A 114734-nucleotide genomic window follows, 5' to 3' on the forward strand; every position below is an offset into this window, starting at 1 on the left:
TCCACGCCCAGCAGGCCCGCGCCAACGGCTTCGCACTCGACATGTCGATGGGTGGCCCGGACGGTGCAGACGAGGAATTCCGACAAGTCGTCTGATCGGCAAGCGCTTGAGCCGTAAACGATTTTCGAGGATCACTACGGCCTCAAAGCCATTGTCTTGAGACGAACCCGCACTTGCGCCTGCATCCGGAAGCCCCGGATGCAGGCGCAATGACGTTTTGAGCGATGTCACGTTCATAGAGCCATGGCGAGCAGTCCGTAGCAGTGAGCAGAACCGTAACCTGCTCTAATCTTGCGCGGTCGGACGGACAACGACGCTGCCAATCTCGACATCCTCGGGTTGCTCGATGGCAAAGGCGATGGCACGCGCAATGGCGTTCGGCGAGATCGCCAACCGCTCCTTCTGCTGGTTGATCATGGCTTTTACGTCCGGATTGGTGATTGATGAATCGGCAAAGCTCGTGTCGATGAAGCCGGGAGAGACTTCCGTGACCCGCAGCTTTGCGCCGGCCTCCTGCCTCAGGGCTTCGGTGGCGGTGCGTAGCGCGTTCTTGGTAGCGGCGTAAACGCCCATGGTCGGCACGATTTTCAGACCCGCCGTGGAAATCACGTTGATCACATGGCCTTTCCCTTGCTGCGCAAAGACTGGGAGCGCAGCGGCAATTCCATAGAGAGCTCCGCGGAGGTTGACGTCGATCATCGCGTCCCAGTCCTCCACCCGCAACGCATCGAAGCGGGAGATCGGACCGATGCCGGCATTGTTGACGATAACGTCGACGCTGCCGAAACGGTCGCGGCCAAGACGGATGAGCGATTCAAGGTCAGTTCTCCTCGTCACATCGGTGCTGCGCAACGCCGCGTCACCACCCGCTCTTTCGATCTCCTTTGCTACGTCGAGGAGTTCTGTCTCGCTACGCGCCCCAAGCACCACGCGCGCGCCGCGTGCGGCTAGATAAATCGCCGTCGCCCGCCCAATTCCGCGTCCGGCACCCGTGATCGCGACAACCTTGCCCTGAATGGTCATGAGATTCTCCTTCCTGACTTGAGAGCCGTCAGGATAGGGTGGCGTTCCTGGACGATCTATGCTTGATAGGTTATATCTTTTTCGCAATCGGCCAAAATCGAAATGAATGATCCTCTCTCCGATGTTCTGACCGTCCTGGAACCGCGCAGTGTGCGTGGAACGAGCCTTGAGGCGGGTGGCACCTGGGCCTTATCGTTCGACGGAAGGCAGCGCTTGAAATTCGTCGCCGTCCTGACGGGACGTTGCTGGCTTGTGCTGCCTGATCGTGATCCGGAAGCGCTGGTTGAGGGAGATGTCATCCTGCTCAGCAACATCTCCTACGCGGTGGCAAGCCACCCGGACATTGAGCCCTCCGATGGTATGGCGCTCTATGCTCCTCCCGGTCACAACACAGTGCGTCTAGGAGATTGTTGCGACACGATGCTGATCGGCGGCGGCAGCGGGTTTGCCAGTGTGAACGCGTCTTTTCTCCTCGATGCACTCCCAGCATTTCTGCGGGTCGATCCTGGCTCACCAGGTGCCCGATCAATCGCTCGGACCCTGTCCGCGCTGAAAGAAGAGGCCGATGCCGGTCAGATCGGCGGAGATCTGGTGGCTGGGAAACTCGCCGAAATCCTTATTATTGAGGCCGTCCGTTCCTATATCTCCAGCGCTCCGGTTGCGAATGTCGGTTGGATTACGGCGCTTGGGGACGCTCGTGTTGCAAAGGCGATCAGGCTTATGCATGCCGATGTGGCCCGCCGGTGGACGATCGATGCTCTCGCAAGAGAAATCGGCATGTCGCGCTCCGCCCTGACACTGCGCTTCTCACAGCGCGTCGGCCGCGCTCCGATGGACTATCTGACACGCTGGCGTATGGTCCTGGCACAGCGGCACTTGGCGAATGGGGGCAGCATCTCGGACGTGGCACTTGCCGTCGGCTACAGCTCGCAAAGCGCCTTCGCCCACGCCTTCAAGCGCGTCACAGGACATACGCCAAGAGGGGTATAACAGCTATGGCTCTCCGCACCGGTTCGAAGCATCACATGATAGACGCGATCAATCGATGGCGCGTTGGTTTGTTTGTATGTTAGCGGTCTATCATGGACGTGGTAATGATACCGACCAAAGGCTTCAGCACGTCCGGCAGTACGTTTTCACAAACTGCCGGAAGCGGCTGGCCGAAAGGAGAGTGAGGTGAAGATAATATTGCTGATCGCAGGGGCGCTACTCGTCTGTCTGACCTTCGTCTGGTTCTTCTTTTTTGTCCCGCTTGGCTGCGGCATGAACCCGACAGGTTGCAGGCAAGAGTTTCCCGTCTTCAGCGCGATCGGCCTCATGCACTTATGGCTGCCGCTCGCGGCCGCCTTCGTGCTAATCCTTCTGGGATTGAGGCGCTAAGATAGAATACCCCATCGAACCGGCTGAGACGGTCTGATGGCAGTTGCGTTGTGGTGGTGGCTTCAGCCCTGAGCGTCGCGCTTGCGCTCGATCGCATCCCAAAGAAGGCTGGCGACATCGGCGCCACCGAACTTCTTCACTTCGCGAATGCCGGTTGGAGAGGTGACGTTGATTTCCGTCATATAGGTGCCGATAACGTCGATGCCGACGAAGAGGAAGCCACGTTCGCGCAGAGCTGGACCGATGCGCTCGCAGATTTCCTTTTCGCGCGCCGTCAGTTCAGTCGGCTCGGGTCGACCGCCAGCATGCATGTTGGAGCGCGCGTCGTTTTCCGCTGGCACGCGGTTGATGGCGCCAACGGGTTCGCCATCTACCAGTAGGATACGCTTATCGCCCTTGCGCACGTCCGGCAGATATTGCTGCGCGATATAGGGCTCGCGGAACATCTGGCCGAACATTTCCAAGAGCGAGGAGAAATTGCGGTCGTCACGGGTGGAGTGGAACACCCCTGCCCCACCGTTTCCGTAAAGGGGCTTGAGAATGATATCGCCCATCTCCTGACGGAAGCGGGCAATTTCGGCAACGTCCTTGGTGATCAGGGTTGCGGGCATCAAATCCGCAAACTCCGTGACGAAAATCTTTTCAGGCGAGTTTCTCACCCAGGCCGGATCGTTGACGACAAGAGTCTTCGGGTGAATGCGCTCCAAGAGGTGCGTGGAGGTGATGTAAGCCATATCGAAGGGCGGATCCTGGCGCAGATGGATCACATCCATTGTCGATAAATCGACCCGCTCAGGTTCGGACAGCGAAAAATGGTCGCCGTTGATATCGCGCAGTTCCATCTGCTCGACGGTGGCGTAAATCTTTCCATCGCGCATCGACAGGCGGTCTGGCGTATAGTGGAACAGGCGATATCCCCTCGCCTGGGCTTCAAGGCTGATGGCGAATGTTGAATCCCCGGCAATGTTGATGCCGGAAACATGATCCATCTGGATCGCAACGTTCTTGATCTTCGCCATGCGCAATTCCTTTTCAAAAGCCCGTCTGATGTAGGATAGAGCACCTTTAAAGACAACCAGCGCTGCAAGCGTGATCTGTGAGTTTTATTCACACAGGTCTGCTCCGTCACTCAGACGTTTGGCAAGATGTTCTCATGATGATCGAAGCAATTTAAGCCATCATCTGACGGGCGTAATTGTGAACCGCGACGAAGGCGTCTTGCGCACCCGAAACGACACGGCGCTCCTCCTCTTCCGTCAGCTCGATCTCATCGAGCGCTGCGGTAAACGTACGCCAATGCAAGCCCCTGCCTTCCGGAGCACCGGCAAGGTGGCGTGCGCCGAACTCTTCTCCAAGTCCCAGTTTGGCAGCGTCTTTCAGCAGAAAAGCAGCACCGAGATTGGAACCCTCTACCACGTAGAGCCAGCCCATTGCCTCCGGCAGATCGAAATTTTGGTCATCCTGCTGGAAGCGAGCACCCTGATTTTCCGGGGCATCGAGGGACAAATCTTGAAGGTCCTGTTCGATCAGCCCGATTCGACGGCGTCCTTTCAGATCCGGCAGAAGACCGTCAAGCGTCGCATTGAAGAAGAGCGCGTCGAGATCTTTGTGAAAGAGATATTGCGTCTTTACGAACTTGCCGAAGTTTTCGCGGCTTTCGAACGGCTTGGCGGTCATGATGAAGCTGTCGAGCGCACCATGGGCGTCACGCGTGCTCGCTTTCAGACGCTTCGTGCGGCTGGGTTCGATTTGGCTCTCATCCACGATGGGGCTCACGCTGTTCATATTCTGTGATCGTCCTGTTTATAGATTTGCGCTTTCATCAGCGTTTTTGCACATAAAAATCTTTCCTTTTAAAGTCAAATTTAAATGCGCCATATACACGGCCTTGAGGCGGGAGAGCCCCGGGGACGCTCCCTCGCGATTGGTGAGACAATCCCGTGCAAAGTCAAGCTGTGGCGTCAAGAGCAGCGTTTCTCCTGAGGCTTAGCACTTTTTATGATCCCTACAGCATCGGCTAGAAGTTCGGACTCGATTTTTGGAAAGCACGATGCGTCGATTTAAAGACGATAGAGCGCAGTGCGTCCAACAGGACGCACTGCGCTCTAGACGATCGGAACTGTGGGAACTGATAGCGCCAGACCTGAGATGGCCGTATCAGAACTCCGTCCATTCAGCCTTCACCGCGGCATTGCCATGCGAGGCGAATTTTGGGCTGGCGCGCTGGACCGGCGGTCTGGCCTGAACGGGTTTGGACGTCACCAGGTTTGCCGGCGGGCGGTCATCGAAACGGAACTGCTCCAGCAAAGCGAAGAGTGCCTTCGCTTCTGTTGCAAGCCCGTGGCTTGCTGCTGTCTGTTCTTCGACCATGGCCGCATTTTGCTGCGTGCCCTGGTCGACGAGGTTGATGGCGCGGTTGATATCGTTGAGAGCGGTCGACTGCTCACGGGCGGACTCGATGATGGCACCGATATCCTTGTTGATGTCCTGAACATTGCCGGCGATTTCCTGCAGCGCTTCGCCAGCCTTGCCAACCAGCGTGACACCGTTAGCAACCTGTGCACCGGAAGCAGTAATCAGCGTCTTGATTTCTTTCGCCGCCGAGGCCGAACGTTGCGCCAATTCTCTGACTTCCTGGGCGACGACGGCAAAGCCCTTTCCGGCTTCTCCGGCACGCGCGGCTTCCACGCCCGCATTCAGGGCAAGCAGGTTCGTCTGGAAGGCAATCTGGTCGATGACGCCGATGATATTGGAAATCTCATTCGAAGACTGATTGATCCGGTCCATCGCCACCATGGCTTCGTTGACGATCTCACCGGAACGGTCCGCGTGGGCCTTCGCACGCCCGACCAGTTGGCCGGAGTCTTCCGCGCGTTGGCTCGAATCCTTCACCGTCGTGGTGATTTCCTCAAGCGCTGCAGCTGTCTCTTCCACCGAAGCCGCCTGTTGCTCCGTCCGCTTTGCCAAATCGTCAGCGGAGATGCGGACTTGATGGGCGCCGGCGGAAATCGTCTCGGCATTATTGCGCACGGTCGCCATGGCATCCCGCAGCCTGGCCGATGCGGCATTGAAGTCACGGCGCAGCCGATCGAGTGCCGCCATGAAGGGCTTATCGATTGTTTGCGACAGATCGCCATGCGCCAGGCTCGTCAGAGCATTGGCAAGTCTCTCGACGTTTTCGACGCGGTCCGTCACATCCGTTGCGAACTTGACGATTTTGATGACCCGCCCCTTGAAGTCGAAAACCGGATTATAGGATGCCTGAATGTGGACGTGGCGGCCGCCTTTGCCAACGCGCATAAACTCGTCGGCGATGAACTCTCCAGCGTTGAGCTTGCGCCACATCTCTGCGTAGTCAGGGCTTGCCGCAAAAGCTGGATCGACGAACATGCTGTGATGCTTGCCCACAACCTCCGAGGCCGTATAGCCAAGCGCCTGCAGGAAGTTCTGGTTCGCAGAAAGGATCGTACCGTCGGTCTTAAACTCGATCACGGCTTGAGCCCGGGAGATCGCCTCAATCTTCGCACCTGTGTCGATGCCATGCATCTTGGTTTGCGTGATGTCGTTGGCAAACTTGATGATTTTCAGCACTTTGCCGGCACTGTTCTTGATCGGATTGTAGTTGCCGCGAATGAAGATCTCAGTCCCGTCCTTGGCAAGGCGGGTGAACTCGCTGCAAACGAATTCTCCACCGCGAAGCTTGTTCCAGAAGGTCTTGTAGTCGGCAGACCGCGCATAGTCACTGTCCAGGAAAATACTGTGATGCTTCCCTCGAAGCTCCGCTGGCGAGTATCCCATCAGGTCACAGAAGTTTTCGTTGGCTTTAAGGATGTTGCCATCCACGTCAAACTCGATGACGGCAAAGGAAAGATCCAGTGCGTTCAATATTTTTTCGGCATCGGAATTGAAGAAAAGCGCCATGGTCTTTGTTCCTGAAGTGCGGTTTGGACGAACCTCTCATATTGAAGTTAATAATTTAGTCGTGAAAAAATTGGTGCCTACTAATTTAGATCAGTACTTCAGCCTAAAGCATGTCGCGAATTTTCAGATTACCTCCTTGTACTTTCAGGCTTTTTTCCTTCAAATGTCGTTATTGAGATGCTGGCGACCACTTTGCTGGGCTCGTCGCAGCTATCAAGTAGACTGAGGTGATCCCGTGAGCCTTTACATTTTCATGTTTGCTAACCTTTGCAGGCCGAAGAGACGCGCGAGCGTAAAGCCGAAGCCTTTCCTGAGCTAGGGCATGGCTAGGCTCCGCTACACGAAGAGCGAATTTCACGAGGCTTGGTCAACATCAGGGTGACCACAAAAATTTGCGCAGGCCCAGAGCACAATAACCAAAGGCGCTTGTAACCGTTTGATGACAAAAATGGAAAGGAACTGGAAAGCGCTGTAACGCGCCTGACAAGCTCAGCCTCTATCAGGGCCCGAAGACGGTGAGGCTGATTGCCTTCATCCCACGCATCGGAGTTTTGCCCGTGAAGGTTATCCAGATCACAGATACCCACTTTAGCCCGTCCAAGACGCATTTCAACAGCAATTGGGCGCCTCTGCTGGCCTGGCTTGAGACAGAGAAGCCGGATTTAATCATTCATACCGGCGATCTCACCGTCGACGGTGCCGATCACGCCGACGACATGACATTTTGCATGGAGCTGATGCGTCAGGCTCCGGCGCCGGTTCTGATTGTTCCGGGAAATCATGATGTCGGCCACCTGCGGGGATCACCACAGCCGGTTACACAAACACGTCTTGATCGCTGGCTCAGCCTCGTCGGTCCAGATCGGTTCACTTGCGATATCCACGGCTGGAGGCTGATCGGCTTCAACTCTCTTCTGCTTGGCATGGAAGACGAAAATGAGGACGCTCAGCTCGCTTGGCTGGAGCAGGCCTTCGCCGCTGCGGGCGATCGTCGTATCGCTCTCTTTACCCACAAGCCAATATTTGTGGACGACCCCCTGGAAGGCGACACAGGTTACTGGGGCATCCGCCCCGCGCCGCGCGCGCGGCTCTACGACTTGATGCGCCAGCACGATGTCGGTCTCATTGCCACCGGTCACCTGCACTGGGCTTGGCAAGGTACGCTGAACCAGACCAGTCTTGTCTGGGGACCGTCAGCCGCTTTCCTCATCGACACGCTGGAGCGTGAAATGCCAGGAGAGCGCCTCATCGGCGCCGTCATTCATACCTTCGAAGGTGCCACAGTATCGAGCGAGATCGTCGCCGTTCCAGGCATGACGTCCTACTACATCGACGATGTCATCGACGAGGTCTACCCGAAGCCGCAACCCGCCGGGGAGGCTGCTGAATGAGCGCGCTTCGTCTTTCCGGCATTACCAAATCCTTCGGCGACAACGCCATTCTCAAAGGCATCAGCCTGGAGGCGGAGCCTGGCGAATTCATCGCGCTGGTCGGCCCTTCCGGCTGCGGCAAGAGCACGCTTCTACGCATTGTGGCGGGCCTCGAGCATCCCACCTCGGGCAGCGTCGTGGCGGACGGCCGTGAACTGACGGCGCTCGCGCCGGCCGAGCGAAATGTCGCGATGGTCTTCCAGTCATATGCGCTCTATCCCCATCTAACCGCTGCACAAAACATCGCCGTTCCGCTGGCAATGCGCAAACTGACAAGCGTTCAGCGGCTGCCGATTCTTGGCAACCTGCTGCCCGGTCAGAAAGAAGCCCGCAGCGCCATCCAACGGCAGGTTCAGGACATGGCGCAATCGCTGAAGATCGAGCATTTGCTCGATCGCAAGCCCGGCCAGATGTCCGGCGGTCAGCGTCAGCGCGTGGCATTGGCACGGGCGATGGTACGGCGTCCGGCCCTCTTCCTGATGGATGAGCCGCTATCCAATCTCGACGCCAATTTGCGTGTGCATGCCCGCGGAGAAATCGTCGATCTGCATCGACGCGCAGGCGTGCCGACCCTTTACGTTACCCACGACCAGGCGGAGGCCCTGTCGATGGCGGACCGGGTTGCCGTGATGATTGCCGGCAATCTTCTCCAGCTCGCCTCACCCCAGGCCATTTATGACGATCCGGTCCATATCGAGGTCGCCCGTTTTCTTGGTCAACCTCGGATCAACACACTCACGACGCGGGTAACGTCGGACAGGACAGTGAAGCTCGGGAACATCTGTCTGACGGTGAGTGGTGCTGCACGCGAAGGGGACGAAGTTACCATCGCAATCAGGCCGGAACATCTGCGCGTGTCGTCCCCTAATCTAAGCGGCATTGCCGCCCATGTGGAGCGCCTGGAGTTTCTCGGCTCCGAGGTCATCGTCTATATGGTGATCGATGGACTGAACCAGCCGATTGTCGCGAAGCTGACACCTGCTGAAGCCAAAGGCATGTCCGCGAGCATGCCGGTCTCCATCCTTGCAGAACCGGGCCGCGCGCTCCTTTTCGCACAGGATGGCAAACGCCTGTCTTCTCAGCCCGTGACGGCGGACGCACTGGAGGTTGCTCATGGTTGAGGCAACCTATCCCGCAACGTCCCTCGCACTGCCGGATATCGGCGCTGCGCGGCAGGCAAGAACCGCTTGGTTGCTCGCACTGCCGGCTGTCATACTGATGATCGCCTTCATTCTCGCCCCGCTTGCCGCTGTGGTCTTCCTGGGATTTACCGATTTCGAGCTTGGCTACGGCAGCTTCCGCTTCGTCGGCTTCGAAAACTATGCCGAACTCTTCTTTGATCGCACCTTCCGGCAGTCACTGTGGAACACGGCGATCTACAGTGCCATCGTGGCACCCGTCTCACTGTTCCTAGGACTTGGCATCGCGCTTTTGATCGAAAGCGAAAAGATCGGTCAGTCCTTCTTCCGCACCGCCTATTTCTTGCCTGTCGCTTCGCTGCTCGTCGCCATGGCCACCGTCTGGCAATACCTGTTTCATCCGACCATTGGACCGATCAACGCCGCCCTGCAGCTGGTCGGGATCACCGGCCCGAATTGGCTCGGCTCATCGAGCACCGTGCTCTACAGCTTGGCGATCATCGGTATCTGGCAGAGCGCCGGTTTCAACATGGTCCTCTTTCTGGCGGGCCTGACCGCGATCCCACGCGACCTCTATGCCGCGGCAAATGTCGATGGGGCAAAATTCGGTCTCGATCGCTTCTTCCTCGTGACATGGCCCATGTTGGGACCCACCACGCTCTTCGTCATCACAATCAGCGTCATCAACGCCGTCAAGGTGTTCGAGACAGTGAAGACTCTGACTGAAGGCGGGCCCAACAAGTCCTCCGAGGTGCTTCTCTTCACCATCTACCAAGAGGGCTTCGTATATCTGCGGGTCGGCTACGCTTCCGCCATGACGGTTATCTTCCTCGCCGTCCTCGTCGTCATGATGTTCATCCAATACCGCCTGCTCGACCGCGAGGTGCACTACACATGAACCCGCAAGCCACTTTCACTTTTGGTCGGGCCCTGCGTCTTGGCCTGCTCTGCCTCGGCGCGCTAATGTTCCTGGCACCCTACGTGTTCATGCTGTCGACTGCCGGCAAGGGCCAGAGCGAGATTTTCACCTCGTCGCTCTCCCTCATTCCGCAACACTCCTTCTTCCTGCAGAATTTCATGAAGGCCTTTACCCGCGTGAATATGCTGGGCCTGCTGTTCAACGGCGTCGTGGTCTGCTGTCTTATCCTCTTCTTTCAGGTTCTGATTGCGGTTCCTTGCGCCTATGCGCTTGCCAAGCTGAACTTTCGCGCCGCGAGGCTGATGATGGCGCTTGTTATGTTGGGCCTGCTGGTCCCCATTCACGCGACAGCGCTTCCACTCTATGTGGCCTTCAACAATCTGGCGGTGCTCAACAGCTACACCGCGCTCGTCGCGCCCTTCTCCATCTCGGTGTTCGGCATCTTCCTTTTTCTGCAGTTCTTCCGCGCCATGCCGGATGATCTCATTCATGCCGCAAGGCTGGATGGAATGTCGGAGATGGGCATCGTCGCCCGGGTTATCGTGCCCAACGCCTGGCCGGCCATTACGGCCTTCGCCATTTTCTCGGTGGTGGCTCACTGGAACGATCTCTACTGGCCACTGATCGTCGTCTCTAACCAAACCTACGCCACCCCTCCGCTCGGTCTACTCTATTTCCGTGCAGCAGAGGCAGGCGACGACTACGGCGCGCTTATGGCCGCAACCCTCATCATCACCCTTCCTCTCGTCCTGGCGTTTTTGTTCGCCCAAAAGCGCTTCGTCGAGGGCATTACCATGACCGGTCTCAAGGGCTGACCGGTTACCTCTCACACAAGGAGACATGCCATGAAGCATTTCACCAAGATACTCACTGCCGCCGCCGTCTCCATGATGGTGGCTCTACCGGCCCATGCCGAAACGACCATCACGGTCCACTACCCTATGCCAGGTTTCTTCAAGGACGTGATGGACACGATTTCGAAGAAGTTCATGGAAGAGAACCCGGATATCAAGATCCAGTTCGCCAACCCTTCCGCGACCTATGAAGAGGGCATCCAGACAATCATGCGCCAGGTGGGCACCGCCGAAATGCCTGACGTGACCTTCATCGGTCTCAATCGTCTGCGCATGGCCGACGAGCGCAACATTCCTGTCGACATGGGACCGATGATCGCCAAGGACAAGCAGAGCATGGCGGATCAAGGCTTCTCGGACACGATCATGAAGCTCGCCCAAGTCAATGGCAAACAGGTTGGTCTTGCTTTCGCAACCTCAAACCCGATCATGTACTACAACGCCGATCTGGTGAAGGCCGCCGGCGGCGATCCTGACCAGCCGCCGAAGACCTGGGACGAGGTCATCACGCTTGGTAAGAAGATAAAGGCGCTTGGAAACGGCGTGGATTCCATCGACTTCCGCTGGCAGGGCGACGACTGGATGTTCTCCGCCCTTCTCTTCGGCGCTGGCGGCACAATGCTCAGTGCCGACGAAACGCAAGTCGCCTTCAACGGTCCGGAAGGTCAGAAGGCCATGGGAATGATCGACCGCCTGGTCAAGGAAGCAGGCATGCCCGTTTTCACCAAGGCGGCCGGCGAGCAGGCCTTCGTGGCAGGAAAAGTGGGCTTTGCCTTCCAGACCACCGGCGCGTTACGCAATACCATCAAGAATGTCGGCGACAAGTTCAATCTGCGTACGGCACCGATCCCGCTGATCGATCCCGTCAAGGGCAAGCTTCCCACCGGCGGCAATGCCGTCGTCATCCTCACCCATGATGAAACCAAGCAGGCCGCTGCCTGGAAGTTCGCCAAGTTCGCGGCAGGTCCGTACGGCGCATCCGTCGTCGTCCCCGGCACCGGCTATGTGCCGAACAATGAATTGGCTGCAAAGTCCCCGGAATACCTCGGCGACTTCTACAAGAAAAACCCCTTGTTTCTGGCCGGCCTTAACCAGATGCCGCGCATGACCCCCTGGTACGCCTTCCCCGGCGCCAATGGTGTACGTGTGACGCAAACCATCGTCGACAACATCTCGCGCGTCGTCGACCAATCGGCGTCTCCGCAAGAGGCGCTCGACGATGCCGCCAAGGAAGTAAAACGCCTTCTGCCGCGCACGAACTGAACTCAAGCGTGTCGCGATCTTCCAGATCCGCTCCTCACGCTCCAAGTTTTAGTATTGCCGCATGTTCCTATCGCAAGACCGCTACATACTTTCGCGTGACATGCGTTAGATGAAACGATACCCGCCGCATCGATTGCGGCGGGCCACAATCAGATGGAGCGGACCGATCCCCCCGCTCTGAGGGCAAACTCGACCTGCAGATGCCGTGGCGCAACGCCCTTTTCTGCAATATCCAGCAAAAGGGAGGCTGCGACCGCTCCCATACTGGCATCAGGCATTGCGATGGTCGTCAGCGGTGGTGTCATCAACTGACCAATGGCGATACCGTCGAACCCAGCGACCGATACGTCCTGCGGAACCGAAAGCCCTTCGCGACGCAAAGCGCCGATCACGCCGCAGGCCAGAAGATCGTTCGAGGCAATGATGGCCGTCGGCCTCAATTCCATGACAGCGACGAAAATATCTGGTTGCTCTTGGTTCTCGACAAACGGAATCTGCAGCGCGGCCAACGGAGCAACCTCGATGTCTGCGAGCGCTTTTCGGTATCCCTCGTAGCGCAACAGGGCTCGATCGGACGCAGCGAAACTGCCCGACACGAAGAGAATGCGGCGATGTCCGCGATCGATCAAATGCTGCGTGATCCGACGGCCAGCCTCAAAATTATCGACTGTGACGGCTGCGCGAAAAAGAGAGGTAGGACGGTTGTTGAGCAACACGGTAGGCGGCAGCCGGCTTGCCTGCCGAACGCCATTCTCCGCATTGCAAAGCGTCAGGATGAGTCCGGTGGGACGCTCGCAAAGGAGCGCCTCGATCGCATCAGCTTCCTGCGCAGGATCATAGTTGGATTGCGCCAGCACAACGGCATGACCACCTACCCGCATACGGTTCTGGATTTGCGACAGCGAGGCCGCAAAGACTGGATTGGTAATGCTCGGAATAAGCACCCCCACCAATGGCCTCCGCCCCCCACGAGAAAGTGGCGCCACTCCAGGGCGATAACCAAGCTCCGCTGCCGCCACCCGCACGCGCGCCTTCACCGCATCGCTCACGGGACCGCGCGCACCCAGAGCACGGCTGGCGGTTGCGATTGAGCAGCCCGCCCTCTTCGCTACATCTTCCAAATTCGCCATGACCGATGATCCTATGTGAAGGCTGGCCTAACTCTGGATAGTGACAGACGCGTGATGAAGTTAAAGAGAAATTTGCGCGCTGAGGATATGCCCCTATCCTCCAAACTGTCGTTCACCTGATTTGAGAACGGCGGTTGATTCGCGCGTAGAATGCTCGAGAGCGACGCAGAGATATCTATAGCGACAATAAGCGGAAAACCCACGAACTGCCCGATGCAGAGCGGGAAGCCTCGAAGAATTATTTACATATCGAGGCGCTCTCAATGATCACACAATACCGGCGCTAATTGGTTTTGCTCTGGCTCTATTCGACGGGTACAATTGGTGCGGTGACCTCGCACCGAGGAAATTCTCAGTGGCAGGTGAGCGGGAAACGCCGCGAGATGCATTAGTGACCGTCCTCTTAGGCTCGGAATGGCAAGCTAGCGTAAATCGCGACGTATCGAGTTTCCGCTTCCGTCAACGTGTGTGCTCTATGAGAGGTGAAGGGGGCGCCCATTGGAGCGCCCCTGTCATAGAGGGCCTCAGCTCCAGGCGTGAAGCGGGGGTTTCTCGTCGTTGAGGAAGTACTTGCCCAGGATCGAGTATTTCCACCGGACCGGATCGTGCAGCGTGTGGGTGCGGGCATTGCGCCAATGGCGATCAAGGTGATGCTCCGCAAGTGTGGAGCGTGTCCCGGCGAGTTCGAAGAGCTTGTTGGTCGCCGTAATGGCGATTTCGGTCGAGAGGATTTTTGCCTCGGCAGTGACGATCTGCGCCTCGGCGACCGTTTCAGCGTTCGGATTCTGGATAGCCCGGTCGATGGCGTAACCGGCTTTCTCAAGCAACGCCTGCGCCGCATGCAGGCGCAGTGTCAAATCGCCGACAGCCTGGATCGTGTAGGGATCATCCCAGGCGTTGTCTACGCCGCTGTCTACCCAGGCGCGGCTCTTGGTGCGCACGAAGGAGACGGTCTCATCGAGCTTGGTCCTTCTGCCGTCTGGCGATCGCCCCGAACGTCACACGCAAAAGGTGACCTCCCAGATGGCCTTCAATATTACGTCTAGGGCATTTTGGCAGGCCTTTTGCCGAGCCCGTAAGCGGTCGCGACGCGGGAGACGGGGCTTCGCTCATGAAGCAAGGCAATCTTCACAGATCCTTACACCCCATAACCGTCTTTGCAGGCGCGGGCTGCATTCAAAAACCGCATGAACGGACCACGGTGTCAGACCAGAAAGCACCGTTCAGCTCGGGTCACGGGATGTCGACATAACACTGGAATGTCATGATGGCCTTGGCTCGGTCTAGGGGCAACTCCAGGCGTCAATTGACCCAGTGTAGCTGATGGGCTCTGTAGACATCGAAGAAATGGTTTCCGCACCTCGTGCAAAGCTCACAAGAATTGCTGCGCGGTACTAAACTAGCAACCCGTGACCACGTTTGCGCAACCTGCTTCAGGGCTTGCAAATCTGGTGCGCGACGAGCTTTGACTGCAGTTGGCCAGCGACGAAGACCGCGTGCTCGGTGACCTGGGGTAATCCCATCAGTTCGCCGAAGGTCCCGCGTGCCAGAGGCCCGGCGATGAGAAGCGTGGCTTCAGCTGCGCTACCTTCGCCCAACGCTTCCGATTGTTCGTTGCAGGCGATGCCAAGACCGGCGGGGTCAGCCGTAAGCCACCCGTCGCGCGCCAGTTGATTGAGCCAGGGCTGGCTGCTCAGAATCGCACCATGTGCCGGCCCGGTAGTGACGACGACGGCGTCGAACCGCGCCGTTTCGGGAGCGCAGCCGCGCGGCCTAAAGGTCGCGAGAATATCGTCGCCATCGCGGGTCACCTCTTGGATCGAGCCGGCGAGGATTTTCAAACGGTTTTCGGCGATCGCCCGATCAAGGACATCCTCGACCTGCGGCGCGACACGGAAACGATGTGCGTCCCAAAAGGGTCGCAAATGCCGGACGATCCTGCGCCGCTCGGCCATCGAAAGCGCCTGCCATATTGTCCGCCCCTGCGCCCGAACCTGATCAAGCACCGCATGCCAGCCGATGCCAGCTGTTTCAGCCTGCGTAAGCGTTCGGCGGACATGATGAAGCAGCACTGCAGCGCTCTTTGCCGGCGAGATTGCGAAATCACCGAACGGCTCCTGAGGATCTGGCGCATGTCCTCGTGACCGCAAGCCGCGACGCGACAGCGAGAAGATCGAACCGCGATAGCCCGTCAAAACCAATGACGCCACCACGTCCGCAGCCGTCAGGCCATTGCCGACGATCAGCACCCGGTCGTCGGGGCGTATCGCCGCCAGCGCGTTCGGCAGCGTCGGATCGGCGACATAGCGGGGATGGCCGGCAAGACGCTCCTGCAGATGACGTGGCGGCTGCGGCGCTGGATGTGTCGTGGCGATCACGACGAAATCGGCGCGCGTTTCGTCGCCATGCTTGTCGGTGATCACCCAGCCATCGCCCAAGCGCCGGACGCCAGCGACCATGGTTCGGCGGTGAACGATACGATCCGCGTCGAGATGCGGCTTCAAGCGGCTCGCGACATAGGCTCCGAAAACGCGCCTCTGCGGAAAGAGGCTTCCGTCAGGACGACGCGCAGCCGGATCATCGGCCACCGCGTCGTGTTCGGAAAGCCACTCCTCAAAATCCATCGGCCGATCCGGAAAAAGACCCATGCGCGCTGCCGGCACATTGATCCGATGGGCCGGATCGAGGCTATCATAAGCGAGCCCGCGCCCCAATTCGGCGCGCGGCTCGAAGACGACGATTTCCACGCTGCCCCCCGGAATTGCGTCGGCGAGATGCAGCGCGACCGCCGCTCCAGAAAAGCCGCCGCCGAGGATAGCGACGCACTGACGGCGCTGAGCCTGCAGGGTCCGAGCGGCCAATGTCACAGGGCAGCCTTGAGGCGGACGCGCGCTGGAGGAAAGAAGGCAGAGAACTCGTCGATGACGGCCTCGACACGCGCTGCAAGCGGCTCCGAGTTCACGCGGTAATCGACAAAATCGCGGTCGGAGGCATAGACGGCAGTCGGCAGCGTATGCGCGGTGAAGAAGCCGAAAAGCGGCCGCAGCTGATGCTCGACCATCAGGGCATGACGATCGCCACCGCCGGTCGCGGTGATGATGATCGGCTTGCCTCGCAGCTCGTTTGGTTCGATCAGGTCGATGAGATGCTTGAAGAGGCCGGGATAAGAGCCCTTGAACGTCGGCGAGCCGATGATCAACGCATCGGCATGGACGATTTCGTCGATCACTCCCTTCGCCTGTTCGTCGAGTTCGTTGCGCCAGAGCGCTGTGCCGAGCGACGGACCGACATCCTGCAAATCGTGGATATTGGCGGAAAAACCATAGCGGTCGGCTGCAATGGCTGCGACATGCTCCACGAGTGCGCGCGTCTTCGACGGGCGATTGAAGCTTCCGGCAATGCCGACGATGCGAGGGGGCATGGATCTCTCCTGATCAATGGTCGATGCAACCAGCGATATTACAGCGATCGTTGAGGCGTCGCGTGAGCAGTCTACTGCACCTATCGAAATTAACCGCGCCATCAATACAGCGACCAAAAGCACGCAGCAAAACGCTGCCATGGTGGAAGAGTAGACAGCAGCGGCCACGAACTAGCCAACGACAAAAAGCGCAACGTGGGCCGTTTCCCGCTCGGCAGGACAACGCCCATCCGGAGCCGTGGCTCCTCGTCGGACAGCAAATGCCTTAGCTACTGCAGCGGTACAAGCACGCTGTGAAGAGCTCGACGAAGATTGCAGATAGAATGTCCGCTCAAAGATCTTTGCACGGATTATCGGACACTGAGACGACGATGATGTGCGAGTGTCTTCGTTCTGGGCGGCGTAGGCGGGCCGCCCATGTCTGTTTGCATTGCTGTCATTTTGTAATTCAGTTGGTACCGACTTAAGTTTATTTAGAAATCATAAAGGCTAATCGCACGGTTTAACGTGCTGGCCGAACCTTTCGTCTCGGAATTACTGTGCGTTAAGCTTTTTCGCTTTTGCTCATATGTGATATAAACCAGCGAGCGACTGTGATGAGCCTCTACCCGATTCCCAGCGATGACGAAAAACGAATCGAGGTGCTGGATAGCTTCGCGCTGATGGATACGGCGCCCGAGCAGGAGTACGACCATATCATACAGATGGCGTCACGAATCTTCGATGTCCCAACTGTTCTGATTTCGTTAGTGCATCGTAATCGACAATTTTTCAAAGCCCGTATCGGCCTGGACGTATGTGAGACCGGACGAGATGTCTCGTTTTGTACCTACGCAATGATGGAATCCAGAGTTTTTGTAATCCCGGATGCAACCAAAGATGAGCGCTTCCGAACGAATGCGTTGGTTACGGGGTATCCGAACATTCGGTTCTATGCTGGCGCACCCCTCATCACGTCTGAAGGACACGCACTTGGAAGCCTCTGCTTGATCGACCCTAAACCGAGATTGACGTTCTCGGATCGTGACCAGCGAATACTTGAGGATCTGGCAGCGATGGTCCTCGAAAGAATGGAATTGCGCCGGTTGGAACGGGAGAGCGAGACTAGCCGTAACAAATTCATCAATATTACATCGACATCTCCAGACGCCATCATCTGCGCAAACAGCAAAAACCAGATCACGTCTTGGAATGCTTCTGCAGAAGAGATTTTTGGGTATTCCAAGGAAGAAGCGCTCGGCACACCTCTCGACATCATCATGCCGGACTCAATGCGTGCCAGGCACGGTGCGGGCCTTGCCAGAGTCGCGTCAGGCGGACCCGCTCGCATCATAGGAACCTCTGTCAATTTGACGGCGAAGCGTCGCGACGGCTCCGACGTTCCGATAGAGCTCTCCCTTTCGCAATGGAACGAGGCCGGCGAGCCACAGTTCGGGGCCATCATCCGCGACATAACCAGCCGTTTGGAAGCTGTTAAGCGACTAAAACATGCTGCTGAATACGATGATCTTACCGGCCTTGCAAACAGATCAAGTTTGAAGCGGCGTATTCGGCAGGCTTGCGAAAGCCATGAGCCTTTGGCGCTCCTCCTTCTTGATTTGGACGGTTTTAAAGACGTGAATGATACGTTGGGGCACTCCGCGGGGGATGTTGTCCTCAAGATTGTTGCACAGCGTCTGAGAGAAAGCGTCCCTGACCACCACATGGTGGCCCGGTTGGGCGGGGATGAGTTTGTCATCGTGATCTCTGAAACGGTCGATCCCATGAAGACCAGTGAGCTTGCTTCGAGGCTCATCTCCATTATTGAGGAACCTATAGAATTCGACAACGAGCCCATTCACATCGGGGCGAGTATCGGCATTTCCTTGAAATCAAGCCCGGAAGACGACAGTGAGCAGATGCTGGGGAACGCCGATCTGGCGCTTTATCAGGCCAAGGCAGATGGTCGCCATCTCGTGCGCATATTCACACCTGAGCTTCGCCAAACGGCTTTGAAGAAGGGAGCCATGAGTTCCTCGATCCGTCAAGCCTGGGAAAATCAGGAGTTTGAGCTCTATTACCAGCCTCAGATCAAACTCAGCGATGGCAGCCTAGCGGGCGCGGAAGCGCTGATAAGGTGGAACCATCCACAGCTTGGCGTCGTCTCGCCTGGCGCCTTTCTGCCTGTACTGGAGGCAAGCCTTCTTGCTGTTCCCGTGGGCGAATGGATATTGCGCACGGCATGTGCGCAGGCGGCGCAGTGGCGGCAGGCCGGTTGCAAAAATTTCAGGATCGGTATCAATCTGTTTGCAGCCCAATTTAGGGCAAGGGATTTTGCAAAATCCGTCGAGACAGCGCTTGCGGACAGTCATTTACCGGCAACGGCGCTGGAACTAGAAATAACGGAAAACATCATCCTGCGAAATGAACACCGGCTCATGGAGCCCCTTCATTACCTTCGCTCACTCGGCGTGGGAATTGCTTTCGATGACTTCGGAACCGGCTTCGCGTCGCTCAGCCTTTTAAAGGACTATCCTGTTACGCGCTTGAAGATCGACCGGTCGTTCGTAAGCGGCAGTGAGCGCAATAAGAAAGACGAGGCCATCGTTGAAGCGGTCGCAAAACTTGCTGCGGGATTTGACCTCGAAGTCATTGCCGAAGGCATTGAGACGGTCGAACAAGAACACCTGATGCAGCACTACGCATGCGATGAAGGACAGGGCTATCTATACGGGCGCCCTATGAAGGCGATAGACTTCACACGTCTTTATCTGACAAATACTACGAACCGGATTTCCGCAGGAGCTTAAAGTCAAAGCGGCCAAAAAACTGACATGGCTGTGGCGCCCGGAAATTCAGATGGGCTGAGGTAGCGATCGCAAGCTCTTGAAAGTTACCGAACCTCTGCCCCCTAATCGGACTGCGCTTTGCACAGCCCAATGCACGTTGGCTTCCGCCTTCTTGGGGGGACGCTCTTGCTGCCTGGAAATTAAGGACCATGCTGTCTGGATTTATGATGAACTTATCACCAAACAGGCCTCGGCTTCCATTCTGGCGTACCACTAAAATTCAACCAAAATCCCAACGTCACATCGGGTGCGTTTGACCTGTCGAACGCCAAATCGCTGATCAGACGTTACAAATTTGCACAGCACGATTGAAATGAACCTGCGAACAACGGCTGCATCGTCGCCACCTGCGGACTTCTCGAAGACGCTGCGGCTTCAGTCGTCCGGAATCGCACCTCTGGCAATGTTGCGCCCCGTGTCTTCAGAGACGCGGTAGCCGCAGCCATCATCTCCTTGAACTCATTCAGAGCGATACCATCCGCGCGCATCACCGAAAGGATCAGTGGATCTCTATACATTTCAGTGAGCGTCATCTCCCCTGTCGTAACGGTCATGACAGTCTCCTTTCGACGAGTTTTAAATCCAGAAGGCGGCAGTTACTTGACGGCCACCTCGCATGGTGTTACCGGTAAGTAACAACTGGATAGTTACCGACCAGTCACACCCGTGTCAACGTCACTTCAGGATAAAAATCAAAAATCATGAAATCCGTGAAATCTGATCGCTCCTCCGAACAGAAAATCCCACCTCGTGACCGTATCGTCTCAACGGCCTGTCAACTGTTTCGTGAATATGGGATACGCGGCATAGGCGTCGATGCCATCGCAGAAGCCGCAGCCACCAACAAGATGACGTTGTATCGACATTTCGGCTCGAAGGACGATCTTGTGTGCGAGGCGCTCAAGCACAGTTCTCAAACATTGGAGAATGCTTGGAAAGACCTCGAGACAGACAACCCCGGCGACCCGAGGGCTCAGCTTGCTGCATGGGTAAAAGCGCGCGCTCAGTGTCTCTCAAGTGAGCCATATGGATGCGATCTAGCCAATGCCGCCGTGGAGTTGAAAGAGCAGGGACACCCGGCACACGCGGTCATCGAATCCCTGAAGATGCAACAGCATTCCCGCCTTGCCGATCTCTGTCGTTCAACGGGTGCGAGCGATCCGGAACTTTTGGCTGATACGCTTTCCATGCTGCTGGAGGGAGCGCGCGTCAGCAAGCTTGCAACTGGAAATGAAGGCCCGTCGATGCGGTTTACGCGAGCGTGTGAAGCGGCGATGGTGGCGTTCGGCCTCGGTGCCGGCGCTTTGTCGTAAGTTCCGTTGAAGCGCCAGACAACGGAACCGAAAGCGTCGGGATCGATCGGTGATCTCCGGCGCCTTTTACAAGGCCACTCTCTACAGGAAATAAACTTGAGAACTGCCCTGGGCGGGGTGAAGGGCGCGAAAGGCTTTAGTTGAAGCCCAATATGAAAATCAAAGAGTGAGATCGAGAAATCGCTGGAGTTGCGAAGCTCCAGATCTCCCCTCGGACAGCCGCTACGAGGCCTGGCTCAATGAAAATAAAGCCGGTTTGTTGTCCGGCTTTATCTCAATTCAAAGACGCAAATTACATTTTTGGCAGAAGCACCTTGTCGATGACGTGAATGACGCCGTTCGACTGCTTCACGTCGGCGATCGTGACATGCGCGACATTGCCGTTTTCATCGGTCAGCGTAATCTTGCCCATGCTTTCCTTGGCCTTCAAAACGCAGCCGCCGACGGTCTTGACGTCATGCGTGCCCTTGTCGTCCTTGATCATCTTCTCGATCGCCGTTGACATGGCATTGGCTGCGACGACGTGGCAGGTCAGGACCTTGGTCAACTGTGCCTTGTTCTCAGGCTTCAGGAGTGTGTCGACGGTTCCCTTGGGAAGAGCTGCAAACGCTTCATTCGTCGGGGCGAACACGGTAAATGGCCCCTTTCCTTGCAGCGTCTCGACCAACCCGGCTGCCTTGACGGCGGCGACAAGCGTCGTGTGGTCCTTCGAATTCATCGCGTTTTCCACGATGTTTTTGTCTTCGTACATCGCGGCGCCGCCGACCTTGGGATTGGCTGCGTATGCGCTGCCAGCAGCGATCGCGATTGCGGTGGCACAGGCTGCGAAACGGATTGCGAGCTTGAACATGGTGATTCCTCCTGGCCGATCACCCAGATGCAAGGCTGCATCTCCTAAGGGTCGGCTTCCCTCTTCCGGGACAAGGAGGTTACGGAAAGGCTTGAGAAGAAGTTTCAGGGCCGTCGAATTATTTTACACGATCATCTCTCTTGCTGTGGCCACCTCACCACGCGGCCAGCAAACAAAGGCAACCATATCAGGACGGGCTGGAGGGGTAAGCGCAAAAGGTGGTAGATCCACTCCCACACCGACGGGTCACTAGAAAGCGCATCGATGGCGTGTTTGATATTCGCGGGAAAAACGCAGACCGCATAAAGCGCCAGACCAATGCCTGCGGCCCGCTGAAGTCGTGCGGTTACGATCCCCAACGCACCAGCGATTTCGCAAAGCCCTGTCAGCAAAATCACCAAATGCGGCGACGGAACCCAATCCGGCGTGATTTTCAGAAATGGCACCGGCCACAGAAGGTGCATCGTGCCGACGAAGCCATACAGGCAGGCGAGCCCTGTCGCGCATTTGCGCCGCCAAGCTTCCGTCCTCAGAGAAGCAGCCACGGAGTATCCCATCTCCCCTCCAAATAGGTGCCTTGTGCCATCGCGCAGCGCATCGCCCCGGAAAGCGAAAGCTCAGAGGCTTCTTGCCGTGCCGCTCGCCACGATCGCTCCGGTCGGCTTGCCTGTGGGCGAGCCGCCGAACGGTTCCAGCGACACTGCAAGCGTTGCGCCCCCGCTCAGACGATCACGCATGTCCGATGGAATGACCAGTTCTCCGCCCGTATCTGCCGGCAATATGCCGAGCGAGAAGGGATCCCCTTGCCCAGGCACAAGCCAGAGCTCCAGCGATTTCTCCTGCGCGCGCCCTGCCGCGACAGGTACGATGCGCATTCGCCCGCTTTCGGCATCGTAGGACGCCAGCATGTTGACGGAATTACTGGGTGCCGAGAGTTCCGCAACCAGCCTACCATCCCGAGAAGACGGCGGCGCGATACCCGACGCATAGATCAGGGCGGCAGCAGCGGCCACGGAGGTGCCAAGTGAAAGCCAACGCCAGAAAGCCATTGAATTCCAAAGGCTGACGTTCACCTTACTCGTCAGCGGCGCTGCGAAGAGGCGCTGTTCAAGCTGTTCCAGCACGGCGGCGCGAGGCGTTATCTCGTCGTAGTCCTGATTGAAGGACTCCATGTCGGCCTGCCAGCGCGCAACGATTTGCGAAAACGCCTCATCGCTGGCCATGCGGCGCTCGACCATCCTTCTTCCTTCGATGGACAGAACACCCAAGACATATTCGCCTGCCAGGATTTCGTCTTTTGAGTGCTCGCTTGAGCCGGGATCACGCGTCATCGCTGGATGCACTCCTTAAGCTTGAGGAGACTACGGCGCAGCCAGGTGCGCACCGTATTCAGCGGGACCCGCAGGTCGTCTGCAAGTTCGATGTAGCTCAGGCCCTCGACATAGGCGCGACGAACTGCGCTGGCATGTGCCGGATCGAGCTCTGCCATGCATCTGTCGATCCTGCGGCCCTCATCGATGATGCCCATGCGCTGCTCTGGGTTCGGGGTTGTGTCATCGGCAAGATCATATGCTGCGTCAAGATCATCGGAAACAGGTTTGCGGGCGCGGATCGTATCGATCGCGTGGTTGCGCGCGATTGTCGCAAGCCATGCAAACGGACCACTATGTCCGGTCGCGAAGGTTTTCGCGCGTTGCCAGATCTTGATGTATATTTCTTGCAGTGCCTCTTCAGCATCGCTGCGATTTTTGAGGATGCGCAAACATACGCCCATCAATTTTGGGCTAGTCGCCTGGTAAAGTGCGACAAAGGCGGCGCGGTCTCCCATCGCGACACGATTGATCAAAACTTCGATGTCGTTGCTTTGCATTGAAGAAAACCTTGCCACTCCAACCTTATAGCGGTTGGCTTCTGGAAAAAACAAGGAGCGACGGGCGGTAAACCCGACAAAGACGCTGCTTCTGTCAGTCCATGATCGGCGATTGCCCCGAATATTGCTCATCGCGACGCATCCAAGGTTCTCAACTGGCGTCGGATGAGCCAGAGACCGGATCCTGCCGTAACTGTCGAGAGAAGAGTTCTCCCGATCAGCCCCCGCGCGTCAGCATCGTCGAATGGCTCCTGAGTGTTGCCCGATCGATCAAATGGCAAGGAGCGAAAGCGGCTCTCCATGCTGCTTAACCGGAAGAAGCCGATCGCGACAAACACCATGAGCGTGGCAAGATGGGCAGTGGGACAGGTCCTCATGTGGTCAACTCCGACATTGCCATGGCCTCCAGCCGATACTGCCTCATGCGATTCCGAAGCAGAGCAATCACGCGACAGTTCAGCAGCGCGTTTTCATCCTGAGCGCCTTGCGCGACCTTTCGCGCCCACGTTCAGGCCTTGCTTTCCGACCAGTTACGAACGCGGCGAACCATTAGTTTCAGCGACCGCTCGCCTTCCTCAATTTTCCCTTTGGTTTCTGTAAATTCTTCCACGGCCCGCACCGGACTCGCCGATAGACGGTCTTTCGCATGGCCGAAGCGAGGCGATATACGGCCGCTTATGGTCGGGTCAGGCGATCGCTTCTGCGCGCGCTTCGCCGACGGCGGCTCGGCGAGGACCAGTCCCGTGAGCCTTCATCGCTCTCCGGACGGCGAAGCTTGCCAAGCTTACGTGAATATCGAGCCAAGTGCTCCGCCCTTTTGGCATGTTTCGACCGCCGGCCTTTATCGCCCGACGGTCTCTGTCTACCTGAGGCGGTTTCCTCCGCTCACATCGGCGGAACGACACCATTCGTGCCGACAACCACACGACCGCTCGACATCGAACCGTCGTCTGCCTTTTCGGAGGGTACGAAAACGGTTGCGCCAGGCTTGATGTCGGTTTCCGCAGCATTGGCAAAAGTGACAACCGGCGTGCCATCCGGAATGGTGATCTTCTTTTCCTTCCCCTTGTAGCTCACGGTCACCGCATGACCGTCAACCGACTTTACGGCGTCGGCAACAGTCGCATTGGTCATCGAGCTGTTTGGCTTCAGGTCCCAGGCGTAGCTCCCCTCGCCTGTGCCTTTCATCGCTGCAGGAAAGATCAGCACTTCCAAAGCGCCATCGCCGCCGCTCGCCGTTGGCAGTGATGCGATACCGACGAAGTCACCTGGCTTGATATCGTCAACCGATGCCTTGGCGACGCCGGAGACCTTCCAGCCATCCTTCAGCATGATCTTTGCGCTGCTGCCTTCACGCGTTTTGACGGACAAGATGTTGCCCTGAAGGCTTTCGACGGTGCCACGGACACGAACCTGATCGGCGGCCTTGGCGCCTCCGCCGAGCGTCAACGCAACCAGCGCGCCGGCGAAAAGGGTAAAACCTGTTTTTGAGGTTGAGAACATTGTGCTTCCTTTGTGTTTCAAACCCTGTCTGCTGAACAACCGGCGGAGGCGGGCTGAAAAATCCGCTAGCTATGGAAATCTGGATTTCGACCTATATTCCGGCATACCACTCGTAGCCGCGATCCTCCCAGAAGCCGCCATTTCCGCCGTAGAGATTGGAGAAATCTGCGACGGCCTCGATGCGCATCAGATATTTCGCCTGCTTGTAACCAAGCTGCCGCTCGACCCTCAGCCGCAGCGGCGCGCCATGCGCGACTTCGAGATCTCTTCCGTTCATGGAATGGGCGAGAATGGTTTGAGGATGAAAAGCGTCAACAAGATCGATGCTCTCGTAATACCAGCCGCTGCCATCCAGGGTCTTTTCGTATTCGTCGGCACAGTGAAAGACGATATAACGCGCTTCCGGCTTGAGGCCGACCTTGTCCAGAACGGCAGCGAGCGGCACACCTGTCCACTGACCGGTCGCGCTCCAGCCTTCGACGCAGTCGTGGCGTGTGATCTGGCTGCGTGCCGGCATTGCCTTCAGGGTTGCAAGGGGGAATTTGGTTGGGCGCTCGACGAGGCCACCGACCTCCAACTGCCACTGCGAAAATTGCGTCGACAACAATTGCTGATATTGCGCGCCCTCGGGCATGCTTGTGCCGTTGGCGCGAAAACTTGGCGAGATGTCCGCGAGCGTATACTCGCGCGCCAGGGTGTTGTCGCCGATCAGCAGGCGCTGCGCACGCTTCGTCAGGCCCTCGGCGAGTTTCAGGGTTTTCTGGACCTTATCGTTTTGGACAAGCGCATCGCAGCCACTCAGACCGAGTGCGGATGCGGTAAGCGTTGATCCGATCAGGAAACGGCGACGGGTAATGAGGCGGCTCATGGCTTGAACTCCCCTTCCGGCTCTTCGATGATGACATAACGTCCGGTGATCATCGAGCGCATATTGTTCAATACGCCGGAGACCAGAACCATCACGATGTGAATGACGACAAAGGCGATCAGTGCGCTGGCTGTGATGAAATGCAGTGTCCGGGCCGACTGTCGACCGCCGAACAGATCCAGAAGCCAGGGCGCGAAGGCATTGAAGCCCGGTGACATTGTCAAACCAGTCGCAATCATCAAGGGAAGCAGAAAAAAGATGACCAGAAGATAGGTGAGCTTCTGCAGAGCATTGTAGTGACGCGCTTTTTCGCCCTTCGGAAAGCGCAAACGAGCATGATCAACCACCTCTTGGACGAGATGCGGTACCGCGAGTTCACCGCGCCTAGGCAAAAGGTCCCGATGGAAATGGCGGGCAATGAAACCATAGGCAATATAAATCAGTCCGTTGATGACGAAGAGCCAGGCAAAGAAAAAGTGCCACCGCCGACCGGTGGCGAGATCCTGATAGCTCGGCAACGTCAGCCAGGCGGGAAAGCCGCGGGCCGTAAGCTCCCCATCGACATTGGACACGCCCAGGAAACCGGTCGTCTCAAAGGAGACGTCGCCGATGTGTGTCATGCCCTTGACCCGGTCGCCGTCCTGCACCGCGTCCATGGCAATGAAGGCCGGGTCGTCATCGGCGCCATATTGACCCCAATAGAGAGCCGGATGCGCGTTGAAGATTTGCAGTCCGCTAAACAGCAGCACAGTCATGAACAGAACGTTCAACCAGTGCGATAGGCGTACGGTCAGACTGTGTCGCCTGATGAGAATTCGTTTTCCAGTGACGGGTTGTGCGGTCGCATCCATAATTTCCCTCGAGCGCCAGCGTTATCGTCGATACGAAACCGCCCCCGCAAAAGTTGCGTTTCGCGGGGGCGGACAGGATCATTTCATCGCGTCGCATTTCTTCATCATGTTGGACTTTTTCATCGAGTCCTTTTCCATGCCGGCCTTGTGCATACAGTCGGTCTTGCTGCCGGCCATCTTCATGCTATCGGTCTTCATGGTGTCTTTCTTCATCGTATCCATCTTCATGGTATCGGTCTTTTTCATTGCGTCGGAGGACTGAGCCTCAGCGGTGCCTGCCGCAAAGGAAAGACCAAGAATGACGGCGCCGATGGCGACAGCGAAGGAACGAATAGTCATGATGCGTCTCCCGTTTGATGTGCTCGCCGCGTGTTTGCGCCGAAGGTTCACATCAGGCTCATTCGCGGAAGGCGGGAGTTGGTAACAGGCATCACGCGTTTGTGATCGCAAACTCGGCCTGGCTGAACTTTTCTCGATTTTACCATCGATGCTGTGTAACCGTTTCGCCGTAGGGCCGTATGAAGCTGGAAGACATGATGGCGATGAGCGAATTTGAGCTGAAGGCGTTGATGCTTCTGTCCCTTGACGGGGACGAGAATGCCTATCGCTGTCTGCTCGGTATTTTGCGGCATCTGCTGGAGAGCTATTTTAAACGACGGCTGACGTCGAACGCGCAGGACACGGACGATCTGATCCAGGATACGCTTCTGGCGCTGCATCAGCGCCGGATCACCTACGATCGCGAGCGACCGTTCACGGCCTGGTTCTTTACCATCGCACGCCACAAGCTGGTCGATCACCACAGGCGACGAGGCGGGCGATCGGTTGTCAGCCTGGAACTGGTCGAGGGCGTCGCGGACGGCTATTCCGAAGACGCGATCCTCGCGAGCATGGATGTGGAGCGATTGCTCTCTGGCATTCCGGCGTGGCAAAGCGACTTGATCCGGCGCGTGAGGTTGGAGGGTCGTTCGGTCGCCGAGGCGGCAGTTGCCAGTGGCAAGACGGAAGCAATGGTCAAGGTCAGCGTTCATCGCGGCATCAAGGCGCTGGCTGCGAGATTGAGAGGCGAACGTGGCGAAAACGGATGATCTGATCGATAGCCTGGCAAGAGGGCTGCAGCCTATACGGTCGCATGCTCTTCTCCGCTTACTCTCCAAAGCGCTGCTGCCTGGCGTCTTGCTGTCTGGTGCATTTATCCTGCTCCTGCACGGTTTGCGTCCAGACATAATCTCGGCAATGTCTCTTCCCGCCTTCTGGGTGAAATCATTCTATCCGCTGGCGCTGGCGATCAATGGTATCTGCGCCGTGTTGATTGTCTCGCGCCCCGGTGGGCTGCCGATATCGGCAGGCTTGGCCTCGATTGGCATCTATATGCTGCTAGCAATGCTGGGGCTCTGGCAGTTGCATGCATCGCCAGCTATGGACTATCCGAATTTGATTTTCGGCGTCTCCTACTGGTTCTGCCCACTGATCATTGTCGCGTCCGCCGCTCCCGTCTTCGCCGCCAATATCTGGTTCTTGCGACGTTGCGCACCGACGCGGTATCGACTCGCCGGATTTACCGCTGGCATGATGGCAGGGGCCGCAGGGGCGTGGACCTATTCCTGGGCATGTATCGAAAACGGCCTTCCATTCGTGACGCTGTGGTACTCGCTCGGTATTGTTATATGCGGCCTGATCGGCATGGCGCTCGGCACGCGCCTCTTGCGCTGGTAGCGTGATCGTTTGGAGACGGCCGAGCTGGTTTTCGCCAACCTCGGACCGTCCGGCGCGGGACCTCAAAGCTCCTGAGCGGCAGAGAGCAATCACTCCCCTAGCTGATGACGTTGGTGGAGTTCGTTAGACGAGCAGCAATTTATGCCTGCGATGACAGCCAGTACCGGCTATGCCGACGTTTGCCCGTACGCGTCAGTGCACCGATTTCCACGAGCTGCTGAAGCGAGCGCGCGGCCTATTCAGCCGTTGCCGTCCTCGAATGGATGTTTGCTTTCAAACTAAAGCTGACCGACGGCGACATGGGAGAAGCTTGAGCGGCGTTTGGCCATCGTGCCTGGATTGATTGCGCCTTGTGATGAAGCGCTCCATTCTCAACGGCAACCCGGCAAGACGAGGGAGCCTCGAAGCGGATGTGGGGCCTGGCCAATCGACCTGACACGATCCGCATAGCGTCTTGATGCGTGCGGTAAGCACCCACCGTCTCAATATATAAGTTTCCCGCCATCAGCATCGAATGCCGGTGGGACAGGCCCTCATGATCCAGCACTCTACGCTTTGGCCCAGCCTCCCCTTGTAATCCGATATTCCAGCACGACTTAAGATAGCAGTGACGGCTCGTCTTCAGGGTGCTGTCATCAAGGGTGCAAAACCTTGCCCCAACAAAGGAGGACGGAATGTCTTCCAATCCAGCAGCCTCGTCTATCGACCTCGCCGGCTCCAAGGTGGTGAGGGAAGTCTTAAAGTCCGCCGGCCGTCGGGAATCTCAGTCGAACGAGAGTTCCGACATGAAGCGTGACGCCTCGCCCATCCTCTCAGCCGTGTCACGCAGGGGTGTGAGAGCCAAATCGGCTCTCCTGAGTTCCCTCGCCAACCGGAAACAGTCGTCGACACGAGCAAGTCCAGATCCCCAGCCAAAGAGTAGCGCTGGTGATCATTGGCAAGATGACGGTGGACGCTGATGGGCATCTCGTTTCCAAACAAAGCTCGTAGTTTTGACGACAGAAAGCGCTGTGTCCGTTTCACCGGATACGACGGTATGTTCGAGATCAAATTCTATCTGGCGACCGAAGTCTTGGCCCATGGGAAATCGTCCCGAAATGTCACCGAGGCAGATTATTTGATGGCGTTCGATGCCTTGCGCCCAAGAATTCTGCAAGCGGCGACCTCCGCTTACTCCAAAGTTCGATCCAGCGTGATTACGTTGGATCTCGCGCATTTTCGTTGAGCATATCGTGGTCCTGAACGGATACGATCGTTCATCATCCAACCAAGCCAGCGCCACCGCTGCAAACGGTGGCAGCGAAAACTATGCGTGTGAGTGAGTTCGCGAAAGAGTTTCGTCTGGGTCAAGCAGAGGAGAACCGGTCTGCCTCTGAGAATGTCCGCCAGAACTGATGATGGTCCGGCCCATCGAGGACGGACAAATGGTCTTTGGGTCGGTCTTACCGCAACGCCATTGCGGAATGGGCAACGATTACAACAATTTCCTGGCGCACTCATCGCTCTGACTAGACCCCAGCGGAATATGCCGGGATGATCGGCATCTGGCGGTTCAAAACCGCTTAAGCTCCGAACGCGACCGGATGAATCTTCGGTGGCAGGTCAGGCATGCGCTGCCTCGTTCCTTGCTTCCAACGTTAAGAATTCAACCGGTCAGTTTACAGATGGCTTTTCGCCCGTGTCGGCTGACGGACCTAGGAAGACGCGCTCGTTCTGCTCCGCTACAATCTTGGCCTGCTGCGGACCGCGAGGCGACAAGTATCTGACGCCTCTCTATTCGTGAGCTTGATATATCGCGCGCACCGGCATCGGATGTAGCGCTATTGCGCCTCTTTAGCCGGATTCTTGATTTGCCTCGTGCGCTGCTAATGTTGTTGAAAAGACAATTATCCGCAACTGAGTAGAGTAAGGGCATCCATTGCTATGGCCCGAACTCCGGCGGTGGCGTTCGGCGCATGCAGCAACTTACCCCATCCGCTCCGACGCATAGGAACCCGGGCTTGGCGGGAAGACCACGGTGCGGTTGCCGTTGATGAAGGTGCGGTGGTGGATATGCGCATGGATGGCACGGGCCAGAACCTGGCTTTCCACATCACGGCCAAGCGAGACGTAATCGTCTGCCGACTGGGCGTGGGTGATGCGCACTGTGTCCTGCTCGATGATCGGACCTTCGTCGAGATCGGCTGTGACGTAATGGGCGGTGGCGCCAATCAGTTTCACGCCACGCTCATAGGCCTGCTTGTAAGGGTTGGCGCCCTTGAAGCTTGGCAGGAAAGAATGGTGGATGTTGATGATCTTGCCTGACATCTTGCGGCACATGTCGTCTGACAGAACCTGCATGTAGCGTGCCAGGACCACGAGTTCGGTGCCGGTGCTTTCGATCAGGTCGTTCAGCTGCGCTTCGGCCTTCGGCTTGTTTTCCTTCGTCACCTTGATGTGGTGGAAGGGAATGTCGTGGTTGACGACAACCTTCTGGTAATCGAAGTGGTTGGAGACGACGCCGACGATGTCGATCGGCAGCGCGCCGATCTTCCAGCGATAGAGCAGATCGTTGAGACAATGACCGAAACGCGACACCATCAGCAGCGTCTTGGTGCGTTCGCCATCGCTGTAGATCTCGGCCTCCATCTTGAAGCGCTCGGCAACCGGCTTGAAGCCTTCCTTGATGTCTGAAAGCGACACGCCCTCTTCCGAAATGAAGGAGACGCGCATGAAGAACTTGCCGGTTTCGAGGTCGTCGAATTGCGAGCTATCGACGATGTTGCAACCCTTGTCCGCGAGATAACCCGAAATGGCGGCGACGATGCCGCGTGTGGATTTGCAAGCTACGGTCAATACATAGGTCGTCATCCGGCGCCCTCTCTGTCATCGATGGAAAAAACCCGCGCTATGCAAGGAGCGCGGGAAAAGCCGCAAAGCGGCGGGGAAACGTCGTCAAACGTCGAGCGTGGTCTGGTGCTCCCAGGCGGTGAACTGCGAGCAGTAGCTGTTCCACTCACCATGCTTAAGCTTCAAATAGGCCTTGGAGAACTCGACGCCGAGCGCCTGCTGCAGCGCCTCATCTTTCTCATATTCGCGCAACGCATCGAGAAGATTAAGCGGCAGTTTCGGCGCATTGGTGACCGTATGGCCTTCGCGATACATGTCGATATCGTGATGTGGACCTGGATCGGCCTGAGCGCGAACGCCGGAAAGGCCGGCTGCGATTATGATGGCCTGGAGCAGATAGGGGTTCACCGCACCGTCCGGCAGACGAAGCTCGAACCGCCCGGGCCCCGGCACGCGCACCATATGGGTGCGGTTGTTGCCGGTCCATGTCACCGTGTTGGGTGCCCATGTGGCGCCGGATATGGTGCGCGGCGCATTGATGCGCTTGTAGGAATTGACGGTGGGATTGGTGACAGCCGCCAGCGCGGAGGCATGTTTCATGATACCACCAAGAAAGGTCTTGCCCTTGGCGGAAAGGCCGAACGGCATTGCCTTGTCGGCAAAGGCATTGACCTTGCCGTCCAGATCCCACACGGAAATATGCGCATGGCAGCCATTGCCTGTCAGGCCCTTGAACGGCTTCGGCATGAAGGTGGCGCGAAGCCCATGCTTTTCTGCAACGGATTTGACCATGAATTTGAAAAAGGAATGCTTGTCGGCCGTTTGAAGCGCGTCGTCATATTCCCAGTTCATTTCAAACTGGCCGTTCGCGTCTTCATGGTCGTTCTGGTACGGCTTCCAACCCAGCTCCAGCATGTAGTCGCAAATTTCGGCAATCACATCGTAACGACGCATCACCGCCTGCTGATCGTAGCAGGGCTTTTCGGCGGTATCATATTCGTCGGAAATCTTGCTGCCGTCGGCGGAAATCAGGAAGAATTCCGGCTCGACACCGGTCTTCACCCGCAAGCCCTCGCTTGCGGCTTCGGCAACCAGTTTCTTCAAGACCACACGCGGCGCCTGTTCGACCGGCTGGTCTTCCATCACGCAATCGGCAGCGACCCAGGCGACATCCTTCTTCCATGGAAGCTGGATGACCGAGGAGGCATCTGGCACGGCAAAAAGATCAGGATGAGCGGGTGTCAAATCGAACCAGGTGGCAAAGCCTGCAAAGCCCGCGCCGTCCTTTTGCATGTCAGCGATCGCTTCGGCAGGTACCAGCTTGGCGCGCTGCCCACCGAAGAGATCGGTGTAACTGATCATAAAATATTTGATGCCCTTTTCGGCTGCATATGCGGAGAGGTCCAGTGTCACGTCATTCCCCTTTTTTTGGTATCAGACACTTGATTTTAGAAAGACGGCCGCATCCTCCCAAACGCGCCCGTCCTTAAGGCATGCTTTTTTAGAAGCCACCTTTACCGGGAAACCAGTTCGTTCCCGCCAGCGGCACCTGCGCCATGGCTGCGGCCTCCATGGTCAAGGCCACGAGATCTTCCGGCTCCAGATTGTGGAGGTGGTTCTTGCCGCAGGCGCGCGCGATGGTTTGCGCTTCCAGCGTCATCACCTTCAAATAATTGGCAAGGCGGCGACCAGCGGCGACCGGGTCGAGACGCGCGGCAAGCTCCGGATCCTGCGTCGTGATGCCAGCCGGGTCTTTGCCTTCGTGCCAGTCATCATAAGCGCCAGCGGTGGTGCCGAGCTTCTGGTATTCCTCTTCCCATTTCGGGTCGTTATCGCCAAGCGCCACGAGTGCCGCGGTGCCAATCGCCACCGCATCGGCGCCAAGCGCCAGAGCCTTCGCCACATCGGCGCCGGAGCGAATGCCGCCCGATACAATCAATTGCACCTTGCGATGCATGCCAAGATCCTGAAGGGCCTGGACTGCGGGACGAATGCAGGCGAGCGTTGGCATGCCGACATTTTCGATGAAGACGTCCTGCGTTGCAGCCGTGCCGCCCTGCATACCGTCCAGCACCACCACATCGGCACCGGCCTTTACCGCAAGCGCTGTGTCGTAATAGGGGCGCGCGCCACCGACCTTGATATAGATCGGCTTTTCCCAGTCGGTGATTTCGCGCAGTTCGAGGATCTTGATTTCCAAATCATCCGGGCCGGTCCAGTCAGGATGGCGGCAGGCCGAGCGCTGATCGATGCCCTTCGGCAGATTGCGCATAGTGGCAACGCGGTCGGAAATCTTCTGGCCGAGCAGCATGCCGCCACCGCCGGGCTTGGCGCCCTGGCCAACGACCACCTCGATGGCATCTGCACGGCGCAAGTCCTTCGGGTTCATGCCATAACGCGAGGGCAGATACTGGTAGACGAGGGTCTGGCTGTGGCCGCGCTCCTCATCCGTCATGCCGCCATCGCCCGTCGTCGTGGAGGTGCCGGCAATCGTGGCGCCACGGCCAAGGGCCTCCTTGGCATTTCCGGACAGCGCGCCGAAGCTCATGCCCGCAATCGTGATTGGCGTTTTGAGCGTAATCGGCTTTTTGGCAAAGCGGGTTCCAAGCGTGACGCTCGTATCGCATTTCTCGCGATAGCCTTCGAGCGGATAGCGCGAAATGGAAGCACCAAGAAACAGCAGGTCGTCAAAATGCGGCACCTTGCGCTTCGTGCCCGCACCGCGAATGTCGTAAATGCCGGTGGCCGCAGCGCGGCGGATTTCCGCCAACGTATGGTCGTCAAAGGTTGCGGACTTGCGCGGCGGGGTGAATGGGTTGTGATAGCTCATCGGTAAATCCCTGCCTCAATACGCATCGGCGTTGTCGATGTTGAAGGTGTAGAGCGTGCGGGCAGAGCCGTAGCGCTTGAACTCGCCCGGCTTGACATCGGTGATGCCGGCCTTGTCGAGAAGCTCCGCCAGCTTTTCCAGATGCTCGGGCCGCATGTCCTTTTCGATGCAGTCGGCGCCGAGGCTCTTGACCGAGCCGCGCACGAAAAGCTTCGCCTCGTAAAGACTGTCGCCCAAGGCGTCGCCCGCATCGCCGCAGACGACGAGATGGCCGGACTGGCCCATGAAGGCCGACATATGGCCGATATTGCCCTGCACGACGATATCGATGCCTTTCATCGAAATCCCGCAACGGGAGGCGGCATTGCCCTTGATGACGAGAAGCCCGCCGCGACCGGTGGCACCCGCATATTGAGAGGCGTCCCCTTCAATGACGACGGTACCGGACATCATGTTTTCCGCGACACCCGGACCGGCGGAGCCGTGAACGGTGACGGTGCCACCATCATTCATACCGGCGCAATAATAGCCGACCGAACCATGCACATCGACGGTTACGGGACTGTCGATGCCGACGGCAACGGCGTGATGGCCCCGCGGATTGACGACTTCAAATTCGGTGTCGTTTACACCAGCAGAAAGGCCGTGCAGCGCCTTGTTGAGGTCACGCAGCGGCGTATGAGAGAGATCGAAGACTGGCATGGATATGACTTTCACACGGATAGGCCGAGAGCGGCATCAGGCTGCTTTTTCGTGATCCCAGAAGTAAACGGTCGCAGGCTCCGGTTCCCAGACGCGGGCGGTCTCAATGCCCGGCAGATTGACCAAGGCGCGATACTCCGAGCCGAAAGCGACATACTGATCGGTTTCGGCCATAACAGCGGGTTTGCAGGCAATCGGATCGCGAACGACGCCGAAACCGGACTTCGTGCCGACAACGAAGGTGAAGAAGCCGTCCAGATCGTCGAGTGCACCGGTCAGCGCCTCACCCAGGTCCTTCCCCTTGGCCATTTCTGCTGTCAGGTAGGCGGCAGCCACTTCGGAGTCGTTCTGGGTTTCGAAACTCATGCCTTCACGAACCAGTTCGCGGCGCAGATTGTTGTGGTTGGAGAGCGAACCATTATGCACGAGGCACTGATCCGAGCCGGTGGAGAAGGGATGCGCGCCAAGCGTCGTCACCGCCGATTCCGTTGCCATGCGGGTGTGGCCGATGCCGTGGGTGCCTGCCATGGAGCGCACGTCGAAACGGGCCACCACATCCTTCGGCAGACCGGTTTCCTTGTAAATCTCGACGCTGTCACCGGAGCCCATGACGCGGACATTGGGGCGGAGAGCGGAAAGAACGGCACGGATGCCATCAAGCTTGTCCGCCGGGATGTCCAGAACCGCGTGCGTGCTCTTAACCGTCACCGCAGCCGCAACGCCCTTCTCCTTCAGCGCCTCTGCAAGTCCTGTAAAGTCTGCATCAGGATCGGCGGACTGGATCGTTACCTTGGCGCGTCCTGCGGCAGCGCCGCCGTAGATCGCGATACCGGCCGAGTCCGGTCCACGATCGGTCATGGTGATCAGCATGTCAGAGAGCAGCTGACCCAACTGCGGTTCCAGGCTTTTGTCTTTCAGGAATAGTCCAACAATGCCGCACATCGACAGGCACCTCCGTTCGTTTCTGAACAAAGGCGTATCACACGAAATTTCAAGACGTCAACTATGAGGAATATTTTTTTCCTTTAAAGCAATTTATCAATCGCCCGTTACTCGTCGTTGAGGGTAGGAGATGATCGACAAGTAACGTGCGGGAAGCTGCACCAACACTTCCGGTCCGTGCGGCGCATCGGCATCGAAAAACAGGCTATCCCCCGCCTGCATGGTAAAAAGCTGTTCTCCGTGGCGATAAACGACCTCGCCCTCCAGCATGTAGAGAAACTCCATGCCCTCGTGCTGGAAGGTGGGAAAAACGTCGGAATCGGTCGTGAGCGTGATGAGATAGGGTTCGACCGTCACTCCGCTGGTGTTGTTGTCGATATGCCCGAGCAGGCTGTACTGGTGGCCTGCGCGCGTGCCTCTGCGGTCGATATTGACGCCTTGCCCGGCCTTGACGAAGGTGGCGCTGCGCGGCTCCTCAAAGCCTCGGAAGAAGGCGGTGATCGGTACACCCAGCGCCTTGGAGAGCGTCTGCAACGTCGTCAGCGATGGCGAGATGTTACCGTTCTCGATCTTCGACAACATGCCAACCGACACGCCGGTTGCGGAAGCAAGGTCGGTGACGGTGATGCCAAGTTTCTTCCGATAGGCTCTCACCTCGTGACCGATGGCCATCTCCAGATTGTTGACCCTCGGTTCGCGAACGGCATGCGGATCCTGCGACAGGACCTGTTGCGCGGCTTCTATGCTGATGGATTTTTTCGCCATGGAGCCTCCGGAAGGGTATGGTCACTCTTCTTTAAAGGAAGAATATTTTAATTCGTAGGAAATCTTTGTCGGACAGCGCCCGGCGTTTTTCCGAAATGAGCCTTGAAGCTCCCGGAAAAATGACCCGCGCTGGAAAAGCCGGTGGCAAAGGCCACTTCCGCTATGGACAGTGGGCTTTGTTCCAGCAGTCTTCGGGCGTGATCAAGCCTGATGGCACGATAGGTTTCCAAAAATGACGCCCCAAGTTGATCGGCGAAAAGTCGGTCGAGGTGGCGTATGCTGGTTCTGGCAAGTTTCGCCATGGTGTTGCGATCGAGCGGGTTCTCAATCGTCGCCTCCATCTTCTCCAGTACGGTGAGCAAGGCGGGATGATGGGTGCCATAGCGTTGGGCGATCGAGCCACGCTGCGGCGCACCCGGTTCGGCCACCGCCGTATGCAGGTACCAATCGCTGACACGCCTTGCAAAATGGGCGCCCATGCGCTGCGAAATCATCGCATGCATCATATCGAGCGGTGCAACCCCGCCCGCACAGGTGATCCGGTCGCCATCGAACACGAAGCGCGCCTGCCGCGGCGTCAGATGGTTGAAGGCTTCTCGCAGCACGGGCGCGTGTTCCCAGTGAATGGTGAAGTCGCGATGATCGAGCAAGCCTGCCGCCGCCAGAACATAGGCGCCGCTGGAAATGCCGCCGATCTTGACACCCTGCCGTGCAAGACGGCGCAAAAGCGCAAGTGAACCCTCCGATAAAGCCCAGTCCTGCGGCGTGCCACCTGCACAGACAAAAATCGTGTTGCACCCTTCGCCAAAGCTCATCAGCGGCTGGCACTCCACAGTGATGCCAGACGAACTTCTCACCGCCTCGCCACCGAAGGATAGGGGAACAGCGTCATAAAGATCCGTGCCGGCAATCAGGTTTGCTGCGCGCAATGGCTCGGCTGCGGAGGCATAGGACATCAAAGCAAAGTTCGGGATAAGAACGAAGCCGATGCGCTGGACATTTCTTTGATCGGGATGGCGCATGTCCCATTCTTATATAGAAACGTCCTTTTTATGCAATCGTGTGACGGATTGCACGATTACTCTGGTCGGACATCCGTCGAGGTATTGCCATGCGCTATTCAGCCCTCTCCATTTTGATGAACGGCCTTCGTGGCAACAAGGCCTGGAAGCCTGCCTGGCGGGACCCCGCGCCCAAACCCCATTACGACATCATCATCGTGGGCGGCGGCGGACATGGGTTGGCGACCGCCTATTATCTGGCGAAGGAATTCGGCATCACCAATGTGGCGGTGCTGGAAAAGAACTACGTCGGCTCCGGCAATGTCGGGCGCAACACCACGATCATTCGGTCCAACTACCTGCTGCCGGGCAACAATCCGTTCTACGAACTATCGATGAAGCTGTGGGAAGGTCTGGAACAGGATTTCAACTTTAACGCCATGGTTTCCCAACGCGGCGTTCTCAATCTCTATCATTCAGACGCGCAGCGCGATGCCTATACGCGTCGCGGCAACGCCATGCGGCTGCACGGCGTCGATGCCGAATTGCTGGATCGGGCCGCCGTCAAGTCCATGCTGCCGTTTCTCGATTTCGACAATGCGCGCTTTCCCATTCAAGGGGGATTGTTACAGCGGCGCGGCGGCACAGTACGTCACGATGCGGTTGCCTGGGGTTATGCCCGTGGGGCCGATCAACGCGGCGTCGACATCATCCAGGGCTGCGAAGTGACAGGCATACGCCGCGAAAACGGCAAGGTGGTTGGTGTCGAAACGAGCCGCGGCTTTATCGGCTGCGGCAAGCTGGCGCTCGCAGCCGCCGGCAATTCCTCCCAGGTCGCCGCCATGGCCGGGCTTCGGCTACCAATAGAAAGCCACGTGCTGCAAGCTTTCGTTTCGGAAGGACTGAAACCCTTCATCGATGGCGTCGTCACCTTTGGTGCCGGACATTTCTACGTCTCACAATCCGACAAGGGCGGTCTCGTCTTCGGCGGCGATATCGATGGCTACAACTCCTATGCACAGCGCGGCAATCTCGCGACCGTCGAACATGTCGCGGAAGCCGGCAAGGCGATGATCCCCGCGCTTTCCCGGGTCCGCGTGCTTCGTTCCTGGGGCGGCATCATGGATATGTCGATGGATGGGTCGCCAATCATAGACCGCACGTCCATCGACAATCTCTATCTGAATGCTGGCTGGTGCTACGGTGGATTCAAGGCAACGCCTGCCTCAGGCTTCTGCTTTGCTCATCTTCTGGCGCGCGGTGCACCGCAGGAAACGGCCACCGCGTTCCGTCTGGATCGCTTTCAACGCGGCTATCTCATCGACGAAAAGGGCCAAGGCGCCCAGCCCAATCTTCACTGACAAAGCGGATCAAGGACGTTCGAAATGGCAAGTCTCGTGCCCTGCCCGCATTGCGGGCCAAGACCCAAGGAAGAGTTCACCATCAAGGGTGCCGTTCTTCAGCGACCCGCACCGGACGCCAGCGCGGAGGCATGGTTCGACTATGTCTATCTCCGCGACAATCCGCGTGGCGATTATGAGGAATATTGGCACCACACGGCAGGCTGCCGCCGGTGGCTTGTGGTGACCCGCAATACGGCAACGCACGAGATCAGCACCTGCGAAGATGCAGCCGACAAGACAAAGGTCAAAAGCGCATGACATCCCACCGCCTGCCCACTGGCGGTCTGATCGACCGCTCCAAGCCACTCTTCTTTACCTTCGATGGAAAGGCGATGCAGGGTTTCCAAGGCGATAGCCTCGCCTCTGCCCTGCTTGCCAACGGCCAGCAACTCGTCGGCCGCAGCTTCAAATACCACCGTCCCCGCGGCATCCTGACCGCGGGTGCAGCAGAACCAAACGCCCTGATGACGATCGGCAACGGCGGCAGAACCGAGCCCAATACCCGCGCCACGATGCAGGAGCTCTATGCCGGTTTGGAAGCGCGAAGCCAGAACCGCTGGCCGTCTCTCGACTTCGACATCGGCGCGATGACGGGCCTGATCTCGCCCTTTCTCAGCGCGGGCTTCTACTACAAGACCTTTATGTGGCCCGCCGCCTTCTGGGAAAAGCTCTACGAGCCCTTCATCCGCCGCGCAGCAGGCCTCGGCAAGGCAAGCTACGAGGCCGACCCCGACGCCTATGACAAATGCTGGGCGCATTGCGATCTACTGGTAATCGGCGCTGGTTCTGCCGGACTCGCAGCCGCTCTCACCGCCGGACGGACAGGTGCGCGCGTTATCCTTGTTGACGAACATCCCGTCGCGGGCGGCGGGCTGCTTTCAGAAACGGCGACCATTGGCGGCACCAGCGCGCCGGATTTTGCCGCAACCTGTATTGCCGAGCTTGAATCCCTTCCGAATGTCACCGTCCTGACCAGAACAACCGCCTTCGGCTGGTATGATGGCAATGTGTTCGGCGCGGTGGAGCGCGTGCAGAAACATCTACCCGATCCCAAGCTTCATGTGCCTGTGGAACGGTTGTGGCGGATCGTCGCGAAACGCGCGCTTCTGGCAACCGGTGCGGAAGAACGGCCCCTGGTTTTCGGTGGCAATGATGTTCCAGGCGTGATGATGGCGGGCGCGATGCGCAGCTATCTCAACCGCTATGCCGTCAGCCCCGGCAAAGCGACGGCGATTTTCACCACCAATGACAGCGGCTATGCGCTGGCGCGTGACCTGGAAGCGAAAGGTGTCTCGCTCGTCGCCATTATCGATAGCCGCAGTGAGGGAAATCTCTCCTATGGCGGAAAGGCGCGCGTCATCAAAGGCGGCGTCGTTGCCAACACCCGGGGCAGCAAGGCGCTCACCGGAGTCGAAGTCTACAGAAACGGCAGCACCGAGCATCTGGATGTCGATGCGCTTGCTATGTCTGGCGGGTTCAGCCCGGTCATTCACCTCGCCTGCCACCGGGGCGGAAAACCCGTATGGTCGGACGAAGAGGCGGCCTTCCTCGCGCCCGGTCGTCTCGAAGGGCTTGATCTCGCCGGTGCCGTCTCTGCCACGCATGGCCTCGCCGCATGCCTTGAAGAGGGTGCAAACAAGGGTGCGGAGTTGGCGAAAGCGATCGGCTTTGCCGCGACCGCGCCGTCCTTCGGACCGGTCGAACACGATGTCGTTGCCGCACCGGCAAAGCCGCTCTGGTCCATTCCTGGCGTGAAAGCCAAGGCTTTCGTCGATTACCAGAACGATGTGCATCGCAAGGATCTCGGCCTGGCGGTGACCGAAGGCTATGCCCATGTGGAGCTTGCCAAGCGCTATACGACCAATGGCATGGCAACGGACCAGGGCAAGCTTTCCAACGTTAACGCCATTGGTCTTTTGGCTGAGGCGCGCGGCGTTTCTCCGGCAGAGGTCGGCACCACCACCTTCCGACCTTTCTATACGCCGGTTTCTTTCGGCGCGCTCACCGGTGCCTATCACGGCCATCATTTTCAGCCGGTGCGCAAATCACCACTGCATGGATGGGCGGAGAAGAATGGCGCTGTGTTCGTCGAAACCGGGCTCTGGTATCGCTCATCCTGGTTTCCGCGACAGGGCGAAAACGGTTGGCGCGAAAGCGTTGATCGCGAAGTTCTGAATGTGCGAAAGAATGCAGGGCTCTGCGACGTTTCCATGCTCGGCAAGATCGAGGTTTGCGGGCGCGACGCCGCAGAATTCCTCAACCGGGTCTACTGCAATGGCTTCCTCAAGCTTGCCGTCGGCAAGGCGCGTTACGGCCTGATGCTGCGCGAGGATGGTATGATCTATGATGACGGCACAACCAGCAGGCTGGACGAAAACCGCTACTTCATGACGACGACCACGGCCTATGCCGCGGGCGTGATGAACCATCTGGAATTCTGCGCCCAGGCGCTGTGGCCGGATCTCGATGTGCGGCTCGCCTCCGTCACCGATCAATGGGCGCAGATGGCGATTGCCGGACCGAAATCGAGAACCATTCTTGAGAAGATCGTCGATGATGATCTTTCGAATGACGCTTTTCCCTTCCTTGCCGCGAAAGAGGTCTCTCTGTTTGGCGGAAAGCTGAACGGACGCCTGTTCCGCATCTCCTTCTCGGGCGAGTTCGCCTATGAGCTTGCCGTTCCCGCTGGCTATGGCGAGAGCGTTGCGGATGCGCTGATGGAGGCAGGCAAGCCGGAGGGTATCATGCCCTATGGCGTCGAGGCGCTGAGCGTCCTGCGCATCGAGAAGGGTCACGTCACCCATAATGAGATCAACGGCACGGTCGTGCCGGCCGATATCGGCTTCGGCAAGATGGTGTCCGCCACCAAGGTGGATTTCATCGGCAAGGCGATGCTGCAGCGCGAAGGGCTGTCAGCCAGCGACCGGCCAAATCTGGTCGGCGTTGTCCCGATCGATAAAAACCATAGCTTCCGCACCGGCTCCCATATTCTGGCGAAGGACGCCGCTGCGACACTGGAGAACGATCAGGGTTACGTCACCTCCAGCGCTTTCTCTCCCCATCTCGGATCGACCATCGGCCTTGCCCTCGTGAAGAAGGGGTCACACAGGCATGGCGAGGAGGTCATCGTGTGGAATGGCATTCGCAACGAATATACCGCCGCGCGCCTGTGCGATCCGGTTTTCCTCGATCCCAAGAACGAGAAGCTCCATGCCTGATCAAAAGCTTGATTTCAAATCCGGCTTTCAGCCGACATTACGCCCCGTGCTTGGCATGAAAAAAGCTTTCGCGTCCAACATGATTACCCTGTCCGCCTTGCAAGAAGGCAGCGTCATCCACGTATTGGCAGAACCATCCGCGCCTGCGGTGGAAGACCGCCTGCGCGCAATCGGCAAGGGTGATGTTCGCACTGTATCGCCGGCGCAATGGTTTATCGTCAGCGATGAACGTCTGTCTCACGGCGAGTTGAAGGCTCTGCTCGACGCGCTAGAGCCACAAGCGATGGGTGTGGACCAAAGTCAGGGTCGGGTTCGCATCCGTATCGAGGGCAAGATGGTCGAACGCGTTCTGGCCAAGGGGACGGCGGTCGATCTCTCTCTTCCGGCCTTCCCTGTGGGCAGTTCTGTCACGACACTGGTCGGCCATATCACCGCCCACCTCACTCGTTTGGAAGAGAGCGCCTTCGAGATCATCGTGCTGCGCGGCTTTGCCGAAAGCCTATGGGACGATCTCGTTAGAATGAGCGCGGAATTCGCCTGATCCATTCACGGCGCTGCGACTAATGCCCGTCGCAGTCTTCGAGATTCGCCAGCGTGTCGGCATCGCAAGAGCGCTGCACACTATGGGGCGTTCTTTAAAGCCAATACTGGATTTCCGGACGGCTACCATCGCTGAACCGCGAGAAGCGGAATGGTGTCGGATCGACACAGGGCGTGTCGCCTGTTGCGAGATCGCTGAGAAGACGTCCGGCCCCCGGCCCAATGCCGAAACCATGGCCCGAAAAGCCGGTTCCGACGATGAGGCCAGGGAGGGCCTCCACCTCTGATATGACCGGAATGACATCCGGCATCGTATCGATCATCCCTGCCCACCTCTGGGCAATCGGAACGTCCCGCAGTGCCGGAACACTTGTTCGCATTGCAGCCTCGACACTCGTCAAAAGATTGGCGTCGGGCGTTGGGTCGAGAACGCGGATTTTTTCAAAGATGCTTGCCTGATCGAAAGCCCGGTGTCTGTATCCGATCAGTTCATCGAAGAAGGGTTTGCCGAAGCTCAGCTTCAGGGATTTCCGCTCCATCATGAAAGCGGGCAGAAAGTCACGGAAGAAACGAAAGCTATCGGGCACGATATCGACAAGGCTGGTGGCCGAAGACGCCACCGTGTAACCGCCGTCCATCCTCTTGCGAAGTGTGAAATCCGAAAAGCCCATCGTAGGCTCAATACCTGCATCGACGGGAGCTGTCCGCATGACCGACGACAAGACCTTCAACTGCGGCAGGCGAAGGCCGTGGCGCGACAGAAGATGCGAGGACCAAGCGCCCCCTGCGACGATGACGGTCGAGGCTCTTATGCGGCCTTTCTCGGTTACCACCCCTGCAATGCGTCCCGCTTCGATATCGAGACCACGGACGGCACACCGCTGAAGGATGAAGGCGCCGTCCCGTTGGGCGCGTGAGGCGATGGCGGGCGCAGCCAGTTGCGGTTCGGCTGACGCATCCTCCGGGACGAAGATGCCGCCGAACGTCGTCCTGTCCATCCCGGCCACAAACGCCGCAACGTCTTGTGGTTCAAGACTTCTGACACCGATACCGAACTCACGCCCCAGAACGGCCCAACGCTCATATCGCGCGCGCGCCTCTGGCGTTTTGGCTGCATAAATGATGCCACGCTTTCGGTAGCCGACATCCACGCCGGTCTCCTGATGCAGCGTTTCCCATATCGCATGGGATTGCAGCATCAGCGGCAATTCGCGTGTGTCACGACCGGTAAGACGCACCCAGCCCCAGTTGCGACCGGACTGTTCGCCACCGACAATGCCTTTTTCCAAGACTGCGACCCGGACGCCACGCCTGGCGAGCTGAAATGCGGCCGAAACACCGATGATCCCGCCGCCGATGATTGCCACATCAACCGCCTCGGGCAGGTCTTCGGCATTCGCGACAGGGGTGATCGCGGGCATGTGATACGAAAAGGCAGCGTTCATGTCAGTAACAGTCTTCCACACTAAAATGCACCGGTATCTCAGAAATACTGGCTGTGACGGGCAGCTCCAGCACCATATGCACGATCCGCGCAATATCCTCCGGTTGGGTTAGCTCATTGCTATCTCTGCCCGCAAGGGCGTTACCCATATCCGTTGCCACGAAGCTTGGGCAAATGATCGTAGAACGTACTCCGCTTTCCTTACCGCATTGGCGTAGCGCGTGGCCGAGTGCAACGACCGCAAATTTGGACATTGCGTAGAGACCGGAACTGGCTGACTTCACCCTCTTGCCAGACAGCGACGCGACCGTAACGATGCGCCCGACCTTCGCATCGGCAAGGTAGGGCCAGGCGTGCTGGCTCAGCCGCATCGGCGATTTGACATTCACGTTGAAGATCATGTCGAAGTCATCGTCCCCGGCGTCAAGAACTGACTTCGGTATCATGATACCAGCGTTATGAACCAGGCCATCCAGACGGCCAAAACGGGCGATGGTTGCCTCGACCCATGCCCTCTCGCTTTCCGGATCAAGCGCATCGAATGGGCAGACCAAGGCATCAGGATGATCTGAAAAACGCGACGATGCAGGCGCGCGCACCCCAAGGCTGACGTTCCAGCCAGCAGAGAGCAGTGTCTCCGCGATGGCTGCGCCGATGCCGCGCGACGCACCGCTCACCATCGCCACCCGCTTTTCCGAGATCATGCCCTTATCCTTTCCGCCTTCGTATGCGCTGATAGTGTCCCAGTATCAGGCGTCTACCCGCGCCGCAGCCACGGATAGCCGACTATCGGCCGCTTGCGGGGCACCCCACCCTCCCCCGCCTGGCGTCTCCACGATGACGGTTTCTCCTGGGGCCAATGTGACCGATCCCTTGCCCGGCAGCGCAGTGACCTTGCCCTGCCTGTCCCGCACGGAATTTTGCCCGGTGGCGCCGGATGCTCCGCCATGCAGACCGTAGGGGCCTGTGAGACGCCGGTCGGACTGCAGCGAAACACGCGCCTCGTGATCGATAGCTGTAATGGCACGGATCAACCCTTCACCGCCGGCATGATGACCGCCGCCGCCCGAACCTTCGCGAAGTTCGTAGCGTTCGACGCGCAGAGGATAACTGATTTCGAGCGCCTCGACCGGTGTGTTGAGCGTGTTCGACATATTGGCATGGACGCCATGCATCCCCTGGCCGTAGGGACGCCCGCCCTGTCCACCGCCAATCGTTTCGATATAGGTGTAGGGCCGAGTGCTTCTGGGATCGCGTCCTCCTATGCCAATGAGGTTCATCGTGCCTTGGCTGGCGGCAGCAATACGATCGGGAGCGATCTGGGCAAAGGCGCGCAGCACCGTATCGGCAACCCGTTGGGTCGTCTCCGTATTGCCGGCACAGACAGCCGCCGGCGCACGGGCATCGAGGAAAGAGCCGAGTGGAATGCGGATTTCCACAGGACGCAGCACGCCGGCATTGGGCGGAAGCGTCGCATCCGTCAAAATCTTGATGGCGTAAAACACTGCCGAATGGGTCATGGGCTTGACCGCGTTGACATTGCCGCGCCGCTGCGGTGCGGTTCCCTCGAAATCGAAGACGAGCCGTTCCGGCGACACTTCGACAGCGACCTTGATCATGACCCGTTCCGGGCTGGACCCATCGTCATCCAACCAATCGTTCGCGACATAGCGCCCCGGCGGCAATTCGGCGAGACGCTTCAGCATGCGTCGTTCCGAATAGGCGAGAATGGCCGACAGCCCTTCCTTCAGGCCTCCGACACCAAAGCGCGCGGCAAGTTCGTGAATTCGGGTTTCGCCCACGCGCAATGCCGCAAGCTGGGCATTGAGATCGCCCCGCCGCTCTTCCGGCGTGCGCACATTCGCAAGCACCATGCGCATGATACCGCTTTGCTCCACACCACCGTCGTAAAGGAGTACGGGCGGAATGATCAGACCTTCCTGGTAAATCTCGGTGGAACTTCCCGGCATGGAGCCTGGCTCCATGCCGCCGACATCGGAGTGATGGGCACGGCTGGCTACATGGGCGACCAATTCACCCTCAGCGAAGACCGGCGCGATCAGCGTGATGTCGGGCAGATGAGCACCGGCGATGAACGGGTCGTTGACGATGACGACGTCACCTTCTTTCAGCGCCGGCAGCTCTGCAAGCGTAGGGCCGACGGCCTTGAGCATGGAGCCCAGATGGACAGGAACATGCTCCGCCTGGGCGACTAGTTCCGCCTCGGCGTTGAAGATGGCGCAGGATGCATCCATGCGCTCCTTGATATTGGGAGAAAAGGCGGTGCATTTCAGCACCACTCCCATTTCCTGTGCGGACGCCTCCAACGCGTTGCGCAATACTTCAAGGCGGATTGGATCGAAATTGCTCATGCTGCTACCTCAACAATCAGACTGCCGGATGCATGAACGGTCAGACGATCACCCGGATAAAGGACGGTGGTGGAGGAGACTTCCTCGATAATGGCGGGACCGGCGATGACGTTGCCCGCCTTGAGCATGTCGCGGGCGTAGACCGCAGCGGTCTGAAATGCGCCATTGGCGCCGGTGTCGCCGGGCTCATAGTAAACCTGCCGGTCGCCGATGCGGGCATCTTCAGAAGGAACGGGACCACCCCGCTCCAGCTCCGGCAAGACCGGCGTCTCGATGCGGCCGATGCCTGTCACTCCGAAGCCGGCGATCTCGAGAGCCGCACTCTGGTCGGCATGGCCGAAGCGAGCGCGATGCGCCGCGTGGAAGCGGTCGGGAAGAATTGCCCACCAGCCCGGCTTCATGGGATCAACCGTGACTGGCAATTCAAAGGACTGGCCGCGGTAGCGCATATCGATGCGCACTTCCATCTCGCGATTTTCCCGGGCAACGCCGTCGTGGTCCAGATGGGAGTCGGCCCGGTCCGTCAGGCGCCTGATACGAGCTGAGGCTTCAGTTTCCGTCATCGCCTCATAGGCAACCACATGAGTCTCGACGAAGTCATGACGCAAATCCGATATCAGCTGGCCGAGCGCACACAGAATACCTGGAGTGGGGGGCACCATCACGCGCGGCATTTTCAACTCACGGGCGACAGGGCTGCCATGCATGGGTCCGGCGCCACCGAACGGCACCAGAGCAAAGTCTCGAGGATCGTAACCACGCTCGACGGACACCACGCGGATACCGCGCACGATATTGGCATGGGCGACCCGCAATATGCCCGCCGCCGCTTCGTAAACATCGAGCCCCAGCGGCTTGGCAATGACCGTATCGATCGCTTTCAGCGCACCATCGAGATCGAGTGTCATCGTGCCGCCCAGTCGTGACTGGGGCGAAAAACGACCAAGCACCAGATTTGCATCGGTCACGGTGGGCAAGGTTGCGCCACGCCGATAGCAGACTGGTCCGGGTACCGCTTCGGCGCTCATCGGGCCCGCTCGCAGAGCACCGCCCTCGTCGATCCAGGCGATGGAGCCACCACCAGCGCCGATAGCATTGATGTCGATGACCGGCAACCTGATCGGTACTGTTTCCAGGTTGGCCGAGCGGGTTATTTCCGGCCGGCCGCCGCGAATGAGGCTGATATCGGTGGACGTCCCGCCAATATCCATGGTGATGATATCGGCAATCCCAGCCAGCTTGGCGACATGGGCGCTCGCCACCACGCCGCCTGCAGGACCGGACAGAACGGTATGGACCGGCTTTAGCCGCGCGCCCTCAAGGCTCATCAAACCTCCCGCGGCATCCATCACCATGACCGGACGGTCAGCCGCAAGGCCCAGGCCCTCCTTCTCATCCTGCAACATGCCCGAGAGCGAGGAAAGATAGCGGTTCATGACGGGGCGAAGATAGGCGTTGAGAACTGCCGTCGAACCACGCTCATACTCGCGGAACTCTGCGTTGACCTCGACCGAGGCAGAAATCGCCACATCCGGAAGCATGTCGGCTAGAATATCGCGCGCCCTCAATTCATGAGCGGCATTGGCATAGGAGTGAAGGAAGAGAATGGCGACAGCCTCAACGCCTGCCGCTTTCATGGCCGCGCCAGCCTCGCGCACATCGGACTCGTCAAGCGGCTGCAATTCCTCGCCTGTCGGCAGGATACGGCCGCGCGCGGTGAAGCAAAGCTCGCGCGGGACGAGCGGCTCCGGCTTTACCTTGGTGAGATCGAACAGCGTCGGGCGGTTCTGCCGACCGATTTCGAGAATATCGCGAAAGCCGTGATTGGTAAGAAACGCGGTCTTTGCACCATTGCGCTGAATGACGGCGTTGGTCGCAGTCGTCATGCCATGGCCGACATAAGCAACATCCGCGCCGGTCCCGCCTTGAAGGCTGAGCGCTATGCGTAGCCCTTCCAATGTGCCGAGCGCCCGATTGACGGGCGTTGTGGAGACCTTCGAGACCGTGATCGTCCTCGTCTTTTCGTCATAGGCAATGCTGTCGGTGAAGGTACCACCGACATCGGAAGCAACGCGAATATGGGGGGTCATGATTAGCTCTTGTGTAACAGTAACGTTGTCGTTACAAAAACAGAAGTACAGGGCCCTGTAAAGGGTTTTTACCGGCTGAAGTTCGAATTTCATCGGTGTGGCACGAAGTGGCACACGACAGGCCAAAAAGTGATATTCAGCACTGATCACAGGACCAGATGTATGGACGACGACGCTCAGATCCGAAAACCGAGAAAGACCTCCTCTGGAACGCACGCTGCTCGCAGCATGCGCACCCGCCAGGCCATTCTGGCGGCGGCTTCGGGAGAATTTGTTGCGCACGGGCTTGAGGGCGCGAATATGGAGGCGATCGCGCATGCAGCGGGCGTGAACAAGGCGCTGATCTACCGTCACTTCTCTCGCAAGGAACTGCTGTTCCGCCATGTTCTGGAAGATGCCTACAGGGCGATGCGCGATGCGGAACAGGCGTTGGACATGCCGGCGGATCCCGTTGCGGCACTGGACCGCCTGACCGCCTTCACCTTTGACTACTACAGCGAAAACCAGTCTTTTCTGACGCTCGTCGGCATCGAAAACCTGCATGGCGGCGAAAACATCCGCGAGTCCGATCGCGACATCGTGCATGCCGGAAATATCTCCCGCATGGTTGCCGGCATTCTCGAGAAAGGCGTGGCCGCGGGCCTTTTTCGGCAGGGCCTCGACCCGGTGGAACTCTGGCTTTCGATCTCCAATCTCTGTTGGGCCACCGTTGCCACAGTTCACACAATACGCTTTACCTTCGAGCGTGACGTTCTGTCCGAACCGGCACGCAGTGCACGGCTTGCGCATATCCAGGAGATGGTACGGCGTTACGCCCTGTTGCCGAACCACTTGTAAGGCAACGACTCTGTCATCAGTGCGATGCAGCGCTTCGCCTCCTCGTCCGAGACACTGTTGGCCAGCGCCAGAAGCGAGACACCTGTTTCGCCGTAGCGGTTGTCGCCGGGAGCGGGCGCGAATGCCAGTGTCCAAACCTCGTAGCCCGCCGCCTTGCGGGTGCCGATGACATAGCCCTTCTCCAGGAACATCTCGATCTCGGCTCGTATCGTATCCGTTTCGATCTTCCATTCCTCGTAATGCGGCGCGTTGATCTCGAGAATGCGCTCGCGCGACTCCTTGTCGAGCCGTGCAATCATGCAGACACCCGCGTGGCCTATGCCGAGAGGAAGACGTCCACCGACGCCTGAAAGCAGTGGCTGAACGGGGGCTGCACTCAACTGGAAATCGAGGCAGACGGATTCGAAACCCGAACGGGCCATGAGGAAGCTCGATATGCCAGTCCCAGCGGTGACGGAAATCAGCGCGGGCCGGAAAAGATCCACCAGATCGCCAATGCCCGGCACGCGCTGCGCCAGGGCGTAGATGGCATTGCCCAGCCGATAATTGCCGCGACGACCACTCTGCTCGACGAAGCCGTAATGAGAAAGCCCTGTCAATGCGCGATGGACAGCGGACTTCGCATCGCCGATATCTTCGGCGATCTCCGCCAGGCTCATACCCGCGCGCCCTGCATTGCCCAGCGAAAGCAATATTTCCGCACCGCGTTCGACATTGCTGGAAGATTGCTTGGCCATCCGGTTCCTCGATCTCCAGTGAATATAACATGGATTAAAATCCGATTATTGGAACCGATAGAAAAAGGAAGATCGATAGTCAAGCGCAACAATGAGTTGCACCGATGGGAAAGCCGATCAAAAGAGGCCCGAGTTTCAGCGCGCCGAAACCCGGGCCAGGCGGGAAATCAAACAGTGTAGACGGACTTGGCGATGTCGAGCGGAATGCGCCCGTCCCGAATGTCTGCAGCAACGGATGCGGGAGCCCGCTCGCGCGGAGCGCCATATCCACCAGCGCCGGGTGTAATGATTTCCAGCACGTCGCCCTTATGGATATCGCCGGCGCCATTGACCAAGCGATCAGGTGCGCCGATGACGGTGAATGAGCCGCAGGCGCCCGAAAGACCGCCTTTCAATCCCCACGGGTGCGAGACGAAGCGTGAACCGCCCACCGACACCCGGCAGTCCGCCTCGGCGCGGTAGACCCTGCGCAAGCCCATGCCGCCCCTGAACTCCCCGGCACCGCCCGAACCATCCACCAGCTCATAGGCAACCAATGTCAGCGGATACTCGGTCTCCAACGATTCCAGCGGCAGATTGGATGTGTTCGTCATGTGGACGTGGACGCCGTCAAGGCCATCCTTGTTGTGCCGCGCGCCAAAGCCCCCGCCAATCGTTTCGAGGTAGACCCAGAGACTGCCATCCGGGCGTGTCCCGGAAAAACTTGCGACGGCGACAGAACCGTTGCAGGCCGCAGTGACGCGGTCCGGCACGACTTCTGCCAGTGCGCCGTGGATCAGATCCACCACCCGCTGGCATGCCGCAATGCGACCATCGACGGCAGCGGGGTGCGCGCAATTCAGCAGCGTCCCTTTTTTCGCGGTCACGTGGATTGGCCTTGCCAGCCCGGCATTGGGAAGGACTGTCGGGTCGACAACCGTCTTTACCGCGTAATAGACAGTGGAGAGAAGCGCGGTATAGACCACGTTCAAGCCGGCACGCACCTGCGGCGGGCTGACGAAGCCGAGATGTATCTCGTCTCCCTTCACGGTGATGGTGACGGAAAATTCCAGCTGCTCGCGAAGTGACTCGGCATCGAACAGATCCGAAAAACGATAGGTCCCGTCCGGTATTGAGGCGATACCAGAGCGCATTTTTCGTTCGGCATAATCCATCAACTCGCGACCAGCTGCGAGAACCGTGTCGGTCGAGTATTTCTCGCACAGTTCCTTGAAGCGGGTGACGCCGAGACGGTTTGCTGCCATCTGCGCGCGAAGATCAGACATGCGCTCATGCGGCACTTGGCAGTTCAGCAGAAAGAGCTTTTGGATGTCTTCCTGAAGAATTCCTTCGCGGTAAAGCCGAACCGGCGGAATGCGCAATCCTTCCTGATAGATATGCGCATGGCCACGATCGGCGAAGTCGGAATGGTGAGCCGTGTTGATAGCCCAGGCCGTCAGCTTGCCTTCATGGAAAATCGGCTCGGCGAGCACGATATCCGGCAGATGCGTGCCGCCGCCCTCATAGGCATCGTTGCCGATGAAAACATCCCCGGGCGCAAGGCTGCCCGCATCCACATGGTCGAGAATATAGGGAATGAAACCGATGAACGACCCAAGATGCATGGGAATATGCTCTGCCTGGCAGAGCATATAGCCGGCCGCATCGAACAAGGCGGTGGAGCAATCGCGCCGTTCCTTGATATTTGTTGAGTAGCTGGCGCGAACGAGGGCCTCGCCCATTTCTTCGACCGTGGAGGCGAAAGCACTGCCGATGACTTCGACTGTAATGGGATTGAGCGTCGAGACAGGTTTCTCGGCAATAGCGGCGTTGGTCATCACTTCTCCTCCACGATGAGATTGAGATAGGCATCGACCTTGGCGGTGTAGCCGAGGGGCAGGACGGTGGTGGAATCCATCTGATCGATAATGGCGGGACCGACAACGATATTGGCGGGCTTCAGCAGGTCGCGATCATAAAGCGTCGCTGACGTGAAGCCGCCCGCCTCCGCCATCCATACGTCGCGCGTGCCGGTGATCGCAGAAGAGGAGTCTTCCCCCTCCATCGGACGGGGCTTGAACGCCGCCTTCTCGACGCGGCCGCTTGCCGCGAGGCGGTAGGTAACGAGTTGAACGGGCTCACCTTCGGCAACGAAACCATAGAGCTGACAGTGTGCCTGCTCGAAACGGTCGTTGATCAGACGCAGGGTTTCGGACGTGATCGGTCCATCTGGAAGAGCGACTGCAATCTCGTAATTCTGGCCGGCGTAACGGCAATCGACGGTACGGTTGACGACCCGCGCCGGGATCAGAATTTTTTCCCGCTCGAACCATATCTCGGCCTGTTCTGAGAGAGCGTCATACAATGACGAGATCGTCGAAGCCTCCACATCATCGAGACGGTGCAGAACGGTGGCTGAAAAATCCGTTCTCAGATCCGTCATCAGCAGACCGAGGGCGCACAGGACGCCCGGCGTCTTCGGTATGACGATACGCTTCATGCCCAGCTCTCTGGCAAGGCGCACCGCGTGTACCGGACCAGCGCCGCCGAAGGCCACAAGTGCGTAATCGCGCGGATCATGCCCGCGCTGCACGGAGATGACGCGGATGGCCTTGGCCATATTGGCCGTGACGATATCGAGAATACCGTTGGCGGTTTCCAGAACACCCATGCCGAGCCTGTCAGCCAGCTTTTCGACGGCCTTTACCGATAGGGACCGGTCGATCTTCATGCGACCATTGAGCAGATATTCAGGATGCTGTGTTTGCAATACGACATTGGCGTCCGTCACCGTCGGCTCGTCATTTCCGAGGCCGTAGCAGGCGGGACCAGGATTGGCTCCTGCCGAACGTGGCCCCACCTTCAGGTGATTGCCCGAGTCGATATAGGCGATCGATCCGCCACCAGCACCGACGGTGTGGATATCGAGCATAGGCGCCTTGATTGGATATCCATGCACGACGGACTCGTTCACCACCCGGCAATGACCATCGGCGAGAAGCGCAACATCGGAGCTGGTTCCCCCCATGTCGAAGGTGATGAGATTGTCGATGCCAGTCATCCGGCCGACGGCCTGCGCGGCGACGACACCGGTGGACGGACCGGACAGCACGGTGCGAACCGGCATTTCCGCGGCGGCATCGAAGCTGATGACCCCACCGTTGGATTGGGTTAGCTGCGGTGCCACAGCAATTCCGAGATCAGACAGCTTGCCGGAAAGCGCCTTCACATACCCTTGCATGACGGGCCCGAGATAAGCATTGACGACCGTTGTCGACAGGCGCTCGAATTCGCGGAATTCCGGCGCGATCCGGTGCGAAAGCGAATGAAAGGCTTCCGGAAATTCTTCTTCGAGAATACGCGCCGCGATCTTTTCGTGCTCGGCATGGCTGAAGGAATAGAGGAAGTTGATCGCAACGGCCTTCACGCCCGCAGCCTTCAGGGCGCGGACCGCGTCACGCAGGCTCACTTCATCAAGCGGCGTCTCGACTGTGCCGTCTGCCAGTACCCGTTCGGAAATACCGAAGCGGAGATGCCGTTCCACGAGCAATTCCGGCTTTTCCGCCTGCAGATCATACAGATCGGGTCGCTTCTGGCGTCCTATTTCCAAAAGGTCGCGAAATCCGCCCGTGGTCAAGAGCCCGGTCTTGACACCTCGACCCTGGATGAGGGCATTGGTGGCAACCGTCGTCCCATGACCAACATAGGACACCTCACTCGCCTGGATACCCACGCGCTCGATACCATCGGCCACACCTTGCGTGATCCCGCGGGAGGGGTCATCCGGCGTCGAGGAGACCTTCCAGATCATCAATTCACCCGTCTCGTCCTCGAACAGACACACGTCGGTAAAAGTCCCACCTGAATCCACGCCAACACGCCAAGCCATGGTCGCTCCTTTTTCGATATCGCCCAGCGACCCTTCCCCTGAAGCCAGTGGCCGCGGCATTTTCATGAAAGCGCCGGAGGCCGAGAGAAAAAGCCACGGCACCTGAACACGGCAGATCGATGATCTCAGTCCGTAACAAAAGCCTAAGGCGGGCCGTTCTTCCTTGTCAATCAAATTCCATTATTAAGACCAAAAGAATAATGATATTCCTATAATGACAATAAGAAGCGGTTGAGGCACTTATCTCGGCCAACGGACACTTCTTATTCCGATAATTGGCATAATATTTATCTGCTGGACTAATTAATGGAATTTCACTTGACACCCCGAAAAGGGTCTCTTTATTGTTTTCCATAACGACGAGACCAATCCTGCACGCTCAGTTCGGACTGGCAAAACCAGAAAAAGGGGCCGCAGACACGTCACGCCGGCTGGCAAGCATGTATCAACACATAATGGGGAACTAACCATGATACTCGATCGCCGTACCCTTCTAAAACTCACTGCCGCTTCTGGTGCCGCACTTGCGATGGGTGGTGCGCCGCGTGCGTTTTCCGCTGCAAGCTCCGACACACTGCGCATCGGTCTTTCCACCTATCCGGCTCATCTCAAGCCCTGGGTGAATGTCGGCTATGCCGGTCAACTCGTATCATCGCTGATTAATCGTTTCCTCATGGCCTATACGCCGGACGGCAAGCTGGTTGGGGAGCTGGCTGAAAGCTTTGAGCGCGACGGCGACCGCAGCTGGATCGTCAAACTGAAAGACGCGAAATTCTCCAACGGCCAGCCGGTAACCTCCGCGGATGTCGAATGGAATATCGAGAAAATCAAGGCAGAGGGTTCCGGCGCGTCGACACGCGATTCCATGCTGGATGTCGAGAAGGTTGACATCGTTGACGAGCGCACCTTCAAGCTGATGACGAAGCTACCAAATGCCGCGCTCCCCGCGCTCTTTGCCAATCCTTTTCTGCAGATTATCGCCAAGGGTTCGACAGATACGGAAGACCACGGAATAGGCGCCGGGCCATTCACCCTCACCAATGCGGAAAAGGGCGTTGGTTTTGATTTCGAAGCGTCGCCGCACTATTTCAAGAGCGGGCTGCCGACATTCAAAAAAGCGCGCGTCACTGCTTATGCGGATGAAAACCTGCGCGTTGCCGCCATCACCGCCGGCGACGTCGATGTGATCGACTACGTTCCCTGGAGCGCGATGGACCAGCTCGAGAAGGACGCCAATGTGAAGCTCGAAACCGTTGCGACGGGCGCCTTCATGTTCCTTTCCTTCAACGGCGCAGGCGTCTTCAAGGATGCCCGTCTGCGGCGCGCCGTGGCACTGGCCATCCGTCGCGAGGAAATCGTCAATGGCGTTTTCTTTGGTCGCGGCGCCGTGCTTGGCGGCGTTCCCCGCTCGCTGACGACACCTTACTACAATGCAGAACTGGCCAATGGCCAGACCTATGACCCCGACAAGGCAAAGGCTCTGATCAAGGAAGCCGGTGCAGAAGGCGTGACCGTAAACCTGCTTTCGACGGCACAATACGGCATGCACCGGGATACTGCCGTCATCGTCCAGGGCCATCTCGCCGAAGTCGGGATCAATGTCACGCTGACCATGCCCGACTGGTCCACCCGCGTCACCATGGGAAATCGCGGCCAGGGAGACTTTGCCGTCCAGGGCCTCGGCCTCGAAACATTCGATCCGGATGCGGCGAGCTCGTTGATCGATCCGACGCTCTCTCCGACTTTCTTCCGCTCACGCAATTTCGAGGTTCCGGGGCTCACCGAGCTGCTGGCGAAGGGACGTGCCGAGTTCGATCTCGAAAAGCGCAAGGCAATCTACGCGCAAGTCGACAAGCTGGTGATCGAATATACGCCCTTCTGCGGTCTCTCCTATCGCGCCACAGGCTTTGCGCATCTGAATCAGGTCAAAGACTTCCACATGCTGCCTGACCAGATATCTCCTTTTTCTGGGCGTCTCTTCGACGAGCTTTCGATATCATAACATCCGGGTCGGCCGGTCCTTGACAAGAGGACCGGCCGTCATCTCTTTTCCTCCATGCAGCACGGTCGAGATGGCTGAAGTCCGTCCTCCCCGCATTGCATGGCAGATCCGTGGAGGATTGCCCTCATGTTCTGGTTTCTGCAGCGAATTGCCATTTCCCTGGCGCTGCTCTGGCTCGTCACCAGCCTCGTCTTCCTTTCCATCTACATGGTTCCCGGAGACCCGGCAGAGCTTCTGCTCTCCGGCGATGGCATGACGCCCGACCCCGCATCGATCGCGCAGCTGCGCAGCGACCTTGGCCTTGATCGTCCCATCGCCGCCCAATATGCCGATCGCCTTGCAGGACTGATGCGTTTTGATCTCGGCAACTCCATGATCGACGGGTCGCCTATCGGTCCGGAGATCGCCAAACGTTTGCCCCGCACACTGGAACTGGTCGCAGCAGCTGCCCTTCTCAGCCTGCTGGTCGGCATCCCGACAGGCGTCGCAGCAGGATTGCGGCAGGGCAGCAGATTTGATCGTATATCGAACGTGCTTGCGGGCTTTGCTCAGGGTATTCCTGTCTTTGTTGCCGGAACGATCATCATCCTGCTCTTCGCTCAAATATGGAAATTGGTGCCGGCTGGAGGCTATGTCGATTTCAGCGTTGACCCCGGCAAGCATCTCATCCTGCTGGCAATGCCGGCTTTTGCCATCGCTCTCGGCCTTGCTGCGATCGTCATTCGTATCGCGCGCGCCGCGGTATTGGATGTTCTGCCGCTCGATTATGTCCGCACTGCCCGCGCTAAGGGATTGCCGCAAAGGCGGATCGTTGTGCGTCACGTTCTTCGCAATGCCCTCATGCCGGTCATCACGGTCTTCGCGCTCAACCTCGGCGGCCTCTTCGGCGGAACGGTTCTTGTGGAATATGTTTTCAACTGGCCGGGACTGTCCGGCATGCTGGTGAGTGCCGTCAATTCACGCGATTATCCAAGCGTCACGGCTGTCATTCTGGTGATCTCCGCCATGTTCATCACGCTCAATCTCGTCGTCGATATCGTCTACGGCATTACTGATCCGAGGGTCCGCAAATGACGCGCTCACTCCGTCTCATCTGGCCGGTGCTGCTGACGCTCATGGTGATGGCGTGCCTCCTCGCTCCTGTCCTGCCGATCCCAGATCCGCTGAAGATGAACATGGGACAGCGGTTTGCCCAACCCTCCGCTGCTTTCCTGCTCGGGCAGGATGAGATGGGCCGCGACGTTTTCTCCCGTCTGCTGTTTGGTGTTCGTATCTCGATTTTCATAGCCTTGTCGACGGCGCTCCTGTCGGCGATCGTTGGCACGGCGCTTGGTATCTTCGGCGGCTATATGCGTGGCTTGTCGGAAATCTTCACGCTCCGCGCCATGGATATCGTCTTGTGTTTTCCGCCACTTCTCCTTGCGATGCTCGCGGTCACGCTCTACGGCCCCGGTCCGATAACGCTGATCCCTGTCCTGTCGGTGGTCTTCGTTCCCGGCTTTACCCGCGTCGCCTATGCCAGTGTGCTGACTGTACGCTCCCAGGACTATGTGGAAGCCGTGCGGGCCATGGGCGCGAGCAATGGCCGGATCATGGTGAAGACCATCCTTCCCAATATCATGGGCCCTCTGCTGGTCCAGGCAAGCTTCGTCACCGCGGCCGCCGTCGTTCTGGAATCGGGTCTTTCGTTTCTCGGATTGGGGGTCGTACCGCCCTCCCCGTCGCTGGGACTGATGATCGGGACCGGGCGCGCGGCCATCGCGCATCAACCCATGCTGCTGGTTTGGCCGTGCCTTGCGCTTGTGGCGATGATCCTGATCCTGAACGGTGTTTGCGACCTCCTCCGAGACTGGCTCGATCCACGCTCTTCCGCCGCATTGGGCGGCGTCGGCAAACCCGGCGCCTAAGGGAAAAAGACACAATGACCGAAGCCACCCCTCATCCTGTTCTCTCGATTCGCAACCTGAAGATTTCCTTCCTGCGCGAGGGCAAGTTCAATGCCATCGTTCGCGACCTCAATCTCGATATCAACGCGGGCGAAACGCTTGCAATCGTCGGCGAGAGCGGTTCGGGAAAGAGCGTATCGGCACTGTCGGTGATGCAACTGCTGCCGGAGAATTCGAGTCAGATCGAAGGTTCGATCAAGTTGAATGGGGAAGAGCTGATCGGCACCTCCCCCGCCGGGATGCGGACGATCCGAGGCAACCAGATCGCGATGATCTTTCAGGAGCCGATGACGAGCCTCAACCCAGTGCTGACGGTCGGTGAGCAGATTGCTGAGCCGTTGATCGCCCACCGTGGCATCTCAAAGAAGCAGGCGCGGACAGAAACAATCAAGCTGATGGAAAAGGTACGCATTCCGTCAGCAGCCAGGCGCATCGACGATTATCCGCATCAATTTTCAGGCGGTATGCGCCAGCGCGTCATGATCGCGATCGCCTTGGCCTGCCGGCCGGCTCTCCTGATTGCCGACGAACCGACGACCGCTCTCGACGTGACCATCCAGGCGCAAATTCTGGACCTCATCAAAACCCTTCAGGAAGAGGAAGGCACAGCCGTTCTGTTCATCACCCATGATATGGGGGTCGTTGCCGAAATCGCCGATCGCACAATGGTCTTGTATCGCGGCGACCAGATCGAAGCGGGCGCGACGTCCGATGTCTTCGCTGCGCCCAAGCGCCCCTACACCCGAGCCCTGTTGTCCGCCGTGCCGCAGTTGGGCTCCGCCGGTGAAGGCGGGCCGCGGCCCTTCCCCATCATCGATATGGAGACAGGTCTTGCTCTGCCGGTCCCAAGTCGGCCAGATACGGTCGATACGTCGGGTCCCCCGCTGCTTGAAGTCGAGAAGCTGTCCGGTCGCTTCGAAATACGCTCTCCCTATACCCGCATGGTGCAAGCGCGTGTTCACGCCGTGGAAAATGTCAGCTTTTCTTTGGCACGAGGGGAAACACTTGCCATCGTCGGAGAGTCGGGTTGTGGAAAATCGACGACGGGACGCCTGCTCGCCGGATTGAACAGCCCGCACTCCGGCTTGATCCGGATCAATGGCAACGAGGTTAAGTCCTTTCGCCGTGCCGATCTGTCCCGCCAGGTGCAGATGATTTTTCAGGACCCGTTTGCAAGCCTCAATCCGCGGCTGACAGTTGAGAATGCGATTGCGGAACCGCTGCTCATCCACGGACTGGAGACGCCGAGGAATGCGCGCAAGCTTGCACGCGATCTGCTCGGTGAAGTCGGGCTTTCGGCTGATATGGGAAGCCGCTACCCGCATGAATTCTCCGGTGGGCAGCGCCAGCGTATCTGCATTGCCAGAGCCCTGGCACTTGAGCCCGGACTGATCATTGCAGACGAAGCGGTTTCGGCACTCGATGTTTCTGTCAAGGCGCAGGTCGTGAACCTGATGCTCGATTTGCAGGAAAGACTGAAGCTCGGCTTTCTCTTCATTTCCCATGACATGGCCGTGGTAGAACGCATCAGCCATCGCGTGGCAGTCATGTATCTGGGAGAAATCGTCGAAACCGGACCTCGCGAAGCGGTCTTTTCCAACCCGCAACACCCCTATACGCGCCGGCTCCTATCGGCTGTTCCCGTACCAGACCCGTCGCGCAGGCGGTTGCGCCGTAAACTGACGATCGGCGAGCTGAAAAGCCCCATCCGCAACAAGGATTTCAACCCTCCTGCACGCACCTATCAGGAAGTCTCGCCCGGACATGTTGTCCAGGTTTGGTCGGGAGACTGGAGCTGAGGTTCAGGCGATCGAACCGCTTGCCACCTATTCACGAACGAACCCATCGCCTGAACGGCAAAGGGTCGGCTCGGTACATTCAGCTCACAGTATCTACTCAAACCACTATGCGTTTAATCGGATGCATAGCCCCGCTGCTTTGAGATATTTTTAGCACGTGGTTCTCTCGAAGAGATTGCAGATTGATCCGAGAACATTTGAAAGGGTCTTGAACATTCTTGCGGCTGCGGCGCGCAGGTGGGCCGTAATCTTGGAGAAAGCATCTCAATGGGATTGAGATCGGGGCTGTAAGGCAGCAGGAACAGGAACCAAGCGCCTGTTCTTTCAACGCCTGTGCCGCCTTAGTGCTCTTGTGAACCGCGAGATCGTCGAGGATAACCGCGTTGCCTGTTTGCGCTAAAAATAAAAAATCCCGGAGTATCGGTGGTCCGCCGGTAGAGACGTACACCGCACCATTCTATCTTGCAGCGACAGAGCCTTTCCCAGGCAATCGTCTCTATCGAACGGTGCTGCACAGAGACGAGTCGAAACACCGTCCCTGGGCACAGAATGAACGTCGTCTAGTTCCCTTAAAGCCTGTCGCGATCTTTCAATTCGCTCATTACGCTTTGGTTCTTTGTTTTATCTCATGTCGTTATTGCAAAACCCCGGCACAGTTTTGCGCGACATACCCTAGAATTCTTCCCAGCTTTCAGCGGCAGCCTCCCCGCGCAACCCGACACCACCTGCCACTTTGGCGAGGAGACGCCGCGCTGACGATTGCGTTGCCCTGTGGTCATAGCGGACTGCCTCGGGCCGGGCTGCGGCGGTCTGCCGGGATAGCGTTCCGCCTGTCTCGAACTGCGCGACCAGCCGGCGCAGCTTATCTGCTTCGTTGGCAAGCGAGGTACTGGATGCGCTTGCCTCTTCCACCATCGCGGCATTCTGCTGGGTTGTCTGGTCCATCTGGTTGACGGCGGCATTGACCTCTGAGAGACCGAGGGACTGCTCCTGTGCAGACGTTGCGATCGCATCCATGTGGTGATTGACAGTCGCCACATAGTCTTCGATCGCTTTCAAAGCGGACCCGGTTTCCTGAACCAGTCTGACACCGCCCTCCACTTCCATCGATGAATTGCGGATCAGCCCTTTTATTTCTTTCGCCGCCTGCGCAGAACGCTGTGCGAGTTCGCGGACCTCCTGCGCCACCACGGCGAAACCCTTGCCTGCTTCGCCGGCACGAGCCGCCTCTACACCGGCATTAAGGGCTAGCAGGTTGGTTTGAAAGGCGATTTCGTCGATCACACCGATGATGTTGGATATCTGGCTCGACGACGTCTCAATGCGCTTTATGGCATCCACGGCGTCCGCCACCACGACCCCGGATTTGCGCGCCGCCTCATTCGCATCGATCGCAACGGTACGCGCTTCCTGAGCGCGCTTGGTTGAACTCGAGACATTCGCCGTAATCTCGTCAAGAGCCGCAGCGGTTTGCTCAAGCGCCGCAGCTTGTTGTTCCGTCCTCCTGGAAAGATCGTTGGCAGCCTGGCTGAGTTCACGTGATCCGTCGTCGATTGCAGTGGTCGCAGCCGCGACGGAAACCATTGCCTGCCTCAACTGCGTCACCGCTGCATTGAAATCTCGCCGCAAGCTTTCGTATTCATCGGCGAAGGCTTGGTCGAAGCTGAAAGTCAGATCGCCCTCGGCAACCTGCTTGAGACCCTCCGCCAGATTTTCGGTGGCGTGACGCATCTCGTCGTTCCGCTTGGCATCACGCTCTGCACTGCGACGCCGCTCCTCCTCGGTTTCACGACGATTGCTTTCAGTCTCCTTTTCCAACGTGCGCGCGCGCAGGCCATTTTCCTTGAAGACCTGCACGGCTGCGGCCATCTTTCCGATCTCGTCAGGGCGTCCAATACCGGGAATGACGGCCTCGAAGTTGTCATTTGCAAGACTGCTCATCGCCGATGTCATGGCGCTGATCGGGGCCGCGATGGAGCGGGCCACATACCACATTGTAGCGACACCGAAGAGCAGGACTGCGAAACCTACGGCCGCCAGCATCCAGCCGTCACGCGTACTTGTCTGCGCAAGCGTATGATCAAGGTCGGTAGCTTTGGCGAGCGCGACCTCGACGGGAACCTCGATCATGACGGACCAGGGCGTTTTTGTCCGTCCGATCATGATCGGCGCGATGGCACGCAGGTCCTTTTCGTCGTTATAGACATTGGCTTCACCGGCCTGGATTTTTTGAAGGACGGCGCGAAGTTCAGGATCGTTGCGGTCAAATGGTTGACCGATGAGGTCCGGATTGCGGCTGGAGGCGACGATCAGGCCCTTGTGGCTGATAATTTCCACGACGGCCCGGCCACTGTAGATTCCGGCTTTTACGGACTGTGCCAGTTCCTGAACGAAAGACAGGTCAAAATCTGCGCCGGCTACGCCCGCGAAGCGGCCGTTGACCGTCATCGGCACCGACATGGTGGCAAGATAGACATTCTTGCCTTGAACGACATAGGGCAATGGATCGAGAATGCTCTCGCCCCCACCGCTCTGGGGACCGAGATACCAGCCCCCTTTCGTGACGCCATTGGGATGTAGATCCCGGCTGTCATATTCCACCAGAGGCTGGATATCGATCTGACCCGCGGCGTTTCGCGTCCAGTAGGGCAGAAAACGGCCCGTCGCGTCTGAGCCAGCCTTGCGATTGTCCTTGAAACGCTCGTCCATCCCATCCAGAGCACCCGGTTCCCATGCACTATAGGTGCCGTTGAACGCTGGATTGTCCTTCAGCACATTCAGCAGGATCTGATTGAGGCGACCTCTGCGCGTCTCTGGGGGAATAGATGCATCGCCGTTCGTCAAGGCTTCGAAACTACGCGCCATGTTACGGGCGGCATCGAAAGCTTCGTTGAGCGACCCCTGGATCTTACTAGCCTGTGCTGTGGCAAGGCGCTGCAGGCTTTCCTTCGTCAAGTCGCGCGTCAACTCCGACACGCTCTCTGCGACCACCGCTTGACTGTTCTGCGTTGCTATAAGGCTGTAGGTCAACAGTCCACCGACGGCCGCGAGAACACTGAAGGCGGATAAGACTGCTATTTTACTTTTCAGGGAACGGAACTGCATAGGATTTCCTCTCGTTGAATTCGAGATAAATTCCGAGCGAAACGTCTGATGAATGGTTAACGTCGAATATCAACGGTGAATTCCATAAATAGAAATTCAATATAAAAATCATTACATTGCTAAAATGATCGTCTGTTCGTCTCACAATTGGGTCTTTTACAGGGAAAGTATTTTATAAAAATTTGATAATTGTTATATCGGCATCTGCGCTTCTTTTTAGAAGACATTGTCTATCTGAAATCATTAGATGATTCACAACGGTGGTTAAACGCCAAGGTTTATTTAATGATTTCTTATATTGAGCTTTGAACAAGCGCTAGACGAGACATCGCCGGGGCACGCGATCCGAAGCACCCCCCTCACACATCGAGAAGCGCGATCCCCAGATCAGGCCGTTTGCGTCGACGCAAAGCGACAGCACTTTCGCGGATGATGATTTCCAATGTCGGATGAACGATGCCACTGATGAAATGCCCTCCTTTGGTTGAGCCATCGGCAAAACCGAGAACAGCATGCATGTGGACGCTGGCCTTTCCTTCGTCATCGACGGCCACATCCCCGATGGCGCTTAGAACTTCCGATTGGGTATCGACCGGAATGTCGATATAGCGTTTCTGAGCGAAGTCGAAAAAGCCGAGCTTAGCGCGTTTAAAAGCACCGATTGCGGTGAGTGAGGCTCCGGTGATGTTCTGCTCCTCGCAGAATTTGGTGATGGCGCCAAACGCCTCTTCGCCATCGTCCAGGACGAGCACGAAGTTGCGTTCGCTCCATCGATCGCTTTTACCCAGTTCTTTGCTTTGCATGTGATTGTCTCTCTGCCGATAGGACCTGAAGGAAAAATGGCCATGTGCGTTCGAAGTTCCTTGAGAGGAACGATGTCATAGCGAAGCTCGTTGAAGGGGGATCGATCAGAGGAGGGCCAGATGGCACATATCGAAGACGACACCACCAAGGTTTGGGATCTGGCTGAAAAGATCGGCTTTTGCATGCTGACAACGCAGACCGGGTCCGACCTTCGCGCACGACCCATGGCAGCGCATGCAGAGCGATTGGAGAATGCTTTTTACTTCCTCACCGATGTTGCTAGTCACAAGGATGAGGAGATCGCCCGACACCCAAATGTCTGCCTCGCCTTCGCCGACTCGAAGGGACAGAAATACGTTTCGATTTCCGGCACCGCTGAAGTTCAAAACGACCGTGAGCGGATCCGAGACTTGTGGTCGACGCCGGCGAAAGCCTGGTGGGACAGTGCAGAAGACCCGTCCATTCGTGTCCTGAAAGTCATGCCTTCCTCCGCTGAGTACTGGGACAGCCCCGGCACCGTCATTAGCTACATCAAGATGGCCGCCGCAGCCGTCAGCAACACCCGTCCAGATATGGGCGAAAACGCCAAAGTCGATATGTGAAACCATTATGGCCAGCGACGATCCGCTGGCCATTTTCTTGCAAGCCTGCACATGGCTCTCAGCCCAGTATCACGCTGATGCAACCTTCATCTTCAGGCTGGTTTTCGGTCTCAGCGTTACCTTCATCAGCGGCTCGGGCGTGATGCCGTCTGTTCTCAATCGCAGCTTCTGCAAGATAACAGCCAAAACCGCGACGGCTTCCATCACGGCGAAAGCGTTGCCGATGCACACGCGCGGGCCTGCCCCAAAAGGCATATAGGCATAACGGTGCCGGGCCTTCGTCGCGTCAGTCAGGAACCTGTCGGGATCGAATTTCTCCGGTTCATTCCAGATCGCGGCGTGGTGATGGACGGCATAGATCGGAACGAACATGACGGTGCCTTCCGGCACAAGATAATCTCCAAGCTTGAAGTCCTTTAGCGCCGTTCGCGTAATGATCGGCGCTGGTGGATAAAGCCGCATTGCTTCGGAAAACACCTGCCTCGTGTAATTAAACTCCCCGATGTGCTCCGGCCTCACCTCCCCGCCTCGCGTGACCTCTTCGATTTCCGCCAACAGCCGGGCCTCACATTCGGGATTCCGCGCCAGAAGATCGAAGGCCCAGGCGAGACCAAGAGCTGTCGTTTCATGGCCGGCCGTGATGAAGGTCATGAGATTATCGATGATCTCGACATCGGTCATCATACGCCCGGTTTCGGGATCGCTCGCGGAGATCAGCATGGAAACGAGATCCTGACGATCTGACGGGTTACGCCGGCGCTCTTCCAAGACGCTCATCAGGCTCGAGCGCAAAAATTCCACCGCCCTTATGGCCCGCTGTCTTCCCGGATAGGGAGTCCAGTCCGGTGCGCCGACGACGCCAAGTGCAAAGGTCCAGCCGCTAGGGCGAAGATAATCGGTGATGCTGCGCTCAACCCGTTCAACATCAATGCCATGACCACCGGACATCATCGTTTCGACAATGATATCGAAGGTCGTCTTCATCATCTCGTGGCCAATATCGACCGTTCCACCTTGGTGACCCAACAATCGATCGCGCGTTTGTCTGGCAGCGTCGAGCATGGCGGGTTGAAGTGCCGTCAAGGAAGATGGGCGAAACGCGCTGGCGACTGACTGGCGTTGCCATTTCCAGTGTGCTCCGTCGGCCGTCAATAGTCCTGACCCAAGCGCGGGGCCAAGTGCACGACGAACCTGATCGCCCTTTCCCAACACATCCGCATTCTTCACAAGTGCTTCATGGATAAGCGCCGGGTCGGAGATGTAGATGCTGACCCGCCCGGCGACTTTTGAAAACACCAGCGGTTCGGTGAAGACTGCCGGTGGCAGTGCTTCGAGTGGGTTGCGGATAAGCGCCAGCAGCGCTCTGGCCGTCGACGCTTCCGTTACAGGTCCCATGGGCTTCAGTGATACGCTCTGGTCGTTCAATGGGCTGCTCCGTGTCATTGCTCTTCTTGTTTCTGATATGGGAAGCCCAATGCAGATTGCGAAGGGATGGTGTGTCTACGGTACTGGTTTTGATCTCGGTCGTTGTCTTCGCCCTTTTGGTTCAGCAGGCCGAATATGCGGCATGTTAGGTGTTCTTCAGCAACGAAGTGGTGCTGGGCCCAGGTTGGCTGACATTTTGGACCTGAGAAGCGCCATCAGCATCGGTTTCACACTGAAGCTGTTGCTATGCTTCTTTTTGATCAGGCTTCGTAGATAGCCACCGGCGGAATTGATCTGTCCAGATCTCTCCAGAATACACGCTATGATTGCACTTGTGGCTTGTGGGCCTACCTGTCTCTCTGCTTCATCGTAAGCCGATTGACTGATAGAGAGCATGGTTTTCACCACATTGGCTGCAGTTTTGAGGTCCATCCAACTCCTCACAGTGCCATTGGGGCCGTAAAGCGCGATCTCAGGGCATGCTCGTAGCACCGTCTGGAGATCATATTTCTCTTCGCTGAGGGTTCCCTCGCTTTTCGAGGATTGGTTTGCGTTGATCGCCAATGGGCGTGCCTCCACCGTTTCCGCTTCCGGAGCGTCCGCGTTTTCCACAGGGCTACCATCTTCAAAATAGGATTCGGATTCTGAACTCTGTATAAGCCGCTCATTTTGATAGGCATTGGCGCTTATTTTTTCGATTTCTAGCTGTTTTTCCAAAAGCTTAGCAATATCATCCCGGATTTCGCTCAGTTCATCGAGAATAAGGTTGAGCTGCGGTGCCTTTGTCTTGCGATCCATCTTTGCAGTGATGACGATTTGACGTGCGTGAAAGACCTCCAGTCGATCTTGGTCGATGCAGTCCGCAAGAAGTTCGATGAGTTTGACAATGTCACGCCGGCACAGGCTGATTTTTTCACGCATCCGCTGGAGCTGAAGGCGCTCCTCGGCCAGCATTTCCGCAATGGCCTCGATTTGGTCAAAGCGTGCGATGAGAGGTGCGAGCGAGAATCCGAAAGCATCGCAGATACTGCCCGCGCGGTTCTTTCTGGCATAGCGTTTTCCGTTTGGACTATCCTTGCGCAGAATGAGACCAGCGTCGACGAGTGCTGCAAGATGCCGGCGCAATGTCTGCTCTGACATTCCATGGGCCCGCAGTGACAGTTGCTCGTTGGATGGGAAGACCACCAAACCATGTTCGTCGGATAGTTCTGTTTTCGGGTAAAAGCTGAGAAGCGCATTGAGAACGGCAAGAGACCGGTCCGAAACGCCTAGGACGGTTCTTGCTTCACAGATGCGACGGAAGAGTTTCCACTTGTCGATGGAATGTTCCGTATTGATGCGTTGAGACGCAAATTGGTGTGCGAGTTGGGCATAACTAACCCCTCGCCGCCCAAAGGGCGTCGTTACAGTATCGCTATTCATGTCTTTCACCTTCAAAAAGGCAAAAGAAAATCGCTCACCGAAAAGAATTCGATGCCAAGACTCTTGACTATGATTCGCGGAAATGAGATTCTTCGGGTGCTTAAATCAAAGAAAGGCTTCCGCGCGGCAACGTTCGGGGGCTTTTTTCTTTTGGGCCAGATGCTCCTGTTTCTGTTTCACTCGTTGGTTTCGTTAAAGCGCGTCGAATCTTGATAAAGCCGTCTCGCGCTTGGATGTCGTGTTCGAACCTGTCGCTATCGCAAAGCCTTGGTTGACCTCGCGCAACTGACGGGCACTATTGTTTAGAGCGGTGCTCCTCAAACAGAGCCTGCAGGTGCTCCAGAACGAAAGACGCGAACTCAGGAGCTTCCTTACGGTCGATGGAGATATCGATCTTACGGTCCGTCTCGACGATCTTCGCGAGTTTTTGACCGCTCTTCGACGCTAGAACACCGCTGCGCTTGGGTTCCACCTTCGGCTTGAGATACTCCAGCAGAGCCTTGAAACGTTCTTCCGAGGCGAGCCTTTCGATGCGATCGTCCTCAAGGAAGGACCGTGCGACATCATTCACCTTGGATGACGTCAACTGATCAGCGAGATCCATCCAGTTGCGACGACCGACGCCAGGAGCAGGACCAACCTTGTCCACGATATCATCGGGAATGCGGCCTACGACCGACAGCATGTTGGAAAGATCGCTCTTATAGAGAGACATCGCCGCCATGATGGTCTCACGCGAAAACTTGAGCTGCAGCTTCTGTGCAAAGCGCGCTTTCTCGATGTAGCTGAGATCGCGGCGTTCGTTGTTTTCCTGGCCTTGCGCCACGACAAGCTGCTCGTCTGTCAGATCACGAACGACGGCACGAACAGGAATACCGATTTCCGCGACAGCACGCAGACGACGATGTCCGAAGGCGACCTGATAGCGGCCGGGCCTATCTGGATGCGGGCGAACCAGGATCGGGACCTGTTGGCCCTGCTCACGAATGGCTTCGACCAGACCCACATCTGCCTCGCGCGACGCCGGCATGCGGTCGGGAATAAAGGATGGATCGATATCGGCAGGATCAAGCGCAACGATAGCCAGGCCTTCAGCCAGCTTCTTTTCGATTTCTTCGGCACGCTTGCTGCGTTCGGAAACCTCGTTGAGGGACTGACCTATCATTCCAACCGGCGAGTTCACGGTGTCGGTCACCAGATCCGGCGAGCCGAGAATAGGCCGAATACGTGGGCGCGGACGGTCCGCAGCGGCTTCGTTGTTATCGGCACCGGTGCCGCCGAGATTGGCGAAGATTTGCTTTCTGCTCATGCGGTTCTACCCCACGCTTTTTTTATCAGGCCTTCAATTTCGGCATTTACGTTAGTCATGGCTTCCAAGGCACGGTCATAGGTCGACCGTGTGAAGAGGGTCCGTTCAACTTCAAACAGGGTCTGATTGGTCAAACCGGCGTCGGAGATCGCCGTGCTCTTCAGCATTGGATGGTTCAGAACGTTCTCACCGAAGATGGAACGGAGGAACGCCACCATCTGGTTTTGTGGTCCGTCGCTCGGTTCGAAGCGGGTCACGAGATAACGCATCCAATGGTAATCCGAGCGCGCACCGGCACGGCCGATTTCAGAGAGAAGATCGCCGGTCATTGCCAGGAACTGGTTCATCGACATCACGTCGAGCATTTGCGGATGAACGGTCACGAGAACCGAGGTCGCAGCTGTCAGGGCCGAGAGTGTCAGATAACCAAGCTGCGGAGGGCAATCGATGACAACGACGTCGTAGAAGTTCTGCACCTGAGCGATTGCCTGACCGATGCGGGCGAAGAACAAAGTGTCGCCAGGCGCGCGGCGCATCAAAGCACGAGGCGTGTCATGCTCGAACTCCATAAGCTCCAGATTGCCAGGAATGATGTGGAGGTCAGGGATGTAGGTGCCCCTGACAATTTCTGCCACCGGACGCTGTTCATCGTCGTAGCGGATGGCACCATATAGTGTTTCGTTTGGACCGACATCCAATTCAGGCTGGTGACCGAAGAGGGCGGACAGACTGGCCTGCGGGTCAAGGTCGATGGCGAGAACGCGATAGCCGCGCAACGCCAGATATTGAGCGAGATGCGCGGAGGTGGTCGTCTTGCCTGAGCCGCCCTTGAAATTCATGACTGCGACGACCTGGAGCGCCTCACCTTCACGGCGATGCGGAAGATAGCGGCGTGTACCGCGTGCACCCTGATCGAGGTGTTTGCGGATCGCGTGGATGTCATCGACGGAATAGCTTCGGCGACCGCCGCTCTGCGATGCGCTGAGGTCCGGCATCTCGGCGGCGATCTGGCGAAGATAGGCCTCACCAATACCGATCAGCTTTGCTGTCTCGGAAGGAGAGAATGTGCGCATGGTCTTTTCGGACAACGGCGCAAATGTGTGAGCATTGTGCGCCTGAAGCTGTGCAGACAAAGCTGCCGAATGCTGTAAGATGAGGCTCGTGAGATCGGGCGCTCTCTCAGCAATGTTGGGGTCAGCACCAGGTGTCATTTCTCTCTTTTCCGCTCGTTAGATCAGTTGCGGTTTTTTCCGTCGAAATCGGATTTTTCCGCAACTGGAATATAAGCGCCGATTCTCTTTTTGACGCAATAGGCATTTCTTAAGCCAAACATGAATCTTTCCAGCGTCATACAACGGCATTTTGAATCAGAAATAGAGTTTGGTGGCTCGGCAAATGCGCGAGGCGGAACCTCCATTATGCGTTCCCCGTGTTAGCCGCGGCTAACCGATTTCTGGAGCGCTGCCGAGCGGTACCTCAGTTCAAGTGTGTCGATGCTTTCATTTGCTTTTTGAGTCGGCGTGAGCTTTGTTGGTCATGCAATAGCAAGGAGGCCAATATGATCTATGACGTCGCGGTGGTGGGATCCGGATTTTCAGCGATCAGTCTGGTGACCAATCTTTTGCAATTGCTTCCGGCAGGGACATCGATTGCCATCGTCGGTGATGATGCGAGCTTCGGAAGAGGAACGGCATATCGCACTGAACTGCATCTTCATCGGTTAAATGTACCAGCAGCGCGAATGAGCGCATTTGTCGATCGTCCCGACGACTTTCTCAACTGGCTGAGTAGCCGAGGACGGGACGTAGACGGGTCTGGCTTTGCCAGCCGAAATGACTACGGACTCTATTTGCGCGATACACTCGCCGCCCTTCTTCGAGATCAAAGGCAGCGAATCCGAGTTGACTTTATCAAGGCCAAGGCGATGTCGTGTGCAGCCATTGGTGAAGGCCGTGTCGCCTTTCGGCTTAGTGACGGAACGTCGCTGATTGCCGGAAGGGGGGTCCTGTGTCTTGGTGTGGGGACGGCAAGTTTACCGCGGCTAACTCGAGAAGCCGATATGGCGCTCCTGCGCCGCGTCGTCCGAAACCCATGGCGTCTCAACTGGCTCTCCAGAGTTCAGCCCGATGACACGATCTGTATCTTGGGGTCCGGCTTGACGATGATCGATCAGGTTTTGTCGCTCCGGAACATGGGGCATCGCGGAAAGATCCATGTGATCTCGCGCCGTGGCCTTGTCCCCCATTGTCACAGTACTTCGCCTGTTACCGCTGTAGACCCGAAGCTCAATCCAGGCCACAGCGAAATCAGTCAGATCCTGGCCGATCTTCGACGCGTGGTGAGGGCGGGCACGGAATGGCGTGCCGTTATGGATGGTTTGCGTCCACAGACCCAAAAGCTCTGGCAGTCCCTGGATGAGCCGAAGCGAGCGCGGTTCCTTCGCCATGCCCTTGCCTGGTGGAATATTCACCGGCACCGGGTCGCACCGCAAGTGCATGAGGTCTTCGATGGATTGCTGAAGCAGGATGTGGTCGAAGTTCACGCTGGTTTCGTACAAAGTATTGCCAGGGCGGAGGAGGGGCCTTTCCTGACCTACCGTAAACGAGGTGAAACGGGCCAGGTCTGTTTGCCGTTCGACTGGCTGGTAAATTGTACTGGCATGGAACGAGCTGGGATCGCTCACTCTCCGCTTCTGCAGCAGATGGTCACAGATAAAATGATCGATACCGACCCACTTGGATTGGGCATCAGGGTCGATGCGCAGTCCCATGTTCTCAAGCCTGATGGGCATGCGCAGTCTGACCTATTCGCTGTGGGTGCCTTGACAGCGGGGCAGTTTTGGGAAATTACTGCTGTGCCTGACATACGCGTGCAGACTCGCAAAGTCGCCGAATCGATCGAACAACGTGTTCAAGTCAGGTCATCGCAAAGCGATCAGAATCCAACAAAAACAGCTATACGAAGTGCAGAAAGCAAAGCGTGACTTTGCTTTGATATGAGGATTTTTTTCGTTATATTACAACGGGATGAAAATTCTTAAATTTTGACTAAATCTGGTCAGATATGGTCCGGGGCGGGTTCCTCACCCCGGACATTCTTCAGAGCGTGAGCGATCACACAGCCCGCTGAAGTGCGTCCCCGATCATGGAGACGATCGTATCGATCTGGTCTTCCTCGATGATCAGGGGAGGGGAGAGCGCTATGATGTCTCCCGTAACGCGGACAAGAAGGCCCTTCTTGAAGCAATCGACAAAGACGTCGTAAGCGCGTGTTCCTGGAGCACCGTCGCGCGGGGCAAGTTCGATGGCGCCGACGAGGCCGAGATTGCGGATATCGACCACATGTGGTGCACCCTTCAGTCTATGGAGGGCATCTTCCCATTTCTGCGCCAGCGATGCCGCGCGTGTCAGAAGGCCTTCTTCCTCATAGATCTCGAGCGTCGCGATGCCGGCGGCGCAGGCAACCGGGTGGCCTGAATAGGTGTAACCGTGGAAGAGTTCGATCTGGTTTTCTGGGCCGTGCATCAGCGCATCATAGACATAGCGCTTCGCGAACACCGCGCCCATCGGGATCGAGCCGTTGGTGATACCCTTGGCTGTGGTGACCAGATCCGGAACGACGCCGAAGTAATCGGTGGCGAATGGCTGACCAAGACGACCAAAGCCGGTGATCACCTCGTCGAAGATCACCAGGATGCCATGCTTGTCGGCAATGGCGCGAAGCCTTTCCAGATAGCCCTTGGGTGGCAGGATCACGCCGGCCGAACCCGACATCGGTTCGACAATCACCGCGGCAATTGTCTCTGCGCCATGAAGGGCGACCAGACGCTCCAGATCTTCCGCAAGCTCCAAACCATGCTGTGGTAGGCCTTTGCTAAACGCGTTGCGCTCCAAATCGAGCGTGTGGCGCATATGGTCGGCGGGGATCTGCGGGAAAACGCGGCGGTTGTTGACGAGACCGCCAACCGAGATGCCGCCGAAGCCAACGCCGTGATAACCCTTCTCACGGCCGATGATGCGTGTGCGTGTTCCCTGACCGATGGCGCGCTGATAGGCGATCGCAATCTTGAGCGCTGTGTCTACGGATTCAGAACCAGAACCTGTGAAAAAGACGCGATCGAGTTCGGCAGCGGCACCGCCCGGCGCATGTGCGGCGAGCTTTTCGGCAAATTCGAAAGCGATGGGATGGCCCATCTGGAAGGTGGGCGCGAAATCCATCGTGGAGAGCTGTCGCTCGACAGCCGTCGAAATCCGCTTGCGGCCGTGGCCCGCATTCACGCACCACAAGCCTGCCGTGCCGTCGAGGATCCGGTTGCCGTCAACATCGGTGTAGTACATGCCCTCGGCACTTGCCAGCAGACGGGGTGACGCCTTGAACTGGCGGTTCGCCGTGAACGGCATCCAGAAATTGGCGAGGTTTGGCATGTTGGCTTTGGTTTGATGGTCCATGAGGGTCCCCTTGACTTGGATGATGCATCCATCCGCGACTTTGTGGCTGTAAACAAGTCCTTTTCTATTCAGTCCTAACCTATTGTTTTAACTGAGTAGAAGGGTGTATGTTTGCGCTATACCGAACATGTGAAACGCGGAGATTTTAATGAGCGTCGATATTGGCAACAGATTGCGTCATCTTCGGTCGATGCACAAGTTGTCGCAACGCGAGTTGGCCCGCAGGGCAGGCGTAACGAACTCGACGATTTCGCTGATCGAGTCCAATTCGGCAAATCCGTCGGTTGGTGCCCTGAAGCGGATTCTGGACGGCATCCCGATTGGCCTTGCAGAGTTTTTTGCCTTCGAGCCGGACAAGCCGCGCAAGGCGTTCTATGCTGCGGAAGAGTTGGTCGAGATCGGCAAGGGGCCGATTTCCTACCGGCAAATCGGAGATAACTTGTTCGGCAGGAGCCTGCAGATTCTTAAAGAGTGCTATCAACCCGGCGCCAGCACCGGACGTGTACCTCTGGTGCATGAGGGGGAGGAGGGTGGCATCGTGCTGTCTGGCCGGCTGGAGGTCACCGTCGATGACGAACGCCGCATTCTTGGGCCGGGTGACGCCTATTATTTCGAAAGCAGGCGTCCCCATGTTTTTCGCTGCGTTGGGCCCGTGCCCTGCGAGGTGATCAGCGCCTGCACGCCTCCGAGCTTTTAAAGAACCGATCAAGGCGCTTTCATTAGCCGACTAATTAACGGTATGATTGAGACCCGAGGCGTCACTCGCTTGATGCAGGAAGATAAGAATACCCGTTCTTACGCTTCACCTGGATAGGGGTTTTCTTTGGTCAGCCTTGCCAAATGCACGGTGTTGCGAGCCAGCATGTCGACGGCCTTCGTCACTGTTTCTGGGATATGCTCCAGATCGGAAAAGTTTGTGCTACCCATCGCTTCGCCCACCCAATAGGCCACCGCGTTGGGGGCGATCGTAAAGCCGACATCGTTCAGGGCTTGATAGAGTTCAGCACAGACATGGTGGGCGCCATCTTCATTGCCGACAACGGCTACGGCAGCCACCCGTCCATAGGATGCCATTCTGCCCGCGTCATCGGTTTCTTCAAGAAACGCGTCCATTCGCTCCAATGCACGCTTCGACACGCTGCTGGGCTGTCCAAGCCATATTGGTGTGCCGAGGATGAGAATATCTGCGTCGAGAACCTTTTGACGAATCGCCGGCCAATCATCTCCGTCGCCCTCATCAGAGGACACGCCCGGCTTTATGTTAAAATCGGCAAGGCGGATCGTCTCGGTCTCCACACCGTCTTTTGACATCGCCGACGAAATGAGTGCGAGCATGCGATCCGTCGATGATGGCTCGCCGCCAGATGCCTTCAAGGTTGCATTAAGCGCGATTGCTTTCAAAGCCATTGTCGTCTCCTCCAAGGTGAACATCGTCTCGTAACCGCGACACGAAAGGCTTGTTCCCGTGTCGCAGATTGCTCCTGACGCATGGAGGCGCGTGGATCTGATTACTTCGACTGGGGAATGATGCTGATCATCTCGTCTTCCGATGGTTGCTCAGCGGGGTCCAGGTGAAGCGCCTGGTCGGCTTCGACCCTGCGAGATCGTGAAGCTGCGGGTAACGTGATGGTCTCCCCAGTCTCAAGCGATCGCTCAACCGCAGCCAGGACACGCATATCCATCAAGCCTTCCTCGCCATTGGCTTCCGGATCGCGGTCGTTCAGAATGCAGTCGGAAAAATACTGCGTCTCGTTACCAAACTGGTCTACCGGCTCGAAGACGTGTTCCTTCTCCCCTTCGTCAGTAATCTCGCGGTAAGCGATCCCCATGGAAGGCCCGAACATGTAGCAGGGCGAAGCCTCGACCGTCGCCTTCGTTCCGACCAGTGTGAAGTTTTCGGCCGATGCGGTGGCGTAACTCACGGTAAACTGCGCGGTGCGCTCTTGCGGAAACGCCAAAGTGACCGCGACCGTATCATGAAAGTTGAAGCCGCGATCTTTGGCCTTGGTTCCAACCGCGTGAACCGCGACGGGCTCGCTGCCAAAGAGGTTGCGCACTGCATTGAGCGGATAGGCACCCATATCTGGCACAGGGCCGCCCCAATAGCCGTTATGACCACGAGAGTTTTCTTCTGCGACATTCTGGGCGAAGGTTGAGGAGAAGCTGCGAAGATCACCAAAGTCGCCATTACGAGCGCGTGTGAAAAGCTCGACATTGCCGGGCTCATGATGAAGACGGTATGCGATCATCAGCTTGGCGCCGCTTTTTCTCTGTGCCGCCAGGATCTGTTCAGCCTCCTCGACACTCGACGCCATCGGCTTTTCCAGAAGCACGTGAATGCCAGCCTCGAGAGCAGCAACGGCGAATGGGGCGTGACGGAAGTTTGGGGTGGCAACATAAACGGCGTCGATTTCGCCGGACTTCAGCAGCTCATCATATTGCTCGTACGACCAGGGTTTTATTCCGTAAAGTTTTGCAAGCTTGTCCGCTTTCACCGGATCACCGGTCACAAGCGCTGCCAGCTCGGAATTGTTGGTTTGCTTGATGCCGGGCATGAAGGCCTGCTGTGAGATTTGGCCTCCGGCGACGACGGCGTAACGGATTTTCTGTTCTGGTGATGGCATTGCGCTCTCGAAACTCGCTTGATTGGGGAGCAACGCAGCCGGATGCGGCATTGCCAATGAGGAATGCCGAACCTTCAGCAATGTTCCGGATCAAGGACATGATGGTCTGCCCCAAGCGTGTCGGATCCGGATTCCGTTTGGCAGTCGGTTCTATAAACGGGGTGCTGCACATGGGTTGATGGCTGTTAGGCCAATGTGCTGCCTGCGCTTGTGTTTTGTGGCGCTTTGCTCGCATCCCATCATTGGTCGAATACCGGCGCCACCATTGGTGTGCGAGACATGTCCTTCAGCTTTCCGGCCATGCAAAAAACCTACTTAGAATTATTCTAAAAAGACTTGCGAAGCACGGATCACAGGAGTAATTAGAATCATTCTAAAAGGATGGCACCATGTTCAGCAGTCTCTTCTCTTCCTCCAAACGTCCCTTCTCCTCTCTCAACGAGCAGGAAATCCTTGCTCTGGCCATCTCGTCGGAAGAGGATGATTCACGGATCTACCGGTCCTATGCGGATCATTTGCGCGCTCAATATCCGCAATCCGCCAAGATTTTCGACGACATGGCTGAAGTGGAGCACGCGCACCGCAATGTCCTGATCGATATGCACAAGCGCCGGTTTGGCGATGTCATTCCACTCATTCGGCGCGAGCATGTGCGCGGCTTTTATGAGCGCAAGCCGGACTGGTTGATCAATACGCTGACGCTAGACCATATCCGCGAGCAGGCCGAAGAGATGGAGCAGCAGGCCATTCGCTTCTACGACGAGGCAATTCGCCACGTGACCGATGCAGAAACCCGCAAGCTTCTCGGCGATCTTGCCGAAGCGGAGCGGGGGCATGAAGACATTGCCGGCATGCTCAGCGACAAGCATCTTCCCGAAGATGCGCGATCGGAAGAAGATGAGACCTCCAAGCGCCAGTTCTTGCTGACCTATGTGCAGCCTGGTCTAGCGGGCCTGATGGACGGCTCGGTCTCGACGCTTGCGCCGATCTTTGCCGCAGCTTTCGCCACTCAGGATACGTGGCAGACCTTTTTGATCGGTCTTTCCGCCTCGGTCGGTGCGGGCATTTCCATGGGCTTTACCGAAGCCGCTCATGATGACGGCAAGCTTTCAGGACGCGGATCGCCGATAAAGCGCGGCCTGGCGTCCGGTATCATGACGGCTGTCGGCGGTCTCGGCCACGCACTTCCCTACCTCATTCCGCACTTCTGGACGGCAACCGCGATCGCCGCCGTCGTCGTCTTCATCGAGTTGTGGGCGATTGCTTTCATCCAGAACAGGTTCATGGAAACGCCGTTCCTGCGCGCGGTTTTTCAGGTGGTTCTTGGCGGCTCGCTGGTTCTGGCGGCCGGCATTATCATCGGCCACGGATGAGCGTCACGACAAAGGAAGCAGCCGGCGTTTGACCGGCTGCAGCTTCACGATCGACGTGTTGGTTTCCGCCTTGTCGGCGATCCGGTCGAGGATGGTGTCCAGCTCCTCGATCGAGCGGACATGCAGACGGGCAATGAAGCAATCGTCTCCTGTCACCTTGTCGCATTCTGAAATCTCAGGGATTGCCTCGATGAGTTGCTGAACAACATGCAGCTTGCCAGGCAAGGGACGAACACGAATGATAGCCTGGAGCGTGAACCCGATACTCGCCGGGTCGATTTCCACTGTAAAGCCGCGGATGACGCCCCGCTCCTCCAGTCGCTTGATCCGCTCGGATGTACTCGGCGCCGACAGTCCCACATGCTGCGCAAGATCTTTGACAGACATTCTCCCGTCATTCGACAAAAGCTCCAGAATGCGCTTATCGACATCGTCGAGCATAGGCTTTGTCCTTTAAAGCGAAGGCCAATTACAGCCTTCTTTTGATAGGATTTTTTGAGGTAACGCCTTTTAAAATTCAAGGCAATCTCCAATCAAGTCCATTAGGATCCCTGCATCACAATGAGGGCCTGACCATGACTGAAAAGATGCGCGGCGTGATTGAAATGGCAAGCGCGATGGTGATTTCCGGCACCATCGGTCTGTTTGTTGTCTTGTCCGGCCAACCGGTGACGAGCGTCGTATTTTGGCGCTGCGTTTTCGGCGCGGCGATCCTGCTGCCGATCTGCGCAGCAATGGGATTTTTCAGGCTCGGTATCATGTCGCGCAAACAGTTGGGTTTCGCAGTGCTCGGCGGAATGGCGATCGTCACGAACTGGCTGCTGTTATTCGCCGCCTATCCACGCGCTTCAATTTCGATTGCGACTGCGGTCTACAATACCCAACCCTTTATGCTGGTGGCCATGGGCGCTGTCTTCCTGTCCGAGCGGCTGACGCTCAATAAGATGGTGTGGCTCGCCATCTCGTTTGTCGGCACGCTGGCCATCATCTATGCGAAGCTCGGTGTCGGATATTCTGGTGAAAACTATCTCGCCGGAATTGCGCTCGCTCTCGCCGCCGCCTTCTTCTATGCGGTGGCCGCCATCATCGCCAAGACACTGAAGGGCGTTCCGCCGCAACTGATCGCGCTCATTCAGGTGGTCACCGGCATTTTTCTGCTCCTGCCATTTTCGGCAGACGGTCCTCGCATCGAGGCACAGGCATGGATGATGTTGGTGACGCTTGGCGTCGTTCACACCGGACTGATGTATATTCTGCTCTATGGCGCAATCCAGAAATTGCCGACCAACCTCACCGGCTCCCTGTCCTTCATCTATCCGGTGGCGGCGATCATGATTGATCGTATTGCCTTCGGCCATCACCTGCAGCCACTGCAGATCATCGGCGTGGTCGCCATTCTTGCGGCCGCAGCAGGTTCGACATTGGGCTGGTCTGTTGTTCCCCGCCTGAAAGAAAAGCGCGACGCCTCAGGTGACACATCACGTTCTGCGTTTCGATAAGGCGATACCTAAGCGGTGTTTGCCAATGCTGTCTGTTTAGCGCAGTGCGCCAACCAGAACATCACGGCCATCTTCGATGGAGACCCAGCGACCGGTGTTGAAGGAAGCCTGACGCTTCAAATAGGTGTAGTTGGTGTCGGTCCACAGCTTCACTTCGTTCGACAAATTGTCGAGGATGAAATCGCCGTCATTGGTCCGCACGGTCAACACGGCGTGGCCTTCGCCATCGGGCTTGCGCACGACGGTGATGAGAAGATCGGAGACGGCAAAGCCCTTCTCGATCAGCTTCTTGCGCTTCAACAGCACGAAGTCTTCGCAATCGCCTGCGGTCTTGGGATATTCCCAATATTCGTCCTTGCCATAGACTTCCTGGTCGGTCATGGCGACGATGGTGGTATTCACTTCAGTGTTGATGTCGCGAATGACAGTCCAGCCATAATCCGTCACGCGAGGAGCGGGTGTCAGCTTGCTGCGGATATCGCATTCGGATGCGTATCTCTGGCAGAATTCGTAATGGCCGATCGGCTGCGATGTAATGCCGCCCGTCACCATGGCCGGGCTGCCTTTGTTTTCAGCCTGCACGGAGGCCGCAGAAAGTAGTCCGGCCGCCACTGCAATGAGCAGCGCCCGTGCCTGCGATGCATTCATCATCAAACCCGTCCCTTGAAGTCTTAATAAAGTGTTAAGAGAGATCAGGGGTAAGTGTCAATCGGAAGCGGGCTTTCTATGAACGCAAGATGAATATTATGGTTAAGAGCGTGGCCGAAATGCTTAAAGCATCGGCCCGAAGATCGAAATCGATTTTCGGAAAGAACGGCGCATCGATTCAAAGGAGTAGAGCATTCTTTGTGCGCCCTTAAAGACGCGCGGTGCCCGAAGCTACGAGGCTTTTGACCGCACCGAGCATTCTTTCGATGTCCTGGGGACGCGAAAGCCGATGGTCGCCATCACGGATAAGGCTCAAGACCACATCGTCGGCAGGCAGGTGTTCCATCAGTCGCAGGGCATGTTGGTACGGAACGTCTTCATCACGCATGCCCTGCAGAATATGAACGGGGCAGCCGGTATCGATCACGCCCTTCAAAACCAGATTTTTGCGGCCGTCCTCCATCAGATCGCGGGTGAAGATGTTGGGCTCGGGGCTGTATTCCGATGGCTCTTCGAAATAGCCGCGCTCGGTAAGCGACGCCTGTTCAGCTTCCGTCAGATTGGGCTCGATCAATTCCGCAGTAAAGTCCGGCGCTGGCGCAATAAGGACAAGACCTGAAACGTTCGGGCCCTTGCCGCGCTTGCGCAGTTCCTCAATCAGTCTGAGTGCGATCCATCCACCCATGGACGAACCGATCAGAATGACGCTTTTAGGTGCCTTGTCATCCAGAACGGCAAGAGATTCCTCCAGCCATCGTGAAATGGTGCCGTCTCTGAACTCGCCTTTCGATGCGCCATGACCAGAATAATCGAAGCGGATGCAGGCGAGCCCCTCCTGTTGCGCAAAACGATCGAGCTCGACAGCCTTCGTGCCTGTCATGTCGGAGCGGTAGCCCCCGAGCCAGACGAGGGCAGGGCGATGATCCGACGTTTGAGCCGATCGAGACAGGATGGCGATCTCGCGCGCGGCGTCACCTTCACCGACGACAATATACTGTGGGGCTTCGTGTGGCTGCGTCATCTTATTCTCCATACGTTTCTTTCCCCTGTAGACCAGATTCGTAAAAACCACGACAGGAGGTGATTTTTTTGCAAAGCCATGCTATTGACTTCCCAGAGGCGTTCACGACATTTCAGCCATTTGCACCGACAAGCTGTTTTTGCCGACGCGATATCGAAACAGATCAGGAGAATACGACCATTCGCAGACCGTTCAAAGCCGATGCCCCCGTCAAGGAAGGCCCGCGCTCCAACAGGGAAATTCGCATTCCCAAAATTCAGCTGATTGATGAAGAAGGCCAGAACCTCGGCGTGATGCCGACGGACCAGGCGTTGAAGATGGCGGAAGAGGCCGGTCTTGATCTTGTCGAGATTTCGCCGAATGCAGAACCGCCTGTTTGCAAAATTCTCGATCTCGGTAAGCTGAAATATTCGACGCAGAAGAAGGCGGCCGAAGCGCGCAAAAAGCAGAAGATCGTCGAGGTCAAAGAAATCAAGATGCGTCCGAACATCGACACCCATGACTATGAGGTGAAGATGAAGGCGATGAACCGTTTCTTCGAAGAAGGCGACAAGGTGAAGGTAACGCTGAAGTTCCGTGGCCGCGAAATGGCTCACCAGGAACTCGGCATGAAGCTGCTGCAGCAGGTGAAGGAAGATACCTTGACAATCGCCAAGGTGGAAGCCGAGCCGAAGCTGGAAGGCCGCCAGATGATGATGGTGCTTGCACCGAAGTAATGCTTGGGCGCGCTGACATCGAGGTCGGCGTTTTCCACTCTCGCAGGGGAAGTTTGGCTTCCCCGTTGCGCTTTCTCATAACTGCGGTTATAAGCGCGCGTCCGAACGGTCCGGCAGGGCATGCCGTGGCCGTTCTTGAATAGCTTGAAGCGGGCTTCGTCTGCCTGTTTCGATACAAAATAACGGAGTAGCAAAATGCCCAAGATGAAGACGAAATCCGCTGCAAAAAAGCGGTTCAAGATCACTGGCACCGGCAAGGTTCTCGCAGCCGCCGCCGGTAAGCGCCACGGCATGATCAAGCGTTCCAACAAGTTCATTCGCGACGCGCGCGGAACCATGGTTCTGGCCGAAGCTGACGGCAAAAAAGTCGTCAAGAACTACCTGCCGAACGGTCTCTAAGACTCTTCCGCATTTTTGGACACTTTAAGGAGATCATGACATGGCACGCGTAAAACGTGGCGTAACTTCCCGCGCCAAGCACACCAAGACACTCAAGGCAGCCAAGGGCTTCTACGGCCGTCGCAAGAACACCATCCGTGCAGCAAAGGCAGCGGTTGACCGTTCCAAGCAGTACGCTTACCGCGACCGCAAGGTCAACAAGCGTAACTTCCGCGCTCTGTGGATCCAGCGTATCAACGCTGCTGTTCGCGAATTCGGCCTGACCTATGGCCGCTTCATCGACGGCCTGAACAAGGCTGGCATCGAAGTCGACCGTAAGGTTCTGTCCGACATGGCTATCCATGAGCCGGCAGCTTTCGGCGCGCTCGTCGACGCCGCGAAGAAGGCTCTTGAGTACCTCAAGGATGCAGGTACGGCCAACGAGTTTGAATCCGCTGTAAAGTAATTACGGCGCGGACAAATTGTTGTTCATTTGAAACCCGCGCCGGGCAACCGGGGCGGGTTTTACGTTTGAAAATGCTTCCTTTTCAGAAGGAAGCCCTCTGGGCGCTTTGGCGCCGACGGGACTATCATGCTTCAGGCTGCCAATGCGAGCGAGAGGGAAAAGGGCTTCCATGTTCATCTGGAAGACGCCGATATTGCTGCGCTCATGCAGACCCTGTTGATGAGCGAAAAGCGCATCCAGCGACTGGAGCTGAGTTCCGGCGCCGTCTGGATCAAGCGTCAAGGCACGGAAGAACCACGGTGGTGGAGCAAGTTGCAGGGCTTTGCTGCCCGCCTTCTTCCATATGCTTTTCTCAGACCGTCGCCGGTGCTTTCGCCTGTCGAGATGATGGCGCGCGAAAAGCGTCGGATGATCGAGTTCGGCAATGCGGGCTTCACCGTTCCGGCGATCATCTATTCCTCCGATACCGCCATCGTGCTGGAGGATGTGGGGCCAACCATCCAGGGCATCGTGGCGCGCAAGGCAAGCGAAGGACATCCCGACCGGTTGCTGGTTCAGTCGGCGATCGAGCTTGGTGAGCTTCATGCCGCCGGTCTTTGCCATGGGCGCCCGCATATTCGCGACTTCTTTCTCAAAGGTGGCCGGATCGGCTTCATGGATTTCGAAGAAGAGCCGCAGGCGGTCATGCCGCTGGCCAGCGCTCAGGCGCGCGACCTGTGGCTGCTATTCTTGCCACTGAGTGCCTTCGCCGAAAACACCGATGCAACGCTTGGCGCTGCCTATCGCGGATGGTCCGCCCATGCACCACAGGCGACCATCGATGAATTGCGTCGCCTGGTGCGTGTGCTTGGCCGATTTTTGCCGCTCGCCCGGTTGATTGGCCGCGTGCAGATGGGTAGTGATCTGCAACGCTTTATCGTGGCGACCGACTTTCTAAAGAATGCTGTTGAAACCGATGTCGGGGCCAAGACCTCCGGCAGGGCAGGAAAAGATGACTGAACTGGACACTTTGAAATCGCAACTGATGTCGGAGATCGCTGCGGCGGCAGACGAGACGGCCATCGAGGCCGTGCGCCTGTCGGCGCTTGGCAAGAAGGGCTCGGTTTCCGAGCTTCTGAAAACGCTGGGCACCATGACGCCGGAAGAGCGCCAGACACGCGGCGCCGCCATCAACCAGCTGAAGAATGAAGTGACGGACTTTCTTACCGCCCGCAAGAGCGAGTTGAAGGATGCAGCCATCGAAGCGCGGCTGAAGGCCGAGACGCTCGACGTCAGCTTACCCGTCCGTCAGTCTCCTGCCGAACGCGGCCGCATTCATCCGATCAGCCAGATCGTCGATGAGATCACGGCGATCTTTGCCGATATGGGCTTCTCCATTGCCGAAGGCCCGGATATCGAAACCGACTATTATAACTTCACGGCGCTGAACTTCCCGGAAGGACACCCCGCCCGCGAAATGCACGACACCTTCTTCTTCCAGCCGGATGAAAAGGGTGAGCGCAAGGTTCTGCGCACGCATACCTCGCCGGTTCAGGTGCGCACCATGGAAGCGCAGAAGCCGCCGATCCGTATCGTCATTCCCGGCAAGACCTACCGCCAGGATTCCGATGCCACTCATTCGCCGATGTTCCACCAGGTCGAAGGCCTGGTGATCGACAAGAAAGCACATGTCGGAAACCTTCGCTGGATTCTCGAAGAGTTCTGCAAGACCTTCTTCGAGGTCGACAGCGTCGTCATGCGCTTCCGCCCGTCCTTCTTCCCGTTCACCGAGCCGAGCTTCGAAGTGGATATCCAGTGCGACCGCTCCGGCCCGACCATCAAGTTCGGCGAAGGCAAGGACTGGATGGAGATCCTCGGCTGCGGCATGGTGCACCCCAATGTGCTGCGCGCCGGTGGGCTCGATCCGGACGAGTATCAGGGCTTTGCCTGGGGCATGGGTCTCGACCGCATCGCCATGCTGAAATACGGCATGCCGGACCTGCGCGATTTCTTCAACGCCGATGTTCGATGGATGAACCATTACGGCTTCCGCCCGCTCGACATGCCGACGCTGTTCGGCGGTCTGAGCGCCTGATCGGTCAAGTCGAGGAGTATATAGTATGAAATTCACACTCTCCTGGCTGAAAGAGCATTTCGATACGGATGCCTCTCTGGAGCAGATCTGCGAACGACTGACGGCAATCGGTCTGGAGGTCGAGGATGTCGACGACAAGGCGGCTTACAAGCCCTTCGTCATCGCCAAGGTTCTGTCGGCGGAAAAGCATCCTGAAGCGGATCGCCTGAAGGTGCTGTCGGTGGATGCCGGTGACGGCAAGCCGGTGCAGATCGTTTGCGGAGCGCCGAATGCGCGCGCAGGCCTCGTTGGCGCTTTGGCGCGTCCGGGGACCTATGTTCCAGGCATCGATGTGACGCTTTCCGTCGGCAAGATCCGCGGTGTCGAAAGCCACGGCATGATGTGTTCCGAAAAGGAGCTCAACATGTCCGACAATCATGATGGCATCATCGATCTACCGGAAGATGCGCCGGTCGGCACGTCTTTCGCGTCCTATGCCGGACTTGACGATCCGGTCATCGAGATCAACCTCACGCCGAACCGTCCGGATTGCACCTCGATCTATGGCATCGCGCGTGATCTGGCGGCCTCCGGTCTCGGCACGTTGAAGACGCGGCCTGCACCGAGCTTCAAGGTCGAAGGCGCAACGCCGGTCGATGTCAAGCTGGAGCTTGATGATGCGGCTCTCTGCCCGGGCTTCTCGCTTCGCATCGTGCGCGGCGTGAAGAATGGCCCCAGCCCGAAGTGGATGCAGCAGCGCCTGCTGGCAATCGGCCTGCGCCCGATCAACGCATTGGTCGACATCACCAACTACATGACCTTCGATCAGGGCCGTCCAATGCACGTCTTCGATGCGGCGAAGGTCAAGGGTGATCTCGTCGTGCGGCGCGCGAAAGAAGGTGAAACGATCCTTGCCCTCGATCAGCGTGAATACAAGCTCGGTCCAAACAATGTGGTGATTGCCGACGACAACGGGCTCGAGTCCATCGGTGGTGTCATGGGCGGCGAACATTCCGGCTGCGACGAGAATACCGTCGATGTACTGATCGAGTCGGCACTCTGGGATCCGATCAACGTTGCCAAGACCGGACGTTCTCTCGGCATCATCACCGATGCGCGCTATCGTTTCGAACGCGGCGTCGATCCGGAATATATGGTGCCGGGCCTCGAGCGCACGACGGAACTGGTGCTCGAGCTTTGCGGTGGTTTGGCCGGAGAAGCCAAGGTTGTCGGCTACAAGGGCTTCGAGCCGAAGTGGATCGATTTCCCACTCTCCGAGGTGAAGCGCCTCACGGGTCTCGAGGTTTCGGCGGAAGAAAGCCTTGCGATCCTCAAAGGTCTCGGTTTCGGCATCGAAGGCTCCGGCGAGCGTGTTTCCGTGTCGGTGCCCTCATGGCGTCCGGATGTCGATGGCAAGGCGGATCTGGTGGAAGAGGTCATGCGCATCCACGGCGTCGACAACATCAAGCCGGAACCGCTTGAGAGCCTCGGCGCCATCAACGGACGCATTTTGACGACGCTGCAGATCCGCACGCGCACCGCGCGCCGTGCACTTGCAAGCCGCGGTATGCTGGAGGCCGTCACCTGGTCCTTCATTCCGGAAGCGCAGGCGAAGCTCTTCGGCGGCGGCTCATCCGCGCTCAAGCTCGCCAACCCGATTGCTGCCGATATGTCCGACATGCGGCCGTCCCTGCTTCCCGGTCTGTTGACCGCAGCCCAGCGCAATGCCGACAAGGGCTATGGCGATGTGGCGATCTTCGAAGTGTCGGGTACCTATGAGGGCGATACGCCGGAAGGCCAGCGGCGCGTCGCCGGTGGCGTTCGCCGCGGCACCGCATCGCTTGCCGGTGCAGGCCGCATGTGGTCGAACACAGCAAAGGGCGGTGGAAAGGCCGTCGATGTCTACGATGCCAAGGCGGATGCGCTTGCCGTGATCGAAGCCTGCGGTTTGCCGATGGCTAATGTGCAGATCGAGGCCGGTGCTCCGTCCTGGTACCATCCTGGCCGTTCCGGCACGATCAAGATGGGTCCCAAGGTGGTTCTTGGTTACTTCGGCGAATTCCATCCGAAGACACTCGGCGCTTTGGATATCTCCGGTGCCTATTGCGGCTTCGAGATTTATCTCGACGCCATGCCAGAACCGAAGAAGAAGGCAACGCGCACCAAGCCGGCGCTGGAGCTTTCACCGTTCCAAGTGGTGAAACGCGACTTCGCTTTCGTGGTCGACAAGTCGGTCGAAGCGGGCGCCCTCATCAAGGCGGCAACCAGCGCCGATCGCAAGCTCGTCACCGGCGTCAACGTCTTCGACGTCTTCGAAGGCGCGTCGCTCGGTGAGAATAAGAAGTCGATTGCGATCGAAGTTCAGATCCAGCCGATGGACAAGACCCTGACGGATGAGGACTTCGAAGCCTTGACGGCAAAAATCGTCGGTAATGTCGAGAAGACAACGGGCGGCGTGCTTCGCGCGTAATCCTGTGCTTCATGTGATGATGCTGAAAAACCCGCTTTCATGGCGGGTTTTTTATTGCTCAGATTATACATCCAAATATAAGAAACGCGTCATACGTGTATTTCATAACAAATTGACTCCTGAAAAAGCTCAGATCGCATGTAGAGGTTGCTACGGTCGTTGCTTTTAGTACTATGCCTTCCAGGCCGTTGGGCCGTGAGGAGGAGATTTTATGGCAATTGGGTATTTGAAACGCCGTGCAGCTTTGATGCTTGCTGCATCTGCGGCAGCTTTATTAACGTTCAACACAGGCGCTCATGCGCAGGCCTTTCCCGAGCGCACGATCACGCTCGTCGTGCCTTTTGCGGCAGGCGGCTCCACCGACGTCGTTGCACGCGTCATTGCACAAAAAATGGGTGACACGCTTGGCCAGCAGATCATTGTCGAGAATGTCGCGGGTGCTGGCGGAAATCTCGGTGCTGACCGCGTTGCGCGCGCCGAGCCCGATGGATACACGATCCTCATGGGTACGGTGGCGACACATGCCCTCAACCCATTGATCCTCAAGACGAAGCCCTATGATCCTGAAAAGGATTTCGCACCGATTTCGTTGCTGGTCGTCGTGCCGAACGTGCTGGTTGTCAATCCGCAGCTGCCGGTCAACAATGTTGCCGAGCTGATCGCGCTCCTGAAGAAAGAGCCGGATAAGCATGCCTATGCCTCATCCGGTAACGGCACGCCGCTTCACCTTTCTGGTGAGCTGTTCAAGAGCATGGCCGGCGTCGACATGCAGCACGTGCCTTATAAGGGCTCCGGCCCGGCATTGAACGATCTGCTGGGCAATCAGATTTCGATCATGTTCGACAACCTGCCATCCTCATCCGCGCACATCAAGTCGGGTACCTTGAAGGCGCTGGGTGTGACGACGGCGGAGCGGGCGTCCTCCTTCCCGGATGTGCCGACTATTGCCGAAACCGTGCCAGGTTATGAGACCTATACCTGGAATGCGCTTTTTGCACCGGCCGGAACGCCGCCTGAGGCAATCGCCAAGCTGAATGAGGCTGCCAAAACGGCACTGTCCGATCCGGATGTGGCAAAGCGCATGGCGGATTTCAGCGCTAAAATCGTCGGTTCGTCGCCGGAGGAGCTGAAGACCCACGTGTCGGAAGAGATTGCCAAATGGGGTCCGGTGGTGAAGGAAGCCAACGTTCAGATGGACTAAGGCCAGTACAGCCTCGCGATGGATCGTCTTCCCCAGTATCTCCGCAGGGGAAGGCACCTCCAATCCTTACCTGTTGGTTAAGCCATGAAAAATGTGATCAACTGCTGTTACACCTGATCATCATTTAGGCAATTAAACCGATAATAAATTATTTTATCCTATTACCTTCATCCATGACGAAAGTCGTCGCAGGCGTTCAAGCGCCGTCGAAGAGTCTTCAGATGGATCGAGGCAAAAGTGAATTTTTTCAGGAACTTGAAAATCAGCACCCGCATCGTCGTGGTTGCCGCTATCCCTACAATCGCCCTCCTAGGCGCTGTGGTCCAAGATAATTTCCGAAGGCTGGACGTTGCCTCTCAAGCCAGTTCCGTCTCTGAGATCTCAGCCATGGCACCTCTGATCGGTGGTATGGTCCACGAAATTCAGAAGGAGCGCGGTGCCTCTGCCGGCTTTGTGGGTGCGAAGGGGCAGGGCGAGTTCGGACCTCTTCTCGAAAAACAGCGCCTCGTGACCGATGCCGCGATTGCGAGATTTCGAAAGCTTAATCTGACGACCGAAGAAGCCGCCGGCACTCCTGCTTTCATGCAGCTCGCCATTACCGCGCAAGCAAAGCTCGACAAGCTTGACGCCATGCGGCAGGACATTACCTCGCTAAAGGCATCTGTTGCCGATATTGGTGCTTATTTCGCCGATACGATCGGCAGCCAGATCAAGCTCATCGAATCGATGAGTTCTCTGACGTCGGACAGCCGCATTTCCAATCGGATAATCGCTTATTCTGCACTCCTGCAAGGGAAGGAACGGGCGGGCCAGGAACGAACAGTCGGAACCGCGGCCTTTACCACCGGAAGCATCACTCCCGAAAGCTATCAGAAATTCGTTCGCCTCGGTGCCATGCAGGGCGTCTATTTCTCGATCTTCGATTCCTATGCAGGTGCTGCTGAAAAATCAGCGCTGGAGGCTGCACTTGGCAGCGATGCCGCCAAGCTTGTCGATACGCAGCGCTCTGTTCTTCTACAGGCGCCCTTTGGAGGCCAGTTGAGTGGCATCAGCGGAGAAGCTTGGTACAAAGCGACCACGGACCGCATCAACGTTCTCAAGACGGTCGAAGACAAAGTCGGTGCGGAACTGAGTGCCTATGCTACAGGCGTTGCGACGTCTGAACAACGTGGCCTTACTGTATCAATTCTAACATCCTTAGGTGTCCTTGCCGTCGTGGCTGTTCTTGCCGCAATCATTACCCGCTCGATCACGGGCCCTATCGGCAGCGTGGTTGGCACCATGCGTGAACTCGCAGCAGGTCGCGCCGATGCTGCATTGGATGTTGAACCTGACTGCAGCGAGATCGGCGAAATGGTTCGCTCCGTTGCAGTCTTTAAAACCAACGCCCAGGAGCGTCTCAAGCTTGAGGCCGAAGCCGAGGCCAACCGATCGCTCACTGAACGTGAACGTTTGGAGCGCGAAGCGCGGCAGGCCCAGGACGCAGCGGAAGTGCAGCACGTGGTCGATACGCTCGGTGCGGGTCTCGGCGCTCTTGCAAACGGCAAGCTGAACTACCGCATCCAAGACAGCTTCGCTGACCGTCTCGACAAGATCCGCGTGGACTTCAATGGTGCGATAGAGCGGCTTGAGGATACGATCATAAAGGTCAGCGGAAACGCGCAGGGGATTGCGGCGGGTTCCAACCAGATCAGAGCATCTGCCGACGATTTGGCACGACGCACAGAACAGCAGGCAGCGTCGGTCGAAGAGACCGCCGCGGCGCTGGAGCAGATCACGACCACGGTGGCGGATACGACGCGCCGGGCAGAGGAAGCCGGTCGCCTCGTGAGCGAAACGCGTGAAAACGCAGAACGCTCCGGCGTTGTCGTGACAAAGGCCATCGGCGCCATGAACGAGATCGAAGCGTCTTCAAGAGAGATTTCCAATATTATTGGAGTCATCGACGAGATTGCGTTTCAGACCAATCTGCTAGCACTCAATGCTGGTGTCGAAGCCGCACGCGCGGGTGAGGCCGGTAAGGGGTTCGCTGTCGTCGCCCAGGAAGTGCGCGAGCTTGCCCAACGATCGGCCAGTGCTGCAAAGGACATCAAGGCACTGATTGCAAAGTCAGGCGATCATGTCAAAAACGGTGTTGGCCTTGTCGGTGAGACGGGTGAGGCGCTCACCCACATCGTCGCGCAGGTGAAGGATATCAGCGTCAACGTGCTCTCAATCGTTGAGGCATCGCGTGAGCAGTCCACCGGTATCAAGGAAATCAATAACGCGGTTTCCCAAATGGATCAGGGCACGCAGCAGAACGCTGCCATGGTGGAAGAGTCGACGGCAGCCAGCCACTCGCTCGCCAGAGAGGCGGATTCGCTGTTTTCCCTCGTGGGCGCGTTCGAAACGGGTTCGCAGCGCAGCGCTCAGACGGCGGTCTCGGCACGTCCCGTCGTTCCATCCGCGGCACCTCAGCGCTCTCCAGTTCGTAGCCTCGTCAATCGCGTTGCGTCTTCCTTCAACGGGAACGCGGCGCTGAAGGCAAACAGCTGGGAAGAGTTCTGAAACTGCGCGATCAGCATCGCTGATGAAAGGCCCCGGACGTCGTCTGGGGCTTTTTTTCTGTCACCAATAGAGGTGTAAAAATCAGGCTTGAAATTTCGCAAAAATCACGATGCGCGTCTTCAAGAAGGTAAGGCTTTGTTTGTGCATCCAACAAGACGACGTAAGGCGCTCTGGGGGACAGCGAATTGAGGTCGGCCCGCATTTATTCGCTGCGGGAAGAATTTTCGATTCCCTTGCGGCCTCGAGACGTTAATGTGGAGCGGAACAGACGTCCTGTATTTGACGACTCTTTAGGAACAGTCGCTTGAGATGCGTATGTCAGATGGTGAGAAGGAAGCCGCAATGGGGATTAAGACTGCGGAAGAGCGCAGCCTGGACTACAGAAACGCGATGGCGCAGCTTGCCGGCGCAGTCAATATCGTCACCACAGATGGACCGGCAGGCAGGGCGGGGTTTTCCGCCACCGCCGTCTGTAGCGTATCGGACAATCCCCCAACCCTTCTCGTCTGCATCAATCGCAGTTCATCGGCGTATCGGATGTTGTTTGAGAACGCCGTCGTGTGCGTCAACACGCTCTCAGCAGATCAGCAGCCATTGAGCCAGCTCTTCGGAGGCAAGACCCCGATGGAGGAGCGTTTCGCAGGCGGTGAGTGGTCGTCGCTCGAAACCGGTGCACCGATTCTGAAAGGCGCACTCGCCTCCTTCGATTGCCGTGTTCGCGCAATCCATGATGGCAGTACCCACGACATCATCATATGCGATGTGGTCGATACTGCCGTAGGAGAAGGGGAAGAGGCGCTGCTTTACTTCAAGCGGGCTTATCGCACGCTCTAAACGCGCCAACGTCGCTTCAGCCTATGCTTTTGCCAAAACGGGCAAAGCTTTTTTCCAGCACGGTCGTGCCAGCGCCGGGGCGTTGCGGCCGCTTGTAGACGCCGCCCTGAACATCTGCCGGCTCCTCGAAGTGATCCTTGATCCAGGGAATGTATTCGAGGATCGTCGAGGCCGGGTGCCAGTAGCTCAAGTGGACATGGACCTGGCTCATCTCGCCTGCATGCGGCACGACGGGCAGGCGATGCGCCAGGGCCAGATCCGCCACCTGAATATATTCGGTAATGCCGCCAAGCCGGGTCACATCCGGCTGAACATAGGCGACCGCGCCCGCTGATATGAAGGAGCGGAAGGCATCGACCGTGTAGAGCTGTTCACCGAGCGCGATCGGAATTGCCGTGTTGCGGGCGAGTGCTGCGTGGCTGCCGACATCGTCATACCAGAGCGGTTCTTCAAACCAGTAGATATCCAGATCCCGTGCGAGCGCGCAGAAACGCTGGCAGGTCGGCAGATCCCATTTGCCATTTCCGTCGATGGCGATGCGCACCGACCCGCCAAGACGCTCGCGAACCGCCGTCAGCCGATCGATATCGACATTCGGATCGTCGTGACCGACCTTGATCTTTAGCCGGGTAAAGCCATCCTGATCGACGGCTCTTGCCGACCCCTCGATCAGAGCGTCCTTCGTGAATGAGAGCCAACCGATATCGGTATTGTAAGCCTCAAGCTTGTCAGTGCGGGCTCCGCCGAGATAGCTCCACAGCGGAAGGCCCGCCTTCTTCGCCTTCAAGTCCCAGAGCGCGACGTCGACCGCGGCAAGTGCCAGATGGGTGATGCCTGCACGGCCGACCCATTGCAGCGATGGATAGCGGGCAAGCTTGGTCCAGAGCCGCGAATGGTCATTGGCATCTTCGCCAATCAGAAGAGGCGCATAGCAATCGCGAATGCAGGCAGTGATCAGCCGGTCCGAGGCGAGATGTGCATGCGTGCCGGTAAAGCCGTAACCCTCCAGCCCATCCGTTGTGACGATCTTCGTGCCGACGACGCCCCAATGGGTGATGGAATGGGTCGAGTCCGAAATGGAATCGGACGTGAGCGGCAGATGAAGAATGAAGGGATGGATAGATGCAATTTTCATGACGGATAACCCTCCTCCGGTTATCGGGTGGTATGTCTTGTAAAATTCTGCTGCTCAGCCGCCTTCCATCTTCTCGAGATAAGGCAGCTCGTCAGGCGAAATGACCTCCGCAACGGCTTTGATGCGCATCATCGCGCGGCTTCTGGAGATTTGCAGGTGGCGTGTCAGCCCGGCTTTCGCCCCTTGGATATCGCCTGCCAGAAGGCTGTCGAAAATCGCCAGGTGTTCCGGCAGGAAGGGCTCGGTGTCGAAAAGCCCCATTGTCCAGTGATAGAGAAAATGGTGGGCGACGAGCAGCGCCTGCGGCAGGCTGATGGCACGCATCAGCGAGGCGTTTTCGCAGTAGCCGAGCAGCTCGACATGCAACTGTTGTTCAAGCGCATCGAGCATTTCGCCGTCGATCTTGTCGATCGAGTGGATGGCGTCCGCAACGTTTTTGCGCAAGGAGAGCAGCAGCCCGTCCGGAAAATTGGCGGCCGCCTTTTCCAGCGCGACGGGCTCGAGAATCCAGCGTAGCTCATAGAGTTCGTCGATATGCTTGGCCGTGAGCGCCGGTGCATACCATCGCCCGCTCTCGTCCTTGTGAACGATACCGCGCTGCTGCAGACGCGCGACGACATCACGCGCCACGGTTCTGCTGACGCCATAATGCTTGGCCAGCATCGCCTCGTTTATTCGCCAATCTGCGAGCGATGTGCGCGAGACGATCTCGATCTCGATATTGTCGTAGATGAGTTCCCAACTGGATCTCGGCTGCATGCGCATAGTGTCGGTCGTGGGGACCGAACTCTCATCGGTTGTGCGTATCTTTGGCACCGATTTGCTTTTTGCCACGACATCATAGCCGCGGCTCTCGGCCTTGCGCACTAGATGAAGACGCTCCAGTTCAGCCAGCGCCTGGCGTGCGGGTGCGCGGCTGATGCCGAAGCGATTGGCCACCATGGTCTCGGTCAGCCTCGTACCGTGAACGATGACGCCATTGGCGATGTCCGCAGCCAGAAGATCGCAGGCTCTACGGTACAGGCGGGGCGCGATTCCGGTCGTGGCGCTCTTCATCGTTCTCCTCTCTCGCTCTCGGTCTGGTTGCTGACCAGCAATCGTTTTTAGCGCTACAGGGATTGCACGGCCAAAAAACAATGTCTAGTGTATGCATAAGACATTTTGAGAAGGAGAAGCCGGGATGCTGCGAGACGAAGTGCGCGCCCATGTCCCGTTGACATTGCTGGACCGGTTCTGCCGCGCGGTCTTCGCCGCTTGCGGTGCTGATGCCCCAACAGCGGATGCGGCGACGCGTGCCATGATGCATGGAACACGCTATGGCGTGGACAGCCACGGCGTTCGTCTGCTCGACCATTATGTGACCGCTATGCAGGGTGGACGCATCAACCGCACACCCCGCCTTCGCAAGGTGGCTGGGCTGGGCGCTGTCGAGACGTTGGATGCGGATGATGCGCACGGGGCGCTGGCTGCCTATACGGCGATGACCCACGCCACCGAGCTTGCGACGCAGTTCGGCATCGGGGCCGTTGCCATTCGCAACACCTCACACTTTGGTCCCGCCGGCGCCTATTCGCTTGAGGCAGCCAAGCGAGGGTTTATCGGCATCACCTTCTGCAACTCCGATAGCTTCGTGCGTTTGCACGACGGCGCGCAGCGTTTTCACGGCACAAATCCGATTGCGGTTGGTGTTCCGTCCGCTGGAGACAACCCGTGGCTTCTCGATATGGCGACGAGCTCCATCCCCTATAACCGTGTGCTGCTCTATCGGAGCCTTGGTCAGCCATTGCCCAATGCGACCGCGTCTGACGAAGGCGGCCATGACACCAAGGATCCGCATGCTGCGGCCATGCTTGCGCCGCTTGGTGGCGAGTTCGGCTTCAAGGGCGCAGCACTTGGCGGTTTGGCGGAAATCTTCAGCGCGGTGTTGACCGGTATGAAGCTCAGCTTCGACATCGCATCCATGGGTGGCCCGGATTTTTCCACGCCACGCGGCATGGGTGCCTTCGTTCTTGCGCTGAAGCCCGAGGCATTTCTGGAGAAAAGCGTCTTCGAGGGAGCGATGACGCGTTATCTGGACTCGTTGCGAAACTCACCGGCACGTGAGGGCGCGCGGGTGATGGCGCCAGGGGACCGCGAGTGGGAAGTCGCGGCCGAAAGGGAGCGTCAAGGTGTCGTCCTGGACCCGGCGACGCGGCAGTCATTCGCAGATCTGGCAAATCGATTGGGTATTACGCAGCCATTTGCCTGATGTAACGGGGTCGGAAGCGAGATCCACGTTTACCAATTGACTTCATCGGCGAAACAGCCTTAATGGAGATGATTGGTAAGACCACTTTACCAGATGCCGCAGCGGGAGGGGATATCATGTTTGTGGCGCTTGAGCCGCGTCGCCTCCACAGGCAGGTGGCGGATCAGATCAGGACGTTGATAGAGGCAGGAGAAATCGCGGACGGAGCCAAGCTTCCGGCAGAACGCGATCTTGCCGAACGCTTTGCCGTATCAAGGCCGACCGTTCGCGAAGCGTTGATCGTGCTGGAAGTTGAAGGCTACATCCAGATCCGCATGGGCTCAGGGGTCTATGTAAGCCAACGTCCGAAAGCGCACTCGATCTTGCCTGCGGACGACAGCGACGGGCCTTTCGAAATTCTCCAGGCGCGCAGCATCATTGAAGGTGGCATTGCTGAAGAGGCGGCAAAGCGCGCCAATGCCTCGCATGTCGCTCTGCTGGATGGGAATTTGAAGCGGATGGAAGATGCCATCGGCGACGCGGTGAAGATGCTGGTTCACGACCGGGCGTTTCATCTGGCGATCGCCGACATCATCGGCAATGTCACACTCCATCGCTTCACCGGACATATCTTCGACCGCCGCATGACGCCTTACTTCGAGCGTCTTGCCAGCCATTTCGAAGGGCCGCGGACCTGGCGCCTGGCGCTTGAGGAGCATGTGGTGATCCGTGATGCAATTGCCGCAAACGATCCGGAGGCGGCGAAAGCTGCCATGCAGCGACATCTCAGCCAGTCGCAAAAGAGATTTTCTCAAAGCTTCGGAGAGGAGGCTTGAGGGGAGGTAAGGTGCTGCCGCGTTCGGCGCGGCGGTAGAGAAGCAACATCTGACACTATTTCGGGAGGAGACAGAAATGACGTTCAGATTGAGAAGCCTGCTGGGTGCCACAGCCATCATCATGGCCTCTGCGCTGTCTGCGCAGGCGCAAACCGTGCTCAAATGGGCCCATGTTTACGAGACCACAGAACCGTTCCACACGGAATCGGTATGGGCGGCGAAGGAGATCGAGAAGCGCACGGAGGGTCGCTACAAGATCGACGTGTTCCCGGCATCCCAGCTCGGCAAGGAAGCCGATATCAACCAGGGCCTGAAACTCGGCACGGTCGATATCATCATTTCCGGTTCGAGCTTTGCAGCGCGCGATTCCAAGCCAATTGGCGTCACCTACTTCCCTTACATCTTCCGCAATCCGGAGCACCTGATCGCCTACACCAAGAGCGATGTCTTCAAGCGTCTTGCCAAGGGTTACGAGGACAAGACCGGCAACGTCATCACGGCGGTCAGCTATTACGGTACGCGTCACACGACATCGAACAAGCCGATCGAAAAGTGCAGTGACTTGAACGGCGTGAAGATGCGCGTTCCGGATGTGCCGGCCTATCTTGCCATGCCGCGCGCCTGCGGCGCCAACACCACGCCAATCGCTTTTGCCGAAGTCTACCTCGCGCTGCAAAACGGCACGGTCGACGCGCAGGAAAATCCGCTGACGACCATCGAAGCAAAGAAGTTCTTCGAAGTGCAGAAGAACATCGTTCTGACCGGCCATATCGTCGACCATCTCAATACGGTGATCTCCAAGTCGCGCTGGGCGAGCCTGTCTGACGAAGACAAGAAAATCTTCGTCGACGTGATGCAGGAGGCTGCCACCAAGACGACGAAGATCATCGAAGAGCGTGAAGTGGCGCTCGTGGACGACTTCAAGAAGCGTGGCCTGACGGTGACGGAAGTCGACAAGGCCGACTTCGAAAAGAACGTGCTCGACAAGGTGAAGTTCGAAGACTTCGGATACAACAAGACCGATTGGGAAGCGATCCGCGCCATCCAGTAAATTGCGCCTGGCGCGGAGCTCGTCTCCGCGCCACCCTTCTCGTTTTCAGCACCGGCAGGTGAGCGCATCTCGAAACTGCTGCTCGCGCCGATGCTCCAACCGGAACAATTCAATGACGCAGGAAATCCATACTCAGGTTACGCCCGAGGAGCTTGCCCATACTTTTGACGAGGCACCGCCCGATACCGACCTTTCCGTTTATGCCTTCGAAGACTGGCTGACGCTCGCCCTGTTCTGGATGATGACGGGATGCGTCTTCCTCCAGTTCTTCACCCGTTACGTTCTCAATGACAGCTATGCCTGGACCGAAGAAATCGCCGTCAACTGCCTGATCGGGGTCGTCTTCCTTGGCTCGGTCATGTGCGTGCGCATGTCGCGCCATATCCAGGTCGATGTTCTCTATCACTACCTTCCACCGCATCTGACACGCATCATGGCGATCGCGGTCGATATCATCCGCATCGGTTTTTTCGCCTACGGCTCATGGCTGATGTGGCGTTATCTGGAGATCGTTGCGGATGAGGAAATGGTCACCGTGGCGCTGCCACGTAATATCGTTTTCTACACTGTCTTCGGCGCCTTCGTGCTGATGTTCCTGCGCGCGATCCAGGTCTTCGTGGCCAATCAGCGTCGCGGCTATTCGGTTCTCGAGCGACCGGAAGAATTCCAGTCGAGCGAGGAGATTTGAGATGCTGCTGCTGATCGGTTCTTTCCTCCTTCTGATGGTCGTCGGCCTGCCGGTGGCTATCTCCATGGCGACGTCGTCGCTGCTCTACATCGTCTTCTATAATGTCGCGCCGGATATCATCGCGGCGCAACGCATGATCGCGGGCGTTGAAAGCTTTCCGCTTCTCGCGGTCCCGTTCTTCATCCTGGCCGGAAACCTGATGAACTCTGCCGGCGTGACGGGGCGCATCTACTCCTTCGCCGTGGCCCTCGTCGGCTGGATGAAGGGTGGCCTGGCACAGGTCAACATCATCGGCTCGGTGATCTTCTCCGGCATGTCCGGCACGGCCCTGGCAGATGCTGCCGGCATCGGCACTATCGAAATCAAGGCGATGAAGGATCACGGCTATCCGGTGGAAGCCGCTGTCGGCGTCACCGCCGCTTCGGCAACGCTTGGGCCCATCTTCCCGCCTTCCTTGCCCTTCGTCATTTACGGGATGATGGCCAACGTTTCCATCGGGGCGTTGTTCATGGCGGGCATCGTGCCCGGTGTCGTCATGACGTTGTTGATGATGATCACTGTTGCGGTCTTCGCCTATGTCAAGCAATGGGGTTCAGACACGCCCTTCAGCCTGCGCACCATCTTCGGTGCCTCGCTGGAAGTCTTCATCGTCATGCTCGTTCCCGCCGGCATCTATGTGTTGACGCTATTTGGCATGTCGCTGAACCTCTCCATCCTGATCGTGCTGGCCGTGCTGATCTTCTGCGACTGGTACTTCGACTTCTCCGCCGTGATGGCGCTGATGACGCCGGTCATTCTCATCGGCGGCATGACGATGGGCTGGTTCACGCCGACGGAAGCGGCGGTCGCGGCCGTGCTCTGGTCGCTCTTCCTCGGTCTTGTTCGTTATCGCACGATGACGTTCAAGACGCTGGCGAAGGCGACCTTCGACACGATCGAAACCACGGCATCGGTTCTATTCATCGTGGCGGCGGCTTCGGTCTTTGCATGGCTCCTGACTGTCAGCCAGGCGGCCCAACTGCTCTCGGCAGCGATCCTGACGCTGACCGACAGCAAATGGATCTTCCTCCTGCTGGTCAACCTGTTAATGCTGTTCGTCGGTTGCTTCCTTGACACGATTGCGGCCATCACCATTCTCGTGCCGATCCTGTTGCCGCTGGTCTTGCAGTTCCATATCGATCCGGTGCATTTCGGTCTGATCATGACGTTGAACCTGATGATCGGTCTCCTGCATCCGCCACTCGGCATGGTGCTCTTCGTTCTGTCCCGTGTGGCGAAGCTTTCGGTGGAGCGCACGACGATTGCCATTCTGCCCTGGCTCGTTCCGCTCTTCGTGGCGCTGATCCTGATCACCTTCATTCCGGCAATCACGCTGTGGCTACCAACGGAAATGGGTCTGATCCGATAGGGTATGAAATCGGTCCGCGCGGTTTAGGCTCGCGCGGACCTCCTCTGTCACGACAAGGAAAGTCGACTGGAAATGCTGACACGCGTGGCGCGTCTTTACGGCAAAAGAGACCTCAAGGTCGAAACGCAGGAATATTCCGCACCGGGGGAGGGCGAAGTCCTTCTGCGCATGGCATCCGGAGGCATCTGCGGATCGGACCTGCATTATTATCAGGATGGCGGTTTTGGGCCTGTACAGGTGCGCGAGCCGATCATTTCCGGCCATGAAGCCTCAGGCTATGTCGAGCAACTCGGCGCGGGTGTCAGCGGTCTTGCGATCGGTGCGCTGGTAGCCGTCAATCCATCGCAGCCCTGTGGCCAATGCGCTTATTGCCTCAAGGGACAACCCATCCATTGCCTCGACATGCGTTTCATGGGAAGCGCCATGCGACTGCCGCATGAGCAGGGCATGTTCCGCGACCATCTGGTCGTACCTGCGAAGCAATGTTTTGCCCTCGCCGAGGGCGTGAGCGCACATGAGGCCGCCTGTGCCGAACCGCTGGCTGTTTGCCTGCATGCCGTTGCGCAAGCGGGCGATCTTTCCGGCAAAAACGTCCTCGTCACCGGAGCGGGGCCGATCGGGCTTCTGACCGTTGCCGCCGCAAGACACGCAGGTGCGGCCGAAATCATCGTGACCGACCTTACAGACGCTGCCATCGCCCGCGCACCGGCCATGGGGGCGACAGGAACAATCAACGTTGCCGGTAACCCGGAGGCGCTAGCGCCTTATCAGGAAAACAAGGGCAGTTTCGACGTGGTATTCGATTGCTCGGCCGCCGCGCCTGCGCTTCGATCCGCCTTTAGTGCTATCAGGCCGCGCGGCACCCTTGTGCAGGTGGGAGTGACGGGAGACATTACCATTCCGCTCAACCTTCTGGTGGGTAAGGAAATCAACTGGCGCGGGTCGCAACGTTTCGACGCAGAGTTCGGTGAGGCCGTCTCGCTGATTTCGTCCCGCGCCATCGATGTGCGGCCGATCATTTCGCATCATTTTCCGCTTGAACAGGCTGTTGCGGCCTTCGAGCAGGCCGGTGACCGCCAGGTGGCCTGCAAGGTGCAGATCACCTTCAGCGACCAGAATTAAAATTCAGAGGATAGGATCATGAGACATACATGGCGCTGGTTCGGACCAGTGGACAGAGTGACGGTTCAGGACGCCGCACAGGCCGGTGCTGTCGGCATCGTCAGCGCGTTGCATCACATTCCAACCGGCGATGCCTGGCCTGTGGAGGAAATCCAGAAGCGTCATGCGGAGATCAAGGCCGGCGGGCTTTATTGGGATGTGGTGGAAAGCGTCTGGATGTCGGAAGACATCAAGACCCAGACGGGCAACTGGAAGCAGCACATCACCAACTGGCAGGAAACGCTTCGCCGGCTCTCAGCGAGCGGTATCCGCACCGTCTGCTACAATTTTATGCCGGTGCTCGATTGGACGCGAACCGATCTCAGATGGGAAACCCGCCACGGGGCGAGAGCAATGCGCTTCGACCTGACCGATTTTGCCGCTTTCGATATTCATATTCTCAAGCGCCCGAACGCTGCTGCCGATTATCCCGATTGGCTGGTGGACGAGGCGGCACGCCGCTTTGCCGATATGCCGGACGCGAAGATTGCCGCACTTGGCAGGAACATCGGCGCTGGCCTTCCCGGCTCCGCCGATGGCTACACGCTCGACCAGCTTCTGGAGAAGTTGCGCAGCTATCATGGTATCGATCGGGCAAGGCTGCAGCAGAATCTCATCGATTTTCTCTCCGAGGTCGTACCGGTGGCCGAAGAGGTCGGCATCAATCTCTGCGCCCATGGCGACGACCCGCCGTGGCCGTTGCTCGGTCTGCCGCGCATTCTCTCGACGGAAGAAGATTACGCACATATGCTCAAAGCGGTCGATAGCCGCGCGAACGGCGTGACCCTTTGCACCGGATCTCTTGGTGCGCGACAGGATAACGACCTGCCTTTCATCGCCAAGCGCTTTGCCGATCGCATCCACTTCGTTCACCTGCGCAACGTCACCCGCGACACCGATACCGTGCCGTGCTCCTTCTTTGAGGACGAGCATCTGGAAGGTGGAACGGATATGGTTGCGGTGATTGCTGCCCTTCTCGCAGAAGAGAAGCGCCGCCTGGATGCCGGTCTTTCCGATCATCAAATACCCATGCGACCGGATCACGGACAGGAAATCCTGGATGATGTGACCCGCGGCGCCCAGCCCGGTTATCCGGCTATCGGCCGGCTGAAGGGTCTCGCGGAACTTCGCGGTATCGAACGTACCCTTTCTCATCCCAACTATGGAATCATTTGATTATGAGCAGATTGTCTTCTTCAACCCTATTGCCTGACGTCATTGCACAGCCTTCCTATGACCGCGCGAATTTGCAGCCCGGCATCATCCACATGGGGCTCGGCGCTTTCCACCGCGCCCATCAGGCCGTCTATACGCAGCGGGCTTTGTCGGAACAGTTCGGCGGCTGGGGCATCGTTGCGGTCAATCTACGGTCCCCTGATCCGGTGGAAGCGCTTGCCGAGCAGGATGGTCTCTACTCGATCATCGTTCGTAACGCAGAGGGCGACACGGCGGAAGTCATCGGCGCCACGGTTGATTGGCTTTGCGCTGCAGAACGCGGCACGGATGTGCTCGACTATCTTGCCAACGAAACCATCAAGATCGTCACACTGACTGTCAGCGAGAAGGCCTATGGTCTTGACCCCGTCACGGGTGGTCTGGATTTGAAGCATCCTTCCGTCGCGGCCGATCTCGCCAATCCTCACGCGCCGGTCGGTGCGGTCGGTTTCCTCGTTGAGGGTCTTGCGAAGCGTCGTGAGAAGGGGATCGCTCCTTATACCGTTCTCTGCTGCGACAACCTGCCCTCCAACGGTCACGTGGTTCGTCGCCTTGTCCTCGACATGGCGGAACGTCGCGATCCCGAACTGGCGCGCTGGATTGCCGAAAATGGTGCATTCCCGTGCAGCATGGTCGACCGTATCGTTCCAGCGGCAACGGCCGAGAGCCGCGCAAGGGCGGAAGCACTTCTTGGCGTTGAAGACACGCTGTCGATCGAGACAGAGCCTTTCATGCAGTGGGTCATCGAAGAGAATTTCGTCTCTGGTCGACCCGCTTGGGAAGCGGGCGGTGTTGTCTTCGCCAAGGCCGTCGAACCCTATGAGAAGATGAAGCTGCGTCTGCTCAACGGACCGCACACGATGATTGCCCATCTTGGCATCATAAATGACCTGGAGTTCGTGCGCGACGTGATGGCTGTGCCGGAATTCGTCGAGAAGGTCAGGCGGCACATGCAGGCAGCGGTCAAGACACTCGATCCGGTGCCGGGCATTGACCTGCCTGCCTATATGGATGAGCTCGTCGAGCGCTTTGCCAATCCGACGATTGCGCACAAGAATATTCAGATTGCCATGGACACCAGCCAGAAGCTGCCGCAGCGTGTTCTGGCGGCAACCGTGGAAACGCTGGAGGCGGGCCAAGATGCTGCGGAGTTTGCCTATGTGATCGCGCTCTGGATCGCCTCGATCCACAAGCGCGGAAATCTCGACGATCCACGTCGCGAGGAAATCCTTGTCGCCGCGGGCAATGTCGATCCGAGCGACCCGTCGGCGTCCTTATTCGCTATCGACGGACTTTTCCCGCCAGCACTCGTTCAGAACCGCCCCTGGCGCGATCGCGTCAATGCCGAATTGCAGGGCCTGAAGGCCTAAGCTTCCCATTCTCGAGCAACAAAAAACCCGGCGATCGTCTCGCCGGGTTTTCTTTTGGATCTGAGGGGTCCTCAATCCATCTTGTGGATGTCGCGGTCCTTCGTTTCCGGCAGGAAGAGCAGGCCGATCACAAGCGTGATGCCGGCAAAGACGATCGGGTACCAGAGGCCGTAGTAGATATCACCCTTGGCAGCGCTCATCGCAAACGCCGTTGCAGGAAGCAAACCGCCGAACCAGCCGTTACCGATGTGGTAGGGCAGGGACATGCCGGAGTAGCGGATGCGGGTCGGGAAGAGCTCGACCAGAAGCGCTGCGATCGGGCCGTAGACCATCGTCACATAGATGACGAGAACGGTCAGAACCGCGATGATGACCACCCAGTTCACGGCTGCCGGATCGGCAACCATGCTAAAGGCACCGCCGCCCGGAACCGTATAGACGGCCATCTCGGTTGCGCCACTGGCTTCCGCCGGTGTCAGAAGCTTGTCGGTGACAAGCTTGTCAACCGGCACGGTTTTGGAAGGCGTTGCCCGGATGGCATCGGCGTTGAGCGCCAGTTCAGGGTTTGCAGCAACAAAAGCGTCGAGCTTTGCGGCTGGAACCTGAGCGGCGCCACGAACCAGCGGATAACCGCCGTCATGCAGGGCAATGTTGATCTGCTTCTGGAAAGTGCGATCCTTGGCGGCTGCGTCTGCACCTGCTGCCACAGCGTCGTAGCTGTTTACGGTGGTGTTGCCGATCTTGACGGTGGCGGGTTGTCCCGCAGGACCTTCCACCACATCATAAGGAACGGAGTTGCGGGTCAGGAACGAGGTTGCGATATCGCAGGATGTCGTGAACTTTGCCGTGCCTGTTGGGTTGAACTGGAACTTGCAGTCCCCGGGGGCAGCCGTCACTGTTGCCCGAACGGTCGCTTGGGCCTCAGCAAGGGCTGGGTTGCCCGCCCATGTCAGCGCTTTAAACAGCGGGAAGTAGGTCAGCATCGCCAGAACGAGGCCAGCCATGATGATGGGCTTGCGGCCGACCTTATCGGAGAGCCAACCGAAGAGAACGAAGAAGCCGGTGCCGAGCAGAAGAGCGCAGGCGACCATGATGTTTGCTGACTGGCCATCCACCTTCAGAATGCTCTGGAGGAAGAAGAGGGCGTAGAACTGGCCCGTGTACCAGACGACTGCCTGACCGACGACCGCACCGAGAAGTGCGATGATGGCGATCTTGGCGTTTTTCCATTGACCGAAGGCTTCGCTGAGCGGGGCCTTGGAGGTCTTGCCCTCCTCCTTCATCTTCTTAAAGGCAGGGGATTCATTCATTTTCAGGCGGATCCAGACCGATACGCCGAGCAGAATGACGGAGAGCAGGAATGGAATGCGCCAGCCCCAGGCTGCGAAAGCTTCCTTGCCGAGGCTGAACTGCACGCCGAGAATGACGACCAGCGACAGGAAGAGTCCGAGTGTCGCGGTGGTTTGGATCCACGAGGTGTAATAGCCGCGACGGCCGTTCGGCGCGTGCTCTGCCACATAGGTCGCAGCACCGCCGTACTCACCGCCGAGTGCCAGACCTTGAAGCATGCGCAGCAGAATGAGGATGATAGGCGCTGCAATACCGATCTGTGCGGCACCTGGCAGAATACCGACCACAAAGGTCGAGAAGCCCATGATCAGAATGGTGATGAGGAAGGTGTATTTACGTCCGACGATATCGCCGAGACGGCCGAAGACCAGAGCGCCGAAGGGACGAACGAGGAAGCCCGCCGCAAAGGCCAGCAGCGCGAAGATGTTGCGCGTCGTTTCCGGATACTGGCTGAAGAAGTTCGCGCCGATATAGATGGCAAGCGAACCATAGAGATAGAAGTCGTACCACTCAAAAACCGTACCGAGAGAAGAGGCGAAAATGACCTTCTTCTCCTCCCCCGTCATGGGGCGGGCCTTTTCCACGCCCGTCGCTGCTATATTTGCCATTGGCTGTCCTCCACAGAAATCAAGAAGACGCATCGCAACAGCTCGACTCCCCTCGAACTGGCCCTTCCGGGCGCGATGCACCTGATTCCAAAGTGACAGAATTTTAACGAAAGGAAGAGCGATGCTTTTGGCTTATGACTTTAGTCTAATAGACACGCGCTCTTCAGAAGCGATCGAGAGCGATTAGCAGGTACGAGCGGCGATCCGTTACGATCGCTGTCGCCAATCGCTCTGCCGCGGTGGCGGGCCGGGCCTCTCATCCTGCAGCATCGGCCCGAAAATCGGACTCGATTTTCGCAAAGCACGGTGCGCCGATTCAAAACGTGGAGCGCCGTGCGTCCAAAAGGAAGCACGGCGCTCTAGAGGGCCCGTGCCGAGATCAGGCCCACTCACCCTTGCGCATAACGGGCACGACGGAGCCATCTGGCTTGATGCCGTCGATATCGACCTTGTCGGAGCCGATCATCCAGTCGATGTGGATCAGACTGGAATTGCCGCCTTGCGCCTTGATCTGATCCTGGCTGAGCGTCGCCCCGTCGATGAAGCACTTGGAGTAGCACTGGCCGAGCGCGATATGGCACGAGGCGTTTTCGTCGAACAACGTGTTGTAGAAGAGAATGCCGCTTGCCGAAATCGGCGAGGAATGCGGCACCAGCGCCACTTCGCCGAGGCGCCGCGCACCCTCGTCTGTATCGAGCACCTTGTTCAGCACCGATTCGCCCTTCGAGGCTTTGGCTTCGACGATGCGGCCGGCCTCGAACTTCACCTGGATATTGTCGATCAGCGTGCCCTGATGGGAGAGCGGCTTGGTGCTGGAGACATAACCGTCCACGCGCAGCGCATGGGGTGTGGTGAAAACTTCCTCGGTCGGGATGTTCGGATTGCAGGTGACACCGTTCTTCGCCATGGAGGCGCCGCCGTGCCATTCATGGCCGTCTGCAAGGCCGATGGTGACATCAGTGCCGGGGCCTGTGAAGCGCAGCGAGGCGAAATGCTCCCCATTCAGCCACTTGGAGCGCTTGGCAAGATTGGCATTGTGCTCGACCCAGGCTGCCACCGGATCGGCGACATCCACACGCGATGCTGCGAAGATCGCATCCGCGAGCTTACGAACGGCGTCGTCTTCGCTGACATCCGGGAAGACCTGCTTGGCCCAGGATGGGTTGGGGTAGGAGATGATGTTCCAGTTGATGTCGAAGTTGGAAATCTTCTCAAGTGCCGGCTTGTAGGCCGTGGAATTGGCCTTGTTGGCGCGCGCGACTTTGGTCGGGTCCTGTTCAGACAAAAGCATGGGGTTGTCGCCGGAAATTGCCAGTCTTGCTGCGCCGTTGGCGTAAGCCTTTGCCATGCCTTCGTAGAGCCAGCCGGACGCCTTGTCGAAATTGGCGTCACTTGCATGGCGATAGCGCGCCAGCGTCGTTTCCTCATCGGAATAGAAAGTGGTGACCAGGCCGCTGCCTGCCATATAGGCGTGCTTGGTCAAGAAACGGACCAGCGGCAAGGCCGCCAGCGGCGCCGTGATCACCAGATCCTGATCCTTCTGGAGCTGAAGTCCAATCTTGACGGCGACTTCGGCCAGCTTTTCGAGTTTGACGGGATCGATAGGAGAAACGCTCATGATCTGCCTTCACATGTCTGCTTGAATGGGTTTGGACAATAGACCATCCATCGGGAAAGCCAACCACCTTCCCAGACGGCAATGCTCAGTCTGCGACAAGCGGGGCAGCCTTCGCCTTCAAAGTAGCGAGCGCATCTTGGGGCGAAAGGCGTACCTGCAGCCCGCGCTGGCCGCCATTCATATAGACGTATGCATGTTCCATCGACTGAACCTCGATCGCTGTGGGAACCAGTTTCTTCTGCCCGAAGGGGCTGATGCCGCCCACATGGTAACCGGTTGCCCGCTCGGCATCGGCCGGCTTCATCATATGGGCGGACTTTCCACCAAAGGCTGCCGCCAGCTTCTTCATGCTGACTTCCCGGTCGGAAGGGACGGCAACACAGACGGCCCTGCCGTCCACCTCGGCCATCAGCGTCTTCAGCACCAGATGCGGCGGCTCGCCAATGGACTCGGCTGCCTGAAGACCGATGCGCTCGGCATTCGGATCGTACTCATAGGATACGGTGGTAAAAGCCACGCCGGCCTTGGTTAGCATCTGCGTTGCACGGGTCGTCTTGGACATGGAGCCTACTTGCCGAAAATCGAAGCGTAGGTATCAGGCTTGAAGCCGACAGTGATCTCGCCGTCGCTTTCCAGGACCGGGCGCTTGATCATCGACGGTTGCTCCAGCATGAGCCCGATCGCCTTCTCTTGGGTCAGATCGGCCTTCTGCGTATCGTCCAGTTTCTTGAAAGTGGTCCCCGCCCGGTTCAGAACGGTTTCCCATCCCGCCGCCTCGCACCAAGCTTCCAGATGGGCGCGATCGATGCCTTGCGTCTTGTAGTCATGAAAGGCGGCGTCGATGCCGTGCGCTTCCAGCCAACTGCGCGCCTTCTTCATCGTGTCGCAGTTCTTGATGCCGTAAATGACCGTCGCCATGCTCTCAATCTCCCTTTCTCTCCACGGATTAACAAAATCGGGGCCGTAGTCAAAGCGCCATCACCCATGCAAATTTGCCGTAGCTGTCATCCGAAGGAGTTCGAGCTCTGCCGCATGGCTCCCCCGCTATATCACGAGTTGTAGAAACGGGTGGATTTACCCATATTCAGGTCAACCCAAAAGGAGAAAGAAATGCGTTCGGTTGCAAAGACATCGCGTAAGTTTTTCAGTGAAACCCTTGCTGTTTTCGGCGCCGCCGTTTCGGTTTCCGCCGCTGTGCGTGCCCATCGCAAGCCTGCCGGTTCTGATCTCGATGCGCTTGGCATCGATCCCAAGGCTTTCGACAAGGTTCAGCTGTAACATTCAGTCGCGCGCCTTAAAGGGCTGCGCACCGTAAAGCTCAATCAAAAAAAACCGAGCTCTGCTTGATGCAGAGCCCGGTTTTTCTGTTTTTGAAACTGAGTTCAACCTTTTCGACGTGGATGGAGCCTCGCCGCCGATGAGAACGGCATATCAGCCGTAATATTCGGGAGCTTTTTTGAAGGTCGACCAAGCGTCGGGGTCATGCCCCGTCACCACGATCGCATCTGTCTTATCGGCAATTGTTCTGAGTTTCTGTACGGAACGCACGGTGTCCACAGTGGAGGCGAGGAAGCCTGGCAATGCCTTTTCTTCCCAGTGATCGAGCGTGTAGGCAGCGTCGATGGTGAGCAGCAACGGCTTGCTATCCGGCACTCGCACCAGGAAGGACTGGTGGCCCGGAGCGTGTCCGGGGGTGAATATGGTCGTAAGGGTGCCATCGCCGTAGATGTCGTAGAGATCGTCATCCGCGCCGTTGAGGAACTGCCATTTCAGGCCCGGCTTATCGAAGTCCTTTCGGATATAGCCGCCTGCCGCAAACCAGTCCGGCGTGAAGGCGTATTCATACTCCCGGCGTTGGACGATATGGGTGGCATTGGGAAAGCGACCGATGGCGCCAGTGTGATCGAGATGCAAGTGGGACTGGACGACGTATTTGACGTCAGCAGGGTCGAAGCCGAGCGCCTTTATCTGATCGACGCAGCCCTGATCCTTGTCCAGAACCGGCCAATAGACATCGCACACGCCGCCCCAATGGCCGCGCGGGTCGGTTGCCACTTCGATCGCGTTGCCGCCATCGATGACCGTATGCCCGTCCGGATGGGTGATCAGGAAGAAAGGAACGGGAATTTCGTAGTCCGCGCCGTCTCCCTGGTTCATCTTGATGTTGTGCACCTTGCACTTCAAGGTTCCGGATTGAAGCATATAAAGCCTGATATCGGTCATAAACGTTTCCTCCCTGAGAGTAGATTGCTGAATGGTTTGTGTGATCAGAACGCTTCCCGATAAAGCGCCAGCGCATCCTCCTCGCGCACCTCGACGGGGTTGTTGACGAGCAGACGCGTCTGCTTCATGGCGTCCGCCGCCAACATTGCGAGGCTGTTGTCGGTAACGCCGACATCTCTCAAACGGCGCGGCGCACCGCTCTCGTCCATCAGCTTTTCCATGTGCTGAACGAATGCGGTGGATCGCGTGGTCGCGTCACCTTCGCCCGGCACCTTCAATACGTCGGCAAGCTCCGCATAAAGCGGTGCTGCTGCAGCGGCGTTAAAACGAAGGATGGGGCCGAGCATGAGAGCGTTAGAGAGGCCGTGGGGAATGTGGTAGTGTCCGCCAAGCGGATAAGCGAGAGCATGCACGGCCGCTACCGGCGAGTTGGCGAAGGCTTGACCGGCCAGCGTGGCGCCGAGCAACATGGCTTCTCTTGCGTGACGGTTTTTGCCATCCTTGCAGGCTGCGACCAGATTGTCTCCCAGGAGACGCAGGGCTTCGCGCGCCAGACAATCGGAGAGCGGGTTTTTCTTGTGCTTGCTGGTATAGGCTTCGATCGCGTGAACCATTGCATCGATGCCGGTGGCAGCGGTGTGGACTTGCGGCAGGCCCACCGTCAACTCTGCGTCAAGCAGCACGAAATCCGCATAAAGCTGAGGCGAAACTACGCCCATCTTGGTGGTCTCGCCGGTGGTGATGATCGAGATATTGGTGACCTCGGAGCCCGTTCCGGCCGTGGTCGGAACCAGTACCAGAGGCGCACGCGAACCCTTGACGTTGCCGATGCCGTACATGTCCGAGAGTGACTGATCGGAAACCAGAAGCACAGCCACAAGCTTCGCGATATCGAGCGACGAACCGCCGCCAAGACCGATGACGATATCCGCGCCGAAGGCTTTGGCGGAGGCGACGCATTCCGCAACCACATGTTCGGGCGGATCGGCAACCACCCTGTCGAAGGTCTCGACGGAAAAGCCGCTGACAGACAGCGCCTCGGCAATCGGTTGGATAAGCCCTGCCTTCACCAGACCGCTGTCGGTTATCAGAAGCGCTTTTCGCTGTACGAAACGGCCAGCCAGAATTTCACCGAGCTTTGCTGCCCCGCCCCAGGCGACCTGCATGGAGGGGACGGTTCGAAACTCGAACGGATTGATGGTCATAGTATCCTCCCAATCACGTCTCAGCTTAGAGCCGAGCAGAGATATTTGATTTCAAGATATTCATCGATGCCGAAGTGGGAGCCCTCTCGGCCAAGGCCGGATTGCTTGACGCCACCGAAGGGGGCAACCTCGTTGGAGATCAGGCCGGTGTTGTGACCGACCATGCCGTAATCCAGCGCTTCCGCGACGCGCCATGTGCGGCTGAAGTTTTCGGTGTAGAAATACGCCGCCAGACCAAACTCGGTGTCGTTGGCCATGGCAATCGCCTCTTCTTCCGTCTCGAAGCGAAAAAGTGGCGCAACCGGTCCAAACGTCTCCTCGCGCGCGACCCTCATGGTCTTTGTCGCGCCCGCAATAACGGTCGGCTCGAAGAAGGTGCCGCCAAGTGCGTGTCGTCCGCCGCCAGTGATGATAGCAGCACCTTTCGCCAGAGCGTCGGCCACATGTTCCTCGACCTTCTTGACAGCGTCCTCGTCGATCAACGGACCGATCGTCACGCCCTCTTCGGTACCAATGCCGACCTTCATCGCGTTCACTTTTGTGGCCAATTTCTGCGCAAAGATGTCGAAGATTGCTGACTGGACATAGATGCGATTGCTGCACACGCATGTCTGCCCGGCATTACGATACTTCGATGCAATCGCGCCTTCGACTGCCGCATCGATATTGGCATCGTCAAAGACGATGAACGGTGCGTTGCCGCCAAGTTCGAGAGAGAGTTTCTTGATTGTCGGGGCCGATTGCGCCATTAGAACGCGTCCAACCTCGGTCGATCCGGTGAAGGATATCTTCCTCACCGTGTCGCTTTCGGTAAAGATCTTTCCGATCTCCCGTGCCTCGCCTGTCACCACCTGCAGCACACCGGCGGGAATGCCGGCTTCCTCAGCAAGAACGCCAAGCGCCAATGCTGTAAGCGGCGTCTGCTCTGCAGGTTTGACGATCATCGTGCAGCCTGCGGCAAGCGCTGGCGCGGCCTTGCGGGTGATCATCGCCGCCGGAAAATTCCAGGGCGTGATGGCAGCGCAAACACCGATCGGCTGTTTTAGGATGGTGATGCGTTTGTCGGTGGTGGGCGCAGGAATGGTTTCGCCGTAGACCCGTTTTGCTTCCTCTGCAAACCACTCCACGAAGGAGGCGGCATAGAGCGCTTCACCCTTGGCTTCGGCGAGCGGCTTGCCCTGTTCTGCCGTCATCAGCGCTGCGAGATCGTCGGCGTTTGCCACCATCAGATCGAACCAGCGCCTCAGTATGGATGCGCGCTCCTTGGCGGAGCGGGTTCTCCAACCGACCAAAGCCTGTTCAGCTGCCTCGACAGCGTGCGCTACCTGGCTGGATGTCAGTGACGGAACTTCAGCGATGACCTTCCCGGTCGCCGGATTTTCAACCTTGATCGTTTGGGAACTATCCGATTGAATCCATTTTCCGTTGATCAAACATGCATCTGTAAGAAGGCGAGGATTTCTCAACTTGAGCACTGTGCGATCTCCAGATAAGTTCATCTAATTGAACCGTGGTCCGTGTATTGAACTATGATCGCTGTTGCCGATCCTGTCAAGGAGACGAAATGCAAAATGACGAGCCCGACTCTTCGTCCGCGCAAACGGTACCGGCCCTGCGCCGGGCAGTTGGCATTCTCGATATTCTCACCTCTGGCAAAAATCTGACGGCTGCTGAAATCGCCCGCGCACTTGGTCTGCCGAAGAGCACGGCCCACGGACTCCTGGCGGTGATGAGTGAGCTCGATCTTGTGGCGAGATCGCCGGATGGAACGTTGAAGATTGGACCTCATCCACTCAGATGGGCGAACGCCTTTTTGTCGCAGCTCGACATCGTCACGACATTTCAGGAAGTGCTTGCACGGGACCGGAAACTTGACCCCTACACTGTTACGCTGACGGTACGCGAAGGCGCAGAGGTCGTCTATGTTGGCTGTCGTAACTCAGATCAGCCTTTAGGCCAGACATTCCGCATCGGCATGAGACTGGCGGCACCGTTTACTGCCACTGGCAAGATACTGTTGTCGGATCTTAAACGTGAAGAACTCGATCATCTGCTGGCCGATTTTCCCAAGCCCCTGACGCAACGCAGCGTCCGCACCGTCGAAGAGCTGGAGAAGGAGCTTGAGCTCACGCGAGAACGTGGCTTTTCTATTGACGATGGGCAAATCCGTGAGGGGATGATCTGTATTGGGGCAGCACTTCGAGATCACTCGGGTTCCGCGGTTGCAGGAATTGCGATCAGTATGTTGCGCAGCGAAGCAAGCGACGACAGAATATCCGAACTCGGATCGCAATTGCAGGTGATCGCAAAGGGAATGTCAGAAGGGCTTGGCGGAGCCTGAAGATGTTGATTCGACGGTCGACCGAATGTGAAATAACGGGGCTCAAAGCAGGGGCGGTTGTGATCAGACCCACTATCGTCAATCCATCCGCCGAGTTCTACGCGATTCCAGCCTGGCGCATGTCGCGCAAAACTGCGTGACGGCTTTGCGATAACGACATACGGCAGGAGAAGAACTCACAGCATACGGAGCGAATCTGAAAGTTCGCTAGCCCCGTCACAGCGCCATCCCGAAAATCGGAATCGACTTTCGGAAAGCACGATGCGTAGATCAAAAAAGATAGAGCGTCCTTTGTGCGTCCGATAGGACGCACGGCGCTCTAGAGTTCGATCGTGCCGTTCTCTTCCCCGTCCCAATATTGCACGCGAACGCCACGCACCTTGATCAGGACTAAACCGGGGGTGTCGACGCCTTCTGTGAACCAGCGATCGAGGTCGGACACCCAGTGGCGCTCGAAGGCGGCCTTGTCCTCGATGAGCTCTGCAGCGCCCTCGATCGAAATGAACATGCCGGGTTTGCCAAGCAGGCTTGGCGGCTCGGTGAAGGAAAGCGTCACCTGAGAATTGCGATTGATGTGGGAGACCTTGTGGGTGTCCTTCATCGAGAAAAACCAGGAATCGCCATCATAAGCGACATCGCCATTATTGCTCATCGGGCGGTTGGTGATGGCGCCGGATGAGCCGTGCGTTGCCATCATGCAGAAGTCGATCTTCTTCATCGTTGAAGCAATGTCTTCGATTGTCTTGCTGGCCATGGAAGGCTCCTTTTCTTGAGCGTTGGATCATCAGAATGTCTTGGAACGTCGCTGTCATCGCCCGGGCAAAGCGGAGCGCACGGATTGCGTTACTGCGCTTAAGGAAGGGCTCGGGATCGTCCGGTAGCGGGCCTCAATCAGATTGTATATGCCGAAGGCGGCAAGCCCTGCTGCAACGCAGATGTAAAGAGCGCTGCCGAATGGCATCTGCCTCAGCCACTGCATCGCATCGCCCATACTGCCAGCCTCCTGCGGATCGACCTTCATTCCCGCCATGACAAACAGGATGCCGATGATGGCAAACACCAGGCCGCGCGCGACGAGGCCGTAGATACAGATCCAGGTAGCGACTGCGTTTTGATCCGGGATGCGGAGATAACGCTCGAACTTTCGCGTCAGTCCCTTCGCAGCAGTGACACCGCCGCCGATGACGAACCCCGCTCCAACCACAATCAGCAGATAAGATCCAAAAGGCTGGGAGATGATCCATTGAGCAAGATCTTTCTCGCCAGATCCTTCATTGCCACCACCGGCAAGAAAGCTATGGCCAAGCGCAAAGCCGGCAAGACCCAAATAGGTAATCGCACTTCCGATGAGAGCAGTACGAATGACAAGTCCTTTTGCACTGGTGCCGTGATCGTCCGTATCGGCAATGGCTTGCGCCAACCGCCAGCACACAAAACCCAGAAGCCCGATGCCGATGGCGCCCACCCAGATGCGTCCGAACGGCTGGTTCAGAAGCGTTGAGAGTGCCGACTTCGTTTCGGCTTTCTCACCGGAGACACCGGACAGCAGCGCCAGCCCGCCAACGAGCATGAAGACGATACCGCGTGCGGCGTAACCACTCTTGGCGAGCAGATCGAATCGAAAGGTTGAGGGCATGACGGGACCGCGGTGCTGGGAACAATGGATCCCTAACGCGCCGCGCGGATGAATGGTTGAGCCGGGAGTAAAAAAAGTCCCGACGTCGTCGTCACCTTTTCGCAGAGATGGGGCCTCCGAGACCGATTTTCAGCGACTGCCGAGATAAAAGCTCAGGGCTGCGCGAGCCGTCCGGCGGCATAGTCGCGCGCCAATGCGATGAAGGCCTGGAAGGCAGCCGAGGAATTGCGCCGATTATAATAATAGAGGCACAGCGGTACGAGCGGCGGCGTCCAGTCATCGAGGATGCGCACAAGCCGTCCTGCAGCGATGTCTTCGCGGACATCCATTTCCATGAAATAGCCGATCCCTAAACCGCTCGTCACCGCGATCCGCGCCAGAGAGGCTTCGTCGAGCGTGATCGGCCCATCGACGTCGAGTTGCAGACCTTCGCCACCCTTCTCGAACCGCCACCGGAGCAATGTGCCATCCGGAAGCCTGGCGCGAACGCAGGGGTGGTTGAGCAGATCCTGCGGCACTTGGGGGACAGCCTGGTTTTGGAAGAAGGCAGGAGATGCGACAACGGCCATGCGTCGCATCTGGCCCAGCGGTATTGCGATCGCATCGCTGGGCACGAGATCGGCGCTGCGCACTGCCAGATCGAAGCCCGCCGCTACGACGTCGACGAGCCGCCCCTCAGTCACGATGTCGATATGCACCTGGGGATAGCGCTGCAGATAGTTCAGGACCAGCGGCGCCATGATCTCGCGCGCCGCCGTCGCGAAAGTATTGATGCGCAACGTACCGGACGGTGTCTCCTGCTGGGAGCGTGCCGTGTTCATCGCCTTCTGGATGTTTTCGAGCGCCGGCTTGATCTGTGCAACGAAGATGCGTCCCGCATAGGTGAGCGAGACGCTGCGCGTGGTGCGATTGAACAAACGAACGGCAAGCTCCCGCTCAAGCTTGCCGACAGCGCTGCTGATCGCCGTGGTCGACATGCCGAGTTCGAGAGCCGCTGCTCGAAACGAACCGCACCGAACAATGGCCAAGACCGCCTCAAGTTCAATGAGAGAGTGGCGCGCCATTGTCCCGATTTCCGTTACACCTCATGCGGTTTCATCTCGCTTATCGGGAGAAAAGTCCAGCGCTAAATTAGCCGCATCACTTAGAAGGAGATGATCATGTCACTGAACCTACCTCAACCGATTGCCGATTACATCGAGGCAAATGCGCGTCTCGATCTGGAAGGCATGATGAAGCAATTCACGAATGATGCCGTCTTCATAGATAACGGTAAGCGTTACGTAGGCCCAGCCAAAATCCGCCAGCTCCTTGAGGATGAAGCGATCGCGGTCAAAGCGATCTTCGAGCCCGATACTGTTCGGAAGGAAAACGGCGACATTGTTCTCGAAGGTCCAGCTCACGGAGACTTCCCCGGCAGCCCCCTCCGCTTCACCTATCGATTTACGCTGGCGCACAATGCCATCAAGACCCTGGAGACCACGATATGAGTGTCCAGGTACTTCCCCATGAATTTGCCGGCAAGCGTGTGCTCGTCAGCGGCGGTACCAAGGGTCTCGGCCGCGCCACGGTGAAACGCTTCCTCGCCGGCGGCGCTCGCGTCGTTACGGCTGCCCGCACGATCAAGGATCCGATTGAAGGCGTCGAATATGTTCAGGCGGACCTGACCACTGCTGAGGGTAGCGAAGCGGTGGCCAAGGCGGCAATCGAGCGGCTCGGCGGTATCGACATTCTTGCCCATGTTATCGGTGGCTCTGCTTCGCCGGCGGGCGGCTTCGCTGCGCTGACGGATGAGCACTGGCTTGCCGAACTGAACCTCAACCTGCTGGCAACGGTCCGGCTCGACCGACTGTTGATCCCTCAGATGCTGGAGCGCGGTAAGGGCACCGTCGTGCACGTTACCTCCATCCAGTCCGTGCTGCCGCTGCCGGAATCCACGACAGCCTATGCCGCTGCGAAAGCGGCGCTGAGAACCTACAGCAAGTCGATTTCGAAAGAACTCGGGCCCAAAGGTGTGCGGGTCAATTCCGTCTCTCCCGGCTGGATCATGACCGATGCCGCTGGCGACTTCCTCGACATGCTGCGCAATGCCAATGGCGGCACGATCGAAGAC

The 114734-nt window shown here is 57.8% G+C and carries 101 protein-coding genes and 1 pseudogene (1 of these 102 running past the window's edge); 47 read left to right on the forward strand and 55 right to left on the reverse strand.

The features are described from left to right. Positions 1–285: 285 nt before the first annotated feature. Entirely contained in the window at positions 286–1023 is a 738-nt protein-coding gene (locus tag ACTJK5_RS14895; RefSeq protein ID WP_440612814.1) for an SDR family oxidoreductase, read from the reverse strand. A gap of 102 nt (positions 1024–1125) precedes the next feature. On the opposite strand from ACTJK5_RS14895, the gene ACTJK5_RS14900 reads away from it, so the two are divergent. Both ACTJK5_RS14900 and ACTJK5_RS14905 read left to right on the forward strand, forming a co-directional pair. Continuing rightward, positions 1126–2013, forward strand: coding sequence for an AraC family transcriptional regulator (locus ACTJK5_RS14900; protein ID WP_440598785.1), 888 nt, complete (start codon positions 1126–1128; stop codon positions 2011–2013). Between the two features lie 186 nt (positions 2014–2199). Beyond that, a complete protein-coding gene (locus tag ACTJK5_RS14905) occupies positions 2200–2403 on the forward strand; it encodes a hypothetical protein (RefSeq protein ID WP_062423609.1) in 204 nt (67 codons plus the stop codon). 62 nt (positions 2404–2465) lie between these two features. On the opposite strand, the gene gshB is transcribed toward ACTJK5_RS14905, so the two are convergent. The 3 genes from gshB to ACTJK5_RS14920 form a co-directional block, all read right to left on the reverse strand. Next, the gene (gene gshB / locus ACTJK5_RS14910) at positions 2466–3422 is read right to left on the reverse strand and encodes a glutathione synthase (protein ID WP_062423610.1); all 957 of its coding nucleotides are present in this window, start codon (positions 3420–3422) and stop codon (positions 2466–2468) included. Between the two features lie 151 nt (positions 3423–3573). Then, positions 3574–4188 carry a biliverdin-producing heme oxygenase gene (locus ACTJK5_RS14915; protein WP_113227101.1) on the reverse strand — a complete coding sequence of 205 codons (615 nt, stop codon included), beginning with the start codon at positions 4186–4188 and terminating at the stop codon, positions 3574–3576. Positions 4189–4560: 372 nt separating this feature from the next. Further along, a complete protein-coding gene (locus tag ACTJK5_RS14920) occupies positions 4561–6324 on the reverse strand; it encodes a methyl-accepting chemotaxis protein (protein WP_113227102.1) in 1764 nt (587 codons plus the stop codon). Positions 6325–6881: 557 nt separating this feature from the next. Between ACTJK5_RS14920 and ACTJK5_RS14925 the strand changes: the two genes are divergently transcribed. The 5 genes from ACTJK5_RS14925 to ACTJK5_RS14945 are packed head-to-tail and all read left to right on the forward strand — an operon-like array spanning position 6882 to position 11929. Then, positions 6882–7715 (forward strand): metallophosphoesterase family protein, encoded by an 834-nt coding sequence (locus tag ACTJK5_RS14925; RefSeq protein WP_113227107.1) that lies wholly within the window; start codon positions 6882–6884, stop codon positions 7713–7715. Next, the gene (locus tag ACTJK5_RS14930; RefSeq protein WP_113227103.1) at positions 7712–8875 is read left to right on the forward strand and encodes an ABC transporter ATP-binding protein; all 1164 of its coding nucleotides are present in this window, start codon (positions 7712–7714) and stop codon (positions 8873–8875) included. The genes ACTJK5_RS14925 and ACTJK5_RS14930 overlap by 4 nt, the downstream gene beginning before the upstream one ends. Continuing rightward, positions 8868–9791 (forward strand): carbohydrate ABC transporter permease, encoded by a 924-nt coding sequence (locus ACTJK5_RS14935; protein WP_440598786.1) that lies wholly within the window; start codon positions 8868–8870, stop codon positions 9789–9791. The genes ACTJK5_RS14930 and ACTJK5_RS14935 overlap by 8 nt, the downstream gene beginning before the upstream one ends. Then, positions 9788–10627, forward strand: coding sequence for a carbohydrate ABC transporter permease (locus ACTJK5_RS14940; RefSeq protein WP_062423848.1), 840 nt, complete (start codon positions 9788–9790; stop codon positions 10625–10627). The genes ACTJK5_RS14935 and ACTJK5_RS14940 overlap by 4 nt, the downstream gene beginning before the upstream one ends. A 30-nt stretch (positions 10628–10657) precedes the next feature. After that, positions 10658–11929, forward strand: a complete 1272-nt coding sequence (locus tag ACTJK5_RS14945) for an ABC transporter substrate-binding protein (RefSeq protein WP_440598787.1) — start codon at positions 10658–10660, stop codon at positions 11927–11929. Positions 11930–12078: 149 nt separating this feature from the next. Here the strand turns inward: ACTJK5_RS14945 and ACTJK5_RS14950 are convergent, their stop codons facing one another. From ACTJK5_RS14950 to msuE, 4 genes and pseudogenes are all read right to left on the reverse strand, one after another. After that, the gene (locus ACTJK5_RS14950; protein ID WP_113227106.1) at positions 12079–13059 is read right to left on the reverse strand and encodes a substrate-binding domain-containing protein; all 981 of its coding nucleotides are present in this window, start codon (positions 13057–13059) and stop codon (positions 12079–12081) included. A 524-nt stretch (positions 13060–13583) separates the two neighbouring features. Continuing rightward, positions 13584–14021 (reverse strand): annotated as a pseudogene (locus ACTJK5_RS14955) (acyl-CoA dehydrogenase family protein); the annotation flags it as partial. A 471-nt stretch (positions 14022–14492) separates the two neighbouring features. Then, entirely contained in the window at positions 14493–15926 is a 1434-nt protein-coding gene (locus ACTJK5_RS14960; protein WP_440598788.1) for an FAD/NAD(P)-binding protein, read from the reverse strand. Beyond that, entirely contained in the window at positions 15923–16480 is a 558-nt protein-coding gene (gene msuE, locus ACTJK5_RS14965; protein WP_440598789.1) for an FMN reductase, read from the reverse strand. The genes ACTJK5_RS14960 and msuE overlap by 4 nt, the downstream gene beginning before the upstream one ends. Before the next feature lie 596 nt (positions 16481–17076). Here msuE and ACTJK5_RS14970 point away from each other — a divergent pair. Beyond that, positions 17077–19269, forward strand: coding sequence for a sensor domain-containing phosphodiesterase (locus ACTJK5_RS14970; RefSeq protein WP_440612815.1), 2193 nt, complete (start codon positions 17077–17079; stop codon positions 19267–19269). A 326-nt stretch (positions 19270–19595) separates the two neighbouring features. Here the strand turns inward: ACTJK5_RS14970 and ACTJK5_RS14975 are convergent, their stop codons facing one another. Then, on the reverse strand, positions 19596–19862 hold the full coding sequence (locus tag ACTJK5_RS14975) for a hypothetical protein (protein ID WP_440598791.1): 267 nt from the start codon (positions 19860–19862) through the stop codon (positions 19596–19598). A gap of 147 nt (positions 19863–20009) precedes the next feature. On the opposite strand from ACTJK5_RS14975, the gene ACTJK5_RS14980 reads away from it, so the two are divergent. Further along, a complete protein-coding gene (locus ACTJK5_RS14980) occupies positions 20010–20621 on the forward strand; it encodes a TetR/AcrR family transcriptional regulator (RefSeq protein WP_440598792.1) in 612 nt (203 codons plus the stop codon). A 292-nt stretch (positions 20622–20913) separates the two neighbouring features. Here the strand turns inward: ACTJK5_RS14980 and ACTJK5_RS14985 are convergent, their stop codons facing one another. From ACTJK5_RS14985 to ACTJK5_RS15020, 8 genes are all read right to left on the reverse strand, one after another. After that, a complete protein-coding gene (locus tag ACTJK5_RS14985; RefSeq protein ID WP_027676880.1) occupies positions 20914–21471 on the reverse strand; it encodes a fasciclin domain-containing protein in 558 nt (185 codons plus the stop codon). 131 nt (positions 21472–21602) lie between these two features. Next, positions 21603–22016 carry a DoxX family protein gene (locus ACTJK5_RS14990; protein WP_440598793.1) on the reverse strand — a complete coding sequence of 138 codons (414 nt, stop codon included), beginning with the start codon at positions 22014–22016 and terminating at the stop codon, positions 21603–21605. Positions 22017–22088: 72 nt separating this feature from the next. After that, positions 22089–22802, reverse strand: coding sequence for an anti-sigma factor (locus tag ACTJK5_RS14995; protein WP_440598794.1), 714 nt, complete (start codon positions 22800–22802; stop codon positions 22089–22091). Then, entirely contained in the window at positions 22799–23341 is a 543-nt protein-coding gene (locus tag ACTJK5_RS15000; protein ID WP_440598976.1) for a sigma-70 family RNA polymerase sigma factor, read from the reverse strand. The genes ACTJK5_RS14995 and ACTJK5_RS15000 overlap by 4 nt, the downstream gene beginning before the upstream one ends. Before the next feature lie 885 nt (positions 23342–24226). Further along, positions 24227–24844, reverse strand: coding sequence for a hypothetical protein (locus ACTJK5_RS15005; RefSeq protein WP_062423840.1), 618 nt, complete (start codon positions 24842–24844; stop codon positions 24227–24229). Positions 24845–24935: 91 nt separating this feature from the next. Further along, on the reverse strand, positions 24936–25712 hold the full coding sequence (locus ACTJK5_RS15010; RefSeq protein ID WP_440598795.1) for a molybdopterin-binding protein: 777 nt from the start codon (positions 25710–25712) through the stop codon (positions 24936–24938). Further along, positions 25709–26563 (reverse strand): cytochrome b/b6 domain-containing protein, encoded by an 855-nt coding sequence (locus ACTJK5_RS15015; RefSeq protein ID WP_296099931.1) that lies wholly within the window; start codon positions 26561–26563, stop codon positions 25709–25711. Before ACTJK5_RS15015 ends, ACTJK5_RS15010 begins: the two co-directional genes overlap by 4 nt. 78 nt (positions 26564–26641) lie before the next feature. Continuing rightward, positions 26642–26902, reverse strand: a complete 261-nt coding sequence (locus ACTJK5_RS15020) for a pentapeptide MXKDX repeat protein (RefSeq protein WP_296099933.1) — start codon at positions 26900–26902, stop codon at positions 26642–26644. A 194-nt stretch (positions 26903–27096) separates the two neighbouring features. On the opposite strand from ACTJK5_RS15020, the gene ACTJK5_RS15025 reads away from it, so the two are divergent. The 3 genes from ACTJK5_RS15025 (at position 27097) to ACTJK5_RS15035 (ending at position 29504) form a co-directional block, all read left to right on the forward strand. Next, positions 27097–27651, forward strand: coding sequence for a sigma-70 family RNA polymerase sigma factor (locus tag ACTJK5_RS15025; protein ID WP_440598977.1), 555 nt, complete (start codon positions 27097–27099; stop codon positions 27649–27651). Further along, complete coding sequence (locus ACTJK5_RS15030; RefSeq protein ID WP_440598796.1) at positions 27635–28279, forward strand: DUF1109 domain-containing protein; 645 nt, start codon at positions 27635–27637, stop codon at positions 28277–28279. The genes ACTJK5_RS15025 and ACTJK5_RS15030 overlap by 17 nt, the downstream gene beginning before the upstream one ends. A 958-nt stretch (positions 28280–29237) precedes the next feature. Further along, positions 29238–29504 (forward strand): DUF1488 domain-containing protein, encoded by a 267-nt coding sequence (locus tag ACTJK5_RS15035; protein WP_062600410.1) that lies wholly within the window; start codon positions 29238–29240, stop codon positions 29502–29504. Between the two features lie 740 nt (positions 29505–30244). On the opposite strand, the gene purU is transcribed toward ACTJK5_RS15035, so the two are convergent. The 7 genes from purU to ACTJK5_RS15070 form a co-directional block, all read right to left on the reverse strand. Then, positions 30245–31129 (reverse strand): formyltetrahydrofolate deformylase, encoded by an 885-nt coding sequence (gene purU / locus ACTJK5_RS15040; protein ID WP_313557336.1) that lies wholly within the window; start codon positions 31127–31129, stop codon positions 30245–30247. A gap of 84 nt (positions 31130–31213) precedes the next feature. Next, positions 31214–32521, reverse strand: coding sequence for a type III glutamate--ammonia ligase (gene glnT, locus ACTJK5_RS15045; RefSeq protein ID WP_440598797.1), 1308 nt, complete (start codon positions 32519–32521; stop codon positions 31214–31216). 88 nt (positions 32522–32609) lie between these two features. Continuing rightward, positions 32610–33938 carry an FMN-binding glutamate synthase family protein gene (locus ACTJK5_RS15050; protein ID WP_062600408.1) on the reverse strand — a complete coding sequence of 443 codons (1329 nt, stop codon included), beginning with the start codon at positions 33936–33938 and terminating at the stop codon, positions 32610–32612. Between the two features lie 15 nt (positions 33939–33953). Beyond that, on the reverse strand, positions 33954–34640 hold the full coding sequence (locus tag ACTJK5_RS15055; protein ID WP_440598798.1) for a protein GlxC: 687 nt from the start codon (positions 34638–34640) through the stop codon (positions 33954–33956). A gap of 36 nt (positions 34641–34676) precedes the next feature. After that, positions 34677–35582, reverse strand: coding sequence for a class II glutamine amidotransferase (locus ACTJK5_RS15060; protein WP_112359871.1), 906 nt, complete (start codon positions 35580–35582; stop codon positions 34677–34679). 96 nt (positions 35583–35678) lie between these two features. Beyond that, a complete protein-coding gene (locus ACTJK5_RS15065) occupies positions 35679–36347 on the reverse strand; it encodes a helix-turn-helix domain-containing protein (RefSeq protein WP_440598799.1) in 669 nt (222 codons plus the stop codon). Between the two features lie 47 nt (positions 36348–36394). After that, positions 36395–37369 (reverse strand): GlxA family transcriptional regulator, encoded by a 975-nt coding sequence (locus ACTJK5_RS15070; protein WP_440598800.1) that lies wholly within the window; start codon positions 37367–37369, stop codon positions 36395–36397. Between the two features lie 89 nt (positions 37370–37458). Here ACTJK5_RS15070 and ACTJK5_RS15075 point away from each other — a divergent pair, with 89 nt between their 5' ends. From ACTJK5_RS15075 to ACTJK5_RS15090, 4 genes are read left to right on the forward strand one after another with little or no spacing between them, the layout of a single operon-like run. Next, positions 37459–38709 (forward strand): sarcosine oxidase subunit beta family protein, encoded by a 1251-nt coding sequence (locus tag ACTJK5_RS15075; protein WP_113227547.1) that lies wholly within the window; start codon positions 37459–37461, stop codon positions 38707–38709. A 24-nt stretch (positions 38710–38733) separates the two neighbouring features. Beyond that, positions 38734–39009, forward strand: a complete 276-nt coding sequence (locus tag ACTJK5_RS15080; protein WP_062600402.1) for a sarcosine oxidase subunit delta — start codon at positions 38734–38736, stop codon at positions 39007–39009. Continuing rightward, positions 39006–41969, forward strand: a complete 2964-nt coding sequence (locus ACTJK5_RS15085; RefSeq protein ID WP_274101819.1) for a sarcosine oxidase subunit alpha — start codon at positions 39006–39008, stop codon at positions 41967–41969. The genes ACTJK5_RS15080 and ACTJK5_RS15085 overlap by 4 nt, the downstream gene beginning before the upstream one ends. Beyond that, positions 41962–42510 carry a sarcosine oxidase subunit gamma gene (locus ACTJK5_RS15090; protein WP_274101817.1) on the forward strand — a complete coding sequence of 183 codons (549 nt, stop codon included), beginning with the start codon at positions 41962–41964 and terminating at the stop codon, positions 42508–42510. Before ACTJK5_RS15085 ends, ACTJK5_RS15090 begins: the two co-directional genes overlap by 8 nt. A gap of 94 nt (positions 42511–42604) precedes the next feature. Here ACTJK5_RS15090 and ACTJK5_RS15095 read toward each other — a convergent pair whose 3' ends face one another. The 4 genes from ACTJK5_RS15095 to ACTJK5_RS15110 are packed head-to-tail and all read right to left on the reverse strand — an operon-like array spanning position 42605 to position 48415. After that, positions 42605–43954: an NAD(P)/FAD-dependent oxidoreductase gene (locus tag ACTJK5_RS15095; protein ID WP_440598801.1), complete on the reverse strand. Its 1350-nt coding sequence runs from the start codon at positions 43952–43954 to the stop codon at positions 42605–42607. 1 nt (position 43955) lies between these two features. Further along, positions 43956–44657, reverse strand: a complete 702-nt coding sequence (locus ACTJK5_RS15100) for an SDR family NAD(P)-dependent oxidoreductase (RefSeq protein ID WP_440598802.1) — start codon at positions 44655–44657, stop codon at positions 43956–43958. 45 nt (positions 44658–44702) lie between these two features. Next, complete coding sequence (locus ACTJK5_RS15105; RefSeq protein ID WP_440598803.1) at positions 44703–46325, reverse strand: hydantoinase B/oxoprolinase family protein; 1623 nt, start codon at positions 46323–46325, stop codon at positions 44703–44705. Next, complete coding sequence (locus ACTJK5_RS15110; protein ID WP_440598804.1) at positions 46322–48415, reverse strand: hydantoinase/oxoprolinase family protein; 2094 nt, start codon at positions 48413–48415, stop codon at positions 46322–46324. Before ACTJK5_RS15110 ends, ACTJK5_RS15105 begins: the two co-directional genes overlap by 4 nt. 162 nt (positions 48416–48577) lie before the next feature. Between ACTJK5_RS15110 and ACTJK5_RS15115 the strand changes: the two genes are divergently transcribed. Continuing rightward, a complete protein-coding gene (locus tag ACTJK5_RS15115) occupies positions 48578–49252 on the forward strand; it encodes a TetR/AcrR family transcriptional regulator (RefSeq protein WP_062600397.1) in 675 nt (224 codons plus the stop codon). Here ACTJK5_RS15115 and ACTJK5_RS15120 read toward each other — a convergent pair. The 3 genes from ACTJK5_RS15120 to ACTJK5_RS15130 all read right to left on the reverse strand — a co-directional run bounded on the left by ACTJK5_RS15120 (position 49225) and on the right by ACTJK5_RS15130 (position 53857). Beyond that, positions 49225–49989, reverse strand: coding sequence for an IclR family transcriptional regulator (locus ACTJK5_RS15120; protein WP_440598805.1), 765 nt, complete (start codon positions 49987–49989; stop codon positions 49225–49227). The genes ACTJK5_RS15115 and ACTJK5_RS15120 overlap by 28 nt on opposite strands. A gap of 167 nt (positions 49990–50156) precedes the next feature. Further along, a complete protein-coding gene (locus ACTJK5_RS15125) occupies positions 50157–51806 on the reverse strand; it encodes a hydantoinase B/oxoprolinase family protein (RefSeq protein WP_440598806.1) in 1650 nt (549 codons plus the stop codon). Next, positions 51806–53857 (reverse strand): hydantoinase/oxoprolinase family protein, encoded by a 2052-nt coding sequence (locus ACTJK5_RS15130; RefSeq protein ID WP_440598807.1) that lies wholly within the window; start codon positions 53855–53857, stop codon positions 51806–51808. The genes ACTJK5_RS15125 and ACTJK5_RS15130 overlap by 1 nt, the downstream gene beginning before the upstream one ends. Before the next feature lie 469 nt (positions 53858–54326). On the opposite strand from ACTJK5_RS15130, the gene ACTJK5_RS15135 reads away from it, so the two are divergent. The 4 genes from ACTJK5_RS15135 to ACTJK5_RS15150 all read left to right on the forward strand — a co-directional run bounded on the left by ACTJK5_RS15135 (position 54327) and on the right by ACTJK5_RS15150 (position 59604). Then, complete coding sequence (locus tag ACTJK5_RS15135; RefSeq protein ID WP_440598808.1) at positions 54327–55859, forward strand: ABC transporter substrate-binding protein; 1533 nt, start codon at positions 54327–54329, stop codon at positions 55857–55859. A 126-nt stretch (positions 55860–55985) separates the two neighbouring features. Then, on the forward strand, positions 55986–56933 hold the full coding sequence (locus tag ACTJK5_RS15140; protein ID WP_440598809.1) for an ABC transporter permease: 948 nt from the start codon (positions 55986–55988) through the stop codon (positions 56931–56933). Next, a complete protein-coding gene (locus tag ACTJK5_RS15145; protein WP_112953430.1) occupies positions 56930–57766 on the forward strand; it encodes an ABC transporter permease in 837 nt (278 codons plus the stop codon). Before ACTJK5_RS15140 ends, ACTJK5_RS15145 begins: the two co-directional genes overlap by 4 nt. 14 nt (positions 57767–57780) lie before the next feature. Then, a complete protein-coding gene (locus tag ACTJK5_RS15150; RefSeq protein ID WP_440598810.1) occupies positions 57781–59604 on the forward strand; it encodes an ABC transporter ATP-binding protein in 1824 nt (607 codons plus the stop codon). A gap of 672 nt (positions 59605–60276) precedes the next feature. On the opposite strand, the gene ACTJK5_RS15155 is transcribed toward ACTJK5_RS15150, so the two are convergent. After that, complete coding sequence (locus ACTJK5_RS15155; RefSeq protein ID WP_440598811.1) at positions 60277–62709, reverse strand: methyl-accepting chemotaxis protein; 2433 nt, start codon at positions 62707–62709, stop codon at positions 60277–60279. 359 nt (positions 62710–63068) lie between these two features. After that, a complete protein-coding gene (locus tag ACTJK5_RS15160; RefSeq protein ID WP_440598812.1) occupies positions 63069–63512 on the reverse strand; it encodes a PPC domain-containing DNA-binding protein in 444 nt (147 codons plus the stop codon). Positions 63513–63632: 120 nt separating this feature from the next. On the opposite strand from ACTJK5_RS15160, the gene ACTJK5_RS15165 reads away from it, so the two are divergent. Continuing rightward, positions 63633–64115 carry a pyridoxamine 5'-phosphate oxidase family protein gene (locus ACTJK5_RS15165; protein ID WP_062423616.1) on the forward strand — a complete coding sequence of 161 codons (483 nt, stop codon included), beginning with the start codon at positions 63633–63635 and terminating at the stop codon, positions 64113–64115. A 69-nt stretch (positions 64116–64184) separates the two neighbouring features. On the opposite strand, the gene ACTJK5_RS15170 is transcribed toward ACTJK5_RS15165, so the two are convergent. From ACTJK5_RS15170 to repA, 4 genes are all read right to left on the reverse strand, one after another. Further along, a complete protein-coding gene (locus ACTJK5_RS15170; protein WP_440598813.1) occupies positions 64185–65558 on the reverse strand; it encodes a cytochrome P450 in 1374 nt (457 codons plus the stop codon). Positions 65559–65696: 138 nt separating this feature from the next. Further along, positions 65697–66962 carry a plasmid replication protein RepC gene (gene repC, locus ACTJK5_RS15175; RefSeq protein WP_440598814.1) on the reverse strand — a complete coding sequence of 422 codons (1266 nt, stop codon included), beginning with the start codon at positions 66960–66962 and terminating at the stop codon, positions 65697–65699. 295 nt (positions 66963–67257) lie between these two features. Continuing rightward, positions 67258–68271: a plasmid partitioning protein RepB gene (gene repB, locus ACTJK5_RS15180; protein WP_440598815.1), complete on the reverse strand. Its 1014-nt coding sequence runs from the start codon at positions 68269–68271 to the stop codon at positions 67258–67260. After that, positions 68268–69482, reverse strand: coding sequence for a plasmid partitioning protein RepA (repA, locus tag ACTJK5_RS15185; protein WP_082479330.1), 1215 nt, complete (start codon positions 69480–69482; stop codon positions 68268–68270). Before repA ends, repB begins: the two co-directional genes overlap by 4 nt. 347 nt (positions 69483–69829) lie before the next feature. Between repA and ACTJK5_RS15190 the strand changes: the two genes are divergently transcribed. Beyond that, complete coding sequence (locus tag ACTJK5_RS15190; RefSeq protein WP_440598816.1) at positions 69830–71254, forward strand: FAD/NAD(P)-binding protein; 1425 nt, start codon at positions 69830–69832, stop codon at positions 71252–71254. A 130-nt stretch (positions 71255–71384) separates the two neighbouring features. Here the strand turns inward: ACTJK5_RS15190 and ACTJK5_RS15195 are convergent, their stop codons facing one another. Further along, positions 71385–72719, reverse strand: coding sequence for an aspartate aminotransferase family protein (locus tag ACTJK5_RS15195; RefSeq protein WP_440598817.1), 1335 nt, complete (start codon positions 72717–72719; stop codon positions 71385–71387). Between the two features lie 148 nt (positions 72720–72867). Between ACTJK5_RS15195 and ACTJK5_RS15200 the strand changes: the two genes are divergently transcribed. After that, positions 72868–73416 (forward strand): cupin domain-containing protein, encoded by a 549-nt coding sequence (locus ACTJK5_RS15200; protein ID WP_062423622.1) that lies wholly within the window; start codon positions 72868–72870, stop codon positions 73414–73416. Between the two features lie 98 nt (positions 73417–73514). Here ACTJK5_RS15200 and ACTJK5_RS15205 read toward each other — a convergent pair whose 3' ends face one another. Both ACTJK5_RS15205 and ACTJK5_RS15210 read right to left on the reverse strand, forming a co-directional pair. Further along, positions 73515–74126 (reverse strand): flavodoxin family protein, encoded by a 612-nt coding sequence (locus ACTJK5_RS15205; RefSeq protein ID WP_440598818.1) that lies wholly within the window; start codon positions 74124–74126, stop codon positions 73515–73517. Between the two features lie 101 nt (positions 74127–74227). Next, positions 74228–75343, reverse strand: coding sequence for a Gfo/Idh/MocA family protein (locus tag ACTJK5_RS15210; RefSeq protein ID WP_440598819.1), 1116 nt, complete (start codon positions 75341–75343; stop codon positions 74228–74230). Between the two features lie 389 nt (positions 75344–75732). Here ACTJK5_RS15210 and mbfA point away from each other — a divergent pair, with 389 nt between their 5' ends. Further along, the gene (gene mbfA, locus ACTJK5_RS15215) at positions 75733–76716 is read left to right on the forward strand and encodes an iron exporter MbfA (protein ID WP_440598820.1); all 984 of its coding nucleotides are present in this window, start codon (positions 75733–75735) and stop codon (positions 76714–76716) included. Positions 76717–76719: 3 nt separating this feature from the next. Here mbfA and ACTJK5_RS15220 read toward each other — a convergent pair whose 3' ends face one another. Continuing rightward, entirely contained in the window at positions 76720–77157 is a 438-nt protein-coding gene (locus ACTJK5_RS15220; RefSeq protein WP_111847257.1) for an Lrp/AsnC family transcriptional regulator, read from the reverse strand. A 134-nt stretch (positions 77158–77291) separates the two neighbouring features. On the opposite strand from ACTJK5_RS15220, the gene ACTJK5_RS15225 reads away from it, so the two are divergent. Next, complete coding sequence (locus ACTJK5_RS15225) at positions 77292–78215, forward strand: DMT family transporter (RefSeq protein ID WP_440598821.1); 924 nt, start codon at positions 77292–77294, stop codon at positions 78213–78215. Positions 78216–78251: 36 nt separating this feature from the next. Here the strand turns inward: ACTJK5_RS15225 and ACTJK5_RS15230 are convergent, their stop codons facing one another. Further along, a complete protein-coding gene (locus tag ACTJK5_RS15230; RefSeq protein WP_062423626.1) occupies positions 78252–78866 on the reverse strand; it encodes a transglutaminase-like cysteine peptidase in 615 nt (204 codons plus the stop codon). Positions 78867–79071: 205 nt separating this feature from the next. After that, positions 79072–79884, reverse strand: a complete 813-nt coding sequence (locus tag ACTJK5_RS15235; protein WP_440598822.1) for an alpha/beta hydrolase — start codon at positions 79882–79884, stop codon at positions 79072–79074. Between the two features lie 179 nt (positions 79885–80063). On the opposite strand from ACTJK5_RS15235, the gene infC reads away from it, so the two are divergent. From infC to ACTJK5_RS15280, 9 genes are all read left to right on the forward strand, one after another. After that, positions 80064–80600 carry a translation initiation factor IF-3 gene (infC, locus tag ACTJK5_RS15240; protein WP_111847509.1) on the forward strand — a complete coding sequence of 179 codons (537 nt, stop codon included), beginning with the start codon at positions 80064–80066 and terminating at the stop codon, positions 80598–80600. Between the two features lie 195 nt (positions 80601–80795). Then, positions 80796–80999 carry a 50S ribosomal protein L35 gene (rpmI, locus tag ACTJK5_RS15245; protein ID WP_027674722.1) on the forward strand — a complete coding sequence of 68 codons (204 nt, stop codon included), beginning with the start codon at positions 80796–80798 and terminating at the stop codon, positions 80997–80999. A 40-nt stretch (positions 81000–81039) separates the two neighbouring features. Further along, entirely contained in the window at positions 81040–81444 is a 405-nt protein-coding gene (gene rplT, locus ACTJK5_RS15250) for a 50S ribosomal protein L20 (RefSeq protein WP_027674723.1), read from the forward strand. Positions 81445–81570: 126 nt separating this feature from the next. After that, entirely contained in the window at positions 81571–82443 is an 873-nt protein-coding gene (locus ACTJK5_RS15255) for a serine/threonine protein phosphatase (RefSeq protein ID WP_113175845.1), read from the forward strand. Then, entirely contained in the window at positions 82436–83518 is a 1083-nt protein-coding gene (pheS, locus tag ACTJK5_RS15260; protein WP_440598823.1) for a phenylalanine--tRNA ligase subunit alpha, read from the forward strand. The genes ACTJK5_RS15255 and pheS overlap by 8 nt, the downstream gene beginning before the upstream one ends. A gap of 25 nt (positions 83519–83543) precedes the next feature. Further along, entirely contained in the window at positions 83544–85967 is a 2424-nt protein-coding gene (gene pheT, locus ACTJK5_RS15265) for a phenylalanine--tRNA ligase subunit beta (protein WP_440598824.1), read from the forward strand. A 211-nt stretch (positions 85968–86178) separates the two neighbouring features. Beyond that, the gene (locus tag ACTJK5_RS15270; protein WP_112520605.1) at positions 86179–87168 is read left to right on the forward strand and encodes a Bug family tripartite tricarboxylate transporter substrate binding protein; all 990 of its coding nucleotides are present in this window, start codon (positions 86179–86181) and stop codon (positions 87166–87168) included. Positions 87169–87555: 387 nt separating this feature from the next. Then, the gene (locus tag ACTJK5_RS15275) at positions 87556–89715 is read left to right on the forward strand and encodes a methyl-accepting chemotaxis protein (RefSeq protein WP_112359034.1); all 2160 of its coding nucleotides are present in this window, start codon (positions 87556–87558) and stop codon (positions 89713–89715) included. A gap of 309 nt (positions 89716–90024) precedes the next feature. Next, on the forward strand, positions 90025–90549 hold the full coding sequence (locus ACTJK5_RS15280) for a flavin reductase (protein ID WP_112520606.1): 525 nt from the start codon (positions 90025–90027) through the stop codon (positions 90547–90549). Positions 90550–90565: 16 nt separating this feature from the next. Here ACTJK5_RS15280 and ACTJK5_RS15285 read toward each other — a convergent pair whose 3' ends face one another. Next, complete coding sequence (locus tag ACTJK5_RS15285) at positions 90566–91684, reverse strand: mandelate racemase/muconate lactonizing enzyme family protein (RefSeq protein WP_113179862.1); 1119 nt, start codon at positions 91682–91684, stop codon at positions 90566–90568. Positions 91685–91738: 54 nt separating this feature from the next. Then, positions 91739–92740, reverse strand: a complete 1002-nt coding sequence (locus ACTJK5_RS15290; RefSeq protein ID WP_440598825.1) for a GntR family transcriptional regulator — start codon at positions 92738–92740, stop codon at positions 91739–91741. Positions 92741–92864: 124 nt separating this feature from the next. Between ACTJK5_RS15290 and ACTJK5_RS15295 the strand changes: the two genes are divergently transcribed. The 8 genes from ACTJK5_RS15295 to ACTJK5_RS15330 all read left to right on the forward strand — a co-directional run bounded on the left by ACTJK5_RS15295 (position 92865) and on the right by ACTJK5_RS15330 (position 101640). Next, positions 92865–93932 (forward strand): Ldh family oxidoreductase, encoded by a 1068-nt coding sequence (locus ACTJK5_RS15295; protein WP_440598826.1) that lies wholly within the window; start codon positions 92865–92867, stop codon positions 93930–93932. Between the two features lie 116 nt (positions 93933–94048). Beyond that, positions 94049–94747 carry a FadR/GntR family transcriptional regulator gene (locus tag ACTJK5_RS15300; RefSeq protein WP_440598827.1) on the forward strand — a complete coding sequence of 233 codons (699 nt, stop codon included), beginning with the start codon at positions 94049–94051 and terminating at the stop codon, positions 94745–94747. Between the two features lie 76 nt (positions 94748–94823). Beyond that, positions 94824–95798, forward strand: coding sequence for a sialic acid TRAP transporter substrate-binding protein SiaP (locus ACTJK5_RS15305; protein WP_440598828.1), 975 nt, complete (start codon positions 94824–94826; stop codon positions 95796–95798). A 112-nt stretch (positions 95799–95910) separates the two neighbouring features. Further along, positions 95911–96486: a TRAP transporter small permease gene (locus tag ACTJK5_RS15310; RefSeq protein ID WP_440598829.1), complete on the forward strand. Its 576-nt coding sequence runs from the start codon at positions 95911–95913 to the stop codon at positions 96484–96486. A 1-nt stretch (position 96487) separates the two neighbouring features. Then, positions 96488–97894, forward strand: coding sequence for a TRAP transporter large permease (locus tag ACTJK5_RS15315; RefSeq protein ID WP_440612816.1), 1407 nt, complete (start codon positions 96488–96490; stop codon positions 97892–97894). Between the two features lie 72 nt (positions 97895–97966). Next, positions 97967–99016: an L-idonate 5-dehydrogenase gene (locus ACTJK5_RS15320; protein ID WP_440612817.1), complete on the forward strand. Its 1050-nt coding sequence runs from the start codon at positions 97967–97969 to the stop codon at positions 99014–99016. An 18-nt stretch (positions 99017–99034) separates the two neighbouring features. Continuing rightward, positions 99035–100231 carry a mannonate dehydratase gene (gene uxuA / locus ACTJK5_RS15325; RefSeq protein WP_440598831.1) on the forward strand — a complete coding sequence of 399 codons (1197 nt, stop codon included), beginning with the start codon at positions 99035–99037 and terminating at the stop codon, positions 100229–100231. After that, positions 100231–101640: a mannitol dehydrogenase family protein gene (locus ACTJK5_RS15330; protein ID WP_440598978.1), complete on the forward strand. Its 1410-nt coding sequence runs from the start codon at positions 100231–100233 to the stop codon at positions 101638–101640. Before uxuA ends, ACTJK5_RS15330 begins: the two co-directional genes overlap by 1 nt. A gap of 71 nt (positions 101641–101711) precedes the next feature. Here ACTJK5_RS15330 and ACTJK5_RS15335 read toward each other — a convergent pair whose 3' ends face one another. The 4 genes from ACTJK5_RS15335 to ACTJK5_RS15350 all read right to left on the reverse strand — a co-directional run bounded on the left by ACTJK5_RS15335 (position 101712) and on the right by ACTJK5_RS15350 (position 106134). Next, complete coding sequence (locus ACTJK5_RS15335; protein WP_440598832.1) at positions 101712–103598, reverse strand: MFS transporter; 1887 nt, start codon at positions 103596–103598, stop codon at positions 101712–101714. Positions 103599–103977: 379 nt separating this feature from the next. Then, on the reverse strand, positions 103978–105216 hold the full coding sequence (locus ACTJK5_RS15340) for an aminopeptidase (protein WP_440598833.1): 1239 nt from the start codon (positions 105214–105216) through the stop codon (positions 103978–103980). Between the two features lie 85 nt (positions 105217–105301). Further along, complete coding sequence (ybaK, locus tag ACTJK5_RS15345; protein WP_440598834.1) at positions 105302–105778, reverse strand: Cys-tRNA(Pro) deacylase; 477 nt, start codon at positions 105776–105778, stop codon at positions 105302–105304. A gap of 5 nt (positions 105779–105783) precedes the next feature. Continuing rightward, positions 105784–106134 carry an ArsC family reductase gene (locus ACTJK5_RS15350; protein WP_440598835.1) on the reverse strand — a complete coding sequence of 117 codons (351 nt, stop codon included), beginning with the start codon at positions 106132–106134 and terminating at the stop codon, positions 105784–105786. A 192-nt stretch (positions 106135–106326) separates the two neighbouring features. Here ACTJK5_RS15350 and ACTJK5_RS15355 point away from each other — a divergent pair, with 192 nt between their 5' ends. Beyond that, on the forward strand, positions 106327–106494 hold the full coding sequence (locus tag ACTJK5_RS15355; RefSeq protein WP_165457025.1) for a hypothetical protein: 168 nt from the start codon (positions 106327–106329) through the stop codon (positions 106492–106494). Between the two features lie 153 nt (positions 106495–106647). Here the strand turns inward: ACTJK5_RS15355 and attM are convergent, their stop codons facing one another. The 3 genes from attM to ACTJK5_RS15370 are packed head-to-tail and all read right to left on the reverse strand — an operon-like array spanning position 106648 to position 110119. Then, entirely contained in the window at positions 106648–107439 is a 792-nt protein-coding gene (gene attM, locus ACTJK5_RS15360) for an AttM family quorum-quenching N-acyl homoserine lactonase (RefSeq protein WP_062423647.1), read from the reverse strand. A 44-nt stretch (positions 107440–107483) separates the two neighbouring features. Next, positions 107484–108644, reverse strand: coding sequence for an iron-containing alcohol dehydrogenase (locus ACTJK5_RS15365; RefSeq protein ID WP_111847275.1), 1161 nt, complete (start codon positions 108642–108644; stop codon positions 107484–107486). A gap of 20 nt (positions 108645–108664) precedes the next feature. Continuing rightward, the gene (locus tag ACTJK5_RS15370) at positions 108665–110119 is read right to left on the reverse strand and encodes an NAD-dependent succinate-semialdehyde dehydrogenase (RefSeq protein WP_111847276.1); all 1455 of its coding nucleotides are present in this window, start codon (positions 110117–110119) and stop codon (positions 108665–108667) included. A gap of 89 nt (positions 110120–110208) precedes the next feature. Between ACTJK5_RS15370 and ACTJK5_RS15375 the strand changes: the two genes are divergently transcribed. Then, positions 110209–110985 carry an IclR family transcriptional regulator gene (locus ACTJK5_RS15375; RefSeq protein ID WP_111847277.1) on the forward strand — a complete coding sequence of 259 codons (777 nt, stop codon included), beginning with the start codon at positions 110209–110211 and terminating at the stop codon, positions 110983–110985. A 319-nt stretch (positions 110986–111304) separates the two neighbouring features. Here the strand turns inward: ACTJK5_RS15375 and ACTJK5_RS15380 are convergent, their stop codons facing one another. The 3 genes from ACTJK5_RS15380 to ACTJK5_RS15390 all read right to left on the reverse strand — a co-directional run bounded on the left by ACTJK5_RS15380 (position 111305) and on the right by ACTJK5_RS15390 (position 113685). Next, a complete protein-coding gene (locus ACTJK5_RS15380) occupies positions 111305–111739 on the reverse strand; it encodes a pyridoxamine 5'-phosphate oxidase family protein (RefSeq protein ID WP_111847278.1) in 435 nt (144 codons plus the stop codon). A 54-nt stretch (positions 111740–111793) separates the two neighbouring features. Further along, positions 111794–112621 carry a DUF1206 domain-containing protein gene (locus ACTJK5_RS15385; protein WP_440598837.1) on the reverse strand — a complete coding sequence of 276 codons (828 nt, stop codon included), beginning with the start codon at positions 112619–112621 and terminating at the stop codon, positions 111794–111796. 152 nt (positions 112622–112773) lie between these two features. After that, positions 112774–113685 (reverse strand): LysR family transcriptional regulator, encoded by a 912-nt coding sequence (locus tag ACTJK5_RS15390; protein WP_111847280.1) that lies wholly within the window; start codon positions 113683–113685, stop codon positions 112774–112776. A gap of 96 nt (positions 113686–113781) precedes the next feature. Between ACTJK5_RS15390 and ACTJK5_RS15395 the strand changes: the two genes are divergently transcribed. Further along, positions 113782–114111 carry a nuclear transport factor 2 family protein gene (locus ACTJK5_RS15395; RefSeq protein WP_111847281.1) on the forward strand — a complete coding sequence of 110 codons (330 nt, stop codon included), beginning with the start codon at positions 113782–113784 and terminating at the stop codon, positions 114109–114111. Then, on the forward strand, positions 114108–114734 hold the 5' portion of the coding sequence (locus tag ACTJK5_RS15400; RefSeq protein WP_111847282.1) for an SDR family oxidoreductase. 162 nt of this gene lie beyond the right edge of the window; 627 of the gene's 789 nt are visible here — the first part of the coding sequence; it begins with the start codon at positions 114108–114110; its stop codon lies off the right edge, out of view. Before ACTJK5_RS15395 ends, ACTJK5_RS15400 begins: the two co-directional genes overlap by 4 nt.

The organism is Agrobacterium sp. 22094, assembly GCF_052046015.1.
In the GTDB taxonomy this organism is placed as follows: domain Bacteria; phylum Pseudomonadota; class Alphaproteobacteria; order Rhizobiales; family Rhizobiaceae; genus Agrobacterium; species Agrobacterium cavarae.

Coding starts and splice junctions, on each gene's coding strand:
- ACTJK5_RS14970 (WP_440612815.1), top strand. CDS start 17,077: ATGAGCCTCTACCCGATTCCCAGCGATGACGAAAAACGAATCGAGGTG.
- ACTJK5_RS15320 (WP_440612817.1), top strand. CDS start 97,967: ATGCTGACACGCGTGGCGCGTCTTTACGGCAAAAGAGACCTCAAGGTC.
- attM (WP_062423647.1), bottom strand. CDS start 107,439: ATGACCGATATCAGGCTTTATATGCTTCAATCCGGAACCTTGAAGTGC.
- ACTJK5_RS15130 (WP_440598807.1), bottom strand. CDS start 53,857: ATGGCTTGGCGTGTTGGCGTGGATTCAGGTGGGACTTTTACCGACGTG.
- ACTJK5_RS15350 (WP_440598835.1), bottom strand. CDS start 106,134: ATGGCGACGGTCATTTACGGCATCAAGAACTGCGACACGATGAAGAAG.
- ACTJK5_RS15190 (WP_440598816.1), top strand. CDS start 69,830: ATGATCTATGACGTCGCGGTGGTGGGATCCGGATTTTCAGCGATCAGT.
- ACTJK5_RS15285 (WP_113179862.1), bottom strand. CDS start 91,684: ATGAAAATTGCATCTATCCATCCCTTCATTCTTCATCTGCCGCTCACG.
- ACTJK5_RS15070 (WP_440598800.1), bottom strand. CDS start 37,369: ATGCGCCATCCCGATCAAAGAAATGTCCAGCGCATCGGCTTCGTTCTT.
- ACTJK5_RS15375 (WP_111847277.1), top strand. CDS start 110,209: ATGCAAAATGACGAGCCCGACTCTTCGTCCGCGCAAACGGTACCGGCC.
- ACTJK5_RS14985 (WP_027676880.1), bottom strand. CDS start 21,471: ATGTTCAAGCTCGCAATCCGTTTCGCAGCCTGTGCCACCGCAATCGCG.
- ACTJK5_RS15060 (WP_112359871.1), bottom strand. CDS start 35,582: ATGTGCGGCATTGTTGGACTATTCCTGAAAGACAAAAGCCTGGAACCG.
- ACTJK5_RS15385 (WP_440598837.1), bottom strand. CDS start 112,621: ATGCCCTCAACCTTTCGATTCGATCTGCTCGCCAAGAGTGGTTACGCC.
- ACTJK5_RS14895 (WP_440612814.1), bottom strand. CDS start 1,023: ATGACCATTCAGGGCAAGGTTGTCGCGATCACGGGTGCCGGACGCGGA.
- purU (WP_313557336.1), bottom strand. CDS start 31,129: ATGACGACCTATGTATTGACCGTAGCTTGCAAATCCACACGCGGCATC.
- ACTJK5_RS15090 (WP_274101817.1), top strand. CDS start 41,962: ATGCCTGATCAAAAGCTTGATTTCAAATCCGGCTTTCAGCCGACATTA.
- ACTJK5_RS15300 (WP_440598827.1), top strand. CDS start 94,049: ATGTTTGTGGCGCTTGAGCCGCGTCGCCTCCACAGGCAGGTGGCGGAT.
- ACTJK5_RS15035 (WP_062600410.1), top strand. CDS start 29,238: ATGGGCATCTCGTTTCCAAACAAAGCTCGTAGTTTTGACGACAGAAAG.
- repB (WP_440598815.1), bottom strand. CDS start 68,271: ATGAGCAGAAAGCAAATCTTCGCCAATCTCGGCGGCACCGGTGCCGAT.
- ACTJK5_RS15145 (WP_112953430.1), top strand. CDS start 56,930: ATGACGCGCTCACTCCGTCTCATCTGGCCGGTGCTGCTGACGCTCATG.
- ACTJK5_RS15080 (WP_062600402.1), top strand. CDS start 38,734: ATGGCAAGTCTCGTGCCCTGCCCGCATTGCGGGCCAAGACCCAAGGAA.
- ACTJK5_RS15235 (WP_440598822.1), bottom strand. CDS start 79,884: ATGACGCAGCCACACGAAGCCCCACAGTATATTGTCGTCGGTGAAGGT.
- ACTJK5_RS15135 (WP_440598808.1), top strand. CDS start 54,327: ATGATACTCGATCGCCGTACCCTTCTAAAACTCACTGCCGCTTCTGGT.
- ACTJK5_RS15055 (WP_440598798.1), bottom strand. CDS start 34,640: ATGCCAGTCTTCGATCTCTCTCATACGCCGCTGCGTGACCTCAACAAG.
- ACTJK5_RS15095 (WP_440598801.1), bottom strand. CDS start 43,954: ATGAACGCTGCCTTTTCGTATCACATGCCCGCGATCACCCCTGTCGCG.
- ACTJK5_RS15220 (WP_111847257.1), bottom strand. CDS start 77,157: ATGCTCGACGATGTCGATAAGCGCATTCTGGAGCTTTTGTCGAATGAC.
- ACTJK5_RS15270 (WP_112520605.1), top strand. CDS start 86,179: ATGGCAATTGGGTATTTGAAACGCCGTGCAGCTTTGATGCTTGCTGCA.
- ACTJK5_RS15140 (WP_440598809.1), top strand. CDS start 55,986: ATGTTCTGGTTTCTGCAGCGAATTGCCATTTCCCTGGCGCTGCTCTGG.
- ACTJK5_RS15165 (WP_062423616.1), top strand. CDS start 63,633: ATGGCACATATCGAAGACGACACCACCAAGGTTTGGGATCTGGCTGAA.
- ACTJK5_RS15085 (WP_274101819.1), top strand. CDS start 39,006: ATGACATCCCACCGCCTGCCCACTGGCGGTCTGATCGACCGCTCCAAG.
- ACTJK5_RS14920 (WP_113227102.1), bottom strand. CDS start 6,324: ATGGCGCTTTTCTTCAATTCCGATGCCGAAAAAATATTGAACGCACTG.
- repA (WP_082479330.1), bottom strand. CDS start 69,482: ATGACACCTGGTGCTGACCCCAACATTGCTGAGAGAGCGCCCGATCTC.
- ACTJK5_RS15390 (WP_111847280.1), bottom strand. CDS start 113,685: ATGGCGCGCCACTCTCTCATTGAACTTGAGGCGGTCTTGGCCATTGTT.
- ACTJK5_RS15380 (WP_111847278.1), bottom strand. CDS start 111,739: ATGGCCAGCAAGACAATCGAAGACATTGCTTCAACGATGAAGAAGATC.
- ACTJK5_RS15155 (WP_440598811.1), bottom strand. CDS start 62,709: ATGCAGTTCCGTTCCCTGAAAAGTAAAATAGCAGTCTTATCCGCCTTC.
- ACTJK5_RS15275 (WP_112359034.1), top strand. CDS start 87,556: ATGGCACCTCTGATCGGTGGTATGGTCCACGAAATTCAGAAGGAGCGC.
- ACTJK5_RS15365 (WP_111847275.1), bottom strand. CDS start 108,644: ATGACCATCAATCCGTTCGAGTTTCGAACCGTCCCCTCCATGCAGGTC.
- ACTJK5_RS15200 (WP_062423622.1), top strand. CDS start 72,868: ATGAGCGTCGATATTGGCAACAGATTGCGTCATCTTCGGTCGATGCAC.
- ACTJK5_RS15020 (WP_296099933.1), bottom strand. CDS start 26,902: ATGACTATTCGTTCCTTCGCTGTCGCCATCGGCGCCGTCATTCTTGGT.
- ybaK (WP_440598834.1), bottom strand. CDS start 105,778: ATGTCCAAGACGACCCGTGCAACGCAGATGCTAACCAAGGCCGGCGTG.
- ACTJK5_RS15170 (WP_440598813.1), bottom strand. CDS start 65,558: ATGACACGGAGCAGCCCATTGAACGACCAGAGCGTATCACTGAAGCCC.
- ACTJK5_RS15025 (WP_440598977.1), top strand. CDS start 27,097: ATGATGGCGATGAGCGAATTTGAGCTGAAGGCGTTGATGCTTCTGTCC.
- ACTJK5_RS15280 (WP_112520606.1), top strand. CDS start 90,025: ATGCGTATGTCAGATGGTGAGAAGGAAGCCGCAATGGGGATTAAGACT.
- ACTJK5_RS14900 (WP_440598785.1), top strand. CDS start 1,126: ATGAATGATCCTCTCTCCGATGTTCTGACCGTCCTGGAACCGCGCAGT.
- uxuA (WP_440598831.1), top strand. CDS start 99,035: ATGAGACATACATGGCGCTGGTTCGGACCAGTGGACAGAGTGACGGTT.
- ACTJK5_RS15050 (WP_062600408.1), bottom strand. CDS start 33,938: ATGAGCTATCACAACCCATTCACCCCGCCGCGCAAGTCCGCAACCTTT.
- pheS (WP_440598823.1), top strand. CDS start 82,436: ATGACTGAACTGGACACTTTGAAATCGCAACTGATGTCGGAGATCGCT.
- ACTJK5_RS15105 (WP_440598803.1), bottom strand. CDS start 46,325: ATGAGCAATTTCGATCCAATCCGCCTTGAAGTATTGCGCAACGCGTTG.
- ACTJK5_RS15340 (WP_440598833.1), bottom strand. CDS start 105,216: ATGAGCGTTTCTCCTATCGATCCCGTCAAACTCGAAAAGCTGGCCGAA.
- ACTJK5_RS14935 (WP_440598786.1), top strand. CDS start 8,868: ATGGTTGAGGCAACCTATCCCGCAACGTCCCTCGCACTGCCGGATATC.
- ACTJK5_RS15010 (WP_440598795.1), bottom strand. CDS start 25,712: ATGAGCCGCCTCATTACCCGTCGCCGTTTCCTGATCGGATCAACGCTT.
- mbfA (WP_440598820.1), top strand. CDS start 75,733: ATGTTCAGCAGTCTCTTCTCTTCCTCCAAACGTCCCTTCTCCTCTCTC.
- ACTJK5_RS15295 (WP_440598826.1), top strand. CDS start 92,865: ATGCTGCGAGACGAAGTGCGCGCCCATGTCCCGTTGACATTGCTGGAC.
- ACTJK5_RS15115 (WP_062600397.1), top strand. CDS start 48,578: ATGGACGACGACGCTCAGATCCGAAAACCGAGAAAGACCTCCTCTGGA.
- ACTJK5_RS15160 (WP_440598812.1), bottom strand. CDS start 63,512: ATGCAAAGCAAAGAACTGGGTAAAAGCGATCGATGGAGCGAACGCAAC.
- ACTJK5_RS14915 (WP_113227101.1), bottom strand. CDS start 4,188: ATGAACAGCGTGAGCCCCATCGTGGATGAGAGCCAAATCGAACCCAGC.
- ACTJK5_RS15225 (WP_440598821.1), top strand. CDS start 77,292: ATGACTGAAAAGATGCGCGGCGTGATTGAAATGGCAAGCGCGATGGTG.
- rplT (WP_027674723.1), top strand. CDS start 81,040: ATGGCACGCGTAAAACGTGGCGTAACTTCCCGCGCCAAGCACACCAAG.
- ACTJK5_RS15065 (WP_440598799.1), bottom strand. CDS start 36,347: ATGGCGAAAAAATCCATCAGCATAGAAGCCGCGCAACAGGTCCTGTCG.
- ACTJK5_RS15255 (WP_113175845.1), top strand. CDS start 81,571: ATGCTTCAGGCTGCCAATGCGAGCGAGAGGGAAAAGGGCTTCCATGTT.
- ACTJK5_RS15290 (WP_440598825.1), bottom strand. CDS start 92,740: ATGAAGAGCGCCACGACCGGAATCGCGCCCCGCCTGTACCGTAGAGCC.
- ACTJK5_RS15310 (WP_440598829.1), top strand. CDS start 95,911: ATGACGCAGGAAATCCATACTCAGGTTACGCCCGAGGAGCTTGCCCAT.
- ACTJK5_RS15230 (WP_062423626.1), bottom strand. CDS start 78,866: ATGATGAATGCATCGCAGGCACGGGCGCTGCTCATTGCAGTGGCGGCC.
- rpmI (WP_027674722.1), top strand. CDS start 80,796: ATGCCCAAGATGAAGACGAAATCCGCTGCAAAAAAGCGGTTCAAGATC.
- ACTJK5_RS15335 (WP_440598832.1), bottom strand. CDS start 103,598: ATGGCAAATATAGCAGCGACGGGCGTGGAAAAGGCCCGCCCCATGACG.
- pheT (WP_440598824.1), top strand. CDS start 83,544: ATGAAATTCACACTCTCCTGGCTGAAAGAGCATTTCGATACGGATGCC.
- ACTJK5_RS15210 (WP_440598819.1), bottom strand. CDS start 75,343: ATGCCATCACCAGAACAGAAAATCCGTTACGCCGTCGTCGCCGGAGGC.
- ACTJK5_RS14940 (WP_062423848.1), top strand. CDS start 9,788: ATGAACCCGCAAGCCACTTTCACTTTTGGTCGGGCCCTGCGTCTTGGC.
- repC (WP_440598814.1), bottom strand. CDS start 66,962: ATGAATAGCGATACTGTAACGACGCCCTTTGGGCGGCGAGGGGTTAGT.
- ACTJK5_RS14950 (WP_113227106.1), bottom strand. CDS start 13,059: ATGGCGAATTTGGAAGATGTAGCGAAGAGGGCGGGCTGCTCAATCGCA.
- ACTJK5_RS15100 (WP_440598802.1), bottom strand. CDS start 44,657: ATGATCTCGGAAAAGCGGGTGGCGATGGTGAGCGGTGCGTCGCGCGGC.
- ACTJK5_RS15125 (WP_440598806.1), bottom strand. CDS start 51,806: ATGACCAACGCCGCTATTGCCGAGAAACCTGTCTCGACGCTCAATCCC.
- ACTJK5_RS15195 (WP_440598817.1), bottom strand. CDS start 72,719: ATGGACCATCAAACCAAAGCCAACATGCCAAACCTCGCCAATTTCTGG.
- ACTJK5_RS15000 (WP_440598976.1), bottom strand. CDS start 23,341: ATGCAAAGCAACGACATCGAAGTTTTGATCAATCGTGTCGCGATGGGA.
- ACTJK5_RS15395 (WP_111847281.1), top strand. CDS start 113,782: ATGTCACTGAACCTACCTCAACCGATTGCCGATTACATCGAGGCAAAT.
- ACTJK5_RS15005 (WP_062423840.1), bottom strand. CDS start 24,844: ATGTTCTCAACCTCAAAAACAGGTTTTACCCTTTTCGCCGGCGCGCTG.
- ACTJK5_RS15355 (WP_165457025.1), top strand. CDS start 106,327: ATGCGTTCGGTTGCAAAGACATCGCGTAAGTTTTTCAGTGAAACCCTT.
- ACTJK5_RS14980 (WP_440598792.1), top strand. CDS start 20,010: ATGAAATCCGTGAAATCTGATCGCTCCTCCGAACAGAAAATCCCACCT.
- ACTJK5_RS15015 (WP_296099931.1), bottom strand. CDS start 26,563: ATGGATGCGACCGCACAACCCGTCACTGGAAAACGAATTCTCATCAGG.
- ACTJK5_RS15110 (WP_440598804.1), bottom strand. CDS start 48,415: ATGACCCCCCATATTCGCGTTGCTTCCGATGTCGGTGGTACCTTCACC.
- ACTJK5_RS15305 (WP_440598828.1), top strand. CDS start 94,824: ATGACGTTCAGATTGAGAAGCCTGCTGGGTGCCACAGCCATCATCATG.
- ACTJK5_RS15205 (WP_440598818.1), bottom strand. CDS start 74,126: ATGGCTTTGAAAGCAATCGCGCTTAATGCAACCTTGAAGGCATCTGGC.
- gshB (WP_062423610.1), bottom strand. CDS start 3,422: ATGGCGAAGATCAAGAACGTTGCGATCCAGATGGATCATGTTTCCGGC.
- ACTJK5_RS14945 (WP_440598787.1), top strand. CDS start 10,658: ATGAAGCATTTCACCAAGATACTCACTGCCGCCGCCGTCTCCATGATG.
- ACTJK5_RS15120 (WP_440598805.1), bottom strand. CDS start 49,989: ATGGCCAAGCAATCTTCCAGCAATGTCGAACGCGGTGCGGAAATATTG.
- ACTJK5_RS14995 (WP_440598794.1), bottom strand. CDS start 22,802: ATGACGCGTGATCCCGGCTCAAGCGAGCACTCAAAAGACGAAATCCTG.
- ACTJK5_RS15075 (WP_113227547.1), top strand. CDS start 37,459: ATGCGCTATTCAGCCCTCTCCATTTTGATGAACGGCCTTCGTGGCAAC.
- ACTJK5_RS14975 (WP_440598791.1), bottom strand. CDS start 19,862: ATGACCGTTACGACAGGGGAGATGACGCTCACTGAAATGTATAGAGAT.
- ACTJK5_RS14930 (WP_113227103.1), top strand. CDS start 7,712: ATGAGCGCGCTTCGTCTTTCCGGCATTACCAAATCCTTCGGCGACAAC.
- msuE (WP_440598789.1), bottom strand. CDS start 16,480: ATGCCCCCTCGCATCGTCGGCATTGCCGGAAGCTTCAATCGCCCGTCG.
- ACTJK5_RS15150 (WP_440598810.1), top strand. CDS start 57,781: ATGACCGAAGCCACCCCTCATCCTGTTCTCTCGATTCGCAACCTGAAG.
- ACTJK5_RS15315 (WP_440612816.1), top strand. CDS start 96,488: ATGCTGCTGCTGATCGGTTCTTTCCTCCTTCTGATGGTCGTCGGCCTG.